The 113,076-nt window shown below is 65.7% G+C and carries 107 protein-coding genes, 3 tRNA genes and 1 other RNA gene (2 of these 111 running past the window's edge); 64 read left to right on the forward strand and 47 right to left on the reverse strand.

The genetic code is table 11. The features are described from left to right. Positions 1–2,376 carry the 3' portion of a TonB-dependent receptor gene (locus tag C8J42_RS07015; protein WP_133019445.1) on the forward strand. 432 nt of this gene lie to the left of the window's left edge, so the window shows 2,376 of its 2,808 coding nt (coding positions 433–2,808); its start codon lies beyond the left edge, outside the window; it ends in the stop codon at positions 2,374–2,376. 170 nt (positions 2,377–2,546) lie between these two features. On the opposite strand, the gene C8J42_RS07020 is transcribed toward C8J42_RS07015, so the two are convergent. Further along, complete coding sequence (locus tag C8J42_RS07020) at positions 2,547–3,203, reverse strand: 2OG-Fe(II) oxygenase (protein ID WP_133019446.1); 657 nt, start codon at positions 3,201–3,203, stop codon at positions 2,547–2,549. Between the two features lie 182 nt (positions 3,204–3,385). On the opposite strand from C8J42_RS07020, the gene C8J42_RS07025 reads away from it, so the two are divergent. From C8J42_RS07025 to C8J42_RS07120, 20 genes are all read left to right on the forward strand, one after another. Beyond that, positions 3,386–4,168 (forward strand): type II secretion system protein N, encoded by a 783-nt coding sequence (locus C8J42_RS07025; protein WP_347812409.1) that lies wholly within the window; start codon positions 3,386–3,388, stop codon positions 4,166–4,168. Continuing rightward, complete coding sequence (gene gspD / locus C8J42_RS07030) at positions 4,165–6,381, forward strand: type II secretion system secretin GspD (RefSeq protein WP_133019448.1); 2,217 nt, start codon at positions 4,165–4,167, stop codon at positions 6,379–6,381. The genes C8J42_RS07025 and gspD overlap by 4 nt, the downstream gene beginning before the upstream one ends. Further along, positions 6,378–8,030 carry an ATPase, T2SS/T4P/T4SS family gene (locus C8J42_RS07035; protein ID WP_133019449.1) on the forward strand — a complete coding sequence of 551 codons (1,653 nt, stop codon included), beginning with the start codon at positions 6,378–6,380 and terminating at the stop codon, positions 8,028–8,030. Before gspD ends, C8J42_RS07035 begins: the two co-directional genes overlap by 4 nt. Before the next feature lie 171 nt (positions 8,031–8,201). Beyond that, entirely contained in the window at positions 8,202–9,428 is a 1,227-nt protein-coding gene (gspF, locus tag C8J42_RS07040) for a type II secretion system inner membrane protein GspF (protein ID WP_133019450.1), read from the forward strand. An 8-nt stretch (positions 9,429–9,436) separates the two neighbouring features. Then, positions 9,437–9,877, forward strand: a complete 441-nt coding sequence (gene gspG, locus C8J42_RS07045; RefSeq protein WP_082444053.1) for a type II secretion system major pseudopilin GspG — start codon at positions 9,437–9,439, stop codon at positions 9,875–9,877. Continuing rightward, positions 9,852–10,322, forward strand: coding sequence for a GspH/FimT family pseudopilin (locus tag C8J42_RS07050; protein WP_133019451.1), 471 nt, complete (start codon positions 9,852–9,854; stop codon positions 10,320–10,322). Before gspG ends, C8J42_RS07050 begins: the two co-directional genes overlap by 26 nt. Beyond that, positions 10,312–10,716 carry a type II secretion system minor pseudopilin GspI gene (gene gspI, locus C8J42_RS07055; protein ID WP_133019452.1) on the forward strand — a complete coding sequence of 135 codons (405 nt, stop codon included), beginning with the start codon at positions 10,312–10,314 and terminating at the stop codon, positions 10,714–10,716. The genes C8J42_RS07050 and gspI overlap by 11 nt, the downstream gene beginning before the upstream one ends. Continuing rightward, positions 10,713–11,399, forward strand: a complete 687-nt coding sequence (gspJ, locus tag C8J42_RS07060; RefSeq protein ID WP_243644162.1) for a type II secretion system minor pseudopilin GspJ — start codon at positions 10,713–10,715, stop codon at positions 11,397–11,399. The genes gspI and gspJ overlap by 4 nt, the downstream gene beginning before the upstream one ends. Next, a complete protein-coding gene (gene gspK / locus C8J42_RS07065) occupies positions 11,386–12,384 on the forward strand; it encodes a type II secretion system minor pseudopilin GspK (RefSeq protein ID WP_243644164.1) in 999 nt (332 codons plus the stop codon). Before gspJ ends, gspK begins: the two co-directional genes overlap by 14 nt. After that, the gene (gene gspL / locus C8J42_RS07070; protein WP_133019455.1) at positions 12,381–13,466 is read left to right on the forward strand and encodes a type II secretion system protein GspL; all 1,086 of its coding nucleotides are present in this window, start codon (positions 12,381–12,383) and stop codon (positions 13,464–13,466) included. The genes gspK and gspL overlap by 4 nt, the downstream gene beginning before the upstream one ends. Then, on the forward strand, positions 13,463–13,939 hold the full coding sequence (gene gspM, locus C8J42_RS07075; RefSeq protein WP_133019456.1) for a type II secretion system protein GspM: 477 nt from the start codon (positions 13,463–13,465) through the stop codon (positions 13,937–13,939). Before gspL ends, gspM begins: the two co-directional genes overlap by 4 nt. After that, the gene (gspN, locus tag C8J42_RS07080) at positions 13,936–14,661 is read left to right on the forward strand and encodes a type II secretion system protein N (protein WP_133019457.1); all 726 of its coding nucleotides are present in this window, start codon (positions 13,936–13,938) and stop codon (positions 14,659–14,661) included. The genes gspM and gspN overlap by 4 nt, the downstream gene beginning before the upstream one ends. 66 nt (positions 14,662–14,727) lie before the next feature. After that, positions 14,728–14,804: transfer RNA gene (locus C8J42_RS07085), tRNA-His, on the forward strand. 111 nt (positions 14,805–14,915) lie between these two features. After that, positions 14,916–15,965 (forward strand): Glu/Leu/Phe/Val dehydrogenase dimerization domain-containing protein, encoded by a 1,050-nt coding sequence (locus C8J42_RS07090; protein ID WP_121903357.1) that lies wholly within the window; start codon positions 14,916–14,918, stop codon positions 15,963–15,965. 179 nt (positions 15,966–16,144) lie between these two features. Further along, the gene (gene ccmC, locus C8J42_RS07095) at positions 16,145–16,870 is read left to right on the forward strand and encodes a heme ABC transporter permease CcmC (protein WP_133019458.1); all 726 of its coding nucleotides are present in this window, start codon (positions 16,145–16,147) and stop codon (positions 16,868–16,870) included. Between the two features lie 97 nt (positions 16,871–16,967). Continuing rightward, positions 16,968–17,414: a cytochrome c maturation protein CcmE gene (gene ccmE, locus C8J42_RS07100; protein ID WP_133019459.1), complete on the forward strand. Its 447-nt coding sequence runs from the start codon at positions 16,968–16,970 to the stop codon at positions 17,412–17,414. Further along, positions 17,411–19,324, forward strand: coding sequence for a heme lyase CcmF/NrfE family subunit (locus tag C8J42_RS07105; protein ID WP_133019460.1), 1,914 nt, complete (start codon positions 17,411–17,413; stop codon positions 19,322–19,324). The genes ccmE and C8J42_RS07105 overlap by 4 nt, the downstream gene beginning before the upstream one ends. Continuing rightward, on the forward strand, positions 19,321–19,848 hold the full coding sequence (locus tag C8J42_RS07110) for a redoxin family protein (RefSeq protein WP_133019461.1): 528 nt from the start codon (positions 19,321–19,323) through the stop codon (positions 19,846–19,848). Before C8J42_RS07105 ends, C8J42_RS07110 begins: the two co-directional genes overlap by 4 nt. Before the next feature lie 146 nt (positions 19,849–19,994). Then, positions 19,995–20,366 carry a cytochrome c-type biogenesis protein gene (locus C8J42_RS07115; RefSeq protein ID WP_243644274.1) on the forward strand — a complete coding sequence of 124 codons (372 nt, stop codon included), beginning with the start codon at positions 19,995–19,997 and terminating at the stop codon, positions 20,364–20,366. Beyond that, positions 20,366–21,010 (forward strand): hypothetical protein, encoded by a 645-nt coding sequence (locus C8J42_RS07120; protein ID WP_133019940.1) that lies wholly within the window; start codon positions 20,366–20,368, stop codon positions 21,008–21,010. Before C8J42_RS07115 ends, C8J42_RS07120 begins: the two co-directional genes overlap by 1 nt. A gap of 43 nt (positions 21,011–21,053) precedes the next feature. Here the strand turns inward: C8J42_RS07120 and C8J42_RS07125 are convergent, their stop codons facing one another. Both C8J42_RS07125 and ald read right to left on the reverse strand, forming a co-directional pair. Continuing rightward, complete coding sequence (locus tag C8J42_RS07125) at positions 21,054–21,272, reverse strand: DUF3072 domain-containing protein (RefSeq protein WP_056058060.1); 219 nt, start codon at positions 21,270–21,272, stop codon at positions 21,054–21,056. Positions 21,273–21,323: 51 nt separating this feature from the next. After that, positions 21,324–22,430: an alanine dehydrogenase gene (ald, locus tag C8J42_RS07130; protein WP_056048250.1), complete on the reverse strand. Its 1,107-nt coding sequence runs from the start codon at positions 22,428–22,430 to the stop codon at positions 21,324–21,326. Between the two features lie 127 nt (positions 22,431–22,557). Here ald and C8J42_RS07135 point away from each other — a divergent pair, with 127 nt between their 5' ends. The 6 genes from C8J42_RS07135 (at position 22,558) to C8J42_RS07160 (ending at position 29,422) form a co-directional block, all read left to right on the forward strand. Continuing rightward, positions 22,558–22,998: an Lrp/AsnC family transcriptional regulator gene (locus tag C8J42_RS07135; protein WP_060524452.1), complete on the forward strand. Its 441-nt coding sequence runs from the start codon at positions 22,558–22,560 to the stop codon at positions 22,996–22,998. Between the two features lie 380 nt (positions 22,999–23,378). Continuing rightward, entirely contained in the window at positions 23,379–25,226 is a 1,848-nt protein-coding gene (locus tag C8J42_RS07140) for a potassium transporter Kup (protein WP_121885427.1), read from the forward strand. A 196-nt stretch (positions 25,227–25,422) separates the two neighbouring features. Beyond that, positions 25,423–25,941: a 2'-5' RNA ligase family protein gene (locus C8J42_RS07145; RefSeq protein ID WP_133019462.1), complete on the forward strand. Its 519-nt coding sequence runs from the start codon at positions 25,423–25,425 to the stop codon at positions 25,939–25,941. A gap of 66 nt (positions 25,942–26,007) precedes the next feature. After that, positions 26,008–26,084 (forward strand) — tRNA-Met (locus C8J42_RS07150). 180 nt (positions 26,085–26,264) lie between these two features. Beyond that, complete coding sequence (locus tag C8J42_RS07155; protein WP_133019463.1) at positions 26,265–28,637, forward strand: FdhF/YdeP family oxidoreductase; 2,373 nt, start codon at positions 26,265–26,267, stop codon at positions 28,635–28,637. After that, positions 28,634–29,422 (forward strand): formate/nitrite transporter family protein, encoded by a 789-nt coding sequence (locus C8J42_RS07160; RefSeq protein ID WP_133019464.1) that lies wholly within the window; start codon positions 28,634–28,636, stop codon positions 29,420–29,422. Before C8J42_RS07155 ends, C8J42_RS07160 begins: the two co-directional genes overlap by 4 nt. A gap of 33 nt (positions 29,423–29,455) precedes the next feature. On the opposite strand, the gene fdhD is transcribed toward C8J42_RS07160, so the two are convergent. The 3 genes from fdhD to C8J42_RS07175 are packed head-to-tail and all read right to left on the reverse strand — an operon-like array spanning position 29,456 to position 33,044. After that, entirely contained in the window at positions 29,456–30,247 is a 792-nt protein-coding gene (fdhD, locus tag C8J42_RS07165) for a formate dehydrogenase accessory sulfurtransferase FdhD (protein ID WP_133019465.1), read from the reverse strand. Beyond that, positions 30,244–30,849, reverse strand: a complete 606-nt coding sequence (locus C8J42_RS07170; protein ID WP_347812404.1) for a molybdenum cofactor guanylyltransferase — start codon at positions 30,847–30,849, stop codon at positions 30,244–30,246. The genes fdhD and C8J42_RS07170 overlap by 4 nt, the downstream gene beginning before the upstream one ends. Beyond that, a complete protein-coding gene (locus C8J42_RS07175) occupies positions 30,756–33,044 on the reverse strand; it encodes an FdhF/YdeP family oxidoreductase (RefSeq protein ID WP_133019466.1) in 2,289 nt (762 codons plus the stop codon). Before C8J42_RS07175 ends, C8J42_RS07170 begins: the two co-directional genes overlap by 94 nt. Before the next feature lie 126 nt (positions 33,045–33,170). Between C8J42_RS07175 and trxB the strand changes: the two genes are divergently transcribed. Then, a complete protein-coding gene (trxB, locus tag C8J42_RS07180) occupies positions 33,171–34,139 on the forward strand; it encodes a thioredoxin-disulfide reductase (protein ID WP_056058078.1) in 969 nt (322 codons plus the stop codon). Positions 34,140–34,258: 119 nt separating this feature from the next. Here trxB and C8J42_RS07185 read toward each other — a convergent pair whose 3' ends face one another. Genes C8J42_RS07185 through C8J42_RS07195 form a run of 3 tightly spaced genes read right to left on the reverse strand, consistent with a single transcriptional unit; the run spans position 34,259 to position 36,008 of the window. Further along, positions 34,259–35,035: a hydrolase 1, exosortase A system-associated gene (locus C8J42_RS07185; RefSeq protein WP_133019467.1), complete on the reverse strand. Its 777-nt coding sequence runs from the start codon at positions 35,033–35,035 to the stop codon at positions 34,259–34,261. After that, complete coding sequence (locus C8J42_RS07190; RefSeq protein ID WP_133019468.1) at positions 35,023–35,700, reverse strand: hypothetical protein; 678 nt, start codon at positions 35,698–35,700, stop codon at positions 35,023–35,025. Before C8J42_RS07190 ends, C8J42_RS07185 begins: the two co-directional genes overlap by 13 nt. A gap of 29 nt (positions 35,701–35,729) precedes the next feature. Beyond that, positions 35,730–36,008 carry an acyl carrier protein gene (locus C8J42_RS07195; RefSeq protein ID WP_120300009.1) on the reverse strand — a complete coding sequence of 93 codons (279 nt, stop codon included), beginning with the start codon at positions 36,006–36,008 and terminating at the stop codon, positions 35,730–35,732. Between the two features lie 94 nt (positions 36,009–36,102). On the opposite strand from C8J42_RS07195, the gene C8J42_RS07200 reads away from it, so the two are divergent. The 12 genes from C8J42_RS07200 to C8J42_RS07255 all read left to right on the forward strand — a co-directional run bounded on the left by C8J42_RS07200 (position 36,103) and on the right by C8J42_RS07255 (position 51,655). Beyond that, a complete protein-coding gene (locus C8J42_RS07200) occupies positions 36,103–37,740 on the forward strand; it encodes an acyl-CoA ligase (AMP-forming), exosortase A system-associated (protein WP_207897082.1) in 1,638 nt (545 codons plus the stop codon). Then, positions 37,737–38,963, forward strand: a complete 1,227-nt coding sequence (locus C8J42_RS07205) for a pyridoxal-dependent decarboxylase, exosortase A system-associated (protein ID WP_133019469.1) — start codon at positions 37,737–37,739, stop codon at positions 38,961–38,963. Before C8J42_RS07200 ends, C8J42_RS07205 begins: the two co-directional genes overlap by 4 nt. Positions 38,964–39,103: 140 nt before the next feature. After that, positions 39,104–39,748 carry an XrtA/PEP-CTERM system exopolysaccharide export protein gene (locus C8J42_RS07210; protein ID WP_056058093.1) on the forward strand — a complete coding sequence of 215 codons (645 nt, stop codon included), beginning with the start codon at positions 39,104–39,106 and terminating at the stop codon, positions 39,746–39,748. Between the two features lie 10 nt (positions 39,749–39,758). Next, entirely contained in the window at positions 39,759–41,282 is a 1,524-nt protein-coding gene (locus C8J42_RS07215; RefSeq protein WP_056058096.1) for an XrtA system polysaccharide chain length determinant, read from the forward strand. A gap of 4 nt (positions 41,283–41,286) precedes the next feature. Beyond that, positions 41,287–42,381 (forward strand): AAA family ATPase, encoded by a 1,095-nt coding sequence (locus C8J42_RS07220; RefSeq protein ID WP_133019470.1) that lies wholly within the window; start codon positions 41,287–41,289, stop codon positions 42,379–42,381. A 23-nt stretch (positions 42,382–42,404) separates the two neighbouring features. Beyond that, entirely contained in the window at positions 42,405–44,057 is a 1,653-nt protein-coding gene (locus C8J42_RS07225) for a hypothetical protein (protein ID WP_243644167.1), read from the forward strand. A gap of 13 nt (positions 44,058–44,070) precedes the next feature. Next, entirely contained in the window at positions 44,071–45,144 is a 1,074-nt protein-coding gene (locus C8J42_RS07230; RefSeq protein WP_133019471.1) for an AAA family ATPase, read from the forward strand. Further along, a complete protein-coding gene (locus C8J42_RS07235) occupies positions 45,131–45,991 on the forward strand; it encodes an XrtA system polysaccharide deacetylase (RefSeq protein WP_243644169.1) in 861 nt (286 codons plus the stop codon). Before C8J42_RS07230 ends, C8J42_RS07235 begins: the two co-directional genes overlap by 14 nt. Beyond that, the gene (locus C8J42_RS07240; RefSeq protein WP_133019472.1) at positions 45,988–47,025 is read left to right on the forward strand and encodes a FemAB family XrtA/PEP-CTERM system-associated protein; all 1,038 of its coding nucleotides are present in this window, start codon (positions 45,988–45,990) and stop codon (positions 47,023–47,025) included. Before C8J42_RS07235 ends, C8J42_RS07240 begins: the two co-directional genes overlap by 4 nt. Next, entirely contained in the window at positions 47,022–48,296 is a 1,275-nt protein-coding gene (locus tag C8J42_RS07245; protein WP_243644170.1) for a glycosyltransferase, read from the forward strand. Before C8J42_RS07240 ends, C8J42_RS07245 begins: the two co-directional genes overlap by 4 nt. Beyond that, positions 48,293–49,768: an exosortase A gene (xrtA, locus tag C8J42_RS07250; RefSeq protein ID WP_133019473.1), complete on the forward strand. Its 1,476-nt coding sequence runs from the start codon at positions 48,293–48,295 to the stop codon at positions 49,766–49,768. Before C8J42_RS07245 ends, xrtA begins: the two co-directional genes overlap by 4 nt. Further along, on the forward strand, positions 49,769–51,655 hold the full coding sequence (locus tag C8J42_RS07255; protein WP_133019474.1) for an XrtA/PEP-CTERM system amidotransferase: 1,887 nt from the start codon (positions 49,769–49,771) through the stop codon (positions 51,653–51,655). It begins immediately after the preceding gene. 143 nt (positions 51,656–51,798) lie between these two features. On the opposite strand, the gene C8J42_RS07260 is transcribed toward C8J42_RS07255, so the two are convergent. From C8J42_RS07260 to C8J42_RS07280, 5 genes are all read right to left on the reverse strand, one after another. After that, positions 51,799–53,469 carry a formate--tetrahydrofolate ligase gene (locus tag C8J42_RS07260; RefSeq protein WP_133019475.1) on the reverse strand — a complete coding sequence of 557 codons (1,671 nt, stop codon included), beginning with the start codon at positions 53,467–53,469 and terminating at the stop codon, positions 51,799–51,801. A 122-nt stretch (positions 53,470–53,591) separates the two neighbouring features. Continuing rightward, entirely contained in the window at positions 53,592–54,077 is a 486-nt protein-coding gene (locus tag C8J42_RS07265) for a DUF4142 domain-containing protein (RefSeq protein WP_243644171.1), read from the reverse strand. Positions 54,078–54,106: 29 nt separating this feature from the next. Then, on the reverse strand, positions 54,107–54,892 hold the full coding sequence (locus tag C8J42_RS07270) for an SDR family NAD(P)-dependent oxidoreductase (RefSeq protein WP_133019476.1): 786 nt from the start codon (positions 54,890–54,892) through the stop codon (positions 54,107–54,109). Between the two features lie 12 nt (positions 54,893–54,904). Next, positions 54,905–56,083, reverse strand: coding sequence for a zinc-dependent alcohol dehydrogenase (locus tag C8J42_RS07275; RefSeq protein ID WP_133019477.1), 1,179 nt, complete (start codon positions 56,081–56,083; stop codon positions 54,905–54,907). A gap of 31 nt (positions 56,084–56,114) precedes the next feature. Beyond that, positions 56,115–56,696, reverse strand: a complete 582-nt coding sequence (locus tag C8J42_RS07280) for an SRPBCC family protein (protein ID WP_133019478.1) — start codon at positions 56,694–56,696, stop codon at positions 56,115–56,117. Between the two features lie 257 nt (positions 56,697–56,953). Here C8J42_RS07280 and C8J42_RS07285 point away from each other — a divergent pair, with 257 nt between their 5' ends. After that, positions 56,954–58,549: an isocitrate lyase gene (locus C8J42_RS07285; protein WP_133019479.1), complete on the forward strand. Its 1,596-nt coding sequence runs from the start codon at positions 56,954–56,956 to the stop codon at positions 58,547–58,549. 289 nt (positions 58,550–58,838) lie between these two features. On the opposite strand, the gene C8J42_RS07290 is transcribed toward C8J42_RS07285, so the two are convergent. Next, positions 58,839–61,958 carry a PAS domain-containing protein gene (locus C8J42_RS07290; protein WP_133019480.1) on the reverse strand — a complete coding sequence of 1,040 codons (3,120 nt, stop codon included), beginning with the start codon at positions 61,956–61,958 and terminating at the stop codon, positions 58,839–58,841. A 310-nt stretch (positions 61,959–62,268) separates the two neighbouring features. After that, positions 62,269–63,822 (reverse strand): aldehyde dehydrogenase (NADP(+)), encoded by a 1,554-nt coding sequence (locus tag C8J42_RS07295; protein ID WP_133019481.1) that lies wholly within the window; start codon positions 63,820–63,822, stop codon positions 62,269–62,271. Between the two features lie 416 nt (positions 63,823–64,238). Between C8J42_RS07295 and C8J42_RS07300 the strand changes: the two genes are divergently transcribed. Beyond that, entirely contained in the window at positions 64,239–65,330 is a 1,092-nt protein-coding gene (locus C8J42_RS07300; protein WP_133019482.1) for a LacI family DNA-binding transcriptional regulator, read from the forward strand. A gap of 81 nt (positions 65,331–65,411) precedes the next feature. After that, on the forward strand, positions 65,412–67,190 hold the full coding sequence (locus C8J42_RS07305) for an IlvD/Edd family dehydratase (RefSeq protein WP_133019483.1): 1,779 nt from the start codon (positions 65,412–65,414) through the stop codon (positions 67,188–67,190). A 421-nt stretch (positions 67,191–67,611) separates the two neighbouring features. Here C8J42_RS07305 and C8J42_RS07310 read toward each other — a convergent pair whose 3' ends face one another. The 5 genes from C8J42_RS07310 to C8J42_RS07330 all read right to left on the reverse strand — a co-directional run bounded on the left by C8J42_RS07310 (position 67,612) and on the right by C8J42_RS07330 (position 72,321). After that, a complete protein-coding gene (locus C8J42_RS07310) occupies positions 67,612–69,021 on the reverse strand; it encodes a sugar porter family MFS transporter (RefSeq protein ID WP_133019947.1) in 1,410 nt (469 codons plus the stop codon). A gap of 78 nt (positions 69,022–69,099) precedes the next feature. After that, positions 69,100–70,008 (reverse strand): SMP-30/gluconolactonase/LRE family protein, encoded by a 909-nt coding sequence (locus C8J42_RS07315; protein ID WP_133019484.1) that lies wholly within the window; start codon positions 70,006–70,008, stop codon positions 69,100–69,102. Further along, positions 69,992–70,759 (reverse strand): SDR family oxidoreductase, encoded by a 768-nt coding sequence (locus C8J42_RS07320; RefSeq protein WP_133019485.1) that lies wholly within the window; start codon positions 70,757–70,759, stop codon positions 69,992–69,994. The genes C8J42_RS07315 and C8J42_RS07320 overlap by 17 nt, the downstream gene beginning before the upstream one ends. 22 nt (positions 70,760–70,781) lie before the next feature. Then, the gene (locus tag C8J42_RS07325) at positions 70,782–71,948 is read right to left on the reverse strand and encodes a fumarylacetoacetate hydrolase family protein (protein WP_243644173.1); all 1,167 of its coding nucleotides are present in this window, start codon (positions 71,946–71,948) and stop codon (positions 70,782–70,784) included. A 296-nt stretch (positions 71,949–72,244) separates the two neighbouring features. Beyond that, a tRNA-Arg gene (locus tag C8J42_RS07330) sits at positions 72,245–72,321 on the reverse strand. Between the two features lie 61 nt (positions 72,322–72,382). Here C8J42_RS07330 and C8J42_RS07335 point away from each other — a divergent pair. After that, positions 72,383–73,138 (forward strand): queuosine precursor transporter, encoded by a 756-nt coding sequence (locus C8J42_RS07335; protein ID WP_133019486.1) that lies wholly within the window; start codon positions 72,383–72,385, stop codon positions 73,136–73,138. 98 nt (positions 73,139–73,236) lie between these two features. On the opposite strand, the gene purQ is transcribed toward C8J42_RS07335, so the two are convergent. The 5 genes from purQ to C8J42_RS07360 all read right to left on the reverse strand — a co-directional run bounded on the left by purQ (position 73,237) and on the right by C8J42_RS07360 (position 77,181). Next, a complete protein-coding gene (purQ, locus tag C8J42_RS07340) occupies positions 73,237–73,905 on the reverse strand; it encodes a phosphoribosylformylglycinamidine synthase subunit PurQ (RefSeq protein WP_133019487.1) in 669 nt (222 codons plus the stop codon). Then, positions 73,902–74,132 (reverse strand): phosphoribosylformylglycinamidine synthase subunit PurS, encoded by a 231-nt coding sequence (gene purS / locus C8J42_RS07345; protein WP_056050714.1) that lies wholly within the window; start codon positions 74,130–74,132, stop codon positions 73,902–73,904. Before purS ends, purQ begins: the two co-directional genes overlap by 4 nt. Beyond that, positions 74,133–74,912: a phosphoribosylaminoimidazolesuccinocarboxamide synthase gene (gene purC / locus C8J42_RS07350; protein ID WP_056050712.1), complete on the reverse strand. Its 780-nt coding sequence runs from the start codon at positions 74,910–74,912 to the stop codon at positions 74,133–74,135. Positions 74,913–75,049: 137 nt separating this feature from the next. Continuing rightward, positions 75,050–76,264 (reverse strand): kynureninase, encoded by a 1,215-nt coding sequence (gene kynU, locus C8J42_RS07355; RefSeq protein ID WP_133019488.1) that lies wholly within the window; start codon positions 76,262–76,264, stop codon positions 75,050–75,052. Next, on the reverse strand, positions 76,261–77,181 hold the full coding sequence (locus tag C8J42_RS07360) for an alpha/beta hydrolase (RefSeq protein WP_243644176.1): 921 nt from the start codon (positions 77,179–77,181) through the stop codon (positions 76,261–76,263). The genes kynU and C8J42_RS07360 overlap by 4 nt, the downstream gene beginning before the upstream one ends. A 123-nt stretch (positions 77,182–77,304) precedes the next feature. Here C8J42_RS07360 and parC point away from each other — a divergent pair, with 123 nt between their 5' ends. After that, entirely contained in the window at positions 77,305–79,554 is a 2,250-nt protein-coding gene (gene parC / locus C8J42_RS07365) for a DNA topoisomerase IV subunit A (RefSeq protein ID WP_133019489.1), read from the forward strand. Between the two features lie 65 nt (positions 79,555–79,619). After that, positions 79,620–81,293 (forward strand): bifunctional diguanylate cyclase/phosphodiesterase, encoded by a 1,674-nt coding sequence (locus C8J42_RS07370; protein ID WP_133019490.1) that lies wholly within the window; start codon positions 79,620–79,622, stop codon positions 81,291–81,293. Positions 81,294–81,319: 26 nt separating this feature from the next. Here C8J42_RS07370 and C8J42_RS07375 read toward each other — a convergent pair whose 3' ends face one another. Genes C8J42_RS07375 through C8J42_RS07390 form a run of 4 tightly spaced genes read right to left on the reverse strand, consistent with a single transcriptional unit; the run spans position 81,320 to position 84,360 of the window. Then, a complete protein-coding gene (locus tag C8J42_RS07375) occupies positions 81,320–82,498 on the reverse strand; it encodes a CCA tRNA nucleotidyltransferase (RefSeq protein ID WP_243644177.1) in 1,179 nt (392 codons plus the stop codon). Next, positions 82,489–83,085, reverse strand: a complete 597-nt coding sequence (locus C8J42_RS07380; protein WP_133019492.1) for a CoA pyrophosphatase — start codon at positions 83,083–83,085, stop codon at positions 82,489–82,491. The genes C8J42_RS07375 and C8J42_RS07380 overlap by 10 nt, the downstream gene beginning before the upstream one ends. Next, positions 83,082–83,660, reverse strand: coding sequence for a DUF1285 domain-containing protein (locus tag C8J42_RS07385; protein WP_133019493.1), 579 nt, complete (start codon positions 83,658–83,660; stop codon positions 83,082–83,084). Before C8J42_RS07385 ends, C8J42_RS07380 begins: the two co-directional genes overlap by 4 nt. A gap of 43 nt (positions 83,661–83,703) precedes the next feature. Next, on the reverse strand, positions 83,704–84,360 hold the full coding sequence (locus tag C8J42_RS07390) for an N-acetyltransferase (RefSeq protein WP_347812405.1): 657 nt from the start codon (positions 84,358–84,360) through the stop codon (positions 83,704–83,706). 29 nt (positions 84,361–84,389) lie between these two features. On the opposite strand from C8J42_RS07390, the gene C8J42_RS07395 reads away from it, so the two are divergent. Beyond that, complete coding sequence (locus tag C8J42_RS07395) at positions 84,390–84,761, forward strand: dihydroneopterin aldolase (protein WP_133019495.1); 372 nt, start codon at positions 84,390–84,392, stop codon at positions 84,759–84,761. 4 nt (positions 84,762–84,765) lie between these two features. Beyond that, positions 84,766–85,041 carry a Rossmann fold domain-containing protein gene (locus tag C8J42_RS07400; RefSeq protein WP_133019496.1) on the forward strand — a complete coding sequence of 92 codons (276 nt, stop codon included), beginning with the start codon at positions 84,766–84,768 and terminating at the stop codon, positions 85,039–85,041. A gap of 22 nt (positions 85,042–85,063) precedes the next feature. Here the strand turns inward: C8J42_RS07400 and C8J42_RS07405 are convergent, their stop codons facing one another. Next, on the reverse strand, positions 85,064–85,960 hold the full coding sequence (locus tag C8J42_RS07405) for a hypothetical protein (protein WP_133019497.1): 897 nt from the start codon (positions 85,958–85,960) through the stop codon (positions 85,064–85,066). 224 nt (positions 85,961–86,184) lie between these two features. Here C8J42_RS07405 and C8J42_RS07410 point away from each other — a divergent pair, with 224 nt between their 5' ends. The 5 genes from C8J42_RS07410 (at position 86,185) to C8J42_RS07430 (ending at position 89,373) form a co-directional block, all read left to right on the forward strand. After that, positions 86,185–86,865: an energy transducer TonB gene (locus C8J42_RS07410; protein WP_056058187.1), complete on the forward strand. Its 681-nt coding sequence runs from the start codon at positions 86,185–86,187 to the stop codon at positions 86,863–86,865. Positions 86,866–86,918: 53 nt separating this feature from the next. Continuing rightward, positions 86,919–87,713 carry a MotA/TolQ/ExbB proton channel family protein gene (locus tag C8J42_RS07415; RefSeq protein ID WP_120300040.1) on the forward strand — a complete coding sequence of 265 codons (795 nt, stop codon included), beginning with the start codon at positions 86,919–86,921 and terminating at the stop codon, positions 87,711–87,713. Between the two features lie 91 nt (positions 87,714–87,804). Next, positions 87,805–88,281: a biopolymer transporter ExbD gene (locus C8J42_RS07420; protein ID WP_056058193.1), complete on the forward strand. Its 477-nt coding sequence runs from the start codon at positions 87,805–87,807 to the stop codon at positions 88,279–88,281. 59 nt (positions 88,282–88,340) lie between these two features. Beyond that, positions 88,341–88,769: a biopolymer transporter ExbD gene (locus C8J42_RS07425; RefSeq protein WP_056058196.1), complete on the forward strand. Its 429-nt coding sequence runs from the start codon at positions 88,341–88,343 to the stop codon at positions 88,767–88,769. A 244-nt stretch (positions 88,770–89,013) separates the two neighbouring features. After that, complete coding sequence (locus C8J42_RS07430) at positions 89,014–89,373, forward strand: tetratricopeptide repeat protein (RefSeq protein WP_056059539.1); 360 nt, start codon at positions 89,014–89,016, stop codon at positions 89,371–89,373. Between the two features lie 638 nt (positions 89,374–90,011). Here the strand turns inward: C8J42_RS07430 and dcd are convergent. Then, entirely contained in the window at positions 90,012–90,566 is a 555-nt protein-coding gene (dcd, locus tag C8J42_RS07440) for a dCTP deaminase (RefSeq protein WP_055878967.1), read from the reverse strand. A 223-nt stretch (positions 90,567–90,789) separates the two neighbouring features. On the opposite strand from dcd, the gene C8J42_RS07445 reads away from it, so the two are divergent. The 3 genes from C8J42_RS07445 (at position 90,790) to C8J42_RS07455 (ending at position 94,144) form a co-directional block, all read left to right on the forward strand. Then, positions 90,790–91,479, forward strand: coding sequence for an N-acetylmuramoyl-L-alanine amidase (locus C8J42_RS07445; protein ID WP_243644179.1), 690 nt, complete (start codon positions 90,790–90,792; stop codon positions 91,477–91,479). 198 nt (positions 91,480–91,677) lie between these two features. Beyond that, an RNA gene (rnpB, locus tag C8J42_RS07450) (RNase P RNA component class A) lies at positions 91,678–92,062 on the forward strand. A 60-nt stretch (positions 92,063–92,122) separates the two neighbouring features. Then, entirely contained in the window at positions 92,123–94,144 is a 2,022-nt protein-coding gene (locus C8J42_RS07455) for a hypothetical protein (protein ID WP_133019499.1), read from the forward strand. Between the two features lie 45 nt (positions 94,145–94,189). Here the strand turns inward: C8J42_RS07455 and C8J42_RS07460 are convergent, their stop codons facing one another. Beyond that, positions 94,190–94,828, reverse strand: a complete 639-nt coding sequence (locus tag C8J42_RS07460) for a carbonic anhydrase (protein WP_056058200.1) — start codon at positions 94,826–94,828, stop codon at positions 94,190–94,192. Next, entirely contained in the window at positions 94,825–96,405 is a 1,581-nt protein-coding gene (locus C8J42_RS07465) for a SulP family inorganic anion transporter (protein ID WP_120300045.1), read from the reverse strand. The genes C8J42_RS07460 and C8J42_RS07465 overlap by 4 nt, the downstream gene beginning before the upstream one ends. Before the next feature lie 216 nt (positions 96,406–96,621). Here C8J42_RS07465 and C8J42_RS07470 point away from each other — a divergent pair, with 216 nt between their 5' ends. Then, complete coding sequence (locus C8J42_RS07470) at positions 96,622–97,161, forward strand: J domain-containing protein (RefSeq protein WP_133019500.1); 540 nt, start codon at positions 96,622–96,624, stop codon at positions 97,159–97,161. After that, positions 97,158–97,505, forward strand: coding sequence for a (2Fe-2S) ferredoxin domain-containing protein (locus C8J42_RS07475; protein WP_133019501.1), 348 nt, complete (start codon positions 97,158–97,160; stop codon positions 97,503–97,505). Before C8J42_RS07470 ends, C8J42_RS07475 begins: the two co-directional genes overlap by 4 nt. A gap of 56 nt (positions 97,506–97,561) precedes the next feature. Here C8J42_RS07475 and C8J42_RS07480 read toward each other — a convergent pair whose 3' ends face one another. The 9 genes from C8J42_RS07480 to C8J42_RS20090 all read right to left on the reverse strand — a co-directional run bounded on the left by C8J42_RS07480 (position 97,562) and on the right by C8J42_RS20090 (position 100,775). Further along, positions 97,562–97,966, reverse strand: coding sequence for a SufE family protein (locus C8J42_RS07480; RefSeq protein ID WP_133019502.1), 405 nt, complete (start codon positions 97,964–97,966; stop codon positions 97,562–97,564). 114 nt (positions 97,967–98,080) lie between these two features. Continuing rightward, positions 98,081–98,320 (reverse strand): hypothetical protein, encoded by a 240-nt coding sequence (locus C8J42_RS07485; protein ID WP_056058209.1) that lies wholly within the window; start codon positions 98,318–98,320, stop codon positions 98,081–98,083. 9 nt (positions 98,321–98,329) lie between these two features. Continuing rightward, on the reverse strand, positions 98,330–98,578 hold the full coding sequence (locus tag C8J42_RS07490; RefSeq protein WP_133019503.1) for a hypothetical protein: 249 nt from the start codon (positions 98,576–98,578) through the stop codon (positions 98,330–98,332). 24 nt (positions 98,579–98,602) lie between these two features. Further along, positions 98,603–98,887: a hypothetical protein gene (locus tag C8J42_RS07495; RefSeq protein ID WP_056058216.1), complete on the reverse strand. Its 285-nt coding sequence runs from the start codon at positions 98,885–98,887 to the stop codon at positions 98,603–98,605. 11 nt (positions 98,888–98,898) lie between these two features. Further along, positions 98,899–99,210: a hypothetical protein gene (locus C8J42_RS07500; RefSeq protein ID WP_133019504.1), complete on the reverse strand. Its 312-nt coding sequence runs from the start codon at positions 99,208–99,210 to the stop codon at positions 98,899–98,901. Positions 99,211–99,237: 27 nt separating this feature from the next. Continuing rightward, complete coding sequence (pspC, locus tag C8J42_RS07505) at positions 99,238–99,621, reverse strand: envelope stress response membrane protein PspC (RefSeq protein WP_056058224.1); 384 nt, start codon at positions 99,619–99,621, stop codon at positions 99,238–99,240. A 1-nt stretch (position 99,622) separates the two neighbouring features. Next, a complete protein-coding gene (pspB, locus tag C8J42_RS07510) occupies positions 99,623–99,910 on the reverse strand; it encodes an envelope stress response membrane protein PspB (RefSeq protein WP_120300049.1) in 288 nt (95 codons plus the stop codon). Between the two features lies 1 nt (position 99,911). Continuing rightward, positions 99,912–100,577 (reverse strand): phage shock protein PspA, encoded by a 666-nt coding sequence (pspA, locus tag C8J42_RS07515; RefSeq protein WP_056058229.1) that lies wholly within the window; start codon positions 100,575–100,577, stop codon positions 99,912–99,914. 54 nt (positions 100,578–100,631) lie between these two features. Then, positions 100,632–100,775, reverse strand: a complete 144-nt coding sequence (locus C8J42_RS20090; protein WP_165895165.1) for a hypothetical protein — start codon at positions 100,773–100,775, stop codon at positions 100,632–100,634. A 172-nt stretch (positions 100,776–100,947) separates the two neighbouring features. Here C8J42_RS20090 and pspF point away from each other — a divergent pair, with 172 nt between their 5' ends. After that, complete coding sequence (gene pspF / locus C8J42_RS07520; protein ID WP_133019505.1) at positions 100,948–101,985, forward strand: phage shock protein operon transcriptional activator; 1,038 nt, start codon at positions 100,948–100,950, stop codon at positions 101,983–101,985. Positions 101,986–102,126: 141 nt separating this feature from the next. Here pspF and C8J42_RS07525 read toward each other — a convergent pair whose 3' ends face one another. Next, positions 102,127–103,335: a cation:proton antiporter gene (locus C8J42_RS07525; RefSeq protein WP_133019506.1), complete on the reverse strand. Its 1,209-nt coding sequence runs from the start codon at positions 103,333–103,335 to the stop codon at positions 102,127–102,129. 248 nt (positions 103,336–103,583) lie between these two features. On the opposite strand from C8J42_RS07525, the gene C8J42_RS07530 reads away from it, so the two are divergent. Beyond that, positions 103,584–104,504, forward strand: a complete 921-nt coding sequence (locus C8J42_RS07530; RefSeq protein ID WP_133019507.1) for a right-handed parallel beta-helix repeat-containing protein — start codon at positions 103,584–103,586, stop codon at positions 104,502–104,504. A gap of 238 nt (positions 104,505–104,742) precedes the next feature. Here C8J42_RS07530 and C8J42_RS07535 read toward each other — a convergent pair whose 3' ends face one another. Further along, complete coding sequence (locus tag C8J42_RS07535; RefSeq protein WP_133019508.1) at positions 104,743–106,371, reverse strand: alkaline phosphatase family protein; 1,629 nt, start codon at positions 106,369–106,371, stop codon at positions 104,743–104,745. A 108-nt stretch (positions 106,372–106,479) separates the two neighbouring features. Here C8J42_RS07535 and C8J42_RS07540 point away from each other — a divergent pair, with 108 nt between their 5' ends. The 4 genes from C8J42_RS07540 (at position 106,480) to C8J42_RS07555 (ending at position 111,905) form a co-directional block, all read left to right on the forward strand. Next, entirely contained in the window at positions 106,480–108,528 is a 2,049-nt protein-coding gene (locus C8J42_RS07540; protein ID WP_207897083.1) for a protein-disulfide reductase DsbD domain-containing protein, read from the forward strand. Between the two features lie 112 nt (positions 108,529–108,640). Beyond that, complete coding sequence (locus tag C8J42_RS07545; protein ID WP_133019510.1) at positions 108,641–110,161, forward strand: circularly permuted type 2 ATP-grasp protein; 1,521 nt, start codon at positions 108,641–108,643, stop codon at positions 110,159–110,161. Next, positions 110,161–111,096, forward strand: a complete 936-nt coding sequence (locus tag C8J42_RS07550) for an alpha-E domain-containing protein (RefSeq protein ID WP_056048449.1) — start codon at positions 110,161–110,163, stop codon at positions 111,094–111,096. Before C8J42_RS07545 ends, C8J42_RS07550 begins: the two co-directional genes overlap by 1 nt. Next, positions 111,096–111,905 carry a transglutaminase family protein gene (locus C8J42_RS07555; RefSeq protein ID WP_133019511.1) on the forward strand — a complete coding sequence of 270 codons (810 nt, stop codon included), beginning with the start codon at positions 111,096–111,098 and terminating at the stop codon, positions 111,903–111,905. Before C8J42_RS07550 ends, C8J42_RS07555 begins: the two co-directional genes overlap by 1 nt. A gap of 228 nt (positions 111,906–112,133) precedes the next feature. On the opposite strand, the gene C8J42_RS07560 is transcribed toward C8J42_RS07555, so the two are convergent. Both C8J42_RS07560 and C8J42_RS07565 read right to left on the reverse strand, forming a co-directional pair. After that, the gene (locus C8J42_RS07560; protein WP_133019512.1) at positions 112,134–112,910 is read right to left on the reverse strand and encodes an arginyltransferase; all 777 of its coding nucleotides are present in this window, start codon (positions 112,908–112,910) and stop codon (positions 112,134–112,136) included. Between the two features lie 127 nt (positions 112,911–113,037). Then, positions 113,038–113,076 carry the end of a threonine ammonia-lyase gene (locus C8J42_RS07565; RefSeq protein WP_056048458.1) on the reverse strand. 1,221 nt of this gene lie beyond the right edge of the window, so only the last 39 of its 1,260 coding nucleotides appear in the window; its start codon lies beyond the right edge, outside the window; it ends in the stop codon at positions 113,038–113,040.

Consider the following 113,076-nt stretch of genomic DNA (forward strand, 5'->3'; position numbering starts at 1 on the left):
TCGTCGTCGCTGCTGAATGGCTCGCCACTGCCGAGCCCCGAGCCGCTGCGCCGTTCGGTCCCGCTCGACATCTTCCCGACCACGATCGTCGGCTCCGCGCTGGTCCAGAAGACCTATTCGGTTAACTATCCCGGCGAATTCGGCGGCGGCGTGATCAACCTCACGACCAAGGCGATCCCGGACAAGAACTTCCTGTCGTTCGGCGGCTCGGTCTCGGCCGACACCGCGACGACCAGCGAACTCGGCTACACCTATTATGGTGGCGATGCCGACTGGATCGGCTTTGACGACGGCACGCGCAAGGTGCCGAGCTTCATCAAGAACGCGCCTAGCGGCACCGGCAACATCTCGGCCGCGCAGGCCGCGACGCTCAGCAACGCCTCGACTTCGCTGCTCCAGCGCAACAACCAGCTCCCCGCCAATTTCTCGGGCGAGATCAGCGGCGGCTCGGTGTTCGACATCGGTTCGGGCCGGCTCGGCGTGATCGCGTCGGTCAGCGCGAGCAACACCTTCCGCACACGCAGCATCACGCAGCAGGATTCGGTCACCAACGAAGGGCTGCTCCGCAACGATTTCCAGACCCTGCTGACCGACAACCGGATCGTCGCCAACGCGCTGATCGGCGTAGGCTACGAGTTCGGCGAGAACAGCATCAAGCTGACCAACGTCTACATCCACGACACGCTGAAGCAGGCGCGTGGGTCGGCGGCGACCACCTACAACAACTCGAGCGGCCTGCGTTTCCAGCAGAACACCAACTGGTTCGAACGCCAGCTGTTCGAGAGCCAGCTGGTCGGCGCGTTCAAGCCCGTCGACGCGCTGACGCTCGACGTCCGCGGCGCCTATGCCAATTCGAAGCGCAACGCCCCGTACGAGCGGCAGTTCGACTATCTCTGCTCGAACACCACCACGACCGGCCAGCCGATCACGGTGCAGGATCCGAACGGGACCGGCGGCGCGCAGTGCAACGGCGCGTATCAGGTGACGCAGCGCTTCTCGCCGTTCGCGTCGATCATCTTCAGCGAATTGAAGGAAGACCTCTACAGCGGGCAGGCGGATGCCGCGTACAAGCTGTCGACCGACCGGCCGATGACGCTGTCGACCGGCTATTTCTACTCGGATACGAAGCGCACGTCGTCGCGCCTCCAGTTCAACTACCAGACGCCACGCGGTGGTGGCACCGCGCCGGGCTATCCGTATAATCTGCTCCGTCCGGATTACCTGCTGGCGATCGATACCAACGATCCGCTCAACTCGCTCGAATTGCAGTTCAACACCCCGCTCGGCGCGTATCAATATGATGCGTCGCTGCGGATTCATGCGGGCTATGTCCAGGCCGAGGCCGAGGCGACCGACGGTGTCCGCGCGACGATCGGCGTGCGCTACGAGACGGCGGACGAGCGGGTTACCCCGATCGGCGCGACCACGACGCGGCTGAAGAACGATTACTTCCTGCCAGCCTCGACGCTGACCTGGAACTTCGCGCCCGACATGCAACTTCGCGCCAGCGCGTCGAAGACGATCTCGCGCCCGCAGTTCCGCGAACTCGCGCCTCAGCAGTTCCGCGATCCCGAATCGGATCGCCTGTTCTTCGGTAACCCGCTGTTGCAGGATACCAAGCTCTACAATCTCGATGCGCGCTACGAATGGTTCTTCGCGCGTGACCAGCGCTTTACGCTCGGCGCGTTCTACAAGCGGATCGACAAGCCGATCGAGCAGGTCGGTTTCTACACCGGTGCCGACGATCGTCTCCAGACGGGCTTCACCAACCTGCCCAAGGCCAAGCTGTACGGCGGCGAGGTCGAGTTCCAGAAATACGTGCCGCTCGACACGCTCGGCAGCGATTTCTTCGCGACGCGCCGCCTGCTGTTCATCGCCAACTACACCTATACGCAGTCGTCGATCACGGTGGACGGCAGCTGCGTCCCGAACGTGGTGGACCAGACGACCAAGGTCGCGGGCTGCCAGACCGGGTTCGCGCCCGCGACGGGTAACTTCCGCGACGGCGCGCCGCTCACCGGCCAGTCGGACCATCTGGTCAACGTCCAGCTCGGGCTGGAGGACACCAAGCGGCTGTCGCAGATCACGTTGTTGTTCAACTACGCCAGCGACCGCGTAACCAACCGCGGCCCGTCGAACCTCGGCGGCACGGGCTTCCTGCCCGACATCATCGAGAAGCCCGGCATCCGCCTCGACCTCGTCGCCCGCCAAGGTGTCGAACTGCGCGGTGCCAAGTTCGAGGTGAAGGCCGAGGCACGCAACCTCACCAAGACGCGCTTCACCGAAGGCCAGACGTTCGAGAACGGCAACAAGGTGTACATCAACCGGTATAATTTGGGTCAGGTGTTCACGCTTGGGATCAGCACGACGTTCTGAGGAAAGGATCGGAAGCTATGATCCTCCCCCGCAAGGGGGAGGTGGCGCCGAAGGCGACGGAGGGGGAGGATGCGCGACAGGCGTTGCTTTTGCCGCCCCCTCCGTCAGGCAAGTGCCTGCCACCTCCCCCTGGCGGGGGAGGATTGTAAGCCGAGCGACATGCCGGGATCTCAACCCCAAGGCTTCTCGCGAAACCATTTGGTGATCACATACTTGACCCCCGCGCGCACCTTCATCCCGTGATGCAGCGTCGCCGGGTTCATGCTCCCATCCGCCCGCCGGTTGTTCCACGCCAGCAGCTTGCCCGTTTCCGGCTGCACGATCTTGTCGATCGCCTTGAACCGCGTCGCGCCGCCGGCATCGGGCTGGTTAAGGTAGATCATGACGGTCCACGTCCGATTGCCCGCGACCCCGCAATAACGCTGATAATCAACGCCGTTCGGCTCGAAATAATCGGTGTGTCCCTTGAACTCCTGCCCGACCGCATAGCGCTGTCCCTGGAGCGGTTCGCCGTATACCGGGTCCAGTCCGGTCAGTGCCGCGATCCGGCGCTCCACCTCGATCGCGACCGGATCGAGCGGCGACAGATCGCCCGTCTCGCTCGTCCGATAGTGCGCATCGTCGTTCGAATCGGAGATCGTCGATGGCCGCCGCACCGCGTCGATACGCTCGATCAACGTCGCGCACAGGTCCGGCGGCAGGAAGTCGCGCCGCACGAACAGGTCGAGCTTCGGGCTAGGTACGCGCTGCACGCCGGGCACGGAGAGCCGCGCGATGATCGCTTCGGGAGGCAGGCCGGAGCCGCTGGACGGGACAGGATCGGACATGAGCGTCTTCTGCCCATCGCCGACGCGAAGCGCTACCCCATCAGAATCGAAGCAACCAACGCGCAAGCCATTGACGCGGAATTGTAACATGGCATGCCTACGCGACGAAGAGAGCGGGAAATTGGGGTGGGTCGCGGATGCGATTGAAGCTGGACGCGTGGGCGCGCCGTATCTTGCGGCGTATGCCGGTCGTGAATGTCTATAGTGTCGTCGAACTCGCGCTGCTGGCCGGGCTGGCGGTGCAGTGCGCGCGGCTGGCGTGGACGATCGTGACACCGATCACGCCGCTCGGCGACTGGCGTCCAGCCGCGCCGGTGGTGGTGGGCTCGCCCGCCGACATCCTGCGCGGTTTCGATCCGTTTCTCCGCCTCGGTGGCGCGGCTGGCGCTCCCGCCAACGTCACGTCGCTCCAGTTGACCCTGTTCGGCACGCGGATGGATGAAGCGATGGGCCGCAGCTCCGCGATCATCGCCGGTCCCGACGGCGTCCAGCAGAGCGTCGCGGTCGGCGACGAGATCCAGCCCGGCGTGCGTCTCAAGGCGGTCGCGTTCGATCACGTCACGATCGACCGCGGCGGCGCCGACGAGGACCTGTTCCTCGACCAATCGGGCGCCGTCACGCCGGTCGTCCCAGGCGCGGCGCCGGCGGGCGCCCCCGGTGCCGTTGCCCCCGTCGTCGGCATCCCCGTCGCGCAGTTGCGCAGCGAGATCGGCTTCATCCCCCGCATCGACGGCGGCCGCATCAGCGGGCTCACCGTCCGGTCGCAAGGCTCGGGTAACGCGTTCCGCTCCGCAGGGCTCAAGGACGGCGACGTCGTCACCTCGATCGGCGGGCGTCCCGTTTCCGGTCCCGGCGATCTCGACCGCATCGCCAAGGATTTCGCGGGCGGCGGCAACGTCCCCATCACCGTAGAACGCGGCCAGGATACCCTGCCGCTCGCCATCACGATCGCGCCCCCCCAATGAAAAAACTGTTTCTCGGCCCCGTCGTGGCTCTCGCACTGGCGGCCGGCGTTCATGCCCAGACCACGCTCAACGTCCGCGACGCCGACATCCGCGCGTTCATCGCCGATGCCGCCAAGGTCACCGGGCGCACGTTCATCATCGACAACCGCGTCGCCGGCAAGGTGACGGTCGTCACCGATCGCCCGCTGTCGCGCTCCGAATATTTCGAGATATTCCTTTCGACGCTGCGCGCCAACGGCCTCGTCGCGGTGCCGACCTCGGGCGGTGCGTTCCGCGTCCAGCCGCTCGACAACGCCGCTTCGCAGCCGAGCCGGATCGGCGTCGCGGGTGCCGCGCGCAACAGCTACGTCACCGAGATCATCCGCCTGCGCGCGATCGACGCGCAGTCCGCGGTCGAGACGGTTCGCCCGTTGGTCAGCGCGCAGGGCTCGGTCAGCGCGAACCGCGGCGGCAACAGCCTCGTCGTGGTCGATTTCGCCGACAACATCCGCCGCATCCGCGAAGTCCTTCGCCGGATCGACACCGACACCTCCTCCACCCGCGTCGTCGCGCTGAAGAACGCGAGCGCGAAGGAAATCGCCACCGCGCTCCAGGGCCTGATCGGCGCAGGCACCGGCGGTGGTCAAGGCGGGCAGGGCGGTGGCGCCGCCGCCGGCCCGAGCGCATCGGTCGTCGCGGTCGAAGGCTCGAACGCGGTCGCATTGCGCGGCGATCCGACCACCGTCGCCCGCCTCGCGCAGGTCGCCGCCGACCTCGACCAGAAGGCGCGGAATGGCACCGAGATCAAGGTGGTCTTCCTCGAGAACGCCGACGCCGAGCAATTGCTGCCGGTGCTCCAGGAACTCGTCGGCCAGACTCCGACGCAGCCCGTCCAGACGGCGTTGTCGCGCTCGAATTTCGGGTCGAGCAGCACTAACGGCGCGTCCGGTGGACAGTCGAACTTCTCGCAACCCCAGATCCCGCAGTCGGGACCGTCGCCGAGCGGCGGCAGCGGTGGATCGGGTCAGGCCGCGATCACGTCTGCTGGCAGGTCGGCCGTGGTCGTCACGCGCTTCGCCGGCGCCAACGCGATCGTCATCGCCGCACCCGCCGAGATCCAGCGTCAGCTGAACGAGGTCGTCCGCCAGCTCGACACGCGCCGCGAACAGGTGCTGGTCGAGGCGATCGTCGCCGAAGTCTCCGATTCGACCGCACGCACGCTCGGCGCACAGTTCATCGTCGGCGATCCGAGCGGTGGCGCGTTCGGCGCGTCGACCTTCTCGAACTCCGCGCCCAACATCCTGCAGATTGCTGGCGCGATCGGCGCGCGCTCGATCGGCGGCAACGGCACGACGGTCGTCGCGCCCGACGGCACGCGCACCGAAACGAACACCCCCAATGCCGCGGCGGACGCGCTGCAGCAGTCGGCAATCGCGTCGATCCTGGCGGCTACCGGCGGCTTTGGCGGGTTCGGCGGCAAGATCGGCAGCACGTTCTTCGGCGCGATCATCAATGCGGTAAAGAGCGACACGACCTCGAACCTGCTCCAGGTCCCGCACCTCGTCACGCTCGACAACCAGGAGGCGCACAGCCTCGTCGGGCAGGAGATTCCGATCACCACGGGACAGGCGCTGTCGACGAATTTCGATAACGCCTTCCGCACCACGCAGCGCCAGAATGTCGGCATCGAGCTGACCGTGCGGCCGCAGGTGAACTCGTCGGGCACGGTAAAGCTCAATCTCCGCCTCGAAGTCAGCTCGATCGCGGGGCCGGTGTCGAGCGACAACAGCGACCTGATCCTCAACAAGCGCGAGGTCGAGACCGTCCGCACCGTCGACGACGGCCAGATCGCGGTGATCAGCGGTCTGCTCGACGATAACGAGCGCCGCACGATCGAGAAGATTCCGCTGCTCGGCGACATCCCCGTGCTCGGCCATTTGTTCACGTCGAAGGCGAAACAGCGGTCGAAGACCAACCTGATGATCTTCATCCGCCCGACGATCCTGCGCACTGCCGAGGACAGCCGCAAGCTGACCGAGCAACGCTACGGATACGTCCGCCTGCAGCAGGGCTTGCAGGAGCCGGGCGCCGAGCCATCGATCGATCAGCTCGTCCGCGATTACATGGGCGCCGCCCCGCCGATCCCGAGCGCACCGATCCCCGGCAGCATCGAAGACCCGCGTATCGCCGTCCCGGTACGCACCTCGACGATGGTCGTGCGGCCCAAGAAATGATCATCCGCGAAGGCCACGAGATCGACGCTGCTACTCCCCTCCCGCTTGCGGGAGGGGTCGGGGGAGGGCCTGCCTCGATCACGGACGATGTGATCGAGGGGTATGTCATTCCCTCCCCCAACCCCTCCCGCGAGCGGGAGGGGAGCAGTGATCTCCCCCAGATCACCATCCCCTACGCCTTCGCCCGAAAATTCGGCGTCGTCGTCGATCACACCGACACGGACTCGCACCTCACCATCGCCATGCGCGCCGGTGCAGACCCGAAAGTCCTGCTAGAACTCCGCCGCTACCTCGCCCGCCCGTTCGACGTCACCTTCGTCGAACAGGTCGCGTTCGACCGCCTGCTGTCGAACGTCTACGCGATGGACGGCCAGGCCAACGCGCTCGCCGCGGTCGGGATGGGCGACGAGCTCGACCTGCTCGCGGGCGACATGCCGACCGCGGAAGACCTGCTCGACACCGCCGACGACGCGCCAGCGATCCGCCTCATCAACGGCATCATCGCCGACGCCGCGCGCAACGGCGTGTCGGATATCCATATCGAGCCGTATGAGTCCGGCCTCGTCGTCCGCATGCGCATCGACGGCGTACTCCGCGAAACGCTGCGCATGCCGCCCAACGTCGCCCCGGTGGTGGTCAGCCGTATCAAGGTCATGGCGCGCCTCGACATCGCCGAGCGCCGCGTCCCGCAGGACGGCCGCATGGGGCTGACGCTGGGCGGCAAGCTGCTCGACGTCCGCGTCTCGACACTGCCGAGCCGCGCAGGCGAACGCGTGGTGCTGCGTATCCTCGACAAGGAAAACGCCGGCATCGATCTGGAGGCACTCGGCCTGCCGCCTGCGCTGTTCGCGCTGCTCAACGAAGCGCTGAGCGAACCCAACGGCATCATCCTCGTCACCGGCCCGACGGGTTCGGGCAAGACCACCTCGCTCTACGCGGCGCTCCGCCTGCTCAACGACGGCAGCCGCAACATCCTCACCGTCGAGGACCCGGTCGAGTACGCGGTCGACGGCGTCGGCCAGACCCAGGTCAACCCGAAGGTCGGCCTGACCTTCGCGGCGGGCCTGCGCGCGATCCTCCGCCAGGATCCCGACGTTGTGATGGTCGGCGAAATCCGCGACCGCGAGACCGCCGAGATCGCCGTACAGGCATCGCTGACGGGCCACCTAGTGCTGTCGACGGTCCACACTAACGACGCGATCGGCGCGATCACCCGCATGCGCGACATGAAGGTCGAAAGCTTCCTGCTCGCCTCGACGCTGCGTGCGGTGATCGCGCAACGGCTCGTTCGCCGGCTCTGCCCGACGTGCCGCAAGGCCGTCCCCGCGTCGGACACGGTCGCGCCGCTGCTCGGCATCGCCTCGAACGCGACCGTCTACGTCGCGCAAGGCTGCGAAGACTGCAACCAGACCGGCTACAAGGGCCGCATCGGCGTGTTCGAAGCGGTCCGCATCGACGACACGATCCGCCGCCTGATCAACACCGACGGCCACGAATCGGAGATAACCGCGCACGCATTCGCCAAGTCGCCGAACCTGGCGCAGTCGGCCCGTGATCTGGTTCTTTCCGGCCAGACCACCGCCGAAGAAGCCGTCCGAGTATCCCGCCGCGACACCACGGAAGTCGTCGAGGATTCAGTAGTTGCGTAGCGCGCGGCAATTCCTCCCCGGAACGGGGAGGGGGACCAGCGAAGCTGGTGGAGGGGGCTCACCACGCTCGCACCACCGGCCGTACGCCGCCAGCAGCGCAACGCAACGTTCGCGGCACGCCCCCTCCACCACCGCTTCGCGGCGGTCCCCCTCCCCTTGCAGGGGAGGATGATGGCGGACTTCGACTACATCGCGATCGACACCAAAGGCGCCGAACGCCGCGGCCACGTCGCCGCGTCCGACATCGACGTCGCACGAGCGACCCTCGACGCACGCAAATTCTACGTCGTCAAAATCACCCCCGGCTCACCGCCACAGGCAACCAAAGGCCGCCCGCTGTTCGGCCTCCAGCTCGGCACGCCGAAGATGTCGGGCAAGAACCTCACGCTCTTCACCCGCCAGCTCGCTACGTTGAACCGCGTCTCGCCGCTCGAAGAATCCCTCCGCACGATCACCCGCCAGACCGAACAGGACAGCGTCCGCACGATCGTCCAGCACGTCCACGCCGGCGTCGTTGAAGGCCGTCGCCTCGCCGACGCAATGGCGCGCGAACCGAAAAGCTTCCCACCGCTCTACCGCGCGATGGTCTCCGCCGGCGAAAGCTCGGGTTCGCTCCCGACCATCCTCGACCGCCTCGCCGCGCTGCTCGAACGCCAGGCCGAAATCCGCGGCAAGCTCATCACCGCGCTCGCCTATCCCTCGATCCTCGCTCTCGTCGCGTTCGGCGTCGTCACCGCACTGATGATGTTCGTCGTGCCGCAGGTGGTCGAGCAGTTCGACACGGTGGGCCAGCAACTGCCGCTGTTGACGCGGATGGTGATGGCGTTCTCGGCGTTCCTCGTCGGATACTGGTGGGTGATGCTGCTGATCGTCGTCGGCGGCGGCCTGGCCGGGTGGCGCGCGCTCAAGGATCCGACGCTCAGGCTCGCGTTCGACGGCTGGCTGCTCCGCATCCCGCTGCTCGGCCGCCTGATCCGAGACCTTCACGCGGCCCGCATGGCGCGCACGCTCGGCACGATGGTCGCGAGCCGGCTGCCGCTGCTCGACGGCCTCAACCTCACCGCCAGCACGATCCACAACCGCCGCCTCCGCTTGGCCTCGGACCAGATCGTCGACGCGATCCGCGGCGGTGGTTCGCTCTCCGCCGCGATGCGCCGCGCAGGCGTCTTTCCCCCGCTGCTGACCTATCTCGCGGCATCTGGTGAGGCGGCAGGCCGTCTCGACGAGATGCTCGAACGCGCCGCCGACTATCTCGAACGCGAGTTCGACCGTTTCACCGCCACCGCACTCTCGCTGCTCGAACCGCTGATCATCGTCGTGATGGGCGGCATCGTCGCGACGATCGTGCTATCCATCCTGCTCCCGATCCTCCAGCTCAACACGCTGGCCGGACAATGAGGTTGTTCATGCGTCCCGAAGATAAAAAGAAGCGCCGCGAGGCCGGCTTTACCCTCGTCGAGCTGATGGTGGTCATCGTCATCATCGGCCTGCTCGCCACGATCGTCGCGCTCAACGTGCTGCCCTCGGGCGACACCGCGCGGATCCAGAAGGCGAAGGCCGACATCGCGCAGATCGAGGGCGGGCTGGAACTCTACAAGCTCCAGAACATGACCTTCCCCAACACCACGCAGGGGCTGAACGCGCTCGTATCGGCACCCGCCGGGCTCGCCGATCCATCGCGCTATCAGCGTGGCGGGTATCTGAAGAAGCTGCCGAATGATCCCTGGGGGCGCCCGTATCTCTATGCTTCGCCCGGCGCGCATGGCGAGGCCGACGTCTGGACCTTCGGGGCGGACGGCAAGGAAGGCGGCGAGGGTATCGATGCCGATATCGGCAGCTGGCAATAAGCGCGAGGCTGGCTTTACGCTGGTCGAGCTGATGGTCGTCGTTACGATCATCGGTCTCGCATCCGCCGTCGCCGTGCTCGTGATGCCGGACCCGCGCGGCCGCGTACTCGACGAGGCGACGCGCTTCGCCCTGCGCACCCGCGCGGCGCACGATTCGGCGATCGTTGAGGCACGCCCGGTGAGCGTCTGGATCAGCAGCGGCGGCTACGGCTTCGACCGTCGGCTCGCTGGCGGCTGGACGCCGATCGCGGAAAAACCGATGCGCGTCGAACGCTGGAACGACGGCACCAGGGCCAGCATCGGCGACACCACCGGCCGGATGCGCGTGACGTTCGACCCGACCGGCCTCGTCGACCGCCCCGCGGAGATCCGCCTCGACCGCGGCGGCGTCGCGGCGACCGTCCACATCGACGCCGACGGCAGCGTAAGAGCCGATGCAGGCTGAGCGCGGCTTCACCCTTCGTCGACGTTACGCCGAACACGGCTTCACGTTGATCGAAATCATGGTCGCGCTGGCAGTCTTCAGCCTCGCGGCGATGGCACTCGTGCGTCTTGAAAGCGCGACGATCCGCGGCGCCTCGATCCTCGACGAAACGCTCGTGGCCCAGATGGTCGCGCGCAACGTCGCGATCGACGCGGTTACCAGCGCGCAGCCACCGACCGCAGGCCGCGTCACCGGCGTCGAGACGAACGGCGGCCAGCCCTGGACGTGGACGCGGCAAGTCAGCGCACTCGGCGGATCGAGCGTGCTGCGGATCGACGTGGCGGTCGCCGACCGGAACGGCACGCAACTCGGCCGCCTGACGATGGTCCGACCAGCACCGCGGATGGTGATGTGACGCCTCCGAAAACCGAGGCCGGTTTCACGCTGATCGAAGTCATGGTGTCGCTCATGATCTTCGGCATGATCGCTGCGGCGGGCGTTGCCATCCTGTCGTTCAGCGTGAAGGCGCAGAGCGCGACCGGCGCCAAGCTCGACGACATCAGCGCGCTCACCCGGACGATGTCGATCCTGTCCGCCGATCTCGCCCAGGCATCGAACCGCGCCACCCGCGACGAGGCCGGCACCAGCGTCCCCGCGTTTATCGGCGAAAGCGGATCGGGCGTCACGCCGATGCTGCGTTTGGTCCGCGCCGGCTGGAGCAATATCGACGGTGCGGCGCGCTCCAGCATGCAGAAGGTCGCCTACCGCGTCGATGGCGGCGTGTTCCAGCGGATCGCCTATCCGATGGTTGACGGTGCGCAGCCCCTGCCGCCCGCCGCGTTGCTCACCAAAGTTCGTCAGGTCGCACTCCGCTATCGTATCGCCGGTGCGTGGAGCGATCACTGGGATGGTGCGAGCGGCAGGCCGTTGCCCGACGCGATGGAACTCACCGTCCAGCGCGACGACGGTACGCAGTTCCGCCAGATGTTCCTTGTCGGCACCAGCTACGTCCCCGCGCCGTCCGATGGAACGGGTCCCGCCGCCACGCCATCTGCGGGTACACCTCCGGGACAGGAGACGCCCGGTGCACGCACCTGATCGCGGCCTTGAGCGTGGGCGGGAACGGGGTGCGGCGCTGCTCACCGTGCTGATGCTCGTCGCGATCATCGCAGTGATGGCCGGCGCGGCCTTGGAAAAACTGCGGCTGTCGACCCGGCTCGCGAGCAATGCCGTGACCGGCGAGCAGGCGCGCGCCTATGCGCTCGCGGCGGAGACGATGGCGCTGACCCGCGTCTCGAACCTGCTCGCGCCAAAGCCTACGCGAGTCACGCTGGCCGGCGGCTGGAGCAACACCCCGTTCGGCCTCCCGGTCCCCGGAGGCTTCGCAACCGCGCGCGTCCGCGACGGCGCGAACTGCTTCAACCTGAACTCTCTCGTCGGCATGACGACCCCGGGCGTGTACGTCGCGCGCGGCGAAGTCCGGCCGCAGTTCATCCGCCTGATGCGGCTGCTCGACGTGCCGGTGCAGGTCGCGGAACAGGTCGCGGCGGGCACGACCGATTGGATCGACAGCGATCAGGACCAGTCACCGATGGGGGCCGAGGACGGCGCATATCTCGGCCGCGTGCCGTCGTACCGCACCGCCGGCACGCTGATGAGCGACCCCAGCGAACTGCGCGCGATCGCCGGGATGACGCCCGAGATCTATACGAAGATCCGCCCGTGGATCTGCACGCTGCCCTTTGCCAAGCCCTCGCCGATCAACGTCAACACGCTGCTGCCCGAACAAAGCGTGCTGTTGGCGATGATGTATCCCGATACGCTGTCGGTCGGTGCCGCCCAGCAACTGCTGCTTCGGCGACCGGTGCAGGGCTATGCGACCTTCGACGAAATGCAGAAGGGCGCCTCGCTGCTCGGCGCCGCCAATATCGCGCCCGGCGCGGACGCGCAGGTGCTGTCGAAATGGTTCATGCTCGATATCGACGTGACGCTCGGCACGACACAAATGCAGGAACGTGCGCTGATCGACGCGAACCGGCTTCCCGCGCAGCTCGTATCGCGGCAATGGGGCGAGCCATCATGACGACTTTGCTGTTTCTTCCCGCCGGCGAGACCGGATATCGATGGATGCGCGTCGCGGACGCGCGCGTGGTCGGGGAGGGGGAGGGTATCCCCGATGCGATCGACGACGAGACGATCGCGGTCGCGCCCGCCGACGCCGTGACGCTGCACTGGGCGGAACTGCCGTCGCGGTCCGCGGCGCAGGCGACAGCGGCCGCGCGTATCTTGGCGAGCGAAGCAAGCGCGTCGCCGCTCGCCGAACTCCATGTCGCAGTCGGGGACGAAGGCGCGACCGACCGGCCGATCGGAGTCGTCGGTGCCGCGACGATGCGCGACTGGCTGCTGATGCTGGCGGAGGCAGGCGTCGACCCGGTCGCCGTCATTCCCGCACCAATGCTCCTTCCGCGACCCGAAGAGGGGTACGCGCGGGCGGAACTCGCTGGCAGCGGCGTCGTGCGTGGCACCTCCAGCGGGTTTGCCGATGAAGCCCGGCTGACGGAGTTGGTGACCGGCGGCACCGCGCCCGCGACGATTGGCCGCGATACGCTGGAGGCAGCGATCGTTGCCGCCGTCGCGTCGCCCCCGCTGGATCTTCGGCAGGGGCCGTTTGCGCGGCGGCGACGGTTCGCGATCGACTGGGGGCTGATCCGCCGGCTGGCGCTGTTGTCGCTGACGATCCTCGCCGTGACGCTGGCGATCTCGCTCGTCCGTATCGCGAAATACAGCTTCGGCGCGGATGCGTTGGAGGCGGAGGCCAACACCGTGGCGGTCACCGGCTTGCCGCGCGGCGAGACGGTGGTGGACGCGAGCCGTCAGCTCGAGGAGCGCCTGTCGCGCGTCCGGGGACCCGGGCTGGGCTTCACCAGCACGACCGCGGCGGTCTTCGCGGCGGTGCGTGCGACGCCGGGCACCGAAGTCACCGCGCTCGATTTTCAGGCGAACGGCGACCTGCGCTTGTCGGTGGCCGTCGAACGCGAAGCCTTGGCGACCGACCTGAAGCGCGCGCTCGAAGCCGCCGGCTTCTCGGTCCGCGCGGGCGTGTTCCAGGCGGCAGCCGGCCGCGTGACGGGCGAACTCACGATCAGCCCGGAGAGCGGACGATGACCGGATTGAAAACCTGGTTCGAAGGTCGTTCGCTCAGGGAGCGGCGGCTGCTGCTCGTGATGGCGGGGCTCGCGGTCCTCACGCTGCTGTGGGCGCTGATCATCCGCCCGGTCGGCGACGGCCTATCGAGCGCGCGCGAACGTCATGCCGACGCCGTCACCCGGCTCGGCGAAACACGCGCGCAAGTCGCGACGTTGCGCGATATCCAGCGGACCCGCGCCACTCCGCTGACCGGTACGCTCGCCGATGTGGTGCGCGCCGAGGCGGATCAGGCGGGTTTCGCGCTCGCCTCGCTCGATCAGGACGGCGCGAGCCGGGTACGGGTCGGCATCCAGTCGGCACGTCCCGCGGCGCTGGTCGCGTGGCTGGCGCGGCTCGAACGGCTTGGCATCCTCGTCGATTCGGTGGCGATGACCGACAAGGGCGACAAGACCATCGGCGTCGCGCTCACGTTGAAGGCACGCGCGGCATGAGGCGGATTCGTTTGCGTACCGGCCCCGCCGCGCTGTTCGGTGGCATGCTGCTGATCGCGCTGATCGTCTTCCTGCCGATGCGCGCGGTGCTCGGCTGGGTCGGCGTCGGCGACGAGGGGCTGGTCGCGCGGCGCGTGTCGGGGACGATCTGGGGCGCGACGCTGACCGAGGCGCGGTTCGGCGATCTCGCGCTCGGCGATCTGCACGCGCGGCTGTCGCCGCTGCCGCTGCTGGTCGGCCGCGCGACGATCGTCTTCGCCGGTCCCGAATCGGTGTCGGCCAAGCCGTTGCGCGGGTCGGCGAGCGTCAGTCGCCACGGCTTTGGCGTCGACCACATGACCGCCACGGTCGCTACCGGCCGGCTGTTCGCGCCGGTGCCCGTCTCCGCGCTCGACCTCGACGACGTGTCGGTCCGCTTTCGCGATGGCCAGTGTGAAGCCGCCAAGGGCCGCGTCCGTGCAACGCTGGCGGGTGACGTCGGCGGGATCACCTTGCCGCAGTCGGTAAGCGGCACCGCGCGCTGCGACGGTACGGCCTTGCTGCTGCCGCTGGCGAGCCAGTCCGGGACCGAAAGCATCGCGCTCCGGATCGAGGGGGCAGGGACCTACCGCGCCGAGTTGTCGCTGCGTCCGTCCGATCCGCTGGCGGTTCAGAAGCTCGAGCAGGCGGGCTTCGTGAGCGGCCCGAACGGGTACAAGCTCGCCATCGAAGGACGTTTTTGACGTCTTTTTGACAAGTCGACGGTTGACGCCGCCCGGCGACCCCCGCTAGGGGGCGATGCCTACGCGGCGGTCGTAGTTCAATTGGTTAGAGCGTCGGCTTGTGATGCCGGATGTTGCGGGTTCAAGTCCCGTCGGTCGCCCCATTTTCCCATTATTTTTCCGAGCCTCCCCAACGTGAGCGCTTTGGGCTGGTAAAACCGGCTGGAAAATAATATTTCGTCTCCCGGTAATTTTATTCTCCTCAGGAGCCGGCGATGACAGCGGTTTGGGACCTTCCCGATTTTGACGACCACGAGGGCGTTCATGCCTTCACCGATCCCGAATCGGGCCTGCACGCGGTGATCGCGGTGCACTCGACCAAGCTCGGGCCGGCGGCTGGCGGCGCACGCTTCTGGCATTATGCGGACAACGGCCGCGCGGTGACCGACGCGTTGCGTCTGTCGCGCGGCATGAGCTTCAAGAACGCGATGGCGGGCCTGGAGCTGGGCGGCGGCAAGGGCGTGGTCCTCGCGGCCAAGCCGGGCGACGTCATCACGACCGCCCAGCTCGAGGCGTTCGGTCGTGCGGTCGACTCGCTCGGCGGGCGCTACGTGACGGCCGAGGACGTCGGCATGTCCGAAGACCGCATGAAGGTGATCGCCAGCCAGACGCGCTACGTTTCCGGCCTGCCGGTCGCGAGCGGCGCAGCGGGGGGCGATCCCGGACCATACACCGCGCTCGGCATCTATCTTGGCGTGAAGGCGGCGGCGCAGCGCGGCCTCGGCGCGACCGACATGAAGGGCGTGCGTGTCGCGATCCAGGGAGTCGGTTCGGTCGGCGGCGGCCTTGCGCGGTTGCTGGCCAAGGACGGCGCGGTGCTGACGCTGGCGGACGTCGACGAGGGCCGGGCGCAGAAGCTGGCGGCTGAGCTCGGCGCGACCGCGGTGGCGGCCGAGGCGATCCTGACGACCGAGGCGGACATCTTCAGTCCGAACGCGCTCGGCGCGATCCTGACCGAAATGTCGATCGCCGCGCTGAAGGCGAAGGTCGTCGCGGGCGGTGCGAACAACCAGCTGAGCGTCCGCGAGGACGGCGCGCGGCTGCATGCTCGCGGTATCCTGTATGCGCCGGACTATGTCATCAACGCAGGCGGGATCATCAACGTCGGCCTGGAGTATCTGGGTCACGGCGACGAGGCCGAGGTGAAGGCACGGATCGCGCGCATCCCCGAGCGCCTGATCGAAGTGTGGAACGAGAGCGACCGCACCGGCCAGCCCGCGTCGGACGTTTCGGACTCGATCGCAAAGCGCCTGATCGGTCGGTAACGGTCCTTCTCCCCTCCGGGGAGAAGGTGGCACGCAGTGCCGGATGAGGGGCAGTGGGGGTAAACGACCCGAGCCTCACTCCCCTCACCCTCCCACCCGCAAGCGCGGCGGGCCCCTCCCTCTCCCCGGCGGGAGAGGGGCTTTAAGTCCGCGATGACTTGCCATAATGGCTATCCCCAGTGGCCACCCTACACGCCTTCGCAAACCCCGCGCGCTTCCTGAAGATCGCCAAGCCGTTGACGCCAGCGCTATTCTGGGCGGGCGTCGCGCTGATCGTGCTGGGTTGCTGGGCAGGTCTGACGCAGACCCCACCGGATTACCTCCAGGGCGAGACCGTCCGCATCCTCTACATCCACGTCCCCGCCGCCTGGCTCGGCATGGGCGGGTGGAGCGGGATCGCGATCTCCAGCATCGCGTTTCTCGTCTGGCGTCATCCGCTCGCCAGCGTCGCCGCGCGCGCGATCGCACTGCCCGGCGCGGTGTTCGCGGCGCTATGTCTCATGACCGGCTCGATCTGGGGACGCCCGACCTGGGGGACTTGGTGGCAATGGGACGGCCGGCTGACCTCGATGCTGCTGCTGTTCTTCGTCTATCTCGGCTACATGGCGCTCGCGAAGGCCGATGCGGATCGGGGCGGCGACGGGCGCGTGCCTGCGCTCTACGGGATCGCCGGATCGGTGCTGCTGCCGATCATCCGCTATTCGGTGGTGTGGTGGAACACGCTGCACCAGGGGCCGAGCATCGGTCTCACGCAATCGACCATCGACGGCTCGATCCTCTGGCCGCTGCCGATCATGCTGGCCGGCTTTACCTTCGTATTCGCGGGGATAGTCCTGATGCGGATGCGGACGATGCTGGCCGTCGCGAAAGCCGAAGCTCGGATGCGCAGAATGGCGAGAGCATGAACCCCTGGCCGTTCGTGACCGCCGCATATGTCGTGACACTGGGTGGCGGCGCGATCATCGCGTTGCTGAGCTACCTCGCGATGCGCAGGGCCGAGAAATGAAGGCCAAGCATCAACGCCTGACGCTGGCGCTGCTGGCGCTCGGCGCGGTTGTCGTCGCGGGGCTGCTCGCGCTGTCGGCGCTCAAGGACCAGGCCGCATTTTTCTACGCGCCCTCCGACGTACGCCGCGACGGTCTGCCACTCGGCCGCGCGGTGCGACTCGGTGGAATGGTCGAGGGGGGCTCGGTCAAGCGCGCCGCGGACGGCATCACCGTGCATTTCACCGTCACCGACGGCCAGGCGACCACGCCGGTCGTATTCGCCGGCATCGTCCCGGACCTGTTCCGCGAGAAATCGGGCGTCGTCGCCGAAGGCCAGTTCCAGCCCAACGGCAGCTTCGTCGCGTCGAACCTGCTCGCCAAGCACGACGAGAAATACATGCCGCCGGAAATGGCCGGCAAGATGCACGAAACCAAGACGCTCGAACCGGACGCCAAGCAGTGATTGCCGAAGCAGGCCTCGCCGCGCTCTGGTTCGCGGGCGCGCTCGCGGCATTGCAGCTCGTGATGGCAGCGATCGGCATTGTACACGGTCGTGAAGACGTTGCGGCGGCGGTCCGGCCGGTGGCGATCGTCCAGGGCGTGCTCGCACTGCTGGCAATGGCGCTGCTGATCGAGCTGTTCCTGAACTCCGACATGTCGGTGAAGCTGGTCGTCGAGAACAGCCATTCCGCCAAGCCCTGGCTCTACAAGTTTGCCGGTGCCTGGGGGAATCACGAAGGCTCGATGCTGCTCTGGGTGACGATCCTCGGGCTGGCCGGTGGCGCGGTGGCGATCTTTGAGCGCTCGCTGCCCGAACGCACGCTTACCGCGACACTCGGCGCACAGGCGACGATCGCGCTTGGTTTCTACGCGTTCCTGCTGTTCTCCTCGAACCCGTTCGCGCGGATCAACCCCGCCGCGGCCGACGGTCTCGGGCTCAACCCGCTGTTGCAGGACCCCGGCTTGGCGTTTCACCCGCCGACGCTCTACACCGGCTATGTCGGCCTTTCGGTCGCGTTCTCGTTTGCTGTCGGTGCGCTCGTCACGCGTGATGTGGGGCCAGCGTTTGCGAAGGCGATGCGCCCCTGGGTGCTGATCGCGTGGATATTCCTGACGCTCGGCATCACCGCGGGCTCGTATTGGGCGTATTACGAACTCGGCTGGGGCGGCTGGTGGTTCTGGGATCCGGTCGAGAACGCTTCGCTGATGCCGTGGCTCGCCGCGACCGCATTGCTCCATTCGGTGACCGTGCTCGCGACCCGCGACGGTCTGCGCGCGTGGACGATCATGCTGGCGGTCGTCGCGTTCTCGATGTCGATGATCGGCACGTTTTTGGTGCGCTCGGGCATCCTGACGAGCGTCCATGCCTTCGCGGTCGATCCGGAGCGCGGCGCGTTCATCCTTGCGTTGCTCGCGATCTACATCGGTGGTGCGCTCGCTCTGTTCGCCGCGCGGATCGGTACGGTCCGCGCTGGCACGACCTTCGATCCAGTCAGCCGCGAGGGCGGGCTGGTCGCGAACAATTTGCTGTTGTCGGTGATCCTCGGCATCGTCCTGATCGGCACGCTCTACCCAATCGTCGCGGCGAGCTTCGGCGTGCAACTGTCGGTCGGTCCGCCGTTCTTCAACAAGGCGGCGGGGCCGATCGCGCTGCTGCTGGTCGCGGTTATGGCCGTCGGTCCGTTGCTGCGCTGGCGGCGGGATGATGCGAAGAAGGTGCTGCGCCGCGTGATGCTGCCGATCGGTGCGACTCTGATCACGGCGATTGCGTTGCTGTTCGTATGGCCGGGCGTACTTCCGTGGGCAGGACTATCGCTGGCCGCGGGGCTTGCCGTCGCGAGCATCGCGCCGTTGTGGAAGCGCAATCTGAAGCGCACGCCGCTGTTCACGTATGGCATGGTCATCGCGCATCTCGGTATCGCGGTAAGCCTCGCCGGGATGGCGTCGGACAGCGCGTTCACCAAGGAAACGCTGGTCGCGGTGCGCGCGGGCGAGCCGGCGCGGGTCGGGCCGTATACGGTGACGCTCGACGGCATTTCGCCGGTGATCGGCGAGAATTGGTCGGCCCTGGAAGCACGCCTGACCGCGACGCGGGGCGACAGCGAAAGCATCCTGCGCCCGCAACTGCGCTTCTTCGCTAACCCGCCGACGAGCACGAACGAGTCCGCGATCCTGACGGTGCTCGACGGCCAGCTTTATACCGTACTCGGGCAGCCGGACGGGCAGGGGCGGTGGCAGCTTCGCCTGTGGTGGAAGCCTTTCGTGACGTTGATCTGGTTCGGCGGCGTGCTGATTGCGCTCGGCGGCATGCTGTCGCTGCTCGGCCGGGTGCGGCGCGAGCGACGAGCTGCAATACGGGCTGTATGGGCATGAAGCGGTTCGCACTCTGGGCGCCGCTGGCGATCTTTGCGCTGCTGTTCGCGGTGGTGGCTAGCGGGCTGTTCCGGCCGGCGGAGAAGGTGGTGCGGTCGGCGATGGTCGGCAAACCGCTCCCCGATTTCGCGCTGCCGGCAATGGTCCCGGGCAAGCCGGGCCTGGCCAGCGCGTCGTTCCGACAGGGCAAGCCGCGGTTGCTCAACGTCTTCGCAAGCTGGTGCATCCCGTGCATCGCCGAAGCGCCGCAACTGATGCGCCTGAAGGCGATGGGCGTGCCGATCGACGCGATCGCGATCCGTGACACCGCGCCGGCGATCAGCGGTTTCCTCCGCCGCAACGGCGATCCGTACGAGCGGATCGGCAGTGACAAGGCGAGCCAGGTGCAGTTGGCGCTGGGCTCGTCCGGCGTGCCGGAGACGTTCGTGATCGACGGCCGCGGGATCGTCGTGAAGCAGATCATCGGCGATATCCGGCCGGAGAATGTCGCCGAGATCGTCCAAGCTGTGAAGGATGCGCGGTGAGGGGCTCGCACTTCATTCCCCTTCCGCTTGCGGCAGGGGCTAGGGGAGGGGCTTCTCGTGTTTCACCAACTGCTCGCGCGCGTTATGCCCTCCCTCGACCCCTCCCGCGAGCGGGAGGGGAGATTCTTGCCGCGCTGTTGCTCTGCATCTCGCCGGCCTTCGCCCAGCCGGTCACCCCGCCAGCACATTACGCCAATGTACAACTCGCCGACCCCGCCAAAGAAGCCTCCGCCCGAGCGCTCATGGAAACACTGCGCTGCCTCGTCTGCCAGGGCCAGTCGATCGCCGACAGCGATGCCGACATGGCGGCCGACATGCGCGCGCTCGTCCGCGAGCGGATCGCGCGGGGAGAGAAGCCGGCGTCGATCCGTAACTGGCTGATCGCACGCTACGGCGATTACGTGACCTATGATCCCCCCCTATCCGGCCTGACATGGCCGTTGTGGCTAGCGCCGATTCTGCTGCTTGGCATCGGCGGCTGGATCGCGCGGTCGAGCTTCCGGCGGAGGACACGCTGATGGGGTACGTCTGGCTGGCCGCGATCGGAGCCGGTTCGTTTGCGCTGCTCGCGGTATTGAAGGTGAACCGTGTCCTCTGGACGATGGTCGCAGCCGCACTGATGCTCGGTGCGGCGGGGTATGCGTGGCAGGGGCAGCCAGCGCTTGCCGGCCATGAAGCTTCGCCCGGGCTTGCAGCAACGCCGGACGATAGCGCGATGCTCGAACTGCGCGACCAGATGTTGGAGCGGTATACAGGCGCGGCGGCGTATTTGGTTGCGGCAGACGCGATGACGCGGATCGGCGACCGGCGCGCGGCGGTGCAGGTGTTGCTCGGGGGGCTCAGGATCGCCCCGAAGAGCGTGGTGATGTGGACAGGACTAGCCAACGCGCTGGCGGCGCATGATGCCAACCAGGTTTCGCCGCCTGCGCTGTTCGCGTTCCAGCAGGCGATGCGGTTGGCGCCAAAGCATCCTGCTCCGCCGTTCTTTCTGGGGCTGGCGTATGTGCGGGCGGGGGAGTTCGCGACGGCTCGGCCATATTGGGCAAGGGCGCTGGCGTTGACGCCGGCCAATATTTCGTACCGAGGCGAGATCGCTACTCGGCTCGCGTTGCTAGATCGTTTTCTGGCTATGCAGGATACGCCGAACGCGGGCCAAAACTAATCCCGCCACCCTGGATCAAACCCAGAATGACGGGACAATGGGCTTACTGCCCGCGGCCGGTCTTCGACTGCAACTCGTCGATTTTTTTCGACGCATCCGCCTTGGTCAGCGTCTCGTCGAATTCCTCATGCGCTTCCTCGGACAGCGTCTTGAGGTAGCTTGCCTGCGCACCGGTCATCTTCTCGTCGCCGGTGGTCCAGTCGTCCGGATCCTTCTCGGCGTTCGAGAACGGTTCGGACTTGGGGTTCGGGGTGTCGGACATTGGAAATTCCTTTCCCCTGTCCAACACCCATGTTCCGTATCCGTTCCCGAGTCAGCCAGCCCAAGCTTCGTAAGGTAAACCTAGATCATCGGCGACCGCCTTGTACGCGATCTTGCCCTTGTAGACGTTCAGCCCGTTGGCGAGGTGCGGGTCGGCCTTCATCGCCGCCTCGGCGCCGAGATTCGCGAGCTTCAGCGCGAACGGCAGCGTCGCATTGTTCAGCGCGAACGCCGAGGTTCGCGCGACCGCGCCCGGCATGTTGGCGACGCAGTAATGGATCACGCCGTCGACCTCGAACACCGGGTCCTCATGCGTCGTGGCGTGCGACGTCTCGAAGCACCCGCCCTGGTCGATCGCGATGTCGACTAGCACCGAGCCGCGCTTCATCGTCTTCAGCATCTCGCGCGTGACGAGCTTGGGTGCAGCAGCCCCAGGCACCAGCACCGCGCCAATGACCAGATGCGCGTTCTTCACCGCAGCCGCGATCGCGGCCTTCGAAGCATACGCCGTCTTGATCTGGCTCGAGAAGAACATGTCGAGTTCGGCAAGGCGATCGTTCGAGATGTCGTAGATCGTCACGTCGGCGCGCATGCCGACCGCCATCTGCGCCGCGTTGACGCCCGAGACGCCGCCACCAAGGATCGCGACCTTGGCCGGCGCAACACCGGGCACGCCGCCGAGCAGAACGCCACGTCCGCCCTGCTCCTTCTCCAGATAATGCGCACCGACCTGCACCGACATGCGGCCCGCGACTTCCGACATCGGCTTGAGCAACGGCAGCCCGCGGCGGTTGTCGGTGACGGTCTCGTACGCGATGCAGGTCGCGCCGGACTTCATCAGCCCCTCGGCCTGCGGCTTGTCCGCGGCGAGGTGGAGGTAGGTGAACAGCAGATGGCGCGGCTCGAGCATCGCGATCTCGCTCGGCTGCGGCTCCTTCACCTTCACGATCATGTCGGCGCCGGCGAACACGGCAGCCGCCGTCGGCAGGATCGTCGCGCCTGCGTCGACATAGTCCTGGTCTTCGAAATCGATGCCCGATCCGGCCTGCGTCTCGACGACGACCTCGTGGCCCGCGGCGACCAGTTCGGCGACCGACGGCGGGGTCAGGCCGACGCGATATTCGTGGTTCTTGATTTCCTTGGGGACACCGACGCGCATTGATTCCACTCCATTATCGTTTGCGCCATACTAGCGCGCCTTGGACGGGAAGGGTTCGCAAACTGGTCGCGGTGCGATACCGCGGCTGCAAGATCATTGCATCCATTGTTGCCGAAACGGGATAATATTGAGCATCACGATCGAACGCAGGATTCTGGACCTGCTCGCCGCCAATTCCGACCTCACCAGCGCGGAGCTTGGCGACGCGGTGGGCCTGTCGGCGAGCGCCGCGCATCGCCGGGTCGCGCAGTTGCGGGAGAGTGGCGCGATCACCGGCTATCGTGCCGTGCTGTCGCAAGCGGCGCGCGGCGATCCGAGCATCGTGCTCGTCAACGTCACGCTGCGGGATCAGCGCAAGGAGACGATGGCGGCGTTCGAGGCGGAGATCGTGGAGTGTCCGCAGGTCGTGCAATGTTTCCTGATGAGCGGGGAGGCAGACTACATGCTCCACGTCGAGATCCGCCACGGCGAGACGTTCGAGCGCATCCACCGCGAGACACTGTCGCAACTGCCTGGGGTAACCCGGCTCGCCTCGCACTTCGTCATCCGCGAGGTGATAAGGCGCTGAACGCCGGCGACTCTTCTCCCCTCCCTGCAAGGGAGGGGGCGGGGGTGGCTTGGCTTCCGCATTACCGAACGTCGGCGGCACAAGCAGGCCGACCCACCCCCAACCCCTCCCTTCCAGGGAGGGGAGCAAGTGTAGGCAACGCTTCGATACTAGACCGATCAGCCCCAGTTAATCCACGTTGCCCGCCTCGCCGTTGCCGCCTCCCGGCCCGCATGCTAAATGCGCGCGCTTGGGGCACAGGGTGAAATCGGAAATTCGATGAAGATTGCTGCACTTCCGGGTCGATTCACCGTCCAGTGAGCGTCGACCAGACCGCCGCGGCTTCGACCGTGCCACCCGCCAATCTCGATCTCGAGACGGGGCATCACAACTCCGACGGCATGCTGAAGCTCGCCTTCGGTGCGATCGGCATCGTCTTCGGCGATATCGGCACCAGCCCACTCTACGCCTTCCGCGAGACCTTCGCAGGCCACCACAAGCTCGCGCTCGACGCGGCGCACATCATGGGCGTCATCAGCCTGATGTTCTGGTCGATGATGATCGTCGTGACGGTCAAGTACGTCATCATCATCATGCGCGCCGACAACAAGGGCGAAGGCGGCAGTCTCGCGCTGCTCGCATTGGTCTCGGGCAAGACCAAGACGAAGCGCTGGAGCAAGGGAATCATCCTGCTCGGCGTGTTCGCGACGGCGCTGTTCTACGGCGACAGCATGATCACGCCTGCGGTATCGGTGCTGTCCGCGGTCGAGGGCCTCGCCGTTGCCGCGCCGGCGTTCGCTGGCCTTGTGCTGCCGATCGTGATCGTCATCCTGATCGCGCTGTTCTGGGTGCAGAAGAGCGGCACCGCACGGATCGGCCTCGTGTTCGGGCCGATCATGCTGGTATATTTCAGCGTCATCGCGGTGCTCGGCATCCTCAGCATCGTCCAGACGCCCGAGGTGCTCTGGGCGCTGTCGCCGCACTACGCGGTCGAGTTCTTCATCATCGATCCCGAGCGGGCGTTCCTGGCACTGGGCTCGGTCGTCCTCGCGGTCACCGGCGCGGAAGCGCTGTACGCAGACATGGGGCATTTCGGTCGCAAGCCGATCGGGCTGTCGTGGCTGTTCTTCGTGCTCCCCGCGCTGATCCTCAACTATATGGGGCAGGGCGCGCTGCTGTTCCGCGATGGTCGCGAGGCGCTGGTCAGCCCCTTCTACAACCTTGCACCCGAAAGCCTGCAGCTCCCGCTCGTCATCCTCGCGACGATGGCCGCAGTGATCGCGTCGCAGGCGGTGATCTCCGGCGCGTTCTCGGTAACGCAGCAGGCGATCCAGCTCGGCTTCATCCCGCGTTTGCGGATCGAGCACACCAGCGCCTCGACCGCAGGCCAGATCTACATCCCGCTCGTCAACGGCGCGCTGATGGTGATGGTGATCCTGCTCGTGCTGTTCTTCCGCACCTCGTCGAACCTGACGAGCGCCTACGGAATCGCGGTGACCGGGGCGATGTTCATCGACACGTGCCTGCTCGGCGTCGTCCTGTTCCGCCTCTGGAACTGGCCGAAGATCGCCGCGATCCCGCTGCTGGCGATCTTCTTCACCGTCGACGGCGCGTATTTCGCGGCCAACCTGACCAAGGTGCCCGCAGGCGGCTGGTTCCCGCTGCTGGTCGGCTTCATCATCTTCACCTTCCTGACCACCTGGTCGAAGGGGCGGCAGCTGATGATCGACCGGATGCACGAGGCGGCGATGCCGATTAAAGTGTTCATCGGCTCGGCGGCGAGTTCGGCATCGCGCGTGCCGGGCACCGCGGTGTTCATGACCTCGACCGCGGACGGCGTGCCGCACGCGCTGCTGCACAATCTCAAGCACAACAAGGTTCTGCACGAGCGCGTCATCCTGCTCACCGTGAAGATCGTCGGCCAGCCCTATTGGCCCGCGCACGACCGTGCGGTGCGCGAGGAGCTTGGCGACGGCTTCCACCGCCTCGTGCTGCGCTACGGGTTCATGGAGGATGCCGACGTGCCCGCGGCGCTGCGCCAGGTCCATAATTGCGGCGCGGACTTCAAGATGATGGACACCAGCTTCTTCCTGTCGCGCCAGACGCTGCTTGCGTCGGACAAGCCCGGCATGATGATCTGGCGCGAAAAGCTGTTCGCGTGGATGCTGCGCAACGCGGAAAGCGCGATGGAGTTCTTCCGCCTGCCGACCAACCGTGTCGTCGAGCTGGGTAGCCAGGTCGAGATTTGAAGGCCTGCCTAACCGCCGCCGTCATCCTGGACTGGTTTGACGAGTATTTCTCTGACCGGAGAGAAGCTTGTTTCCCCGCGAAGGCGGGGACCCAGACTGGGCTCCCGCCTTCGCGGGAGAACAAGAGTGCGCTGCCGTTCCGCATTCTCTCTGCACAGGTGGTTTTCACGGGCGGAGAACCGGAAATGAGCTTGGTATGACCGGCCCCACTGCAGTAGCCCCGATCATCGTCACCGCCTTGTTCGGCCGCAAGGACACCGCGTTCTTCGACTCCATGCGCCGCGAGCATTTCCCGCCCGAGCGCAACCAGCTCGACGCGCACCTGACGCTTTTCCACCATCTGCCGCCCTCGGGCCTCGACGAGCTCAAGCACCGGCTCAACCAGGAAACGCGTGGCATCCGTGCCCCACAGGCGCGCGTGGGCGGCCTGATGTCGCTAGGGCGGGGTGTCGCCTACCGGATCGAGTCCCCCGAGCTCGTCGGCATCCGCGCGCGTCTGGCGGACGCGTTCACCGGCATGCTCACCCCGCAGGACGCCGGCGGCTGGCGCCCGCACGTCACGATCCAGAACAAGGTCAGCCCGCAAGTCGCCAAGCTCCTGCTCGGCAATCTGCAGCGCGATCTCACCCCGAGGGACGTCGAAATCGCCGGTCTGGGCGCGTGGTGGTATCGCGGCGGACCCTGGGAAGCGATTTCCCGGCACATGTTCGCTTGACCGCCTCGAAACCGCTTCCTATAGGCCGCGCCTCGCAGGGAAGAACGCTTCCCTGACGGACGGTACGGCGAAGTAGCTCAGTTGGTTAGAGCACGGGAATCATAATCCTGGGGTCGGGGGTTCAAGTCCCTCCTTCGCTACCATTTCAGACTTGGCGCATGGCGCCGCCGGCACATCCCCGCAGACCGACGCAAGCGATCACCAACTGCGGGAAACTCGTCTTCGCAATCGCAAAATGCGCTTCTATTGCCTTGGGTTAATGGTCAGCCAGTGTGCCGCATCTTGGGCGCACGCGTCGGCCCGGCCGTTCGGGAGATACGAGTATGCGCGACAAACGCCCTGATGGGATCACCGATTACACGGGTCCGGCTGGCGGCTGGGGCGCGCTGAAGGCGGTTGCCGTCTCGCTCAAGGCGCAGCAGATCGTCGTCCGCGGCGGCCAGACGCTGCTCAAGTCGAACCAGCCCGACGGCTTCGATTGCCCGAGCTGCGCATGGCCCGACCCGAAACATACCTCCTCGTTCGAATTCTGCGAGAACGGTGCAAAGGCCGTCGCGTGGGAATCCACCGCCAAGACGATCGGCGCCGACTTCTTCGCTGCGCACAGCGTGTCCGACATCTGGAAGCAGAGCGATCACTGGATCGAGGACCAGGGCCGCGTCACCGAGCCGCTCCGCTACAATGCCGCCACCGATCACTATGAGGTCGTGAGCTGGGCGGACGCGATGCGCGAGATCGGCGCAGGCCTCGCCGCCGTCCCCGATCCGAACCAGGCCGAGTTCTACACCTCGGGCCGCTGCTCGAACGAGGCGGCATTCCTGTTCCAGCTGTTCGTGCGGCTCTACGGCACCAACAACTTCCCCGACTGCTCGAACATGTGCCACGAGGCGACGTCGGTCGGGCTGCCGAAGTCGATCGGCATCGGCAAGGGCACCGTCAGCCTCGAGGATTTCGATCACGCCGACCTGATCCTGTCGATCGGCCACAACCCCGGCACCAACCATCCGCGGATGATGGCGACCTTGCGCGAAGTGTCGAAGCGCGGTGGCAAGATCATCGTCTTCAACCCGCTCAAGGAACGCTCGCTCGAACGCTTCGAATCGCCGCAGTCGGTGGTCGAGATGGCAACGATGTCGGCAACCCCGATCGCCAGCAGCTATTACCAGGTGAAGGTCGGCGGCGACGCGGCGGCGCTGAAGGGCATCGCCAAGGCGCTCGTCGCGCTCGACGAGGCGGCCAAGGTCTCCGGCACCGAGCGCGCGCTCGATCACGCGTTCATCGCCGAGCATACCGCCGGCCTCGACGACTATATCGCCGATCTCGCGACCACCGAGTGGGCGGATATCGAGCGCTCCAGCGGCCTCTCCCGCAGTGACCTGGAAGAGGTCGCGCTTGCCTATTCGAAGTCGAAGTCGACGATCTGCTGCTACGGCATGGGCGTCACGCAGCACCGCACCGGCACGACCAACGTCCAGCAGATCGCGAACCTGCTTCTCCTGCGCGGCAACATGGGCAAGCCGGGCGCGGGCATCTGTCCGCTGCGGGGCCACAGCAACGTCCAGGGCGACCGCACTGTCGGCATCACCGAGCGCCCGATGTCCCTGCTGCTCGACAACATGCGCGACGTGTTCGGGTTCGAGCCGCCACGCGAGCATGGCCATTCGGTGGTCGAGAGCATTGCGGCGATGCGCGACGGCCATGCCAAGGCGATCGTCTGCCTCGGCGGCAACCTCGCGATCGCCTCGTCCGATCCGCAGGCGTGCGCGGAGGGCTTCCGCAACCTCGATCTCGCGGTCCACATCACCACCAAGCTCAACCGCACGCAGTTGCTGATGGCGAAGGCCACGTACGTCCTGCCGTGCCTCGGCCGGACCGAACTCGACATGCAGGCGACTGGCCAGCAATCGGTGACGGTCGAGGATTCGATGTCGATGGTCCACGCCTCGCGCGGCTTCCTGATGCCGCCGGGTGAGAACGTTAAGTCGGAGATCTGGATCGTCGGCGAGATCGCCAAGGCGACCTTTGCCGCGAAGGGCCATGCGCCGGTCGAGATCGACTGGGATGCGTATGTCGGCGACTACAGCCTGATCCGCGACAAGATCGAGGCGGTCTTCCCCGCGTTCGCCGACTACAATGCGCGGATTCGCAAGCCGGGCGGCTTTCACCTGCCGAACTCGGCGGCGATGCGCGAGTGGAAGACGGACAGCGGCAAGGCGAACTTCCTCGTGGCCAAGGGCGTCGAGGAGGACGACAGCGCGGGCGATCCGACCGTTTTGCGTCTGACGACGCTGCGGGCGCACGATCAGTACAACACCACCGTCTACAGCCTCGACGATCGCTATCGTGGCGTATTCGGGCGCCGCGACATCCTGTTCATGAACGAGCGCGACATGGCGCGTCTCGGGCATAAGGAGGGCGACGTCGTCGACATCGCCACCGCGCTCCAGTTCGCGCGGCCCGATCGTATCGTGCAGAAGCTGATGCTGGTCCGCTACGCGCTGCCCGATGGTTGCGTCGCTTCCTACTACCCCGAGACGCAGCCACTGATCGCGCTTGAGGATCACGATCCGCAGAGCTTCACCCCGTCCTATAAATCCATTCCGGTGACCGTCCGTCCCGCCGCTGCCGACATGGGTTCGGATCGCGGCGTGGTGCGCGCGGGGATCGTCGGGCACGAGAGTAAAGTACACGCATGAGCACCGGCTATTCGTCGACGATCGACACCTACGCGACCCTCGCGGCGACCAAGGCGGAGGCGTTGCGGCGTTCTCCCGCGGGGTTCTTCGCAGGCGCGATCCTCGCGGGCACGTATATCGGCATCGCAATGATCCTCGCGCTCAGCACGGGCTCGGGGCTCGAACCCGGTGTGCGGCCCTTGGTGATGGGCGCGACCTTCGGGCTCGGGCTGATCTTGACCGTGTTTGCCGGGGCTGAGTTGTTTACCGGCTATGTGATGTATCTCGGCTTCGGACTCGCGCGCCGGACGATCACGATCGGAGACGCACTCAAGCTCGCCATCGTCGTGTGGATCGGTAACCTCGTCGGTGGCGTCGTGCTGTCGCTGGTGTTCGCGGCAGGCGGCGGCGGCGCGATCTTCGCCAACGCCGATACGATGTTCCACGCGTACGTCCTGCACAAGGTGTCGGTCGACGCGACCGCGCTGATGGCCCGCGCGATCCTGTGCAACTGGCTCGTCTGCCTCGCGATCTGGACGGCGGCGCGGATGACCGGCGACACCGCCAAGTGCATCGCGATGGCGTGGATCCTACTTGCGTTCGTCGCCGCCGGGTTCGAGCATTCGGTCGCTAACATGACCGCGCTGACGCTGGGCCTGCTGGTGCCCAACTCGTCGATCGACCTAGCCGGCATGATCCGCAATCTCGCGATCGTGACCGTCGGCAACACGATCGGCGCGCTGGTATTCGTCGTCGGCGGCTATCTGGTCGCGTCGAAGACGGACGCGGTACAGGCCGCCAAGTAACCGCGATTTCGCGTAGCAGCGGCAGGCCTGCTGCTACTCGAACACGTCCCAAGGATCGTTGACGACCAGGATCGCGTCGCTGCGGGCGAGCGCCAGCAGCGTCAGGCAGTGCTCGCGCGCATGATCGATCGCCAAACTGGTCGGCGCGGAGATCCCCACCAGCATCGGCGCACCGGCAATCAGCGCCTTGTCGACCATCTCGAAACTGATCCGCGACGTGACGAGGATGAAGCCGTCGATCGGCTGCCCGGTGATAGCGATGCCGCCGACGAGCTTGTCGAGCGCATTGTGACGGCCGACGTCTTCATACGCCGCAACGATCCGACCCTCGCGATCACACGCGGCCGCGGCATGGATCGCGCCCGTAGCCGCGTTGAGAGGCTGGTGGGCGCGTAACCCACCCAGCGCGGCAAACAGAGCAGGGACGGACGTATCGGGCTTTGGCGGCGTCCGCGGGACCGGTTTGCGCAGCTGTTCGAGCCCGGAGATCCCGCACAGCCCACAACTCGTGTCGCTGGTCCGGTGGCGGACGCGGTCGTGGATGCGGCCCTTGCAGCGATCGGACAGCCCTACACGGACGATCCAGCCTGCCTCCGCCTCGAAGATATCGATGTCACGCACGTCGTCGGCGCTGTCCGCGAGCCGTTCTGTCAGCAGGAATCCCGTCGTGAATTCGGCCAGGTCGGCCGGCGTCATCATCATCACCGCGTAGCCGAGCCCGTCGATCTCGATCGCGACGGGGACTTCGACGGCAATGGCGCGTTCGCCAGCGGTAATCGAATCAGGCCGCAGGATCTTGATCGCTTCGTTGCGCGACGTACTCATAAGATATCGAGGTCCTGCGGCGTGTTGACGTTCGGGATTGGCGCACCCGCCGGGATCGGGATAGCCCCGATCGCCTCCGCCCAACCGCGCACCGATCGCCGCGGCACGGTCTCGATATGGGTCAGCAAATTGCCAAGCGATCCCGTCTCCCAATGCCCGAGCACCGGAACGTCGGGGCAGTAGGCGGAGGCACGTCGAGACAGCGCCGTCAGCAACCCGTCCGGCAACCACGGCATGTCGCACGCGATCGTCAGCACCGACGTGAAGCCCCGCGAGGCTGCATACCCAAGCGCGCCGGCGATACCCCCCAATGGCCCGATGTCCCCGCTTGGCAGGTCAGGGACCGCCCCATCGCGCCCCGCTATCAAAGCGCTATGGACATGAGGCAACAGCAGCGTGCGCGCGTGCTCGGCCAGCATGCGCCCGTCCAACACCGCCATCGCCTTGTCGGACCCGAAGCGAGACGACCGCCCGCCCGCCAGCACGACGCCGAGAATGCGCTGCTCGGTCAGCGCGTCTTCTCGATCCGCACCGGCACCGATTTTGCTGCCGGAACATGGCTTTCGCGGGCGTGGTGAGCAACCGGTATGAGCAGATTGCACTCGGGGTAGTACGCGCCGAGGCAGCCCTCGGGGATCGCGTATTCAACGACGCGCAGCTTATTCAGGCGGCGGTCCGAATTGTCGCCTGCGTCACCGACCAGATCGACGTCGTCGCCATCGGTGATCCCCATCCGGATCATGTCGCTGCGGTTCATGAACACGATGTCGCGCGTGCCCTTCACGCCGCGGAAACGGTCGTGATAGCCGTACACGGTCGTGTTGAACTGGTCGTTCGATCGCAGCGTCATTAGCCGGAAGCGGCCCTCCGCTTCCTCGAACCCCGTGACGTTCAGCGCCTGCGGAACGTTGATCTCCGCCTTGCCGCTCTTCGTCTTCCACTCGCGATGCGCCGCGGGCACGCCCTTCCAGAACCCGCCGGGCGTGAACATCTGGTCGTTGAAGTTTTTGAACAGGTCCGGATACGTCACCTCGATCGCATCGCGAACGCGCGCATAATCACGCACCCACGCGTCCCAATCGAGCTTCGGATTAGGTGCGAGTGTAGCCTTGGCGATCCCCGCGACGATAGCAGGCTCGGACAGCAACGTCTCGGACGCCGGCGTCGCCTTGCCCTTCGACCCGTAGATCTGGCTGAAAGAATCCTCGATCGACACGCTCTGCGGCCCGGTGCCCTGCATGTCGGTCTCGATCCGGCCGAGGCAGGGGAGCAAATACGACGTCTCGCCAGGCAGAAGGTGCGAGCGATTGAGCTTGGTGGCGATATGCACCGTCAGGTCGAGCGCGCGCCACTTCGGCTCCATCCGCGCATGATCGGGGATCGCGCGCACGAAATTGCCACCAAGACCGACGAACGCCTGCGCGCTGCCGTCGAGCACCGCCTCGCACGCCTCGACCGTATCCCAACCCTTCTCGCGCGGCGGCTCGAAGCCATATTGCTCGGCGAGTTTGTCGAGCGGCGCGAGTTCGGGCTTCTCGGTGATGCCAACAGTGCGCTGGCCCTGCACGTTCGAGTGACCACGGACCGGGCCCATGCCTGCGCCGGCCTTGCCGATGTTGCCGCGCAGCAGCATCAGATTGACGACCATGTGGACGTTGTCGATCCCGCCGACATGCTGGGTCAGCCCCATGCCGTAGACCGCGATGACCGCCTTCGACTTGGCATAGACCTTCGCCGCCGCCTCGATCTCTGTACGGGGCAGGCCGCTCTCATGCTCGATCGTCGCCCATTCGGTCGCACGCGCGACCTCGGCGAACGCCTCGAACCCGGTCGTGTGCTCGGCGAGAAACGCATGGTCGAGCACCGGCAAGCCGTTGATCTGCTTGGCGTTGTCGTCAGCCTCGATCAGGTATTTGCACATCCCCATAATCGCGCCGACGTCGCCGCCGGTCTTCAGCTGATGATATTGCGAGGCGATCGGCGTCGACTTGCCCGTCACCATCTCGATCGGGTTCTGCGGATCCTGGAATTTCTCCAGCCCACGCTCCTTGAGCGGGTTGAACACGACGATCTCGACGCCACGCTTCGCACAATCGCGCAAAGGATGCAGGAACCGCGGGCTGTTCGTTCCGGGATTTTGTCCGAAATAGAAAATCGCGTCGCACTTCTCATAGTCCGACAGGTGGATCGTGCCGACCGCCGAACCGATCGCCGACTTCAGCCCGACCGACGTCGTCTCGTGACACATGTTCGAGCTGTCGGGCAGGTTCTGGCTGCCGTACATCCGCGCGAGCAGGCTATACATGTACGACGTCTCGAGGCTGGCGCGGCCCGACGCGTAGAAGATGACCTTGGTCGGGTCATAGGTCTTAAGCTTGGCGCCAATGCCCGCGAACGCCTCGTCCCAGCTGCACGCCGCATACTTGTCCGTCGCGGCATCATACTTCAACGGGTGCGTGAGCCGCCCGGCCTGTTCGAGATCGTAATCCTTCCAGCCGATCAGCTCGCTGACGGTGTGCTGCTCGAAGAACGCAGGCGTCACGCGGAACGAGGTCAACTCCCACGCCGTCGCCTTCGCGCCATTCTCGCAGAACTCCGCAACGTGCGGATGCGCGGGCTTCCCCCATGCGCAGCTGACGCACGCAAACCCATCCGGCTTGTTCTGGCGCGCCAGTTCGCGGATCACTTCCGGGCCGACCTTCTCGCGCGCGGAAATCTCGACGAGCGACTTCATCGATCCCCAGCCGCCTGCTGGTGCGGTGTAATCCTCGATCTCTACGGTCCGGTCGTCGCTCATGCTCATCTCCGCTTTTGTCGTCCAACGCAGTGGCAAAGCTTTCGATGCAGGCGGCACAGATTTACCGGCGGTTCAAATCTGGCCGCGCATCCCCTAGATGCAGTCTCGAATCTCCAAGGAACTGCAATGACTACCCATACCACACGCATGCTTATCCTCGGCTCGGGCCCCGCCGGGCTCTCCGCCGCGATCTATGGCGCGCGTGCCGGGATGGCGCCGATCGTGGTGCAGGGCATCCAGCCCGGCGGCCAGCTGACCACGACCACCGACGTCGAGAATTATCCCGGCTTCAAGGACGTGATCCAGGGGCCGTGGCTGATGGAGCAGATGCAGGCACAGGCCGAGCATGTCGGCACGCGGATGATGTGGGACACCGTCACGCAGGTCGACCTCACCAGCCGCCCGTTCCGCCTGATCGGCGACAGCGGCGACGTGTATGAGGGCGACACGCTGGTGATCGCGACCGGCGCGCAGGCCAAGTGGCTCGGGATCGACAGCGAGGAGCCGATGAAGGGCAAGGGCGTCAGCGCCTGCGCGACCTGCGACGGGTTTTTCTACCGCGGCAAGAAGGTCGCCGTCATCGGCGGCGGCAACACCGCGGTGGAGGAGGCGCTGTACCTCACCAACCATTCGCCCGACGTCACGCTGATCCACCGCCGCGATTCGCTCCGGTCGGAGAAGATCCTTCAGGAGCGCCTGTTCGCGCACAAGGGCGTGACGGTGCTCTGGAACAAGGAGGTTCGCGAGTTCGTCGACGGCGGCGGCAATGCGGGACTGGTCGCGCTGGAGCTCGAGGATACGGTGACCGGCGAGCGCTCGCGGCTCGCGGTCGATGGCGGGTTCGTGGCGATCGGGCATCACCCGGCAACCGAGCTGTTCCGCGGCCATATCGATCTCGATTCGGACGGGTATATCTCGGTCGAGACCGGTTCGACCCGGACCAGCGTCGAGGGCGTGTTCGCGTGTGGCGACGTCGCGGACAAGGTGTACCGGCAGGCGGTGACGGCGGCCGGGACGGGCTGCATGGCGGCGCTGGATGCCGAGCGGTTCTTAGCGGCGGCCGAGTTTGCGGAGCTGGCCGAAGCCGCGGAATAAACTCGCGGCCTTCGTAATCGTCATCGTCATCGTCTCATCATCCTGACGAAAGTCAGGATCCAGGTTTCCAAACGATAGCGGCTATGGCTCTGGTCCTGCGTTCATCAGGACCAGAGCAGCTACTCCTGCGCCATCCCGTCGACGATTGCGGCGTGGAGCGCTGCGGCGTTCGCCGCCCCGGCAAAGCTATGGGATGCCGTGTCGAACCGCTTCACTTTCACGCCACCGCGATACCGTGCGGCAAAGGCGATCGCGGTCGCGTCGCCCGTCGCAAGGACGATGGCGGCGTCGTCGTGCCAGCCGTCAAGTGCGGTCAAGACGTTGGTCGCTAGTGAAGCACGCTCTTCAGTCTGGGCAGTTGCAATCCTTCTTAAGCCTCTGAGAAATTTGGTAAAGTTGACCTGTCCTATCAGCGCACGTCGCCAGGTTGCGGGGTCGCGCAGCGCGCTGTGATAGCGGGCCCGGATCGCGGCGGCGGGCGGGAGGTCGTCGGTCGGTTGCACGACCCACGGATTGGCGACGATGATCCGGTCGATCCCCGCCGATCGTCCGAACAGCGCGAGCGTGCTGGCGGCGTCGCAATTGCCGAAGCCGACCAACCGGGTGACCTTCGGCGCCGCGCCGCGGAACGCGGCGACGGCTGCGATCAGGTCAGGTTCGGCGCTGAGGAAGCCGTTATTGTCGCCCGTCGAATCGCCGACGCCGCGGCGGTCGTAACGGAATACGGGTGTTCCAGCGGCGGCTAGCCGATGGGCCAGCATCGCCATGCCGCGGTGTGCGCCGCTGCGAATTTCGTTGCCGCCAGACACGATGAGCAGACCTGTCGACCCGTCCGCCTCGTCCAGCGTTGCGGCGAGGCTTTCGCCTTCGCAAGCGAACGCGATCAGCGTTCGCATGATGCAATCCAGTGTGAGATGTCGTCGGCAAGTATATGAGCTAGCACAGTATCATTGTCCGGCTCTGACCGGCGCCACAGGGGTGATGCAGCATATTTCACGTCTGCGTCGCGTGGGTCGGATTCGAGCCTGACAACGCGTATGGGGGCCTTTCCAGCATTGAGTGTGGCGTCGCGGAGGTCGGCCAGCATTTCGCGGGACAGCGTGTTGCCCGCATAGTCGGTGTCGCTAGCTCGAGCGGAGCGGGAGGCCACTCGCGCGCGGTCCAATTCACGCAACACGTCTTCGCCGGTTTGCGCGGATAGCTGCCATCGTCCGGCGAGGACCGAATCGGTATCGAAGAGCGCGCCGCTTCTTATCGAGATGCCGTAGGTATTCCGGCCAAGTTGCTGAGAAAGCTCGGTATAGGCTTTCCGCTGGTCGCGGGGTCGCGCTTCGCTGGTGACGACGATGCTCTCGCCGGTGCCGGGGAGATCGGGGAGCACGCTGCCAACCCCATGATCCGCAAGTTCGCGTAAAATCGTGACGAGGAACTGGCGGGTGCGGTTCGCTTCCTCGAATAGCGGGAGGGCGGCGATGACGATCGGGCCGGCATCGGGGCCGAACCGCAGCATCGCTTCGCGGCCGCCGCTCCAGTCATAGGTATCGAAGCGCAGGGCGGTCATCCCGGGTGAGGCTAGACCGCCCGTTAAAGCTAGACCAGTGCCTTGCTCGCGGCAAACTGGACGAGCGCGCCGAACGTCTCGAGCATCTCGCCGTCGATCTCGTCGTCCTCGATCAGGATGCCGAGCCGGTCTTCGAGTTCGGTCAGCACACTTGCCACCGCCATCGAATCGAGCTCAGGCAGCGCGCCGAACAGCGGTGTGTCGGCGGTGAACGCGGCGACGCGGTCCACGCTGAGACCGAGGATATCGGCGAGGACGGCGCGTACCGTCGTTTCGACTTGGGAAGTGCCTTCGAAGATCACGAGCATCGCCTGAACGGTTAGGAACCCGGCCCCGCTAGCGTGTGGGGGTGAATTCGGCAACGGGTTCGCGCTAAAGGGGGCTTGGCGCTATTAGGGCGTCATGATCGCGCTCGACCCCAAGCCGTACCCTATCGACCACATCGCGCTGCGTGGCGCGCCGGACGCCGTTGCACTGGTCGACAAGGCGGGCGCGATGACCTTTGCCGAGCTCGAGGCAGGCGTCGGTGCATTGGCGGGGTGGCTCGCTGCCCGGGGGCTGTCGGCCGGCGACCGCGTCGCGACGTGGCTACCGAAGACGCGCGTCGCCTGCTTGATGCCGCTCGCAGTGGCGCGAGCAGGTTTGGTGCATGTCCCGGTAAACCCACTGCTCCGGCGAGCGCAGGTCGCACATATCCTGGCAGACAGCGGCGCTCGCCTACTGGTGACCCAAAGCGCGCGGGCCGGGACGCTAGACGATGGCGACGTACCGGATGGCTGCGCGATCGTAGACGAGACGGAGCTACTCTCGTTCCCCCGCGAACGCGGGGGCCCAGGATTGCAGAGCGCGACGCCAGTGATTCCTGGCCTCCCGCCTTCGCGGGGGAACGGAATGATGGGTCCCTCCGACGCTGACCCCGATACCCTGGCCGCAATCCTCTACACGTCCGGCTCCACCGGCCGGCCGAAAGGCGTGATGCTAAGCCACGCAAACCTATGGCTCGGCGCGATCTCCGTCGCGCACTATCTCCAGTTGAAGCCCGAAGACCGCGTACTCGGCGTACTCCCCTTGTCGTTCGACTACGGCCAGAACCAATTATTCTCCACATGGGCAGCCGGCGCGTCGGTAGCGCCGCTCGACTACCTCGTCGCACGCGACGTGGTGAAGGCGGTCGAACGGGTCGAGGCGACGACGCTGGCAGGTGTGCCGCCCTTGTGGATTCAGCTACTGGAAGCGGAGTGGCCGGTAGAGACCGCCGCGCGGCTGAAGCGCCTGACTAACTCGGGCGGCGCACTGACGCCGCGGCTCGTGCGGAGCCTGCGGGAGCGGTTCCCGGCGGCGGAAGTGTACGCCATGTACGGGCTGACCGAGGCGTTCCGATCGACCTATCTCGACCCGGCGCTGATCGATACGCACCCCGACGCGATGGGGCTTGCGATCCCGTTTGCGGAGGTTTCGGTGGTAAAGCCCGACGGCACGCGCGCTGCGCCGGGCGAGGCGGGGGAACTCGTGCATGCCGGCCCGCTAGTCGCGCAAGGCTATTGGCAGGATGCGGAGCGGACGGCGCAGCGGTTCCGGCCGGCGCCCGATGGTAACGGCATGGCGGTCTGGTCGGGGGATACCGTCGTCGAGGGCGAGGATGGCTTGCTCCGATTCGTCGGCCGCGATGACGAGATGATCAAGAGCGCGGGCAACCGGATCAGCCCGCTGGAAGTCGAGGAGGCGGTGCTGGCAGGCGGCGAGGCGCGCGAGGCAGTCGCGGTCGGTGTGCCGGACGAGCGGCTGGGGCAGGCGATCGTCGTGATGCTGGCCGGGGATGCGGGTGCGGAGCCGGCGTTGCGGGCGCGATTGCGGACGGCTCTGCCGAGCTTCATGCGGCCGGGGATATACCTCTGGCGGGACGAATTACCGCGCAATGCCAATGGGAAGCTGGACAGGTCCGCCATTGCGTCGGAGGCAAAAGCTTGTTCTCCCGCGAAGGCGGGAGTCCAGTCTGGGCCCCCGCCTTCGCGGGGGAACACGGAAGGGAGCGCGTCATGAAACCGATGGGTGCCCTTCCTCCTGAGTTCTTGTATCAAGATGGCCCGCTGAAGATCGGCGGTCGGACGGCCGACAACTGGGCCGCGCACACTGGCGACACGCCGCTGTTCGTCTACGACATGGCGATCGTCGCTGCGCGCATCGCACGCTTCAGAGCAGCGATGCCGGCGATCGATCTCCATTACGCGATCAAGGCTAATCCACACGCCGACCTGCTGACCGCCATCGCGCCGCTGGTAGACGGGCTCGACGTCGCTTCCTCGGGCGAACTCGCGAAGGCTATGATTGTCAAACCGGCCGCGTCGATCAGTTTCGCCGGCCCCGGCAAGCGCAACGACGAACTCGCCGCCGCGATCACCGCCGGCGCCACGCTCAACGTCGAATCGGAAGGCGAGGCCACGCGGGCGTTCGCGATCGGCGACCGCCTCGGCCACACACCGCGCATGGCGGTCCGCGTAAACCCCGACATCGAGCTCCGCGGCTCGGGCATGCGAATGGGCGGTCGCGCGTCGCCCTTCGGGGTCGACGCGGTGCGGGCGGCCGCGCTCGTGAAAGCGATCGTCGCAGCGGGCGCGGACTGGCGCGGGTTCCACATCTACGCCGGCAGCCAGGCGCTCGATGCCGGTGCGATTGTCGAGACGCAGGCCGCGACGATCGCACTCGCGGCGCGATTGGCAGAGGAGGCGAGCGTCGCCCCCCCGCTCGTCAACCTCGGCGGCGGCTTCGGCGTGCCGTACTTCGCCGGCGACGCGGCGCTCGACGTCGAACGGGTCGGCGAGGCGCTGGCCGAAGCACTCGCATCCCGCCCCGCGATCCTCGCCGAAACCCGATTCGCGATCGAGCTCGGCCGCTGGCTCGTGGCCGAAGCAGGCGTCTACCTCACCCGCGTCATCGACATAAAGCAAAGCCAGGGCGAGACCTTCGTCGTCGTCGACGGCGGCCTCAACCACCAACTCGCCGCCAGCGGCAATTTCGGCACCGTCGTCCGCCGCAACTACCCGATCGCGATCGCCGCACGGATGGGCCACGCGCCGACCGGAACCGTCTCCGTCGTCGGTCCGCTCTGCACCCCGCTCGACCGGCTCGGCGACAAGGTCGCGCTACCCCCCGTCCATGTCGGTGACCTCATCGCGATCTTCATGGCCGGCGCCTACGGGGCGAGCGCCAGCCCGACTGCGTTTCTCGGGCATCCACCGGCGTCCGAGATCGTTACTGCTATATAAGGTGCAGTTGCAGTGCCTTGGCGGGGCATGGTTACGGGGCGCTCCTAACGCTATCTTCACCTGTTACTTGCATAGCGAAGGCTGAGTTAGCCGCCCGTCGGGCAACCGATGGACGGTGCGGCGCCAGGAGAAAGTTACCCATGCGTTCCGGATCTGTATCGAAATCCCTGCTGACCCTAGGCCTCGCCGCGACCACGCTCGGCGCCTGCACCACCGGCAGCACGCCGCCCGCACTGCCGCCCGCCTCGTTCGTCGCGAAGCAGGAATTGCCAGGCGAGGAATATGTGATCGGCCCGCTCGATCAGCTCAATATCTTCGTCTGGCGCAATCCCGAGCTGTCGTCGAAGGTTCAGGTGCGTCCCGACGGCCGGATCACGACGCCGCTGATCAACGACCTGCCCGCGGTCGGCAAGACTCCCGCGATGCTCAGCGACGACATCAAGAAGGCGCTCGGGGCCTATATCAAGGATCCGATCGTCTCGGTGATCGTCGAGAATTTCAGCGGCACCTACAGCCAGCAGGTCCGCATCGTCGGTGCGACCGAGAAGCCCGCGTCGATCCCGTACCGCGCCAACATGACTCTGCTCGATGCGATGATCGCGGTCGGCGGCCTCAGCCAGTATGCGGCGGGCAACAAGGCGCGGCTGGTGCGCTACGATCGAGCGACCGGCAAGCAGACCGAGTTCGGGTTGCAGATCAACAACCTGCTCAAGAAGGGCGATTCGTCGGCCAACGTCCGCCTCGCGCCGGGCGACGTGATCATCATCCCCGAATCGATGTTCTGAGGCGATCGGGATGAACGGGATCTACGACGAGGTACGGATCGCGCTCCATGCGATCTGGACGCGGCGTTGGCTGGCGCTGGCGGTGGCGTGGGGCGTGTGCGTGCTCGGCTGGCTGGTCGTGTCGCAGATCCCGAGCCGCTACGATTCGACCGCGCGCGTGTTCGTGCAGATGCAGACGATCCTGCCCTCGGGCATGGACGGCGTGCCGCAGGTCGCGCCGATGACGGTCGACACGATCCGCACGACGCTGATCTCCGCGGTGAACCTCGAAAAGGTTGTGCGCGGCACCGATCTCGCAAACACCGTGTCGAGCGACCGCGACGTCGCCGACCGCGTCGCGGCGCTGGCCCCGAACATCAAGATCGTGTCGCAACAGGATAATCTGTTCCAGATCACGACGAGCGCTGCGACCCCGAAGCTCGCACGCCAGATCACGCAGAAGCTGATCGACCTGTTCGTCGAGCAGAACCTCGCCGGCGATCGCTCGAAGACGACGCAGAGCCTGACCTTCCTCGATCAGCAGCTCGCCTCGCGCCAGAAGCAGCTCGCCGACGCCGAGGCCAAGCGCGCCGACTTCCAGAACCGCTATCTCGGCGCTCTCCCCGGCACGGGTTCGGTCAGCGACCGGATCAGCGCCGCGCGGTCGCAGATGTCGCAGGTCGATGGCGATCTCGCCGCCGCGCAGTCGAGCCTTGCCGCGGTCCAGGGCCAGATGGCCGGGACGCCGGCAACGGTCGCGGGGACGGGTGGCGTCGCTGGCGCTGCCGGGCCGGCGCGCGCACGGCTCCAGGCGATCCAGGGTCAGCTCGCCGATGCCCGCGCGCGCGGCTATACCGAGAACCATCCCGACGTGATCGCGCTGAAGAGCCAGCTCGCATCGGCCACTGCGGCCGCGCGCAGCGAGCCGCTGGCGGGCGGCAGTGCAGGGGGCAGCGCGCAGAACCCGCTCTACGCGTCGCTCCAGTCGATGGTCGCGGATCGCACCGCCACGGTCGCTTCGCTGCGGATGCGGCGCAGCCAGTTGCAGGGCGATCTCGACCTGCTCAATTCGAAGCTGTCGGGCGATCCCGAAGTCGCCGCCGAACAGGGCTCGATCGATCGCGACTATCAGGTGCTGAAGGACCAGTACGACGCGCTGCTCAAACAGCGCGAGCAGACCGCGATCGTGGGTCAAGCGCAGTCGCAGAGCGATCACGTGAAGTTCAGCGTGATCGATCCGCCGACCATGCCGAGCAAGCCGAGCGCGCCGAACAGATTGCTGCTACTCACGGGGGTTCTGATCGCGGGACTCGCGGCGGGAATCGGCGCGGCCTTCGCGATGGGGCAGCTGCGATCCACGTTCGCGACGACCGCGCGACTCGAAAAGGCGGCAGGGATGCCGGTGATCGGGTCGATCGGCGAAGTGGTGACGCGTGTGCAATCCGGCCAGCGTCGGCACAAGTTGAAGATGTTCCTGGGCGGTACGGCCGCACTGGGCGTCGCCTATGTCCTGTTGCTGGGGGTAGAGATCCTCCAGCGCGGGCTGGCGGCATAGGGGGATGACCGTGACGAAGCCTGATCGCGAACCCTCGCTGCTCGAACGAGCGGCCAAGGTGTATGATTTCAACGCGCACGTCCGTTTGCGCGGTACTGGCGCGCCGACTCCGCCGCAGGTCGACACGCGCCCGGTTGCGCCCCCGGTCGCGCGCGTGGTCCCCCCCGTCGTCGAGGTGCCGGAGACCGAGTCGCCGAAGCTTGAAACGCCGGTCGAAGAAACGCCTGTTGCGACGTCTGCTCCCGTATCCGAAGCCGAGCCGTCGCACGAATTCGTCGACCCCACCTTCCTAGCGATCCCGGAAGAACTCCGCGCACCGGTCGGTGACGAGCTTCCCGACGAATTCTACATGCCCGACGAAGCATCCGACACCGTGCGGATCGATCGCGGCATGCTGGCTGCGAACGGCATGATCGTCCCCGGTGCGCCCGTCGGCCCGCTTGCCGAGGAGTTCCGGCTGATCAAGCGGCAGTTGCTGATCACCGGCACGCGGATCGCGGAGAGCGGGAGCGCCGACAAGGCGCGCATGATCCTGGTCTGCTCGGCGCGCCCCGGCGACGGCAAGACGTTCTGCGCGATCAACCTCGCGCTCTCGATCGCCGCCGAGCGTGATACCGAAGTGCTGCTGGTCGATGCCGACGTCGCAAAGCCCGATGTCGTCGCGCAGCTTGGTCTCACCGATGGCCCCGGACTGCTCGATGCGCTGGGCGATACCCGGATCGACGTCGAGGATCTCGTCATCCAGACCGACGTGCCGCATCTCTCGATCCTGCCTGCCGGGTCGAAGACCAGCATGGATACCGAACTGCTCGCCAGCGCGCGGACCAAGTCGGTGATCGCGCGCCTGCTCGAGGCCAATCCGCGCCGCGTCGTGATCTTCGATTCGCCGCCTGCGCTGGCGGCGTCGCCGGCATCGGTGCTGGCGATGCGGGTAGGGCAGGTGATGCTCGTCGTCCGCGCAGACCACACCCCCGAGAACGAACTGCGGGCCGCGGTGAACCTGCTCGACGGGTGCGAGCATATCCAGCTCGTGCTGAATGCCGTGTCGTTCGTCCAGGGCGGTGCGCGGTTCGGCAGCTATTACGGGCACGCGTCGTGATGCGGACACTGCACACCAGGCGTATGGCCCGGAAGCTGGCGTTGATCGCCGGTGGTTGCGTGCTCGCCGCACTGCCCGCGACGCCGGTCGTCGCGCAGGCCGATCTGCCGACGCAACCCGCGCAATCGTCGCGCCGCGTCACGATCAATCCGTATGTCGAGGCAAACCAGACGCTGTCCGCCGATCTCAACGGCGGCGACGTGTTGACCTATACCAGTCTCGCCGCTGGCGTCGACGCGGCGGTCCAGACCCAGCGTATCTCGGGCCAAGTCAGCTATCGGTACGAGCATCGATTCGGCTGGGGCGATCATCTCGGCGACGATGATATCCATTCGGGCCTCGCGCGCGTCGATGCGCGCGTCACGCCGAACCTCACGCTGGAGGCTGCCGGTATCGCCACCCGGTCGCGCTCCGATATTCGCGGCGCGGCGCCGGGCATCCTCGTGGGCAATGTCAGCAACGTCAGCCAGATCTATTCGGTCTATGCCGGCCCCAGCTTTACCAGCAACGCTGGCCCGGTGACGCTGAACGCGAACTACAGGCTCGGCTATACCAAGGTCGATACGCCGACGTTCGGCGATGCGGGCCTGGGTGGGCAGCGGCTCGATTATTACGACGATTCGATCGGCAACACCGTGACCGCCAGCGCCTCGGTGCGCCCCGGTGCGATTGCTCCGTTCGGGCTCACGGTCAGCGGTGCTTACGACCGCGAGACCGCCAGCCAGTTGAAGCAGCGTTACGAGGGCTATTACGGCCGCGGCGACATACTCCAGCCAATCTCGCCCTATGTCGCGCTCACCGCCGGCGTCGGTTACGAGAAGATCGAGACGAGCCAGAAGGATCCGGTCGTCGACGCGACCGGCACGCCCGTGCTCGATCGCGACGGTCGCTTCGTCACCAACGAGGCATCGCCGCGCCGCGTCGCCTATCGCACCGACGGCATCTATTACGACGCCGGCGTCGTCTGGCGGCCCAATCGCCGGACCTCGGTGGAGGGGCATGTCGGGCGCCGCTACGGATCGCTCAGCTACACCGGCACCGCGACCTATCAGGCATCGGACTCCGTCGGCCTCGCGGTCAACGTGTATGACGGCGTGCAGACTTTCGGCCGTCAGCTCCGGACCGGTATCGGCAATTTGCCGACCAGCTTCCTGAGCGGCAACCAGCAGGGTTTCGGGCAGCAATTCAATGGCTGCGTGTTCGGCTCCACCGGTGCGCAACCGGGCGGCTGCCTCAACGACGTTTTCCAGTCGATCTCGACCGCCAGCTACCGCGCACGCGGGATCGACGGCGTGATCTCTGCGACGCGCGGGCGCTCCACCTGGGGCGCGGGCATCGGCTACGCCAATCGCAAGCTCTATGCGCCGCGGCTCGCGCCCGGCTTGGTCGTCGCGGGTCTCGATGATGAAAGCTATTACGGCCAGCTATTCTACACGCGCAGGCTGACCCCGGTTTCCGGCGTCAACGCCGACCTGTTCGTCAATTATTACGACAGCGGCGTCGACGACATCACCGGCGATACCGGCGTGTGGTCTTACGGCGGGACGGGGACATATTTTCATAATTTCGGGCGTCTCGGCACCACCGCGTCGCTCGGGCTTTACAGCTTCAAGGTCGGCGACCTCGACAGCGACTGGTCGGCGCAGGCGCTGATCGGTGCGCGGTACCAGTTCTGAAGGCGAGCAGCTTATGTACGATGAACATTATGGACTGACGGGTCGGCCTTTCCAGCTCACCCCCGATCCCAAATTCTGGTTCGAGACCGCCACCCACCGCAAGGCGATGGCGTATCTCGGCTATGGTTTGGCGCAGGGCGAGGGCTTCATCGTCATCACCGGCGATATCGGCGCGGGCAAGACGACGCTCGTCGGTCACCTGATGGACACGATCGACCTTCAGCGACTGAACGCCATCAAGCTCGTCTCGACCGCGATCGAGGCGGACGACCTGCTGCGGATCGTCGCCACCGACCTGCACGTCGATCCCGCCGGGCTGAGCAAGGCCGAACTGCTCACCGCGATCGAGCGCGGGCTGCACGCGGTCGCGCGCACCGGCAAGCGGACGCTGCTGATCGTCGACGAGGCGCAGGCCTTGCCCGTCGATGCGCTCGAAGAACTGCGGATGCTGTCGAACTTCCAGGCCGGCGGCCATGCGCTGTTGCAGATCGTCCTGCTCGGCCAGCCCGAGTTCCGCGATCGGCTCCACGGCTCGGAGCGTCTCGAACAGCTCCGCCAGCGCGTAATCGCGATCCACCATCTCGATCCGATGGAGGAGCATGAGGTTTCCGACTATCTCGCGCACCGCCTGACGGTGGTCGGCTGGACGGGTAACCCCGATTTTACCGAGGACGCGTTCGCGGCGTTCTTCACCGGGTCGGCGGGGGTGCCGCGTCGTTTGAACCAGCTTGCCGGGCGCGTGATGCTCCATGCGGCGATCGACGACCTCACGGTGATCGACGGCGATACGGTGCGGGCGGTGCAACGTGACCTTGAAGGCGACCTGCCGATGATTGCGCAGGATCGGGGAAAAGGTGCGCATAACGCGCACGAACCGCGCGAACCCGTGTCCACGCCGCGTGCTGACACGCCGAGCACCGATCCTGCGGTCGAGGAGCGGCTCGCTGAACTCGAGGCGCGGGTGGACATGCAGGACAAGGCGCTACGTCGCGTGCTGACGCTGCTGGTCGACTGGGTCGAGGGCGACGATACCAAGCCGGAATACGCGCCGATTCGTGGCGTGGCCGCCTGGCATGATGCTGCCTGACATGCCTGTTCTCAACGGCATGTCGGTCGATGTTGAGGACTGGTTCCAGGTCGGCGCGTTCGAAAAGGTGATCGACAAGGCCGACTGGGACTCGCTGCAGCCGCGCGTCGAGGCCAACACCGACGCGGTCCTGGCCCTATTTGCCGAGCGCGACACGAAGGCAACGTTCTTCACTTTAGGCTGGGTAGCCCACCGCTACCCCGCCCTGATCCGCCGCATCGTCAACGCCGGACATGAGGTTGCCAGTCACGGCTGGGACCACCAACGCGTCTTCACGATGACGCCGGACGTGTTTCGCGCCGACCTCACACGTGCTCGGACGGCGATCGAGGATGCGGCGGGGTCGAAGGTCACCGGCTATCGCGCACCGAGCTTCTCGATCGACCAGCGCACGCCTTGGGCGCACGTCGAACTTGCCGAGGCGGGCTATGCCTATTCCTCCAGCGTCGCGCCGGTGAAGCACGACCATTACGGCTGGCTCGATGCGCCGCGCTACGGGTTCAAGCCACTCGCCGACAGCGCGTTGATCGAGGTTCCGGTGACGGTGGCCAAGTTCGGCGAGCGCAAGCTGGCGACCGGGGGCGGATTCTTTCGGCTGCTCCCGGCGGCGATCACCGATCTCGCGGTGCGCCAGGTCAATCGCGAGGACCGTCCGGCGATGTTCTACTTCCACCCGTGGGAGATCGATCCGTCGCAGCCGCGAGTCGATGCGGCACCGATGCGGTCGAAGATCCGCCATTACTCGCGACTCGGCGCGATGGCCGGCAAGCTCCGGGGTTTGCTCGGGCGCCACGAATGGGGCCGTGTCGATACGGTCGTCGCACGCGAAGCGGCGCGGCTGGCGTGACCGCGCCGATGCCCGTCGGCGTGCGTGAAGTCGACCTTCGAGATCCGGCCGAGTTTGCGCGGATCACGGCGTTCGTCGAGGCCAGCGACGGCGCCACGCCGTTCCACCTCCCGGCCTGGAGCCTCGCGGTGCAGGATGGTTGCGGGCAGCGCGCGCACTATCTGGTGTCGGAGAGCGGAGGCGCAATCGACGGTGTGTTGCCGTTGACCGAGATGCGATCGCCGCTGTTCGGGCGTGCGCTGGTATCGACCGGGTTCGGTGTCGATGGCGGCGTCTTGGGTGACGCGGTCGAACCGCTGTCGGCGGGCGCTTGGAACCTTGCGCTGCGGATCGGCTGCCCTTCGGTAGAGCTACGCGGAGGCCCTGCGCCGAGCGGATGGGATAGCGATGATACGAGCTATCTCGGCTTCGTTCGCGAGCTAGCCGCGGATGACGATGCAGAACTGCTCGCGATCCCCCGGAAGCAGCGTGCTGAAGTCCGCCGCGCGCTCGGCTTCGATCTTGAGATCGTCATCGGTAACGATCGGAAACTGCTAGCCGAGCACTACCGGGTTTATGCGGAGTCGGTTCGCAATCTCGGCACGCCGGTCTTTCCCGCCAAGCTTTTTCGTAGCGTTGCGAGCGTGATGGACGCCGATGTTCTTACCGTTCGACACAAAGGCCGCGCGGTCGCGAGCGTCCTGAGCCTGTATTTCAACGGCACCGTCTATCCCTATTGGGGCGGCGGGACCGATGCCGCGCGAGGACTGCGCGCCAACGACCGGATGTATTTCGCGTTGATGGCGCACGCCCGCGCGCGCGGGTGCACGCGGTTCGATTTCGGCCGGTCGAAGACCGGCACCGGGGCGGCGGCGTTCAAGAAGAACTGGGGTTTCGCGCCCGAACCGCGGCTCTACGCCAAGCGCAGCAACGGGCCGGCGCGCGAGGTGAACCCGCTGAACCCCAAATACGCGCTGATGGTGCGGACGTGGAAGAAGCTGCCGCTCTGGGCGGCGAATGCAGCAGGACCGTGGATTTCCCGAGGCCTGGGGTGAGCCTGCTCTTCCTCGCGCACCGCGTCCCGTTTCCGCCCGACCGCGGCGACAAGATCCGCAGTTTCCATATCCTCCAGTATCTGGCGACGCGAACGCCGGTGCATCTGGTGGCGTTCGCCGACGACGAAGCCGACTTAGATCCGCCTGCCGTATTCACCGATATGCTGGCGAGTTGCGCGATCTTGCCACGCCAGAAGTCTCAGAAACGTGCTGCGATTGAAGCGCTAGCGAGAGGTAAGCCCGTTTCGTTGACCGCATTTGCGAGCGCGGCGATGCAGGATGCCGTCGATCGTGTCTTGCCCGACGTAAGCGCAGTTTACTGCTTCTCCGGCCAGATGGCACAGTATCTGCCGGTTGGCGGTTCGCCGGTCGTGATGGATTTCGTCGATGTCGATTCCGTGAAGTTCGCTGGTTTTGCTGACGACGCGCGGGGCCCGATGCGTTGGATGATGCGCCGCGAGGCTCGGCTGCTTGGGGCGTTCGAGCGTAAGGTGGCGGGCAGGGTATCGGCTAGCCTGTTCGTCAGCGACGCTGAAGCCGCGTTGTTCCGGGAGAGTGGGGCAACCGGGCGGATCATCGCGGTCGAGAACGGCATCGATTCGGCGAAGTTCGATCCGGCGGCCAACTTCGCCTGCCAATCTTCTCCCCTCCCTGAAAGGGAGGGGCCGGGGGTGGGTCGGCTTCCCCAGGCGCAACCGGGCGTAACCCAAGCAGGCCGACCCACCCCCAACCTCTCCCTTCCAGGGAGGGGGGCAGAAGCGTTGATCGTCTTCACCGGCCAGATGGACTATCGCCCCAACATCGACGCGGTGACGTGGTTCGCACGCGACATCCTCCCGCTCGTCCGCGAGCGCCACCCCGCTCACTTCGCGATAGTCGGTCGCGCGCCGACCGCCGCCGTTCAGGCGCTCGCAAGCAACCAGGTCACCGTCACTGGCGCAGTCGACGACGTCCGAGGCTGGGTCGCCGCCGCAGACGTCTGCGTCGCCCCGCTGAAACTCGCGCGCGGGATCCAGAACAAGGTGCTCGAGGCGATGGCGATGGCCCGCCCCGTCGTTGCCTCCGCCGACGCGGCCGAGGGCATCGATCATGCCGGCACGATCCGCGTCGCCACGACCGCACAGGAGTTCTCGGACCGCATCTGCAACCTGCTCGAAGCCCCCGACACGGCAGCTACGCTGGGCCAGTCCGCCCGCGCGCAGGTCATCCGCCGCTATGGCTGGAACGCCCGCCTCGCGCCGCTGGACGCGCTGCTCGGCCTTAAGGCATGACCGTTTGGCGTCGCCACGGTATCGCGCTCGCATTCGTCGCGGCGCTGATACTCCTGACATTCCGAAGCGACGTCGCCGATCTCGCGCATATCTGGTGGACGAGCACCACCTTCGGCCACTGCCTCTTCATCGGCCCCGTGATCGCGTGGTTGGTCTGGCAACGCCGCGGCGAACTGGCGCAACTGACCCCGACCGGCTGGTGGCCTGGCCTCGCACTCGTCGCGATCGGCGGGTTCGGCTGGCTGATGGGCGATGCAGCCTCGGTCGGGTTCGCGCGCCAGCTGGGGCTCATCATGATGCTGCAAGGCGCGGTCGTGACGATCCTCGGCCCCAACGTCGCGCGCGGGCTGCTCTTCCCGCTCGCCTACGCGTTTTTCTTCGTACCGTTCGGCGGAGGTCTCGAACCGCCGCTGCAGACCGTCACGGTCGCGATCGTCATGCCGCTGCTCCATTTGGTCGGCGTGCCAGCAGTGGTCGACGGAGTGCTGATCCACGCCGGCCGCTATTATTTCGAGGTCGCGGAGGCGTGTTCGGGCGCGAAGTTCGTCATTGCAATGGTCGCGTTCGGGGTGCTCGTCGCCAACCTCTGCTTCGTGTCGTGGAGGCGGCGCGCGGTGTTCCTCGTCGTGTCCGTCGTCGTGCCGGTCATCGCCAATGGCTTCCGCGCGTTCGGGACAATCTGGGCGGCGGACCTCACTTCGGTCGAGGCGGCCACCGGGATCGATCATATCGTCTATGGCTGGGTGTTCTTCGCGCTGGTCATGGCGGGCGTGATGTCGATCGGCTGGCGCTGGTTCGACCGCGTACCCGATGATCCCGCGTTCGTTCCGACGAAGCTGCAGGCGACCCCACGCAACCGGACCGATCTCGCCGTTGCGGCAGCGTTGGTCTTAGCCACGTTCGCAGTGTTCCCAGCCTGGAGCGCGGCAATCGCCAGGCGCGCACAGCCACTTCCCGCGCATATCGACCTGCCCGAGATCGCCGGCTGGCACCTCGTCCCCGTCAGTACGCGCGCGCCGTGGACGCCCTATTACCCCGGCGCGGACCATTATCTGTTCGGCCGCTACGCCGATGCAGCTGGCGCGCAGGTCGACATGAGCATCGCGGTGTTCGGCAGCCAGCACGAGGGCAAGGAACTGATCGCCTACGGTACCGGCGTCCTGCGGGAGGAAGATCGCTGGGTCCGCGTCGCCGATTTGGCCGATATAGCAGGGGGAAGCGTCATGCGCATCACGGCGCCGGGACCCGTAGAGCGGATCGTCGCGACGTGGTACCGGGTCGGCGACACGACCACGCAGGACGACACGCTGGTGAAGATCGAGACGATGAAAGCGCGGTTGCTCGGGGGGCCGCAACGCGCGGTGGCGATCCACCTGTCGGTCGAGGGCGCCGATGCGCGTCCGATCGCGCGCTTCCTGGCCGCGCTCGGGCCGATCGCGCCGGTCGCCGATCACGCCGCGGGGATGCGCTAGATGTGCGGCATCGCCGGGGTCTTCCACCCCGGCACGCCCAAGCCGGTCGACCCGAACCGCGTGCACGCGATGATCGCCGCGCTGTCGCATCGCGGCCCCGACGGCGACGGCATCTGGACTGCGCCCGGCGTTGGTCTGGGGCATCGCCGCCTGTCGATCATCGACCTCGAAGGCTCGCCGCAGCCGATGTCGGACGGCACGCTCACGATCACCTACAACGGCGAGGTCTATAACTTCGCCGAACTGCGCGACGAACTGACCGCCAAGGGTGCGATCTTCCGGACGTCCGGCGACACCGAAGTCCTGCTGCACGCGTGGCGCGCCTGGGGACCGTCGATGCTCGACCGGCTGAACGGCATGTTCGCGTTCGCGATCCACGACACCGCCGCGCACACGCTGTTCCTCGCGCGCGACCGGATGGGCGTGAAACCGCTCCATTATGTTGAACTGGCCGACGGGTCGCTGGCGTTCGCGTCCGAACTGAAGGGCCTGCTCGCACATCCGCAACTCCGGCGGGTGCCCGATCTCGGCGCGGTCGAGGATTACCTGGCATTCGGGTACGTCCCCGACGATTCCTGCATGCTCGCGGGCGTGAAGAAGCTTGCGGCCGGGCATTTCCTGCTGGTCGAGCGCGGTAAGTCTGTACCGCAGCCGCGCAGATGGTGGGACGTCGACTTCTCGAACCGCGCGACTGGTTCCGCCAAAGCGCTGGGCGAGGAACTGGTCGATCGGATGCGCGCGGGCGTCCGCTCGCGAATGGTCGCGGATGTGCCGCTGGGTGCGTTCCTGTCGGGCGGCGTGGACAGCTCGGCCGTGGTCGCGCTGATGGCGGAGGCCAGCCCGAAGGCGGTCCGCACCTGCACGATCGGGTTCGACGAGGCTGGGCATGACGAGCGCAGCTATGCCGACACCGTCGCGCGGCGTTTTGCGACCGATCACCGCGAGCGCGTCGTCCAGTCTGGTGATTTCGGGCTGATCGATACGCTGGTTGCCAGCTTCGACGAGCCCTTTGCCGATGCCTCCGCGCTCGCCACCTACCAGGTCTGCGCGCTTGCCCGTGAAAGCGTCACCGTCGCGCTGTCCGGGGACGGTGCAGACGAAGCACTCGCCGGATACCGCCGCTACAAGTTCCAGTCGGTCGAGGAGCGAGTCCGCGGCTTGCTGCCGTCGCATCTTCGGGCCGATGTGTTCGGGACGCTCGGCCGCTGGTATCCGAAGGCCGACTGGGCACCGCGGCCATTACGGGCGAAGTCGACGTTGCTCGCGCTCGCGCAGGGTGGCGGCGAGGCCTATGCCCGCTCGGTCGGCGTCACCACGCCCGAACTTCGCGCGCAGCTGTTTAACGCCGTCGCTCGGGCGAAGCTCGGCGGGTACCGGGCCGAAGACCGCTATGTCGCGACGATGGCGAACGCGCCGGCGCGCGATGCGATCGACCGCGCGCAATATGCCGACATCAAGCATTGGCTGCCCGGCGATATCCTGACCAAGGTCGACCGGACCAGCATGGCGGTCGGTCTTGAAGCGCGCGAACCGTTGCTCGATCACCGCCTGGTCGAGTTCTGCGCGACGCTGCCGGCGAACATGCGGTTGCGGCACGGCGAGGGCAAATGGCTGATGAAGAAGGCGATGGAGCCGTACCTGCCGCGCGAGATTCTGTATCGGCAGAAGATGGGCTTCGTGACGCCGATCAGCGCGTGGTTCCGTGGTGCGCTGGCGGGGGAAGCGTCGGCGCTCGCCAAGTCGCGCACGCTCGGCGAGACGGGGTGGTTCGACATGGCGACGCTCGCGCGGATCGCGGACGAGCACCGGATGGGGCGTGCCGAGCATGGGCGGACGCTCTGGCAGTTCGTGATGCTCGAGCGGTCTATGAAGCGGATGTTCGGGTAGGGGCGACTGCGAATCCTCCCCCGCCAGGGGGAGGTGGCTGGCACTTGCCAGACGGAGGGGGAGGTACGCGAAACGCTCGTTCCTTGTCCGCCCCCTCCGTCACCTTCGGTGCCACCTCCCCCTGGCGGGGGAGGATTGAGGGTTTAGAAAAGCCCTTCGATCAGGCCTTCGTCGTTGAGGCGGATCGCTTCCGCTGCCGGCACGCGCGGGAGGCCCGGCATGGTCATGATCTCGCCGCAGATCGCGACCACGAACCCGGCACCCGCTGCGAGCCGGACTTCGCGCACTGGCACGATGTGCCCGGTCGGCGCGCCGAGCAGGGCAGGGTCGGTCGAGAAGCTGTACTGCGTCTTGGCGAGGCAGACAGGCAGATGGCCGTAGCCCGCATCCTCCCAGCGCTTCAACTGCGCCAGCACGCTCGGCTCGGCGACCGCGTGTTCGGCGCGGTAGATACGGCGCGCGACGGTGTCGATCTTGTCGAACAGCGACAGTTCGTCGCCATAGATCGGCGCGAACCCGCCCCCGTGCGTGTCGCACAGTTCGGCGACCGCGTCGGCCAGTTCGACCGCGCCAGCGCCACCCTCGGCCCAATGCCGGCAGAGGATCGCGCGCGAGCCGTGTTGCGCGCCGGCCTCGACGATCGCAGCGATCTCCGCGTCGCTGTCGGTGTAGAAATGATTGATCGCGACGACTGCGGGCACGCCGAACTGGCGGATGTTCTCGATATGACGGACGAGATTGACCGCCCCGCGCCGGACGGCGTCGACGTCTTCGCGTCCCAAGTCGGCCTTGGCGACGCCACCGTTCATCTTCAGCGCACGCGCGGTCGCGACGATCACCACCGCATCGGGGGCCAGCCCCGCCTGGCGGCACTTGATGTCGAAGAACTTTTCCGCGCCGAGATCCGCGCCGAAGCCCGCCTCGGTCACCACGTAGTCGCCGAGCGACAGCGCTGCCCGCGTCGCGATCACCGAGTTGCAACCATGCGCGATGTTGGCGAACGGCCCGCCGTGGAGGAACGCTGGCGTCCCCTCCAGCGACTGGACGAGGTTCGGCTTGATCGCCTCCGCCAGCAGCACCGCCATCGCTCCATCCGCCTTGAGGTCGCGCGCGGTGATCGGCGTGCGGTCGCGCGTATAGGCGACGACGATATCGCCCAGCCGCCGCTCCATGTCCGCGAGCCCGTCGGCGAGGCACAGGATCGCCATCACCTCCGACGCGACCGTGATGTCGAAGCCCGATTCGCGCGGATAGCCGTTGGCGACGCCACCGATCGACTGGACGATGTCGCGCAGCGCCCGGTCGTTCATGTCGAGCACGCGACGCCAGACCACGCGGCGGACGTCGATCTGGAGCGCGTTGCCCCAGTGGATGTGGTTGTCGATCATCGCCGCGAGCAAATTATGCGCCGCCGTGATCGCGTGGAAATCGCCGGTGAAGTGGAGGTTGATATCCTCCATCGGCGCGACCTGCGCACGACCACCACCGGTTGCGCCGCCCTTGGTCCCGAAACAGGGCCCGAGCGAGGGTTCGCGAAGAGCGAGGACGGCCTTGCGGCCGGTATGGCGGAGCGCGTCGGCGAGCCCGATCGAGGTCGTGGTCTTGCCTTCGCCTGCCGGGGTCGGGTTGATCGCGGTAACGAGAATGAGCTTGCCGTTGGGCGAAGACTTGCGCGCGTTCAGCCATTCGAGCGAGATCTTCGCCTTGTACCGGCCGTAAGGCTCGATCGCGTCGTCTGGAATGTGCAGGCTATCGGCGACGGCGGCGATAGGGCGCAGGGCGACGCTGCGAGCGATGGCGATATCGGTTTCCATGGCGCTGACCTAGCGGGGCCGGGAACAGCTTTCCAGACGATTAGGCGTCGCCAACGCAGAACGGCGCCCGCTTTGTAAAGCGAGCGCCGTCTGTAAGCGGCTGTCGATAGGACGCCGTATGATTACATCGTCTGCAGTTCGGTGATGTGCGTCTGGACGACCGGTACGATCGAAGCTGCAACCGTCTTGAGACCCGCCACGGTACCCTTGTCCGCATAGCCCTGCTGCAACGTCAGGGCCTTGGCATGGGCAGCCTTCTGCTGCGTCACGTACAGCCGATCGCGCGCCGTGCCCTTCGCGGCGCGAAGTGCCGCGACGTTCTTGGCACCCATCGGATCGAGCTTGGGCGGTGCGACCTTCACATGCGCCGCCATCGCCGCGGCCTTCACGTCCGCGGTGCTCTTGGTGTGATCGGTGATCATCATCTGCGCGAAGCTCTTGAGCTTCGGATTGGTGGTCGTCTCGAGCAGGATCTGGCTCGACGTCTTCTCGTACAGGTCGCCGGCACCGGCCTTCATCACATAGGTGGATGCGGGCATCGGTGCCTGTGCAGAGACGGCGGCAATCGGCAGCGCGATCAGCGCGGCGGCAGTCAGAAATCGTGTCATGGTCTTTTCTCTCCTGTTGAAACTGTCGTTCAATCGTTCGCGGTGCCGGGCTCGGCCATCTTGCGGTGCATCTCGGCGAGCACGGCGTTCGGCGTGACGTTTGCGATCGCCGACTGGACCTTGTTCTTCCAGCCCGACACGACCGCGGCCTTGCCGGACATCAGCGCGTCCCAGCCGTCCTTCGCCACGTCCGCGGGATCGCTTTTCTTGGGATCGGTCCCGACATCGGTGTCCATCATGTGCGCACGGTCGAAGAACTCGGTATCGACCGGGCCGGGCATCAGGTTGGTCAGCGTGACGCCATCCGCATCCTTGATCTCGTTCTGGATCGCCGCGACGAAGCTGTCGACGAAGCTCTTCGTGCCGTTATACACCGCCCGGAACGCACCGGGGATGTAGCCTGCGATCGATCCGGTCACGAGCACCTTGCCTGCGTTGCGCGCGACCATCGGCGGCAACACCTTTTGCAACAGATACGCCGTGCCGATGACGTTGGTGTCGACGACCTTGCGCCACTCGGCCAGATCCTGATCGAGGAACGCCTTGCCGAGCCCGCGCCCGGCATTCGCACAGACCAGATCGATCGTCCGGCCGTTCGTGGCCGCAAGCAACTGGTCGACGCCTTCGATCGTCGAGAGGTCGGCCTGGAGCGACTGAACATCGGTGCCGAACTGCTTGAAGTCCTGCGCGGCAGCGTCGATCAACGCCTCGTCGGCTACGACCAGTATGTCGTAGCCGTCCTTCGCCGCCAGGGTCGCCAGCTCGAAACCGATACCGGTCGACGCGCCGGTGATGATTGCGAATTTATCAGCCATTGTCAGATATCCTCAGTTGAAGCCGGGCTTGAGCACGACCTTCGTCACTTCGTTCTGGTTGTTCTTGAACATGTCGTAGCCCTTCGGGGCGTCCTCCAGATCCATGCGGTGCGAGATCAGGAAGGTGGTGTCGATCTTGCCCTCCATGATCGCGTTGAGCAGCGCAGGCATGTAATGCTGGACATGCGTCTGGCCGGTCTTGAGCGTCAGCCCCTTCTCCATGAAGGCGCCGAGCGGGAACTTGTCGACGAACCCGCCGTACACCGCCGGCATCGACACCCGCCCGCCCTTGCGACACGCGATGATCGCCTGGCGGATCGAATGCGTCCGATCGGTGCCAAGGAAGGTAGACGCCTTGATCTGGTCGACCACGTTGTCGACGAAGAAACCGTGTGCCTCCAAGCCGACGCTGTCGATCACGGCGTCGGGGCCGATGCCGCCGGTCATGACCATCAACGTCTCGTATACGGCCGACTGCTCGTAGTTGATCGTCTCAGCGCCGAACTTCTTTGCGAGGTTCAGGCGGTGGGGGAAGTGGTCGATCGCGATCACGCGTTCGGCGCCCATGAGGAAGGCCGACTGTACCGCGAACAGCCCGACTGGTCCGCAACCCCAGACCGCGACCGTGTCACCGGGTTCGATCTGCGCATTTTCCGCCGCCATCCAGCCGGTCGGCAGGATGTCAGAGAGAAACAGCACTTTCTCGTCGTCGACGCCGTCGGGAATGACGATCGGGCCGACGTCGCTGAACGGCACGCGGACATATTCCGCCTGTCCGCCGGCATAACCGCCGGTCATGTGACTATAGCCGAACAGCCCCGACATGGGCTGGCCATAGATTTCCTGCGCGATGTCCTGCTTGTCGGCGGGGAGGCCGTTGTCGCATGCCGAATACTGGTGCTTGCCGCAATGATAGCAGCTGCCGCAGGCGATCGTGAACGGAACGACGACCTTCTGGCCCTTCTTCAGCGTCGACTTCGCGCCGACCTCGACGACTTCGCCCATGAATTCGTGGCCGAGGATGTCGCCGGCCTGCATCGTCGGGATATAGCCGTCGTATAAATGCAGATCGGAGCCGCAGATCGCGGTCGCAGTGACCTTGATGATGCAGTCACGCTGGTTGACGATTTCAGGGTCGTCGACCGTATCGACGCGGACGTCGTGCTTACCGTGCCATGCCAGTGCGCGCATCAGCGTCGCTCCCCAATAAGAATCGCGCGCATCAGGCCATCTCCTCTTCATGCTGCTTGCGGTTCATCGCGGAGGTGGCGATCTCACCGGTTTCCATGAGTTGCTTGAAACGGCGCAAGTCCCGGCGGGCTTGGATCGCGGGTTCGCGCTGGAACATCTTGGCGATCAGCTTGCCGATCACGCCACCCGGCGGATCGTACAGGATGGTCGCAACGACCACCGTGCCGCGCGCGCCCGCATCCCGAAACTCGACGCGGCCGCTGTTAGGCACGTCCGCGCCATCCTCCGACGACCATGCGATGAAGCTGTCCTGCGCTTCGTCGGTAATCGCCGACGTCCATTCATAGGATTTGCCCGCCGGACCCTTGACCACCCAATGCGAGCGGCGCTGGTCGAGGACGTCGATACGCTCGACATTCTCCATGAAGGTCGGAAGGTTTGCGAAATCGCGGAAATAGGCGAACAGTTCGCCGACCGGGCGATTGATCGTAACCGCACGGGCAACGATGCTGCTGCCCTTGCCGTCCGCAAGGTCCTGCGTAGCGTCCGCTACGGCGTCGCTTCGCTTGGACGTGCTTAGTGGAGCATCATCTCTTGGATCGCTTTCAGTCATCACCGTCTCCTGGCTGCGAAGTCCTTCCAACAGTGTCCGAAGACCTATGTTCCGCCGCCTTGGTCTTGAATTTGCAAGACTTGATATCGATCAGGACATTCGACGCCGCGCGAAATCCGCCTTGTGTCACGAAGTTTACATCATCACATTCGAAAAGCGGCGATCGTTACACGCGCACGCCAATCTCAAGGTGATTTGGCCACTTGGCAATGTAAATATACCTACACGTCGATCATCGCAGCAGACGAGGATCGCCCGTGACCTACCAGACGCACATCGCCCAGTTGACCAATCTCATCGCCGACCAGAACGGCACGTGGGACGCGATCTCGCCCGAGTCCGTCGCGCGGATGCGGCTCCAGAACCGGTTCAATACCGGCCTCGACATCGCGCGCTACACTGCGGCGATCATGCGCAAGGACATGGCCGCTTACGACGCGGACCCGGCCAACTACACGCAGTCGCTCGGCTGCTGGCACGGGTTCATCGCGCAGCAGAAGATGATCAGCATCAAGAAGCATTTCGGCACCACCGACCGCCGGTACCTGTACCTTTCGGGCTGGATGGTCGCGGCGATGCGGAGCGAATTCGGTCCGCTACCCGACCAGTCGATGCACGAGAAGACCCGCGTCCCCGCGCTGATCGAGGAACTCTACACCTTTCTCCGGCAGGCAGATGCGCGCGAACTCGGCATGATGTTCCGCGACGTCGACGCGGCGCGTGCGTCCGGTAACGCGATCGAGGAACAGCGGCTGCTCAACGCGATCGAGAACCACCAGACGCACGTCGTGCCGATCATCGCCGACATCGATGCGGGCTTCGGCAATGCGGAGGCGACGTATCTGCTCGCGCGAAAGATGATCGAGGCGGGCGCCTGCGCGCTCCAGATCGAGAACCAGGTCAGCGACGAGAAGCAGTGCGGTCACCAGGACGGCAAGGTCACCGTGCCGCACGAGGACTTCCTCGCGAAGGTCCGCGCGTGCCGTTACGCGTTCCTAGAACTCGGCGTCGAGGACGGCATCATCGTTACGCGCACCGACTCGCTCGGCGCGGGCCTCACCAAGCAGATCGCGGTCAGCAAGGAAGCGGGCGACCTGGGCGACCAGTATAACTCGTACCTCGATTGCGAGGAGATCGATCCGGCGACCGCGCAGAACGGCGACGTCATTCTCAACCGCGACGGCAAGCTGCTCCGGCCTAAGCGCCTGCCGTCGAACCTGTTCCAGTTCCGCGCGGGGACTGGCGAGGATCGCTGCGTGATGGACTGCATCGCCTCGCTACAGAATGGCGCGGACCTGCTGTGGATCGAGACCGAGAAGCCGCATATCGAGCAGATCGCCGGCATGGTCGACCGCATCCGCGAAGTCGTCCCCAATGCGAAGCTCGTCTACAACAACTCGCCAAGCTTCAACTGGACGTTGAACTTCCGCCAGCAGGTGTTCGATTGCTGGTCGACGGCGGGCGAGGACGTCTCCGCCTATGACCGCGCCCGCCTGATGAGTGTCGATTACGATGGCACGACGCTCGCCGACGAAGCTGATGAACGCATCCGCACCTTCCAGGCGGACTCGGCCAAGCGCGCGGGCATCTTCCACCACCTGATCACGCTGCCGACGTACCACACGGCTGCGCTTTCGACCGACAATCTCGCGAAAGAGTATTTCGGGGATGCGGGGATGCTCGGCTATGTGAAGGGCGTCCAGCGCAAGGAAATCCGCGAGGGGATCGCCTGCGTGAAGCACCAGAACATGTCGGGCTCGGACCTTGGCGATGATCATAAGGAGTATTTTGCGGGTGAGGCGGCTCTGAAGGCTGGCGGCGCGCATAATACGATGAACCAGTTTGCGGCCTGACGCCCAAGCCGGAGCGAAAGCTCCGGCGCGGATCCGGCATCACGCCCGGCCGGCGGGGCCAAAAGCCCCGTCCGGCGACGCGGCTTTGCCGCGGCGCTAAGGCTTGTCTCGTTGATGCTAGCCTTGACCGACTGCTGCGCCTGCCAATCCTCCCCCGCAAGGGGGAAGTGTCGCCGAAGGTGACGGCGGGGGAGGACACGGAACAGAGGTCACCTTATCCTCCCCCTCCGTCAGGCTACGCCTGCCACCTCCCCCTTGCGGGGGAGGATCGCTAAACTGCCGACCGGCTTTACTCCGCCGAGTCCACCCGGTCCGCCGCAAGCGGTTCCGCCAGCGCCGTCTCACCCAGCGATGCCAGCACCGCCGCCGTCAGCGCATCGAGCCCGTACGGCTTCTCCAGCATGATCGCATCCGTATCGCCCTCGACCGACGCGGTGTCACCGCTCGCGAAGACGATCCCGACGCCCGGTCGCAGCGCGCGCGCGGTGCGGGCGAAGTCCGGCCCCGACACGCCAGGCAGATTGATGTCGGTAACCAGCGCGTCGATCGGCACGGTCTGGAGCGCGGTCATCGCGTCCTCGGCACTCGCCGCGTCGACCACCACGAAGCCGCTGCCTTGCAGCATCTCGGCGGTGTTCGCGCGGATCATCTCGTCGTCCTCGACCAGCAACACGGTGCGCCTTGCCGACGCGTCCAGCCGTCGATCCGCTTCGATCCGCGCATCGCGAGCGACCTTGGCGGCATGCGAGTCGCCGCGCTGCCGATTGGCCAGCACTTCGCGGAATTTCCGTGCCAGCGCCTCGCGCGAATACGGCTTAGACAACAGGTCGACGCCGGCATCGAGTTTGCCGCCGTGCACGATCGAATTCTCGGTATAGCCCGACGTGAACAGCACCACGAGATTGGGCAGCCGCTCCTTCGCCTTGCGCGCGAGTTCCGGACTTTTGAGCGTTCCGGGCATCACCACGTCGGTGAACAGGATGTCGATCGGCACGCCGCTCTCGACCACGTTGAGCGCGCTGGCCGCGTCGACCGACTTCAGGACGCTGTAGCCGAGATCGGTCAGCAGCTCGACCACGGTGGTGCGGACCTCGTCGTCATCCTCGACCACCAGCACCGTCTCCGTGCCGCCGCAGATCGGCCCCGCATCGGCGACGACCTCGACGTCCTCGCTCTCCATCGCGCGCGGGAGGTACAGCTTGATCGTCGTGCCTTCGCCGACCTCGGAATAGATCTTCACATGACCGCCGGACTGTTTGACGAAGCCGTAGACCATCGACAGGCCGAGGCCAGAGCCCTTGCCTTCGCTCTTGGTCGAGAAGAACGGTTCGAAGACCTTCTCGATGATTTCCGGGCTCATGCCGCTGCCGGTATCGGACACCGCGAGCAGGACGTACTGCCCGGCTTCGACCTCCTCGTGGCTGCGCGCATAGGCGTCGTCGAGATGGGCGTTGCCGAGTTCAATGGTGAGTTTGCCCTGGCCCTCCATCGCGTCGCGCGCGTTGATCGCGAGGTTGAGCAGCGCGTTCTCGATCTGCGCGGGGTCGATGAAGGTGTTCCACAGGCCACCGCCGACCACGGTCTCGATCTCGACGCCCTCGCCGATCGCGCGACGCAGCATGTCGTCCATCCCGCGTACGAACCGCGTGACGTTGACGACCTTAGGCTCGAGCGCCTGGCGACGTCCGAACGCGAGCAACTGTGAGGCGAGCTTCGAGCCGCGCGTGACGCCGGCCATCGCGTTGGCGACCCAGCGCTCCGCACGCTCGTTCCCGGCGAGGTTCTTGCCGAGCAGCTGGAGATTGCCCGAAACGACCTGAAGCAGATTGTTGAAGTCGTGCGCGACGCCGCCGGTGAGCTTGCCGACAGTCTCCATCTTCTGCGACTGGGCAAGCTTGGCTTCGGCCTCGCGGCGCTCGCCGATCTCGGCGATCACGCGCGCCTCCAACGTCTCGTTGAGCTGGCGGAGCTGATCCTCGGCGCGTTCGCGGTGGCGGACCTGGCGGGCGAGCGCTTCGGCCTGTTCGCGCAAGGCGGCCTCGGCGGCGCGCTGGTGCGTGATGTCGGTGTGGACGCCGACCCATTCGATGACTTCGCCCGCCGAATCGAGGATTGGCAGGCTGCGGACCGCGAAGGTGCGCCATGCCCCGCAATGGCGGCGGACGCGGTGTTCGAACACGAACATCGACTTGTTCAGGACGGCGGCGGTCCACGCCTTGATCGTCGATGCGACATCGTCGGGGTGGATCGCGTCGGCCCAGCCAAAATTCTGGTATTCGTCGATCGACTGGCCGGTGAGCGTCGCCCAGCCGGGTTGCTCGCCGATCATTCGGCCGTCCGGGCTGTTGGTCCAGAGCACGCCGTGGACCGCATCCATCGCGGTGCGGAAGCGGCCGTTGCTGATGCCGAGTGCGGCCTCGCGTTCGGCGCGATCCTCCACGTCGATGCCGAGCACGTAGATGCCGGCGATCGCGCCGTCCGCCTGGACATGCGGAACATAGCGGAATTCGGAGCGGCGCGGACGGCCGTCGCGGTGCGGAAAGACGGTTTGCGCGATGAAGCTCTCGCCGGCCAACGCGCGCTCGAACGAGGGGCGGCGATCCTGGTAGACCGCGTCGCCGAGCACGTCGCGGACGGGCTTGCCGATCATCGTCTCGGGCGAGATGCCGAGCCATTCGTCATATTGCGCGTTGGCGAGACGATAGACGTGGTCGCGATCGACGTACGAGATCAGCATCGGCACGGCGTCGGTGACACGGCGGAGTTCGGCTTCGCTGGCGGCGAGGCGGTGCTCGGCTTCGACGCGGCCGCTATTGTCGACCATCGTGCACAGGACGCCGCCGACTGTGCCACCGGCGCAATAGACAGGCGTGTAGAACAGGTCGAGCGTCAGCGTTTCGGGGCCTTCGGGGCGCCGGAACAGGATCGGCTGGTCGCGGTAGGCGACGGTCTCGCCGCGCAGGCTTGCTTCGAGGACCGCGCGGTTCCAGTCCCACACCTCGGGGAACGCGGTCGCGACCGGGCTGCCGAGCGCGGCCGGGTGGCGGTCGCCGGCGACGGCGCGGTAGCTGTCGTTGTAGAGCATGACGTGTTCGGGCCCCCACATCACGACCTTGGCGACGGGCGAGTTGAGGATGTTGGCGAGCGTGACGCGGAGTTCGGCGGGCCACGAGTCGATCGGGCCGAGCGAGGTCGCGCTCCAGTCGCGCTGGCGGACGAGCATCCCGCATTCGCCGCCACCGATCAGGAATTCGGCGGGCTTTTGCAGGACGTCGCGGTCGCGCATCTGTTGGAGCGCGGTGCGGACGATGGCGGCGGCGTCGCCATGCCCTCCGTCGGTCAATTCGTCGATGTAGCTGCCGAGGTCTGCGGGCAGGGAAATGGTGCGCGACGAGTCAGGCGTTGTCATGCCGGACTAGTGGGTATCGCGCGCGCGCGTGTCAATGATTAGGGGTGTTTGGGAAGCTCTGCCCCTCCCTCATACCACCCCGGCGAAGGCCGGGGCCCAATTGGAAAGGTGGCAGTAACGACGGGTGGCGCTCCGTTGACAACTCCACCCAATTGGGCCCCGGCCTACGCCGGGGTGGTGCGGGGGGAGCAACCGATCTCCCAGCATGTTTCCCCGCGAAGGCGGGGACCCAGACTGGCTCCCGCCTTCGCGGGAGAACAAGGAAGGGCGCCCTGCCGTTCGGCAGCGCGCCCTTCCTTCTCTCATCCGATCAGCCCTCGGTGCGCGGCAGGCCCAATGGATTGTCGTACTTGACCGCCTTCGGCAGCAACGCATCGGGCAGATCCTGGTAGCAGACCGGGCGCAGGAAGCGCTCGATCGCCGCGGTACCGACCGAGGTCGTGCGCGGGTCCGAGGTGGCGGGGAAGGGGCCGCCGTGTACCATCGCAGGGGCAACCTCGACACCGGTTGGCCAGCCGTTCGCGAGGATGCGACCGGCCTTCCGCTCGAGCACCGGCACCAGAGCTGCGGCATCGGCATAGTCGCCCTCGTCGATCTGCAGCGTGATCGTCAGCTGACCCTCGACCTGTTCGAGGACCTGGCGGACCTCGGCGATATCGGCGCAGCGGACGATGATCGAGGCAGCCCCGAACACTTCATGCGACAGCGCAGGGTCGGCGACGAACGCCTTGCCGGTGGTCGAGAACAAAGCCGCACGACCGCGGTTTGCGCCTTCGGCTTCGGTGCCGCGTGCGATCGTCTCGACCGCGTCGTGACCGGCAAGCGCGGCGACGCCCTTGTCGTAGCTGGCATGGATGCCGGGGGTGAGCATCACCTGAGGTGCTGCGGCACCCAATGCTGCTGCCGCGGCTTCGACGAACACGTCGAGATCGGGGCCATCGACCGCGATCACGATGCCCGGGTTGGTGCAGAACTGGCCCGAGCCCATCGTCAGCGAACCGACATAGGCCGTGCCGAGTGCCGCGCCGCGTGCCGCGAGGGCCGCGGGGAACACGATCACCGGATTGACGCTGCTCATCTCGGCGTAGACCGGGATCGGCTCGGGACGGGCTGCGGCGAGTGCCACCAGCGCAAGGCCACCGCCGCGCGAGCCGGTAAAGCCGACCGCCTTGATGCGCGCGTCCTTGACGAGGGCGGCGCCGAGTTCATTCGCAGGGCCCTGGACCAGCGAGAACACGCCCTCGGGCAGACCGCACTTGGCAACCGCGGCCTGGATCGCCTTGCCGACCATCACCGACGTGCCGGGATGCGCTGGGTGGCCCTTGACCACGACCGGGCAACCGGCGGCGAGTGCGGAGGCGGTGTCGCCGCCAGCAACCGAGAAGGCGAGCGGGAAGTTGGATGCACCGAACACCGCGACCGGGCCGACCGCGATGCGGCGCTGGCGAAGGTCGGAGCGGGGGGCGGGCTTACGATCGGGCTGCGCTTCGTCGATGATGACCGAGGCCCAGGTGCCGGCGCGGAGATGCTTGGCGAACAGGCGGAGCTGACCGGTGGTACGACCGCGCTCGCCTTCGAGGCGTGGGCGGGGCAGGCCGCTCTCCTGGATCGCACGGGCGACGAGCGGCTCGTGGATCGCCTCGATCTCGTCGGCGATCGTCTCGAGGAATTTCGCGCGCGTTTCGGGATCGGTTTCGCGGAAGGTATCGAACGCTGCTTCGGCGAGCTTGCAGGCTTCCGCGACATCTTCTTCGCTCGAAACCGCGAAAGCGGGTTCGATCTTCGCATCGGTCGACGGGTCGATTGCGAGGAAGGTGACGTCGCTGTCTACGGCGCGCGCGCCGATCGGGAAGGTACCGTCCATGTCAGTTCTCCAAATCAAATCGAGGGACGCACCGACCGGAACGGCGGTGCGTCGGAAAATCGTCGGCCAAAATGCGCCGAGGCCACAAAGGTCGCGCTATCACTCTCAGCTACCTGCTCCAATGTGGTGCGAAGGCGAACTATGTTCCAGTGCGTAGCAGCAGTCGCGGACGGCAATGTGACACCGAGGCCATGGCTTGGGGTAGAGTGTAGGGATCAGATCGTATCGCACGCGCACTCCCCGTTCGTCCCCTGTGTGCTTGCCGCGCAATCAGGCAAATCCCGATTGTCCGACTAATCTTGGGAGCGATAACACGCAAGAGCGAACGGCCGCGGCGCGATGTTCTCTGAGTATACGACCACGGTAACTCAGATTACATGCTGATAATATTGCAATCACCTGCTAAAAAGCGCGGCATGAGCCTCGCCACGCGCAAGCCGCGCAACACTTCGGGCCGCAGAAGCGGCGCACCCACCATTTCCGACGTCGCGGTTCTCGCAGGCGTTTCGCCGATGACCGTTTCGCGCGTCATCAATGGGGAAGCGAAGGTCCGAGAGGCGACGCGCGAGGCGGTCAACGTCGCGATCGATACGCTGCGATACGCCCCCAACCGCGCCGCGCGCAGCCTAGCCGGCGGCGGGCAGATGCGGATCGGCCTGCTCTACAGCAATCCGAGCGCGGCATATCTAAGCGAATTCCTGGTCGGCAGCCTCGAACAGGCGAGCCGCAGCGACGTGCAGTTGATCGTCGAGAAATGCGACATCGGCGACCATGAGATCGAAGTGGCGCGGCATATGATCGAGAGCGGGATCGACGGCGTCATCCTGCCGCCGCCACTGTGCGATTCGCGCGCGGTGCTCGACGTGCTAACCGAGGCCGGCGTGCCGACCGTGGTCGTCGCGACCGGGTCCCCACCGGAGGGGTCGGCCGCGGTCACGATCGACGATTTCGAAGCGGCACGCGCGATGACCGAACACCTGGTTAAGCTGGGGCATTCGCGGATCGGGTTCATCATCGGCAACCCGAACCAGACCGCGAGCCGGCTTCGTCACGAGGGGTATCTCGCGGCGATCGCCGATGCCGGTCTGGCGCCGGACGAGTCGCTGGTGGTGAACGGCCTGTTTACCTATCGCTCCGGTCTCGACGGTGCCGAGCAATTGCTCGACGCGAAGGACGCGCCCACCGCGATCTTTGCCAGCAACGACGACATGGCGGCGGCGACCGTCGCGGTCGCGCATCGTCGGGGTCTCGACGTGCCGGGCGACCTGACGGTGTGCGGGTTCGACGACAGCGCGCTTGCGACGACGATCTGGCCCGAACTGACGACGATCCACCAGCCGATCGCCGACATGTCGCGCGCGGCGGTAGAGTTGCTGGTCTCGGCGATCTTCAATCGGCGCAGCGGCGGCAAGGATGCGAACGGCCATGTCGTTCTCGATTATACCCTGGTGCGCCGTCAGTCGGACGCCGCGCCGCGTCGCCGACCACCGTCGCGCGTTCACGCATAGTATCGACTGGCGCTTGACCGACCGACGATCGTCGCGGTAGCGCTCCCATCAAATAATCGACCGCGTTCAGGAGAGTTTGCAGTGGACCGTGTACCGGTGAAGTCGTTCCGATCGCGCGACTGGTTCGCCGATCCCGCCCGCTCTGACATGACTGCGCTGTATCTCGAACGTTTCATGAATTACGGGTTGACACCGGCCGAGTTGCGCTCCGGGCGGCCGATCATCGGCATCGCGCAGTCGGGTAGCGACCTTTCGCCGTGCAACCGCATCCATCTCGAACTCGCCAAGCGAACGCGCGACGGCATTCGTGACGCAGGCGGCATCGCGATGGAGTTTCCGGTCCATCCGATCTTCGAGAATTGCCGGCGGCCGACCGCGGCGCTCGATCGCAACCTGGCGTATCTGGGGCTGGTCGAGACGCTCTACGGCTATCCGATCGACGCGGTCGTGCTGACGACCGGGTGCGACAAGACCACGCCGTCGGGGATCATGGCGGCATCGACCGTCGATATTCCGGCGATCGTGCTGTCGGGCGGACCGATGCTCGACGGCTGGCATGACGGCGAACTGGTCGGTTCTGGCACGGTGATCTGGCGTAGCCGGCGCAAGCTGGCCGCGGGTGAGATCGACGAGGAGGAATTCCTCAACCGCGCCACCGACAGCGCGCCGTCCGCCGGGCATTGCAACACGATGGGCACGGCGTCGACGATGAACGCGGTGGCCGAGGCGCTCGGGCTGTCGTTGACCGGCTGCGCGGCGATCCCGGCGCCGTACCGCGAGCGCGGCCAAATGGCATACGAGACCGGCCGCCGGATCGTCGAGATGGCGTATGAGGACCTGCGCCCGTCGAAGATTCTCACGCGCGACAGCTTCCTCAACGCGATCCGCGTGGTCAGCGCGATCGGCGGATCGAGCAACGCGCAACCGCACATCATGGCAATGGCGCAGCATGCCGGCGTGACGCTGTACCCGGAGGACTGGTCGGATCATGGCTATGACTTACCGCTGCTGGTCAACATGCAGCCGGCGGGCAAGTATCTCGGCGAGCGGTTTCACCGCGCTGGCGGCGTGCCCGCGGTGTTGCACGAGCTGATTGCGGGCGGGAAGCTCGACACGTCCTGCCTCACCGTCACCGGCCGATCGATCGGTGAGAACATCGCTGGCCGCGAGACGCGCGATCGCGAGATGATCAAGCCGTTCTATGCACCGATGATGGAACGCGCCGGCTTCCTGGTGCTGAAGGGCAACCTGTTCGATTTCGGGATCATGAAGACGTCGGTGATCTCGCCGGCGTTCCGCACGCGCTATCTCTCGACTCCGGGGGCCGAGGATCGGTTCGAGGCGCGAGCGATCGTATTCGAGGGATCGGACGATTATCACCACCGGATCAACGATCCCGCGCTCGACATCGACGAGGGCTGTATCCTTGTAATCCGCGGCGCGGGACCGATCGGTTGGCCGGGCTCGGCGGAAGTCGTCAACATGCAGCCACCCGACGCGCTGATCCAGCGCGGCGTGCTGGCGCTGCCGACGCTTGGCGACGGGCGGCAGTCTGGGACGTCGGACAGTCCTTCGATCCTGAACGTGTCGCCCGAGAGCGCGGTCGGCGGTGGGCTGTCGTGGATCCGGACGGGCGACGTGGTGCGGATCGATCTGATCGCGGGGACCTGCGATGCGCTGGTCGAACCCGACGAGATTGCGCGACGCAAGGGCGAGGGGCTGCCACCGGTGCCCGAGAGCAATACGCCATGGGAAGAACTGTACCGTGAAAAGACCGGGCAGCTGGCCGAGGGCGGCGTGCTCGACTTCGCGGTGAAGTATCGCGGGATTTCGGCGAAGACGCCTCGGCATAACCACTGAGGCGTGAGGTCTGAGAGCGGGGCTCGGTGTCTCGCCCCTTACTTAAGTCACTGATCGTCTTCAGCGTCGAGAATGCATACTAGCTGACCTTTGCGATAAATTCGCAAGGGTCAGCCAATATGGTTTCGCGCCTCCGCTGGAGTGACCGAGGGAGGCGGCCAAGCGCCTCGAGACGCGGTATCATGAACCGAAGTCGTCCTCCCAAAAGCACCCCCCCGGCGAAGGCCGGGGCTCAGTTGGGGGACGTTGCTAACGGAAGGTCCCCCGTTATTTCCGCCTCGCCAACTGGGACCCGGCCTCCGCCGGGGTAGTTGCTATCGTGGGGAGGACGATGGCGGTCTGACACGACCACGCCAAATCGAACTCCGCGATGACTCGTACCTACCGGACCGCGACCCAAGCCGCGGTCCGGCAGTCGGCATCACCCCACCATGTCTTCCAGCTCGCGGCCGCGGGTTTCCGAAACCATCTTCCAGACGAAGAAGAACGAGACGAACGCCGACAGCGCGTAGAAGCCGTAGGTGAGCGACAGGCCGAGCGAGATCGCCATCGTCGGGAAGCTGACCGAGATCGCGAAGTTGGCGAACCACTGCGCGAAGCCCGCGACCGCCAGGCCCGAGCCACGGATCTGCGTCGGGAACATCTCCCCGAGCATCACCCACATGATTGGGCCCCAGCTCAGGTTGAAGAACACGACATACGCATTGGCCGCGATCAGCGCGATCAGGCCGTTGCGATCCGACAGGTGCAGCGAACCCTCGACGATCGCACCGCTGGCGAAGCAAATCGCGACGATCGCCAGCGCGACGGTCATGCCGGCCGAACCGATCAGCAGGAGCGGCTTCCGACCGACCTTGTCGACCAGCGCGACGGTCAGCAGGCAGGCGATGATCGACAGCGAGCCCGACAGGATGTTGATCAGCAGCGCATCGCTCTCGCTAAAGCCGACCGACTGCCACAGCACCGAGCCATAATAGAACACGATGTTGATGCCGACGAACTGCTGGAAGATTGCGAGGCCGATGCCGGTCCAGACGATCGGGCGGATCTTGCCGCTCGCCTTGTCGATCAGGTCGGACAGCTTGGGGCGGTGCGCGTCGACCGACAGCGAGCCGCGGATTTCGGCGACCTTGCGCGTGGCCTCGGCTGCACCGAACAGGCGCGTGAGGACGACCTGCGCCTCGTCGTAACGGCCCTTGAGGACCAGGAAGCGCGGGCTTTCGGGGATCAGGAACAGCGTCGCGAGATAGATCGCGGCGGGGATGACCTGCATCCAGAACATCCAGCGCCATGCCGGGTAATCGAGCCAGAACAACGCGGTCGACGATCCGGCGATGCGCGCAAGATACCAGTTGGCGACGAACGCACCGGTCAGGCCGGTGATGATCATGATCTGCTGCACGCTCGAAAGCCGGCCGCGGACGTTCGCGGGGACGACTTCGGAGATGTAGACCGGGGCGAGCACGCTGGCCGCACCGATGCCGAGACCGCCGACGATGCGGGCGAGCACGAACATCGTCGCCGACGTTGCCGCACCCGCAGCGAGCGCGCTAACGATGAAGAGGACGGCGGCGATCATCATGACGTTGCGGCGGCCGAGGTTGTCGGCAAGCCGCCCGGCCATGAACGCGCCGACCGACGAGCCGATCAGGATCGCGCCGACGGTGAAGCCGGTGCCGAGCGACGACAGCGCGAACGTGCTCTCGAGCCCCGCCTGCGTGCCGTTGATGACGCCCGAGTCATAGCCGAACATGAACCCGCCGATGGTCGCAACGATGACGATCATCGCAATCAGGGCTCGGTTCACTTGGGGCGCGGGTTCTGCCGCTATAGTCATTGGTTTTCCTCTCCGTGACGGCGCTCTAACGGCGACGCTTATCGTGAATGGGGTGTCGTAAAATCGGTTGCACTAAAGTGTGACGGGTTCGACCGGGACGCCGGGAACGGCAACGCGGAAGGTGAACAGGTTTCCGGCCAGCGGCTGGGCTGCGAGCGCTTCGTCGTCGAGGCCTTTCGCGGCGGTCGTCGCATAGGCGGTGCGACCGTCGGGCCCACCGAGCGCGATCTTGGTGATGTTCGCGACCGGGAAGCGGACGATGTCGGTGCAGGTACCATCCGGCGCGAACCGGCGTGCCGCCCAACCGCCGAAGAACCCGACCCAGACGCCGCCTTCGGAATCGCAGATCGCCCCGTCGGGATGACCATCATCGGGGCCGATCGTCAGGAAAAGGCGTGGCTCGCCGACATTACCGTCCGCGTCGATCGGGTAGGCGTCGATCCGCTTGCCGATCGTGTCGACAGCATACAGCGTGCGGCCGTCGGGCGAGATCGCGGGGCCATTGGTGATCGCGACGGGCGGGATCTCCGTCTTGGTCAGTTCACCGTCTTGCCAGTGATAGACGTGGCCGGTGTCCTCGGACTCGGCGTTATCCATCGTCCCGAACCATACGCGCCCGGTGGGATCGCGCGCGGCATCGTTGAGACGATTGCCGGGAGTCTCGGCATGGACGACCGCAATCTCCTCGAACGCGCCGGTGGCGGGATCGAACCGGTGGAGAGCGCCACGGACGCCGGCGAGAAACCCGCCATCGTCTGCTGGAATGATCCAGCCGATCTGGTCTGGCGCCTTCCAGGTGTCGAGTGCTCCCGTCGCCGGATCGAACCGGTGTACGCACGGCGCCTTGATGTCGACGAACCAGAGCGCTGCGTCGCGCGCGATCCAGATCGGGCCCTCGCCGAGCGTCGCACCGACGTCGCAGATGCTTTCCGCGGTCGTTTCGACGGGAACCGCGCGGCTCATCTCAGCGCCACCCGGCATCGACGAAATAATCGTGACCGGTGCACATCCTCGCATCGTCCGACGCGAGGAACAGCACCAGCGCCGCGACGTCCGCGGGCTGGACGCGGGTCTTGAGACACTGCGCGCCGATGATCTCGGCCTCACCCTCAGGCGTATACCATTTCAGCTGGCGCGGCGTCTCGACGTTGCCGGGGACGATCGTATTGACGCGGATACCGTCGCCGCCGAGATCGCGCGCCATCGCGCGAGTCATGCCCTCGATGCCGGCCTTGGCGGTCTGGTAGATCAGAAGTTCGGGCAGTGCGAGATGCCACGAGATCGAGCCGAAATTGAGGATCACGCCGCCGCCCGCGCGCTTCATCGACGGCACCACGGCTTGCCCTGCGAAGAACAAATGGCGCAAATTGGTCGCCATCCGCTCGTCCCAATATGCGGGCGTGATCTCTTCGATCGTGTGGCGATCGTCGTTCGCGGCGTTGTTGATCAGCACGTCGATGCCGCCGAGCCGGTCCTCGATCGTCGCGACGGTCGTCTTCAGCGCGTCGACGTCGCGCAGGTCGAGCGGCAGGAATATCGGCGCGGTCGCGACGTCGGGCGTCAGCGTCTCGATCAGCGCGTCCGCGGCGTCCTTGGCCATGTCGACGAACGCGACATGCGCACCCTGGCGCGCGAACGCCTCGACCAGACCGGCGCCGATCCCAGACGCGCCGCCAGTGATCAGGACGCGCTTGCCCTTCAGGCTCGGATAGATCGCCGTCTGGTCGGCCATTTCGGTCTTCTGCAACACGCGCTTACGCCCCTTGATTCTTGGTATGGCCGAGCAGCCCCCGGCTCGCGAGATTGCGCATCAGGTCGCCGATCCCGTAATTCCACGGCGCCGCATCCTTCGACGTCGTCACCGGATTGACCAGCGCGCCGAGCTTCGGGTTCGAGATCGTGACGACGTCGCCGACCGCATGCGTGAAGCCGCGGCCGGGCTCGTCGCGGTCCTGCGTCGGCGCGAACAACGTGCCGAGGAATAGCACGAAGCCGTCCGGATACTGATGCTCGCTCATCGCCTGGCGGACAAGTTCCTCGGGATCGCGGCTGATCTGGTCCATCGAACTGCTGCCGTCGAGCCGGTAGCCATCGGCGCCTTCGATCGTCAGCGCGATCTGGGCGGCACGGACATCGTCCATGCCGAAATTCTCGTCGAACAGCCGGATGAACGGCCCGATCGAGCAGGACGCGTTATTGTCCTTGGCCTTGCCGAGCAGGAGCGCCGAGCGCCCCTCGAAATCGCGCAAATTGACGTCGTTGCCGAGCGCCGCACCGACCGTCTTGCCGGCACGATCGACGACCAGCACGACTTCCGGTTCGGGATTGTTCCAGGTGGAGTCGGAGCGGATGCCGATCTCGCCACCCCAGCCGATCGTCGACAGCGTCGGACCCTTGGTGAAGATCTCCGCATCCGGGCCGATCGCGACTTCGAGATATTGCGACCACATGCCGTCCTCGATCAGCGCGGCCTTCAGCGCAGCGGCTTCGGGCGAGCTAGGGACGACCGAGCGGATGCTGCCGCCGACGCGTTCCTCGAGCCGGGCACGGACCGCGGTCGCTGCCGATGCGTCACCGCGCGCGCGCTCCTCGATCACGCGTTCGAGCGCGGATACGGCGAAGGTTACGCCCGATGCCTTGACGACATGGAGATCGATGGGGCTGAGCAGACGGATCTTGCCATCGGCCGCTGGCGTCAGGTTCAAGTCGCCGAGGGCACCGAGATCGGCGCCGGCATCGGTATCGAAATCCCCACCCGCGATCAAATCGGCGACTGTCGGCGCGACGGCGGACATGTCATACACGCGGCCACCGCGAAGGATCACGGGCGTCGGACCGTCGCCAAGGTCGATACGACCAAGTAACGCCGCCTTTTCCCAGTCGACGGGCAAAGCCCCCGTCGACGTGAATGCGATCTCCACGATGTCATCCCCTCCGTTTTGTTAGCGGTACCGTATGCTGCACAGCGTCAGCGTCAAGTCCCCAATGCCGATGTCGCGTCGCTGACCCGTCACCGACGTCACGACGGTTCAAGTAAATGCGACCGATTAATCATACAATTAAAAAGTGGGACGACGGTGTCCGGCAGCAGATAACTGCGTACGAAAAACCTCACAGTCGCTCTCGCAACCCTGGTATCGATATCATAGCGACAATCTTGCCATTTTGCGCCAGGTCTCGTGGTGGCCCCAAAGCACGGCAAGGGCGGCTTGCGAGTTGGCGCGCCCGGAGGGGTTCGAACCCCCGACCGAGGAGGTAGAAGCTCCTTGCTCTATCCAGCTGAGCTACGGGCGCGCGCTGCGGCGACGACTAGCGCGGATTGTGCGGGCTTGGAACCTCGATCATAACGCCGGGCATGGAAATTGGAACGGATCAGGCGCCCGGGCTCGAACCGGTCGACGCGAATGCAGTCGGCGGCGCGCAGTTTCGGTATTTCGACTTCGTGATGGCGGCGTTCGTCACGATCCTGCTGCTGTCGAACGTGATCGGCGCAGGCAAGCGCGCGGTGATCGACCTGCCGTTTATCGGCGCGTGGCCGTTCGGCGCGGGCATCCTGTTCTTTCCGGTCAGCTATGTGATCGGCGACGTCCTGACCGAGGTGTACGGCTACGCATATGCACGGCGCTGCATCTGGGCGGGGTTCGGCGCGATGCTGTTCATGGTGTTCATGTCGGCGGTCGTGGTCGCGCTGCCGCCCGATGCTGGTTGGACCGGTCAAGCTGCGTACGAGTCCGTGTTCGGCCAAGTGCCGCGGATCGTGTTCGCGTCGATCTGCGCGTTCTGGGTGGGCGAGTTCGCCAACAGCTTCGTGCTGGCGCGGATGAAGATCTGGACGCAGGGGCGGATGCTGTGGACGCGGACGATCGGCAGCACCGTGGTGGGGCAGGCGTTCGACAGCCTGATCTTCTACCCGCTCGCTTTCTACGGCGCGCCGGACTGGCCCGTGGAGGCGATGCTGATGGTGATGGTCAGCCAGTTCTTGCTGAAGGTATCGTGGGAGGTGTTGCTTACGCCGCTGACCTATGTCGCGGTCTGTTGGTTGAAGCGGCGCGAAGGAGTCGATGTTTACGACCGCGGGACGGACTTCTCGCCGTTCCGGACCCGGGTTTGACGCCTCGAACTTGACTGTTCTCCCGCGCACGCGGGAGTCCAGGGTCACGGTCGATGTGCGTGGTATCTTGGACCCCCGCTTTCGCGGGGGAACAAGGGTCAAGCGCTGACGGCTTCTAGCAAACCCTCAAACAACCGCCGTCCGTCCGTCCCGCCATGTGCCGCCTCGATACGACGTTCCGGATGCGGCATCATGCCGAGCACGTTGCCCTTATCGTTCAGCAAACCGGCGATGTTTCGCGCGGAACCGTTGACGCTCTCCGCGTAACGGAACGCCACGCGGCCTTCGCCTTCGAGCCGGTCGAGCGTCTCGATGTCGGCGAAATAATTGCCGTCATGATGCGCGACCGGGAACGAGACGCGTTCGCCCGCGGAATAGCCCGACGTGAACGTCGAACTCGCCGTCTCGACCGTCAGCGCGACATCACGGCAGACGAAGTTCAGTCCCTCGTTGCGCATTAGCGCGCCGGGCAGGAGGCCCGCTTCGGTCAAAACCTGGAAGCCATTGCAGACCCCGAGCACAGGCAGGCCCTTGCCAGCCTGCTCGACGACCGCGCGCATGATCGGCGACCGTGCCGCGATCGCACCCGAGCGGAGATAGTCGCCGTAGGAGAACCCACCGGGGACAGCGACCAGACCGACATCCGCCGGCAGGTCCGCATCACCGTGCCAGACCATGAGCGGCTTGACGCCGGTCACCGCCTCCAGCGCGACGGCGATGTCGCGGTCGCAGTTGGAGCCGGGGAAGACGATGACCGCAGTTTTCATGCGCGCTCGACCCGGTAGTTCTCGATCACCGTGTTAGCGAGCAGCTTGCGGCACATGCCGTCGATGGTGGCGTCGTCGGTATCGTCGGCGACTTCCAGTTCGATCAGCTTGCCCTGGCGGACGTCCTGCACGCCGTCGAAGCCGAGGCTGCCGAGCGCGTGGTGGATCGCCCGGCCCTGCGGATCGAGCACGCCCGGCTTCAATGTCACGAAAACCTTCAGTTTCATTTACTTGCCCCGGTTCTTGCGATGCTTTTCGAGGTCGAGGACGGCGTTGTCGGCACCCTCGGGCAGCAGGCCGAGACGGCGTGCAACCTCTTGATACGCTTCGACTTCGCCACCGAGATCGCGACGGAAGCGATCCTTGTCCATCTTCTCGTTGGTTTCCATGTCCCACAGACGGCAGCCATCGGGGCTGATCTCGTCGGCGAGGATGATGCGACCGAAGTCGTTGTCGAAGATGCGGCCGAATTCGAGCTTGAAGTCGACCAGGCGGATGCCGACGCCGGCGAACAGCCCGCACAGGAAATCGTTCACGCGGATCGCGAGGTCGGCGATGTCGTGCATCTCCTCCTGGCTCGCCCAGCCGAACGCGGCGATGTGTTCGTCGGAGATCATCGGATCGCCGAGCGCATCGTCCTTGTAGTAATATTCGATGATCGTGCGGGGCAGCTTGGTACCCTCCTCGATCCCGAGGCGCGTCGAGATCGATCCTGCGGCGACGTTGCGCACGACGACTTCGATCGGGACGATTTCGACCTGGCGGATCAGCTGCTCGCGCATGTTGAGCCGGCGGATGAAGTGCGTGGGCACGCCGATATGATCGAGCAGCGTGAAGATGTGCTCGGAAATCCGGTTGTTGAGCACGCCCTTGCCGTTGATCGTGCCCTTTTTCTGGGCATTGAACGCGGTCGCGTCGTCCTTGAAATACTGGATCAGCGTGCCCGGCTCGGGACCCTCGTAGAGGATCTTGGCCTTGCCTTCGTAGATCTGGCGGCGGCGAGCCATGCGCGGTCCCCTGGATAATCAAGCGGTGAAAATCGAGCGGCCCCAGCCTACGCGATATGTACCGCGAAGCCGAGGCCGGAATAGGCCGCGCCTATAGGCGAAGGGTGCGGGGGGTGCAATCGCGGCTTCGCGCGGTGTCAGGTGACAGCGAGGCGCTCGGCGAAGGCGGGGTCTCGCCAGGCTTCGGTTTCGAGCGTTTCGCGGAGGATGTCACCGGCGCGCCAGACGTCTTCGTAGCTGAGATACAGAGGTGTCAGGCCGAGGCGAAGGATGTCGGGGTCGCGGAAGTCGCCGATGACGCCGCGCGCTATGAGGGCTTGCGTAAGTTCGTAGGCGTGCGGATGGCGGAAGCTGATGTGGCTGCCGCGTTTGGCAGGGTTTCGCGGGCTGACGCAGTCGAGGCCTAGTGCGTCGCCGGCGGCGGCGAGGATGTCGAACAGTTGTGCGCTTTTGGTAGCGACGGCGTGCTGGTCGATGTCGGCCCAGAGGTCGAGTGCGGTTTCCAGTGCGGCGGTCGAGAGCATCGCGGGGGTGCCGGCCAGCCAGCGCTTCATGTCGGGGGCGGGGCGGTAGGCATCCTCGAACGCGAACGGCGCGGCGTGGCCCATCCAGCCGGATAGCGGGCTGGCGAGGGTGTCCTGCCAGCGCTTGGCGACGTAGAGGAACGCAGGCGCGCCAGGGCCGCCGTTGAGGTATTTGTAGGTGCACCCGACGGCGAGGTCGGCGTTCGCGCCGTTGAGGTCGACCGGGACCGCACCGACGCTGTGGCTCAGGTCCCAGAGCATGAGCGCGCCGGCATCGTGCGCGCGGGCGGTCCAAGCGGCTATGTCGAAGCGGTCGCTGGTCTTGTAGTGAACGTGGGTGAGGAGCAGCACCGCGGTGTCTTCGTCGAGCGCGGCGGCGAGGTCTTCGCGGGCCACCACTTTGAGCCGTGCGCCGGGGACGCAGGCGACGGCGCCTTCCGCGATGTGCAGGTCAGTGGGGAAGTTGCCGGCCTCGCTCAAGACCGTGTGACGCTCCGGGTTGCTGCGCAGTCCGGCAACCAGCGCCTTGAAAAGGTGCGTCGAGGTGGTGTCGCCGATGATAACCTCGTCCGGTGCAGCGCCGATCAGCGGCGCGATCTTCGCACCGATCCGCTGGGGAGCGTCGATCCAGCCTTCGTTCCAGCTGCGGATCAAACGGTCGCCCCATTGGCGGGTGGCGACGTCGGCGAGCGCTGCGGGCGTCGCCTTGGGCAAGGCGCCGAGCGAATTACCGTCGAGGTAGATAACGCCCTCGGGGAGCGCGAACTTGTCGCGGTAGGCGGCGAGCGGATCGGTCGCGTCGAGTGCGCGGACGTCTTCGAGGGTCACTGGCTCTTTCCGAAATAGGACAGGATCAGGCGTTTGGCCTCGGCCCAGGCAGGCGTTTCCGGCGCGATCAGTTCGACATGGCCGGTCGCCGGGATGGTGTGGAGCGTGGCGGTGTCACCGGCCGCCTTGGCCTTGACGATATAGTCGGTCGCCATGACGAAGGGGATGATCCTGTCCTCGCGTCCGTTGACGAGGTCCTGCTTTACCCCGAGCGGCAGGAGGCGCGCGACCGAGGTGTCGGCGTAGACGTCCGGATGCTGCGGCGTGGGCGTGCTGACCAGTTTCGCGACGACTTCGGTGCCGCAGCCATTGTCGGCGTTAGTCGCGGTGGCTTCGAGATCGGGCAGGCCGCCGAGGCTGATGACATGGCGGATGCGGAGTGGGTGCGCGGTGTAGAGGGGGCTCGACGCAGGGATCTTGGGGCGGGCGGTGAGCCAGAGCGCGAGGTGACCCCCGGCCGAGTGACCGATCGCCAGCACAAGCCGCGTGTCTAGGTTATACTTCTTCGCGTTGACCGTGAGTTGATCCGCCGCCGTCGCAGCATCCGCAAAGGTGCCGGGATAGCCGCCGCCGGTGCGGTCTACGCCGCGATAGTCGATGTTCCAGACCGCGACGCCGGCGTTGCGGAGGTCGTCGGCGATCCAGTTCATCAGGCTGCGATCGGCGATGCTCGTCGTCCAGCAGCCGCCATGGACCATCACGACCACAGGGAAAGGCCCCTTGATCTTACCCTTAGGAAGCCAGACGTCGACCTTCTGCATCTGGTCGGTGCCGTAAGCGATGGTCGCGTCGGGCATCGGCTTGGGCCGCTCGGTCAGGTCGGGCCACGTCAGCAGCTTGGGCGGCGGGGGAGCGGGCGTTTGCGCCATGACGGGCGTGGACATTGCGACAAGCGCGAGAAAGGCAAGGCGGATCATAAGGTTGGTGTAGCGGGCTCGATCGACCGCGTCATGCGGGCATATCGTCGTGATCGAACGCGCAGGCCGCTTCGTACGTTCATGCTTTGATCGTTTCGTTCCCGGCTGCTATCGCTGCACGCAATGGCCACCGATTTCAAAGATCCGTTCGACTCCATCGTCGACGCTCCCTTCGACAGCGCGCTGTCCGAGCGGTACCTCGTCTATGCCTTGTCGACGATCACCGCGCGGTCGTTGCCCGACGTGCGCGACGGGATGAAGCCGGTGCATCGTCGCCTGCTGTGGGCGATGCGGCTGCTCAAGCTCGATCCGGCGCAGGGCTACAAGAAGTGCGCGCGTGTCGTCGGCGACGTCATCGGCAAATACCATCCCCACGGCGATCAGTCGGTCTACGACGCGATGGTGCGTTTGGCGCAGTCGTTCGCGATGCGCTATCCGCTGGTCGACGGGCAGGGCAATTTCGGTAACATCGACGGCGATAACGCCGCCGCCTACCGCTACACCGAAGCGCGGCTGACGCAGGTCGCGATCGACCTGATGGATGGGCTCGACGAGGATGCGGTCGCGTATCGCCCGACCTACAACGGCGAAGATCACGAGCCAGAGCTGTTCCCCGGACTGTTTCCGAACCTGCTAGCGAACGGCGCGAGCGGGATCGCGGTCGGAATGGCGACGAGCATCCCACCGCACAACGCGGCCGAGTTGCTGGAGGCGGCGATCGTCCTGATCGATACGCCCGACGCGGACGATGCGGCGATCCTGGAACACGTGAAGGGCCCCGATTTCCCCACCGGTGGCTTGGTCGTCGATCCGCCGGCGGTGATCCGCGAATCCTATGCGACCGGGCGGGGCGGGTTCCGCGTCCGTGCGCGCTGGGAAACCGAGCGCGAGAAGGGCGGCGGCTGGCAGTTGATCGTCACCGAGATCCCGTACGGCGTGCAGAAGGGCAAGCTGATCGAGCAGATCGCCGACCTCATCAACGCCAAGCGCCTGCCGATCCTCGCCGACGTGCGCGACGAATCGGATACCGAGATCCGCATCGTGCTCGAACCGCGAAGCCGCACGGTCGACCCGCAGATCCTGATGGACGGCCTGTTCCGGCTGACCGATCTCGAGACGCGGATCAGCCTCAACCTCAACGTGCTCGACAAGGATCGCACCCCGCGAGTCATGTCGCTCCGCGAGGCACTGGCGGCGTGGGTCGATCACCAGTTCGTCGTGTTGCGCCGGCGTACCGAGCACCGGCTGGCGAAAATCGCCGACCGCGTAGAGCTGCTCGACGGCTATCTGATCGCGTACCTCAATCTCGACCGCGTGATCGAGATCATCCGCACCGAGGACGAGCCGAAGAAGGTGATGATCGCCGAGTTCGCGCTGACCGATCGCCAGGCCGAGGCGATCCTCAACATGCGGCTGCGGTCGCTCAGGCGGCTCGAAGAGTTCGAGATCAAGACCGAGCGCGACAAGCTCGACAAGGAGCAGGCGACGCTCGCCGCCTTGCTCGCCGATCCGAAGAAGCAGCGCGCGCGGATGAAGCGTGACATGGCGAAGATCCGCGATCGCTATGGTCTGGAGACTCCGCTCGGCAAGCGGCGCACGACGATCGAGGAGCACGCGCCGACCCGCGACATTCCCTTGGAAGCGATGATCGAGCGCGAGCCGATCACCGTGATCCTGTCGCAGCGCGGCTGGATCCGCGCGATGAAGGGGCACAATGATCTGGCGAGCCCGGAGGCGCTGAAGTTCAAGGAGGGTGACGGCCCGGCCTACGCTTTCCACGCGCAGACGACGGACAAGCTGTTGCTCGCGGCGGAGAACGGGCGGTTCTACACGCTGGCGGCGGACAAGCTGCCGGGCGGGCGTGGCTTTGGCGAACCGGTGCGGGCGATGATCGATCTCGACGGCAGCATCGGGATCGTCGCACTGCTGCCCGCGAGCAAGCATCCCAAACTGCTGGTAGTCGCGACCGATGGCCGCGGCTTTTCGGTCAGTTCGGCGGAGGTCGTTGCCGAGACCCGCAAGGGCAAGACGGTAATGACACCGCGCCCGGGTGCGCATCTGAAGATCGTCCGGCCGATCGGACCGAATGACGACTACGTCGCGGCGATCGGCGACAACCGGAAAATGCTGGTGTTCCCGCTTGCCGAACTGGTCGAGATGACGCGCGGGCAGGGGCTCCAGTTGCAGCGCTATCGCGACGGCGGACTGGCCGATGCGATCACATTCGTCTTCGCCGAGGGCCTCAGCTGGGCGATGGGCGGCGGCACCGGCCGGACCCGGACCGAATCAGACCTTGGCCCGTGGCGCGCTGCCCGCGGAGCCGCCGGGCGGATGCCGCCGACGGGCTTTCCGCGCGATAATCGATTCGGATAATGGATGAGAAAGGCCCCATTCAGGGTCCTTCAGAGCCTCTTAACGAACCCGCGGTACCGGGGAGCATGCCATCGACCGCCCTCGAAGAGACTGCAAAGCCGATCGTGACGAGCGATATGATCGCACGCGGGCTTGAACTCGTGGCGATCCCGGCGGTTCACGTCGTGCTGAACGCGGGTCGGATCGAGCTGTTCGCGATGAACCGCGCGTATCGGCTAGCCGGGTTCGGTGTCGTTGCGGAGCGGTCGCGGATGATTGCCGAGCTTGGCGACCAGATTCGCGCATTCCTTGGCTCGCAGCAGATCAGGTCCGACTTCGATTGGGTCCTGGGCGACGAGATCGACTGCCGCCATTACCGCGTCACGATCGCACGATCCGATCCCATATTCCGCGAACGGTGTACGATCAGTTTCATCGACCTGACGTCGCAGGTCCAGACCGAGCGTAGCTTGCGTCGCGAGATGACGACCGACAGCCTGACGGGATTGTTGAACCGGGAAGGGTTCGCGGACCTGATCGAGGAGCTCGAAGACCATACGGTCAGGGCCGTGCTCGCGATCGACCTCGATCGGTTCGGCCGGCTAAACTCGTGCCTGGGCTCGCTGGCGGGTGATGAATTGCTCATCACGGTGGCGCGTAGGATCAAGGGTGCGTTGCGCGCGCGCGACACGCTGGCGCGGATTGGCGGGAATCAATTCGGTATCCTGATATCGATAGACCAGGATCGGGAGGAGGCACAGGCGCTGGCCGAGCGGATCCACCGGACGTTGCAAACGCCGTTCCGGTTGACCGATTACGAGATCAACGTCGAGTGCTCGGTCGGGATCGCCTTCGGTGCCGATGAGTCCGGCGACAATGTCGATCTGGTCCGCCACGCGCAGTTCGCGGTCAAACGCGCGAAGGTGAGTGGTCGCGCCGAGTTCTACCAGGTCCAGGATTTCGCGATCGCGCGCGCGCAATTCGGCATGGAGACCGCGCTCCGCCGTGCGATCGAGCACCGCGACCTGCGTCTCGCCTATCAGCCGATCTGCGACTTGGCGACCGGTCGGATCGTATCGTTCGAAGCGTTGGCGCGCTGGACCGATAAGGATGGCCGCGAACATTCGCCCACCGAATTCATCGCGGTCGCTGAGGAGTCGGGATTGATCGTGCCGCTGGGGCGATGGGCGATCGAGGAAGCGGCGCAGACGCTGGCGCGCTGGGACGCGGCGAACGGCGGACCGTGTGGGGTGAGGCTGGCCGTCAACCTGTCGGCGATCCAGTTGCAGCGCGATGCGATCGCCCCGGTGCTGCAGGCGGCGCTGGACTCGACGGGGCTGTCGGGAGATCGGTTCACGCTTGAACTGACCGAGAGCGCGATCGTCTCGGATCCCGACCGGATCGCCGGGACGATGCACGCGCTGAAGGCGCTCGGGACGAATCTGGCGATGGACGATTTTGGCACCGGGTATTCGAACCTCGCCTATCTCCAGAAGCTGCCGATCGACATTCTCAAGATCGACCGAAGCTTCGTGACGGGCATGCTGGCGGACCGCGACAAGGTGTCGATCGTCCGCGCTATCCTCAGTCTGGCGCAGGCACTGGGGATGCGGACGACGGCCGAGGGGGTCGAGACGCATGAACTGTCCCAGACGCTCGCGGCGCTGGGGTGCACGTACGGGCAGGGCTATTTCTACGCGCGACCGCTGGAGCCGGATGCGGCGTATGCGATGATCAACTCTATAACTGCTATGAACTGACTGGCGCCCACGCCGGCTCAATCGGGTTAGGCGGAAACCTCCGCCACCAGTCCGTCGGCGATGATCGCCACGCGCTCGGCGCCCGGAAACCCTTCCGAAATCCACTGCGTCTCGACCCGGCGCAGCATCGCAGCCACGTCCGGCCCCTTGCGGAGTCCACGTTCGACTAGAGCCCCACCGGAGAACGGGAACGCTGGCGGTGTCCAGTCCGTGATTGCGGACACGTCTTCGCCAGCGATGAGCAGACGGTCGACTGCACCGGCCACACCGACACGATAGGCCAAGGCCAGCGGGCCTTCCTCACCGGGTCCCGCAGTGGCAGCCATGAGGCGCTTGCGGTCGACGTTCGATAGCTTCAACCTCGCTCCAACGGCTTCAGCGGCGGCAGGCGCAATCGCCACGGCGAGGCGGCGGATCGGGTCCGGTGCGATGCCAGCGTCCGCCTCCTGCTGGGCCAGCACGCCCAAACGCGCTGCTCCCCCGGCGTCGATCTCGGGCAATACCGCCCGGAAGATGCCGCGTTCGACCATCAGCGCGACTACGGGCACGGCGTTGGCCGCGACCAGCAGTTTCAGCACTTCGCTCGCGACGCGTTCGCGCGAAAGCGCCATCAGGTCGTTGGCACGTGCGGTGCAGGCGTCGAGCCCGGCTTGGTCGATCATGCTGCCAAACCGCGCGTGGAAGCGGAAGAAGCGGAGGATGCGCAGATGATCCTCGGCGATCCGCTGCAACGGGTCGCCGATGAAGCGGACGCGCCGCGCCGCCAGATCGTCGAGACCACCGAAATAATCGAAGATCTCGCCCGTCTTGGGATCGGCGTAGAGCGCGTTCATCGTAAAGTCGCGGCGCGCAGCGTCTTCGCGCCAATCATCGGTATAGGCGATGATCGCGTGACGGCCGTCGGTCGAGACGTCGCGGCGCAGCGTCGTTACCTCGACCGGACCCGCTGGCGTGACGGCAGTAATCGTGCCGTGCGCGAGGCCGGTCGGAACCGCCTTGATCCGCGCATCCTGGAGCCGCTCGATCACCTCCTGCGGGGGCAGGCGGGTGGCGATATCGACATCGGCGACGTCGACCCCGAGCAGCGTGTCGCGCACCGCGCCACCGACGAAGCGCGACTCGCCCTCCGCCGCGCCGAGAACCTTCGTCAGTGCGTCCAGGCCGTCCCGTTCGCGCCACGGCGCCGCCGGGAGTATCAAGACCACCTCAGGCGACGGGCGAGGTTGACGATCATCGCCGCAGTCGCACCCCAGATACGGCGCTCGTTCCACATGATCTCGTAATAATGCCGGTCGTGGCCCTGCCATTCGAGCGTCGCCTCGACATGGTTCGCCTCGTCCAGCAGGAACGCGAGCGGGACTTCGAAGACGCTGGCGACTTCCGCTTCGCTCGGGGTGAAGACCATGTCGGGCGGTATGATCCCAATCACCGGCGTCACCTGGAACCCGGTGACGGTGCGGTAGCTGTCCGCCTCGCCAATCACGCGGACCTTGTCGCGGGGGAGGGCGATCTCCTCCTCGGCCTCGCGCAGCGCCGCGGTGACGACGTCCTCGCCGGGATCGATCCGACCGCCGGGGAACGCGATCTGGCCGGGGTGGCGGCTCATCGTGTCGGTACGCTGCGTCAGGATCACGCCGGGATCGGCGCGGTCGGTCACCGCGATCAGCACCGCGGCGGGTAGCAACGTGTCGGCGGCGGTGAGATCGCCGTCATGCTGGTCACCGGTGAGCAGGATCATGTGCGACCCGGCGCCCTTCGCCAGCGCCGCGGTCAGCCGTTCCGTCAGGTTCATGCAGCGGGCTCCAACGGGAAGAACGCGCCATCGCTCCACAGGCCGGTGGGAGTCGCGTCGTCGGCGATCGCGCGCTCGGCGAGTTCGTAATAGACCGAGCGGACCACCAGCGCCTCCATCCCGCCGCGGACGGCGAGATACGGGCGTGGGCCGCCATCTCCGTCGGTCGTGTCCTCGACGAATCGCAGCGGGTGCTCGGGACCTGCGGTGACGAGGTCGCCGGTATTAAGCCGGAAGGCGAGCTTCGCATCGCGACCGCTGCCCTCGGCCTTCATCTCCACCGCGATGAACGGCGCGTCTTCGACCTCGATATCGAGCTTTTCAACGGGCGTGACGAGGACATGGCTGCCGTCCGGCTCGCGGCGCAGGATCGTCGAGAACAGCCGAACCATCGCCGGGCGGCCGATCGGCGAGCCCTGGTGATACCAGGTGCCGTCGCGCGCGATCCGCATCTCGCTGTCGCCGCAGTGTGTCGGGTTCCATTTCTCGACCGGCGGGAGCTTCGCCTCTTCGACAAGCTTGGCGATTTCGGCGAGACTGAGCGAGGCGATATCGGGGATGGCATCCATGGGCATGGCGGCGGACTAGGCGGGCAGGGGGCGGAGGTAAAGCGGTGGCTTATGCGGATGCGGCGACCGGCATGGTCTCCGCAACGCGCGGGCCTAGCATGCCGGTGCTGTCCGGTACGGCATCGCCGCGGGCGAGCAGGCGGTGGCGCTCGACCGGGCCGGGGGCGGCCCAGCGTGCTGTGCGCTCGGCGGAGAAGCCGAAGAACCGGCCATAATAGTCGGGGTCGCCGATCAGCATGAGCGCATCGTCGAGCCCCGTGACGGCGGCCGCGTCGAGCGCCTGCGTCATCAGGCGGCGACCGATGCCATCGCCCTGATGGTCGGGTACCACGGCGACCGGGCCGACCATGATCAGCGGAAACAGTCTGTTGTCGTCGACCAGCGCAATCGGCCAGCACTGGATCGAGCCAACCAACACGCCATCCTCGACCGCGGCGAAGCTGAGTGCGGCGACCGGCTTCGTGCCACCGCGGATCGTGTACGCGGTTCGCGTGAACCGATCCGGGCCGAAAGCGGCATCGAGCAGCATCTCGACCGCTGTCGGGTTGATGCTGGCCAGGGGAACGAGAGTGATCAACGGCATCTCCGGCCCGGACTGCGCCGCGTACACGCGGGAAGGGCAGCGCGCTTTAGCCGTGGCGACGCTGAACGCAAGGATAACCGGACTGACGTTCGGCCGATCCGGCGCGAACGGTGTGACTTTCATCTCGCGGTGCGTCTGCTAGAGGCGCGCAGATGGAAGACAGTCTCCAACTCGAAGTCCACGATCTCGAAGTGCAGGTCCTGACCGGCATCTATTCGGAGGAGACGCACCTGCCGCAGCCGCTGCGGATTTCTCTCACCGTGGATATGGTCTGCCCGAGACGGTTCGCGCCGGATACGCCGTTGTCGGCATCCAAGAATTATCTCGATCTGAAGAACGCCGCGACCACCGCGCTGCCGGCCGGCGTGCATTTCACGCTGATCGAGGGCGTTGCAGATCATATCTGCGAGACGTTGTTCTTGCAGGATGCGCGCGTCCTGCGCGTGATGGTCAAGATCGTGAAGCTCGCGATCGCTGAAGCCGACGAGGCGATTGGCGTAACCCTCGTCCGACATCGCCGCTGATCGCATGCTGCTGACGCTGGAGCCGGGCGGGGACATTGCGGCGCTCGTCCGTGGCGCGATCGGCGAATCGCGGGTCGTGTTGATCCCCGCGAACCTCGATCCGCTGACGATGGCGCAGGCGAGGGCGGCGATCGGCCCTCTCGCAATCGAACTGGCGCCAGCGGTTCGCGTGAATGCGGTGGCACCGGCCGAGGCGGCTCGACACCCCGATGTTGAGGCCGCGGTCGCGTTTCTCGAGCAGGCGCGCTCCACCACCGGACAATTACTGGCCGTCGGCTAGGCCTGCGCCTTCCAAGGGTAGTTCAGCTTTTGCGAGTCCGTCCGCACGGCCCCAGCGCGGCCAAGACGAATGCGTAATCCTCCCGCGCGATCGTTGCATCGGCTGCCTCCAGCGATCCCGTGCTGCGGTCCGGCAAGGCCTGCGGCAAGGCGCAACTCAGCCGGTACCACAGCAGCGTCTCCGGGGCGGGGGGCGCCGCCGATTCGTCGACGATCTCGCTCAAGGCGACCGCCCAGCGTGGCTGTTCGCCGGGGCGACGTAGCACCGACAGCGATACCGGGCGCTGGTCCGCGGTCGTCAGGAAGATCTGGGTCTCGCCTTCACCGGGCAGCGCGCCCGGCACGTGAAACGCGTTGCCGATGCCGGTGATGACCGGCGGCGCATCGCTCGCCAATGCATCGCGGGCGATCTTCCGTGCGCGTGCATCTGCGGTCGGCGTCCAATCCAGCTGCGCGTCGGGCGCGACCAGCTGGACCTGATTTACCGCGCCGGGCACTGGTCTGGCGAAGATCAGCACGCGCGCCTTCTTGAATTTCGGCACCCGGCCGGCTGCGTCGGGCATTACGTCGAGCAGATACCCGATTCGCGGCGGCAGCCCGTCGGCGCCGCGGATCAGCGCGGTGACGTCGACCTCGACATATAGTCTGACATGACCCGCCGCGAGATTTGGTGCCTCGGCCGGCTTGATCTTCGTCGTCGACCGGACGGTCGCGTCGGCGATCACGGGGGCGGAAAGCACTAGGTCGGCGATGTCGGAATATCCAATGCCGCCAGCCGCTTCGCGCTGCACCGCACCCTGCGCCACACCGGCGTCGCCAGTGAAAACCCGGGGTGTAGCCGGGGTTTCCTGAGCGCCGATAGGAGTTGCCGCGATGATGACGGAGAGGGCCGAAGCCGTAACGTGAAAGAGAAGATTCATGTCTTCAGGCTACGCTACGCAAGCTGAACGATACAGAAATAATTCTGCCATCCTATGGTTGTACGTTTGTTGCGTCCGACAAAGCGTTTGCGTGTCGCAGAACGTGGCGATAGGACTTGCTCACTGCCCCGTGGTTATTCCGGCCAACGGCAGACGCATGTGCCGCGTACCCATTGCGGGCACGTGCGTACGGAGCAGGCAGATTAAGGGAGTGTCGTTTCTGAATGGCCTATACTGACCAAAAGATGTCCGGAGGCAAAATCGTCGCGATCGTGATCGTCGCGCTGATTCATGCGGCCTTGGGCTATGCTTTCGTCACTGGCCTCGCGTACCAGTACGTGAAAAAGGCCCAGGAAAAGATGACGACGTTCGACGTGGAGCCGCCACCGCCGCCGCCTCCGCCCGACGAGCCCCCGCCGCCGCCACCCGACCAGCCAAACCTGCCGCCGCCACCGACCACGGTCGTGACGCCGCCGCCAGTCGTGGTAACGCCGCAGCCAGCGCCCGCGCTGACGACGTCGAGCATCATTCCTCGGTTCCAGCCGACGGCACCGCCGTCGCCGCCCGCACCACCAGCGCCGCCGGCACCGCCGCCGACGCCACGTGTCTCGCAGGCTGCTGGTCTCAAGGGTAACCCAGGGCAGTATTTCGGCGCGGACAATTATCCGCCGTCGGCACAGCGCGAGGGTGCTCAGGGTCGCGTTTCCGCGAAGCTGACGATCGGTACGGATGGTCGCGTGACCGACTGTTCGGTGACGTCGTCCAGCGGCAACACGACGCTGGATGATGCGACCTGCCGGATCTCCAAGGCGAGGGTGCGTTTCACGCCTGCCAAGGACGAGAACGGCAATGCCGTAGGGTCGTCGTACCAGCTGAACATCAGGTGGGTCCTGCCTCAGGAATGATCCATCCTACGTCAACCGCACCAGATAAAATTCAGTCAGAGGACTAAGCGAACATGATCACCACCATTCTTGCAGCGGCAGCGCCCGCCGCAGCCGACGCCAACCCGTACGGCCTGCAAGCCGCACTTCGCGAAGGCGGCCTGATTTCGCAGACCGTGTTCGGCATTCTCGTGCTGATGTCGGTCGTGTCGTTCTACATCCTGTTCTCGAAGCTGTTCGAGCAGCAGAAGATCATCGGCCAGGGCAAGCGCGTCCGTCAGGCCTTCTGGTCGTCGAACAGCCTTCGCGAAGGTTCGGCCAAGCTCGAGAAGAACTCGGCCTACAAGCAGATCGTCGACGACGGTCTGGCCGCTCAGGATCAGCATTCGAAGCTGACCGATCCGGTCGAGGCGCATGACTGGCTGCACGGTTCGCTGGCGCGTTCGGAAGCTGCGATCAACTCGAAGCTGGGTGGCGGTCTCGCCTTCCTCGCAACGGTCGGTTCGGTTTCGCCGTTCATCGGCCTGTTCGGTACGGTTATCGGCATCTACCGCGCGCTCGTGAAGATCGGCGCATCGGGTCAGGCATCGATCGACAAGGTCGCAGGGCCGGTCGGTGAAGCACTGATCATGACCGCCCTCGGTCTGGTCGTCGCGGTTCCTGCCGTTCTGTCGTACAACTGGCTGCAGCGCCGCAACAAGTCGATCGCAGAGGACCTGTCGGCCTTCTCGAACGACGTGCTCGGCTTCCTTGCCTCGAACGGCGCAGTGCGTCCGTCGATCGCAACGGCTGCTAAGCCGATTTCGGCCAAGCCTGCCTCGACGACCACGACTGCCGGCCAGACCGGTGGCGTACCGCGCGCCAACTAAGACGCGAAAGGCGGGGCTGCTGTTCGCAGCCGCCCCGCTTCATTGCCGCCGGCGGTTCCGGTGGCGATTATATGGATAGGATAGTTCGCACATGGCGATGAGTGTTGGTGGCGATTCCACCGAGAGTTCGATATCGGACATCAATACGACGCCGCTGGTCGACGTCATGCTCGTGCTCCTGATCATCTTCCTGGTGACGACGACTGTCGCGGTCCAGGCTGTGCAGCTGAAGCTGCCGGATGTTCGGTTCGATCCGACGATGACCAAGCCTGAGAACGTCTCGCTGTCGGTAACGTCGGCTGGCGGACAGTGCCAGGTGTACTGGGGTCTTTCGCCGGTGACTCACGAAGAGCTGCTGCAGCGTGCCGTCGACAAGCTGAAGGCTGAGATCGCACGTCAAGGCGGTGTCAACGCGGCTGGTCTCGAATTGCCCGAGGCTCACATCCGCGGTGACGTGAACGCACCGTATCGCTGCATCGGCGCAACGATCTACACGATGCAGCAGGCTGGGTTCGCCCGCGTCGGCTTCATCTCCGAACCGCCTCCCGGCGGCACCACTGAACGTTGATGGCGAACGCTGATGCCGAACGCTGATGATCGCTCGGACGTATTTAGGAGTAGTATAAGATGGCAATGAGCGGCGGCAAAGAAGATGGCGCGCCGATGATGGAAATGAACATGACGCCGTTGATCGACGTCCTGCTCGTTCTCCTCATCATGTTCATCATCACGATCCCCATTCAGACGCATGCGGTGAAGGTCGACCTTCCGGTCAACAGCAAGAACCAGCCGCAGAATCCGGTCGATCCACAGAAGAACAAGATCTCGATCGATCCCGCCGGTACGGTCGCATGGAACGGTTCGCCGGTCGACGAGGTCACGCTGCGCCAGTATCTGGACCAGTCCGCCGGCATGACGCCAGAGCCCGAACTCCACTTCCAGCCCGATCCCGAATCGAAGTATGAAGTGGTCGATCGCACGCTGGCCGTCATCAAGCGGTCCGCGATCACCAAGCTCGGCTTCATCGGCAACGAGCAGTATCGCAACGCTTTCTAAGTCGTCTGCATACAGTATCGAACGTCCAAAGGGCGGTCCTCCGGGACCGCCCTTTTTTGTTGCGCGGTCGTCGCTGGACGGCGGACGAACCGGAGCCGCGAAACGCGTCATGGTGCATCGAGAGGCGATAATCCGCTCGCGGGACCGAACTTGATCAATGTGCTTGTATGACAGTCATCGAAGTGACACACCGTTGTCACAAAAATGAAACCTTCCGATACGCGAAGGTCAGTGGAGATGGATGATGCGCAAGACCGTCCTGTTCGTTCTAGCAACCCTGGGTGCAGCCACGCCGGCGTTGGCGGACCAGTCCGCGTCGACGGATCGCACTGGCTATGTCGCGATCGCGGCAGGCGACCTGTCGACGGCAGAACAGCGCATCGTCGCCGAGCGGAAAATCTTCCCGCAGCGTCCCGAACTTATGCTCAACCTGGCATCGGTCTATCATCGTACCGGCCGCGAGTCGGAGGCACGCGCGCTGTATGCGGCGGTGCTGGACCGTCCCGCGGTCGCGATGGACCTGCCATCGGGCGCAGTGGCGTCATCGCACGATCTGGCCAGCCGTGCCTTGGCGCGCCATTCGCAGCAGATTGCGACTCGCTGACGACTGGCTCGCGCCGTCCAAGAAGGTCGCGTACTACCTTGTTTCCCCGCGAAGGCGGGAGCCCAGACTGGGTCCCCGCCTTCGCGGGGAAACAAGCTGAGGAAGCGGTTGAACGTATGTGCACAGCGGCGAACAGCTATCAGCCGTAAGGTACGTCACCGTTCGATCTGAGCTCCATGACGGCGGTTGGAAGGTACTGCGATTAGGCGGCAATCCGACGACGTGTTGTGCTCTGTCCGCTTGCGACCTTACGGTCGTTAGCAGCCGGAAACCCCGTCAACCAAGACAAGCATCTCACTACCCCGGCGTAGGCCGGGGCCCAGTTGGGAGCCGCTGCCAACTGAGCGGTGAGCTTCGTCACCGAGATCTCACTACCTGGACCCCGGCCTTCACCGGGGAGGTTGGCTAGAAGAGCCTGCCGTTTACCCACTGCCGACAAGTGGCTGCCAAGTTGCGGGGAGCGTCGCGGAATCGCGCAGTTCGGCGACACGGAGCAATTAGATCAGCTTTGACGCTGAGCAACCGTCTGCCGTGGTCTCGCCCAAGCCCAAGCCCAAGCCCAAGCCCAAGCCCAAGCCCAAGCCCAAGCCCAAGCCCAAGCCCAAGCCCAAGCCCAAGCCCAAGCCCAAGCCCAAGCCCTAAAGCCGCGGCAGCGTCACCCCGCGCTGCCCCATATATTTCCCCGCCCGGTCCGCATAACTCACTTCGCAAGGCTCGTTCCCCTTGAGGAACAGAAACTGGCACGCGCCCTCGTTCGCATAGATCTTGGCCGGCAGCGGCGTAGTGTTGGAGAATTCCAGCGTCACATGCCCCTCCCATTCCGGCTCCAGCGGCGTCACGTTGACGATGATCCCGCACCGCGCATAGGTCGACTTACCCAGGCAGATTACCAGCACGTCGCGCGGCACGCGAAAATATTCGACGGTGCGTGCGAGCGCGAAGCTGTTCGGCGGGATGATGCAGACGTCGGTCTTGCGATCGACGAAGCTGTTCGCGGCGAAATCCTTCGGGTCGACGATCGCGCTGTCGACGTTGGTGAATATCTTGAACTCGTCGGCAACGCGCGCGTCATAGCCATAAGACGACAGCCCGTACGAGATGCACCCGTCGCGGCGCTGCGCTTCGTGGAACGGTTCGATCATCGCATCGCCCAGCGCGCGCTCGCGGATCCAGCGGTCGGACATCACGGACATGGCAACTCCCTTTTCGCGAGCGGCTTTCGCCCGGATGCGGGCGGACGGCAAGAGGGACGCGCCGAATCACATGCAGCCCCGTTCGCGCGCCCCTCACGAAGCGGTTACTTACGCGCGTAGGCTATTGATGCGGTCGAGCGCTGGCGTCACAATGCAGCGTCACGATCGCCGCGATCGAGACTGCGCCGTCGGTGCTGGCCCGACGGCTAAAAGGGAAGCTGGCTTGAAGTTCATCGAGACCCCGTCACCCAATTTCGACGATCGTTCGCTGCCCATCACGATGATCGTGCTGCACTATACCGGCATGAAGGACGGCGCGTCGGCGATCGCCCGGTTGCGCGATCCCGAGGCGAAGGTGTCGTCGCATTACCTGGTCGAGGAGGACGGCACCGTCCTGCGGATGGTCGCGGAGGATAAGCGCGCCTGGCACGCGGGCAAATCGCACTGGCGCGACGTCGACGACGTCAACTCGGCGAGCGTTGGCATCGAGATCGTCAATCCCGGCCACGATTTCGGCTATCGCCCATTCCCGCCCGAGCAGATCGCCTCGGTCGTGGCGCTGGTCGCCGAGATCAAGGATCGCCACGAGATCACGCGCGGCAACATCGTCGGCCATTCGGACATCGCGCCGGTGCGCAAACGCGATCCAGGCGAGCTGTTCCCATGGCACGAACTGGCACGGCGCCGGCTGGCGCTGCCGCGTCCCACCAAGAACTTGATGGATCCCGGCTGGACCGAAGGCGGCTTCTGCCTCGCGCTCGAACGCTTCGGCTATGATGTCGAGAATCGGATGGCGGCGACGATGGCGTTCCAGCGGCGCTTCCGTCCCGAGTTGGTCGACGGTGAGGTCGATGCGGAGTGCCGGTGCATCTTGCTGGCGTTGCTGTTGCCGAAACCAATGGGCGACGACTGACGAACGCTACGGTCTCCCCTCCCTGGAAGGGAGGGGTCGGGGGTGGGTCGGCCAGCTTTTGTCGTAACCGTTCCATGATGCGGAAACCTACTCACCCCCGACCCCTCCCTTCCAGGGAGTGGAGAGCGTTTCGCCTGTAAGAGTGCTCCTACTAAAAACGGTGGTGCATCGCCCGCGCCCGCGCTAGGGCTCGCCTCGCCAGAGGGTCGGGCGGCCGCGGGTGTTTTCGGACACGCGAGGAAAGTCCGGGCTCCGCGAAACGACGGTGCCGGGTAACGCCCGGCGAGGGTGACCTCAGGGAAAGTGCCACAGAGAGCAGACGGCCAACCCTCGGCGCAAGCCGGGGCGGTCAGAGTGAAAGGGTGCGGTAAGAGCGCACCGCGCGCCTGGTAACAGGGGCGGCACGGCAAACCCCACCGGGAGCAAGATCGAATAGGGGTGGCACATGGGCTTCGTTTCAGCTCGTCACCCGGGTTGATTGCTTGAGGCGGCGGGCAACCGTCGTCCTAGAGGAATGGTCGCCTAACTTCCGCATCGAAGGATCGGAAATGGACAGAACCCGGCTTACAGACCCTCTGGCATCCTTCCCCGAACCATTGCAGACTGCGCAGATATAACGCTGGGCTGCGACGTGGGGAATGTAATGCGTATCAAGACGATCGCGCTGTTGAGCGCCGGTATGTTGGCGATGGCGGGTGGGCTAGTCCCCGTTGGCGCCCAGACGCCGCCGTCGACGACGACAATTCAACAGGACTTCGACGCAGCGACAGCGCTGGATGCGAAGGCCGATCGCGCAGCGTCGCTGGCGGCCTGGGAGAAACTGGAAGCGCGAACCAAGCCCGGATCACGCAGTCGCGGGATCGTGCTGGTCCGCAAGGCGCCCACGCTGTTCGCCCTGAACCGCGCCGACGAATCGGTTAAGGCTGCACGGGCAGGGCTCGCCTTGCTGCCGGCCGACGATGCCAGTCTTGCAGAAGACCGGACGCGCGCCTTCCTCATCCTCGGCCAAGTCGCGACCGACACGCTCGATTACGCGGGCGCCGTGACCGCGCTCCAGCAGGCGGAGGCGAGCGCGATCAGCACCGCCGACAAGCTCGGCGCGATGCTGTCGCTGGTGACCGTGCAGATCTTCATCGATCCCACCGCCGCGGCGGTGACGTTGGCACGCAGCGACGCGTTGATCGGCACCGTGAAGCTCGAGAAGAGCGTCGCCGCGCGGTTCGCGCGTGAGCGGACGCTCCTGAAGCTCAACACCGGGGACATCGCCGGCGCCCGCGCCAGCGCGTTGCAGGCGATCCGGCTTCTCGGCGGCCTCGAAACCGACAAGGTCGATATCATGGACGCATCGGCGCGGTCCGATGCCGCGATCGCGTACCTGCTGAGCGGCAACGCGGACGAAGCACGGCGGTACATGGCCTATACCGGTGCGGGACGCATGGTGAAGGGATCGTTCGATCCTGCCGCGGAGATGCGCTCGCCGGATTGTGGCGGCGATGCCGGGCTCAAGCCGCAGGACGTCGCGGTGGTCGAGTTCAACATCGCGTCCGACGGTACGATCGACCAGGCGGCGCCGATCTATGCCGCGGGTGGCGGCCAGGTCGCGCTCGAGTTCGCGCGGGCGGTCAAGGGTTGGTCGTGGCCTGCCGAAAAGGTCCAGGCGATCCCGGCCTTTTATCGCTACCACGTGCGGGTCGAGATGCGCTGTTCGACCGCGTTCGAGCGGCCGTCGATCGACGACGGACTAGACGACGTCCTGGAACAGTGGCTTTCCAGCAAGGGCGTCACGGTCGCTCCTGCACCGACCGGCTCGCAGGCGGCAGCACTCGCCGGACAGCGCGCCGAACTCGCATCGGCGACCGCCCAATCGCCTAATGGTTTGCGTACGCTCGCCGCGATCTATCGCCTGACGAACAATCCTACGGTAGCGCGGGAAGAGCGTGCGGCCTTGGCTGCGCGGGCGCTGTCGATCGCGGTCGCCAACGATGCACCGCCTAGTGCGCGGCTGACGTTCGACCTGCCAGGACGCGTCGATGCGGTGACCGACATCTGGCGGCCGGGGGTATTCGAACGGACGCTGACGCCGATGGTGTCAGAACCCGTTTACGCAAACGATCCCCAGGCGCGAGCGGCGATCAGGCTGATGATGGTCGATGGCGCCGTCGCACGAACGAGGAAGTCGGAGAAGAACGACACCGCGATCGTGACCCTTCGACAAGTGGCGGACGACAAGGCGTTGAAGCCGAACGATCCGCTGCGCGTCGGCGCGCTGATCCGCATCGCATCGATCGAGGAGCGCAACGGCGAGATTGACGCGGCGCGGGCGACATTCGCGTCGAGTGGTCTGACCGCGAACCAGTGCGCGATCATGGATGCGCCACCGAAGATGGTATCCCAGCCGGGATCGGAAGCGTTCCCGATGGAAGCGATGCGTTGGGGCTTTGAAGGCTGGACCCAGGTTCAGTTCGACATCGGCGCGGACGGCAACGTCATCAACCAGCGCGCACTGCTGAGCTATCCCCCGTTCATCTTCTCGGAGGCGGGGACCAAGTTCTTCACCAAGGCCAAATACGCTAAGACGTATCGTCCCGACGGGGGGCTCGGTTGCGGCGCCACGACGACTCGTATCAAGTTCCTGCTGCCAGATTCGGCGCGGCGCGGCTCGTAAGCGAAGACAGCCCCTTCCCACGGCGATGGTGGGAAGGGGGGCTTTCTACACCAACACCTTGTCCGGCCGACCGACCTCTTCGAGCACGGTGGTCGAATCGATCTCCATCATCGGTTTGATCAGCCCGTCGCGGATATCGTAGACCCAGCCGTGAAGCAGCACTTCCTGGCCCCGCGCGAACGCCCCCTGGATCGTCTTGGTGCGCGCGAGCCGGATGAGCTGGTCGCGGACGTTGACCTCGACCAGCCGGTTGACCTTCTGCTCGCGGTCTGGCTGCGCGTCGATTTCGTCGGCATGGTCGTGCAACACGCAGCGCGCTGTCGAGAGCCAGTCGTCGACCGGCCCGGTGGTGCCGCCATCGAGCGTCGCGCGGATCCCGCCGCATGCATAATGCCCGCAGATGATGATGTGCCGCACGCCGAGCACGTCGATCGCATATTGCAGCACCGACATCAGGTTCATGTCGTCGTCGTTGACGAGGTTGGCGATGTTGCGGTGGATGAACATGTTGCCGGGTGGCGTCATCGTCATCTGCTCCGGACCGACGCGGCTGTCCGAACAGCCGATCCACAGGAACTCCGGGTTCTGGCCGACCAGCTGACGCTGGAAGAAGTCGGCGCTCTCCTCGATGATCTCGGCCGCCCACGCCTTGTTGGCGAGCAGGAGTTGCTTGTACTGCCTCATGCGAAACGGACCTCGGTCTGGGGGGCGTTGATCAGCTTGACCGTGCGCATCGCGAGATCGCCGCGGATAAGCACGGTGATGCCGCGATACTGCGCGCCCTTGATGAACGCGTTGATGATGTCGACGTTGTCGAGATCGACATAGCTGGTCGACGACAGGTCGATCAGCAGGTTCGCATTGTCGGGCACCTTGGCGAGCGACTTCTGCAACTCGTATTTATGGATGAAGTACAGGTTGCGTCGCGCGCGGACGAGGCAGTCCTCGTCGTCGCAGGCAAAGGTGATCGCGGTGCGGAAGTTGCGCGCGACGACGAACACGAAGCCGACCGCAAGGCCGATGACGATGCCTTCGAGCAAGTCGGTGAACAGGATCGCAGCCACCGTGACGACGAACGGAATGAACTGCGTCCAGCCCTGCTTGAAGCGCTCGGTATACAGCTTCGGCTTGGTCAGCTTGTAGCCGGTCGCGATCAACACCGCGGCGAGTGCCGACAGCGGGATAAGGTTCAGCACCGCGGGGATCAACGCGACGCTGACCAGCAGCCAGAAGCCGTGCAGGATCGTCGACAGCTTGCTCTCGGCCTTGGCATCGACGTTGGCGGACGAACGCACGATCACCGAGGTTACGGGCAGGCCGCCGATCAGGCCGGACAGGATGTTGCCGCCGCCCTGCGCCATCAGCTCCCAGTTCTTGTCGGTCGAACGACGGCGCGGATCGATCTCGTCGACCGCCTTGACGCTCAGCAGAGATTCGAGGCTGGCGACGATCGCGAGCGTGACCGCGCTGCTCCAGACGATGCCCATCGTGATCCCGGAGAAGTCGGGGAAGGTGAACAGCGACGGGAATTGCGACAGCGTCTGGGTGATCGGCACCTGGACGAGATGCGTCGCCTGGAGCTGCCAATCGGGCTTCACGGCACCAAGCAGCATGTTGCCGAAGATGCCGATCAACACGACCACGAGCGGCCCGGGGACGAAGCGCAGCGGCCCGTCCTTCGGCTTGGCGCCATCCCACCAGAACAGGAAGGCCAGGCTGACTGACGCGATCAGGATTGCGCCGGGGGTCACGGCTGCACTGAGGCTGTCGAAGATCCGCGAGAACGTGTTGATGCCGTTCGCGGTGGTGAATTCGAAGATGCCCTCCGCCTCGCGGTCGAACCCTACGGCGTGGGGGATCTGCTTGAGGATCAGGATCAGGCCTATTGCCGCGAGCATGCCGGTGATGACCGACGACGGCACGAACTCGCTGAGGATGCCGGCGCGGGTCAGCGAGAAGCAGATTTGGAGAACGCCCGCGAGCACGACTGCCATCAGGAACATCTGGTAGCTTGGCATGCTCTCGATCGCGGTCAGCACGATCACGGTCAGGCCGGCGGCGGGGCCGCTCACCGACAGCGGCGATTTCGAGAACAGGCCGACCGCGATACCGCCGACGATGCCCGAGATAATGCCAGCGAACAGCGGCGCACCGGACGCGAGCGCGACGCCGAGACAGAGGGGCAGCGCGACGAGCGCGACGACGATGGAGGCGGGAAGATCCGCGCGCCATGTGGTAAGCTTTGGAATGAGAGTCGGCACCAGGGCTCCTGTCCTTAAGGTGTCGGCCGGGAATACGTCCGCACCGGACGCATCTATCCATGCCACATGACAAATAGTTCATGTTCAGTAATCGATGAACGGTGTCTGACTCAAGTTGGAATGTTGCGACGCGGAAGATTGTCGGATCGGGCAAGTTTACGTCGCGATCGCTGCGTGCGGTTGCGTTGTCCGTGGGGACGCCTATCTCGGACCGCTATGGCTCGAAGCACGACACGATCTTCCGACTGGGGTTTCCCGCGCTGGCGCGAATATGGCGCGAGCACCGAGGCGGTGACCGTCCGGCTGTGCGATCGGCATGGCTGCGACGAGCCCGGCAATTGTCCGGCACCGAAATCGCCCAACAGCCCCGATCGCTGGTATTTCTGCATGAACCACGCGGGCGAATATAATCGTGGCTGGAATTATTTCGAAGGCTTGAGCGCGGAGGAAGCGGCCGAGCGCGAAGCGGCGGAGACGCGCACCGCGGACGGCTACACCGATCCCAAGCATTATGCGTGGGCTGGCTCGGGTGACGGCAGCCGCTCGCGCGACGAGATGCGCGCGCTGGAGGTACTGGACCTCGAGCCCGACGCGACGTTCGAGGACGTCCGCGCGGCGTGGCGGCGGATGGCGAAGGCGAATCATCCGGATGTGCGCCCGAACGACAAGGACGCGGCGAAGCGGTTCCAAGGCGTTCAGGCGGCGTACGAGGTCCTGAAGGTGGCCGAAGATCAGCGGACCTGGAAACCGGAGTGATCCGCGTCCTCGCCAGTCGCTGGCAGGGAAGCGTTCTGGTCTGCGGCAAATGCTCGAAGAAGCTGAATGGCGGGTTTGGCGAAAAGGGCCGGACGCCTCTCGTGAAGCTGTTGCGTCAGACGCTCGGCGTTAAGAAGGGCCGCAAGGCTGACCGAGGCGTGGTCGAGGTGAAGTGTCTTGGCGTGTGCCCGAAGAACGCGGTGGTGATGGTCGATGGCGCCCGGCCGGACCGGTGGATGTTGGTCCCGGCTGGTGCTGATGCCGAAGAGGTCGTCGCTACGCTCAACGAACCCGCTAGCGTGCCCTCACCCTCGCCGCCTCCGGCGTCTCTCCCTCTCCCCTAAGGGGAGAGGGAAGGGGCCCGCGGCCACTTGGCCGTGGGAAGGGTGAGGGCACGGTTTTAGGCGTATCGCTCCGCCGTCTCCCGAATCAGCGCGATCATGTTCGGGATCCCCTGCGTCCGGTTCGAACTCAGCTGCTTGCTCAGATCGAACGGCGCCAGTTCCGCTTTGATGTCCGTCGCGATGATCTGGCCGGGAGCCTGGTCCTGCACCGTCAGCAGAACTAGGGCGATAATCCCCTTGGTGATCGCCGCATTCGAATCCGCGAGGAAGTGCAGGCGACCATCATCGGTCGTGGTCGGATACACCCAAACCGACGCCGAACACCCGCGTACCAACGTCGCATCGGTCTTCAGCGCATCCGGCATCGGTTCCAGCTCTTTGCCGAGGTCGATCAGCAGACGGTAGCGATCGTCGGGTTCGAGAAAGTCGTATTCCTCGCGAATGTCGGTGAGAGTGGCCATTCCTGTCGGGTAGCGGTTCGAAGGTAACGCTTCAACATCATGTTCCCCCGCGAAGGCGGGGGCCCAGTCTGGACCCCCGCCTTCGCGGGGGAACAAGTCTCCCGGTCGGTGGCCCTAGAGATCCACCCCGGCAGCGATCGCCTCGAGCTTCTTGATCCGCTCCTTCAAGTCCGCAATCTCGATCCGCGATCCGGTCGACACCGCGACCGGCATGCGGCCGTCCTGCATGTTATCCAGCTCCATCCGCCGCAGCGAGAGCCATCCGCGCCATCCGGCCAATCCGCCCGCGACGATCATTGCCAACCCTGCAAGGCTCGCCAGCGCCAAGGTGATATAGACGTTCGGTTCGATCATGTCCGCCTCCTAGCGGTCGCGGAGCCGTTCGATCTCTCGGTCGAGATCGACGCTCTTGTGGTTGTCCGTGATCACGCGCTCCAGCACCTGGATCCGCTCCTTCATCTGCTGCACCTCGTCGCGAAGCCGCACCGCCTCGGGATCGTTCATCAATGACGTGCCCTCGGCATGTCGGCCGTTCTTGTGGCGCGATTTGAAGATGCCGGTAATCATCACGATCAGGACGATCATCACGACCATCACCTGTCCACCATTCATGATCTTGTCTCCTAACGGGTCGGTCTAGTTGGCCAGGCGTTCGGTCGCGGGACCGGTATCGCGGAGCAGGTCGATCTCGTTCGAGAGCTCAATCCCACGGTCGGTGACGATCCGTTCGAGCACCCGGACGCGCTGTTCGAGGCGGTCGGTGTGCGCCGCGTATTGTGCGGACTTCTCGGCGATCATCTGCGCGTCGAGTTCCATGCGGCGGTGCCGGTAGGCGAACCAGGGCCTGACGAAGACACCGCCGAAGATCGCGAGCAGTCCGCAGCAGATGCCGAGGATCGGGATGAGCAAGGGGCTGAGCATGGTTGTGTCCTTCAGCGGTCGCGGAGGGCGTCGATCTCGCGAGCGGTGCGCTCGGCGGGATCGGTAGCGATGCGTTCGAGGACTGCGATCCGCTCTTCGAGGCGGGAAACCTGACCGGTGAGGCGCTCATTCTCGCTGCTGAGCAGTTCGACTTTTCGTTCGCCAGCCGGGTCCTGCTTAAGCCCGCCGCCCCAGTTCATCGAGTTGCCCCAGTCGTCGCTCGGCGGATAGCCGTGTTTCGTACGGATCCAGTTGTTGACGATCCAGCCGACGGTCGTGATCGCGATGATGGCGATAATGAAACCTGGTCCACCCCAAGCCATAGTCTGTCTCCCTGTTGACGCCGCGTCTCAGCGCAGGCTGTCGATCTCTGCCGCGAGGCTGGTGCTGTTGCGGCTGGTATAGTGCGTCTCGATGTCGGCGAGGCGGCGGTCGATGTCGCGGAACTTGCTGCGGACCTCGGCGGTCGAGCGCTTCGGGTTCGAGCGGACGCCCTGCCAGAACTTCGCGTCGTCGGGCGTCTCGTACAGGCCGATCGGCTTGGCGTGGCCCATCCAGGCGACCATCCAATAGGCCAGCAGCGTCCAGGGAAAGCCCCCGGCAAGCGTCAGGACGACCATCCCGACCCGGACGAAGAGCGCGTCGACGCCGGTATAGTCGGCGATCCCGGCGCAGACGCCCTTCCACTTGGCGTTCTGCTTATCGAGGTAAAACTGTGTGCGGCTGCCGGACATCTCAGTTCCTCCGATCAGAAGTGCGGTCGGACTGAAGGTCCGACAGATACGGCGATTGCGTGGTACCGAGACCCGGCTTCCAGTCGGGATTGTCGGCGGCGATGATCCGTTCGACGGTCATTACGCGGTCTTCGAGGCGGCGGGCCAAGGCCTGCATTTCGTCGAGCAGGCGTTCGTCCTCCTCCGTGATCCGCGGCGCCTGCTTCCACTTGGTGATGTAGTGCAGGATCACCCACGGCAGCCCGATGAAGAGCACGGCGCAGACGAGAACGGGCATTAGGTCATCCATCTCAATCGTCCTTCTTCATGCGCGCCTTGAGCGCGGCGAGCTGGGCGTTGACCTTGTCGTCGCTGCGCAGTTCGGCGATTTCCTCTTCGAGCGACTTGACGACCCCGAGCCCCATCGCATCCGCGCGGCCCTCGGCCTCGTCGACGCGGCGGTCGAGAATGTCGAAGCGGCTGAACGCCTCGTGCGTCTTCGGGCCGTTGTACATTTCCCGAAGTCGCGTCCGGTTGTTCGCGCTCTCCAGCCGGGTCTGCACCGCATTCTGCTTGGTGCGCGCCTCGCGGAGCTTGGTCTGGAGCTTGGCGATGTCCTCTTCGGACGCCCGAAGTGCGTCGTCGAGCACGCCGACCTCGGCCTTCAACTGCTCGGCCATGTCGAACGCCTTCTGGCGCTCCACCAGGGCGGCCTTGGCGAGGTCCTCGCGGTCCTTGCTCAGCGCCAGCTCAGCCTTCTCGGTCCAGTTGTCCTGGAGCTGCTCCAGCTTCGAGATATGGCGGCGCATCTCCTTCTGGTCGGCGATGGTGCGCGCGGCGGAGGCGCGAACCTCGACCAGCGTTTCCTCCATCTCCAGGATGATCATGCGGATCATCTTCGACGGATCTTCGGCCTTCTCGATGAGATCGGCGAAGTTGGCGGCGACGATGTCGCGGGTGCGGGAAAAGATGCCCATGTAAATCCTACTCTAGGGGTCGGCCCGAGGCTCTCAGCGAGTCCGTCGGGAGTCTTATGCCACGATTGCGGTGGTTGCCGCGATAGGCGTCATGTTGGTTGCGGTCGCGGGTCCCACGGCGCCGATGACGCAAGTTGCGCTGGCGACGATGGTGCAGAGAGCGGCGACTACGGTGCGGGCGATGTTGGTGTTGAACATGGTGGGTCCCCTTTAAGGATGGTTGGTTCCGCTATTCGGCGGGTTGCCTGAAGCATTGCATGTGTCGTGCCAGTTTCGAAAACGGCGGATTTGCAGGGCTTTGCGCGATTTCGACCGTCGGGCGGGCACCGCAAGCTTGCCAAGAGTTGGGAATTCGCGCCACATCTTCGCCATGGAGAGAACAACCCAGGTCATCGGCGAATCCGGCACGTTCATGGCGGCACTCGAACGCGCGTCGCGGGCGGCCGCGCTTGATCGCCCCGTGCTGGTGATCGGCGAGCGCGGGACGGGCAAGGAACTGGTAGCCGAGCGTCTGCATCGTCTGTCGCCGCGATGGGATCAGCCTTTGGTCATAATGAACTGCGCGGCGCTGCCCGAGACCCTGATCGAGGCGGAGTTGTTCGGGCATGAGGCGGGCGCGTTCACTGGCGCGACCAAGGCGCGGGTAGGGCGGTTCGAGGAGGCCGATGGCGGCACGCTGTTCCTCGACGAACTCGGTACGCTGTCGATTGCGGCGCAGGACCGACTGCTCCGCGCAGTCGAATATGGTGAGATCACCCGGATCGGCTCGTCGCGACCGATGCGCGTCGACGTGCGGATCGTCGCCGCGACCAACGAGCATCTCCCCGACAAGGTCGACCGCCACGAGTTCCGCGCCGATCTTCTCGACCGCCTGTCGTTCGAGGTGGTGACGTTGCCGCCTCTGCGCGCGCGGACCGGCGACGTGGTGGTACTTGCGGAACATTTCGGCCGACGCATGGCGTCCGAGCTGGGGCGCGAACGCTGGGAGGGGTTCGGCCCCGCAGCGATGGACGCGCTGATCGCCTATCGCTGGCCCGGCAACGTCCGCGAACTCCGCAACGTCGTCGAGCGCGCGGTGTATCGCTGGGAACAGACGGGGCCGATCGACGCGATCGAGATCGATCCGTTCCAGTCGCCACACCGCCCCGGCGCGTCGACTGCGCCTAAACCTATGGTTGTGGCCCCGCGTGCCGCCGAACCGGACGAAGGCGAAGACCCAGTAGTCGCGTGCGAAGAAGGCCCCTCGGACTTCAAGTCCCGCGTATCCCGCTTCGAACGCGACCTCCTCTCGCGAGCCCTATCGGAACACCGCTTCAACCAACGCGCCACCGCCGAAGCCCTAGGCCTGAGCTACGACCAACTCCGTCACGCCCTAAAACGCCACGACCTGCTTAACGCGGGCGGTTAAAGTAATCCTCCCCCGCAAGGGGGAGGTGGCTGGCTCTTGCCAGACGGAGGGGGAGGACACGGAGCAGAGGTTTCGCGTGCCTCCCCCTCCGTCACCTTCGGCGCCACCTCCCCCTTGCGGGGGAGGATCGTAGGTGCTTCGTCACCCGCTCTTCCCGACCAGTCCCGCCAGCTTCTTCAGCTTCGGCGCAACGATCGGCACCGTCAGCATCGTGCTTGCCAGCGCCATCAGCAACAGTGCCGTGAACGTCTCATTCGTAATGATCTTTTTATCCAGCAGGATGTTGACGAAGATGATCATGATGAGCGCCTTGGTCTGGAGTAGCCAGCCGATCGCCGACGCCTCGCCCGGCCGCCACTTCAGGATCCGTCCCGCCGCATGAACGCCCGCCAGCTTCCCCCCGACCGACGCGACCAGCAGCAGCGCCGCCGCCCCGAACACCGCATAACCGCCGACCGCCCACTGCGTCTTCAACCCGGTCGACAAGAAGAACACCGGCATCACCGCGAGCAGCACGAAATGGCGGAACTGGTCCATCTTCGCGGTCGTGAACCATTTCGAATCGAGCACCGCGCCCGACAGGAACGCGCCGACCATGAAGTGCAGCCCCGCCCAGTCCGCCGCGAACCCGCAACCTGCGAGCCAGATCAGGCTGACATACCAGCGGTCGCTCTCCTCGATACGCGCCATCAACTTGCGCACGATCAGCGTCGCCACGGCGAACCCGAGCAGGAAGCCACCTTGCCGACCGACGCGCTCCCAATCGAGCAGGATCAGCGCGAGCACGCCCCAGATCGCGATGTCGTCGAGGCTCGCATAACGCAGGATCCGCTGCCCGATCGGCTCGCGCAGCACGTCGAGCTTTTCGAGGAACAGCACGAGGATGGGGAGGGCGGTGACCGCGCAGGCCATGCCGATGCCGAGCACGACCTGCCACGTCGCGCCGTCCGGCCCGCGCCAGCCTGGGTAGCGCAACATCAGTACCGCTGCGATGCTGCCGGTGATCAGCGGCACCGCAAGCGCTAACCCCGCCGTCACGCCGGTTTCGCCGCGCCGTTTCCAGGCCTCGCCGAGGTCGAGTTCGATGCCGGCGACCCACACGAACATCATCACCGCCCACCACGCGATGCCGTTCAGCGAGCCCAACGTCGCGGGTGTGAAGACCGTCGCGTAATAGTCGGGATACGCCGCGCCGAGCACGCCCGGCCCCAGCAGGATGCCGCCGAAGATCTGCACCACCACCAGCGGCGCCCAATAGTCGGTCCGCCCGAGCCGCCACACCAGATACGGCACGGTGAAGATGATGAGTATCGCGAGGAGGAAGACCTCCGTCGGCGTCATGGCGTGCATGTGGATCTCCCGCGCCGGTCGGTTTCCCCCGCCGGCTTTGTTACGGTAGCGGTATTATGCGGCCGACGCGGGCTCGGCAATATGCGGACGCCGTAATCGACCCATCCCGGTTCATTCTTTCCAATGCTTCATAACGGGACAGGCGCCGTCGAAGCGCGGCGGACGGACTGGTCGAAGCGCGACGTTCCGTGCGATCACGCAACCCATATTGTCGGCGGGCAACCGCCGCGGAACGAAGAGGATTTCGGATGAAACGATCGTTGCTCGCCGTCGCGCTGTTCGCCGCCCCCGCGTTCGCGCAAAGCTCGGCGCCGTTCACGGTGAACGGGCAGGGGTTCGCGACGTTGCAGGAGGCGGTCTCGTCGATCCGGCTGGGCACCGCGACGATCCTGATCGCGCCGGGCACCTACCGGCAATGCGCGGTGCAGGCCGGTGGCCACATCACCTTCAAGGCGGTCAAGCCCGGCACCGCGATCTTCGAGAAGGTCGCCTGCGAGGACAAGGCCGCGCTGGTGCTGCGCGGGCAGGGCTCGGTCGTCGACGGCCTCGTCTTCCGCGGCTACCGCGTATCTGACGGCAATGGGGCGGGCATCCGCACCGAGATGGGCGACCTGTCCGTCACCAACGCGATGTTCCTCGACAGCCAGGAGGGCATCCTCGGCGGCGAGCCGACCGGTCAGAAGATCCTGATCGACCATTCCACCTTCGCCGGGCTCGGCCAGTGCGACGAGTCGCCGGGCTGTTCGCACGCGATCTACCTCGCCAACAAGGGCAGCGTGACGATCACCAATTCTCGGTTCGAGCGCGGTACGGGCGGGCACTACGTCAAGCTCCGCGTGCCTAATTTGTCGATCACCGACAACAGCTTCGACGATACCGCTGGGAAGAAGACCAACTACATGATCGACCTCCCCGAAGGCGCGACCGGCCTGATCGCGCGCAACACCTTCGTGCAGGGGCGGAACAAGGAGAACCACACCGGATTGATCGTAGTCGCGGCGGAGGCGCAGACGTACCGATCGACAGGGTTGCGGGTCGAGGCGAACGACGCGCGACTGTCGCCGGGGGATGGTACGAGCCCGGCGTTCCTCGCGGACTACAGCCACGACAAGCTAGCGCTGGGGGCAAACCGGCTAGGCGCAGGGTTGCGGGCATTCGAGACGCGGTGAGCGATCGTACCCTCGCCACCCCGTCTCCGTCATCCTGACGAAAGTCAGGATCCAGAGCCGCACAGGACCGCGCCCCGTTACCTTGGATCCTGACTTTCGTCAGGATGACGGGTGAGGCGGCAGGATGACGGGCAAGAGGGGGCGCCATACCCATCTAGTATGTTCTCCCGCGAAGGCGGGAGCCCAGGCTGGACTCCCGCCTTCGCGGGAGAACATGCTTTTGAGAGAGGCGCGGCGCTCAGTTGCCGCAGGTGGTCGCAGCACTCGGATCGAGATCCAGGCACCGCCCATCCAACCCACTGACCGGCAACCCGATCGTCGCCGCCAAGGTCGGCACGATATCCACCGTCTCGACCGAAAGCGGCTGCTCGAACCCCGTCATCCCCTTGCGCCAGAACAGGATCGGCACGCGGCGGTCGTAATCCCAAGGCGACCCGTGAGTCTCCACATACCCCCCCGCCGGCGACACGATCGTCGTCACGCGTGGCTTGAGCAGCACCACCATCTGCCCCGAGCGCTCGGGATAGAACGATGCCCGCGCCCGCTCGATCAGCGTCCAGGTCTCGGGCGGAGACTTCGCCATCGGCGTCGCCATGATCTCCGCTGCCGAGTAGGCACCCGCTATCTGCGGCATCGCCCGATACCGGCGCAGCGCCTCGGCAAGCACCTTCGCCTGCGTCTTCGCCGGCAGCGTGTCGTCGATATACACGTCGCCTTCCGTCCCCAGCAGCACGCTCCCCGGCAGCCCCATGTCCTTGGCGATCGCAGTGCCGACCTGCTTGGCGAGCACGTTCTCGTCCATGTGCGCCTCCATAGGCATCGCACGCTGCTGCTGGCGCTCGGTCGCGTCATGCGCGCCGTGATCCGCGGTCAGCACGACCTCGTAATCGACGCCGGTCTCATCCATCACCGCGAAGAAATCGCCCAGCGTCTTGTCGAGCTCGGCCATCTGGATGCACATTTCCGTGCCCTGCGTGCCATAGGTATGACCGACATAATCGGTCGCCGATGCGCCGATATCGATGATGTCGGTCTGCGGCCCTTTGCCGAGCTTCATGTCCTGCACCAGCGCGGCCGCCATCGCGAACACCGCTGCGTCCGATGCCGGCGACACGCGGAAGCCCTTCGCGTCGCCGGCCTCGCGCTCGAAGCGCCCCTGGCCGTACGTCTTGCCCGCGATCACGATCGGATGGTTCACACCTGCGCAATAGCCGGGCAGGGGGAGCGCCGCCTGCGGCTTGGCGATGAGCGCGGCGACCGCGTCGCGCGTCCGCTGCACTGCTGGCGGCACCGCGCGCCCCGCGTACGAAACGTACGTCTTGCCGTCCCACCACCAGAGCTCGTCGACCTTGTGGCCACCCATCATCACCGCCGCGCGATCCTTCCCCGCGACCGAGACCGAGCGCGTCCGCGGATCGCGCGCCTTCATCATTTCGCCGAGTGTCGGTACCTTCAGGTGCATGTCGGACACGGTATAGCTGTCGTGCGTGCTGCCCGTGACGCGCTCGTCCTCCGAGCAGTAGACGACCTTGTCCGGCCGCCCGGCGCGCTGATCTATCCAGTTGTTGGCGATGATCCCGGTATGCGCGGGCCGCATGCCCGTCAGGATCGTCGAGTGGCCCGGGCACGTCTCGGTCGCGGCATGGCTCTGATACCCGCTCGGAAACACCGCGCCGTTGAGCAGTCGGGTGAAGCCGCCGGTATAATGGTTGCGATATTGCTGAAACAGGTCGGCGGCGAACTGGTCGACCGAGATCGCGACGATCAGTTTCGGCGGAGTCGTCGGGGTCGCCGCGGGGGGCGCCGCCGTCTGGGCAGAGACCGAAGCGGCCGAAGTCAGCAGGAGCGCGGCGATAAGTGCTTTCACGAACAGTCCTTTAGCCAGCGACGACCATCGAGCGCGGCCGTCGCTTTGAAGTGCAATACGACAAGGTCACCGCTATGGCTTTGCGCGATGAACGAAACAAGGATGGCCATGCGCGGATTACGTTGCGTCCTCATGACGGTCTTGCTGGCCGTCTGCGGGCTGGCGAGTGCGCCCGCGCTTGCGGAATCGCTGAACGGCTCAAGTCAGCATCTGATGATGAAGCTGGTCGCCGAGAGCGATCACCCGAAAGCCGGCGCGCCGCTGACGATAGCGCTGGCAACGACGCCCGAGACCGGCTGGCATGGCTATTGGCGCAACCCGGGCGATGCGGGCTTTCCGGCGACCTTCGACTGGACCTTGCCGACGGGCGCGAAGGCAGGCGAGCCCGAATGGCCGGTGCCGACCACGCTGCTGATCGCGGGCCTGATGAACTATGTCTACGAGGCGCCGTACGCGCCGCTCGTGACGATCCAGGTTCCGGCGGGGCTGGCGGCGGGGTCGAAATTCCCGATCCGCCTGAAGACGAGCTATCTCGTCTGCTCGGCGACGATCTGCGTACCCGAAGAGAAGGCGCTCTCGCTCGACCTTACGATCGGTGATGGCGCGCCATCGCAGCCCGCCGCGTTCGCGGGCTGGCGTCAGGCGATCCCTAAGCCGCTCGATGCCGGCGCGACGTACGCGGCGAGCAACGGGACGATGCGGATCGCGGTGCCGTTCCCGGCGGGCGCAAAGATCGACAAGGCGTATTTCTTCCCTGTCACCACCGGCGCGATCGAGAATGGCGCGGCGCAGACGGTCACGCGCGACGGCGACCGGCTGACGATCAGCACCAAAGTCGCGGCGAACGCCAAGGCTGTTGGACCGATCGAGGGCGTGCTCCGGATCGGCGACGGGCAGGGGCTCGGCGTCAAGGCAACGCCCGGCGTGGTGTCTGAAGCAGCCGGCGGCGACGCGACCAGCACCGGCGGCGAAAGCCTCTGGCTGACCGCGCTGATCGCATTCGCCGGCGCGGTGCTCGGCGGGCTGATCCTCAACATCATGCCCTGCGTGTTCCCGATCCTTAGCCTCAAGGCACTCAGCCTCGCGCGCGGCGGCGCGAGCGAGAAGGACGCGCGGGGCGAGGCCTTGGCCTATACCGCAGGCGTCGTTCTGGTCTGCCTCGGCCTCGGCGGCGCGATCCTCGCGTTGCGCGCCGGCGGGTCCGCGGTCGGCTGGGCGTTCCAGTTGCAGCATCCCGGCGCGATCGTCGCGTTGCTGCTGCTGAGCACCGCGATCGCGTTCAACTTGGCCGGCCTGTTCGAAGTCCCGACGCCGCGCTTCGCAGGCGAGAGCGGCGCGAGCGGCGCGTTCGCGACGGGCGCACTTGCCGCGTTCATCGCGACACCGTGCACAGGACCGTTCATGGGCGCAGCACTCGGCGCGGCGCTGGTGTTGCCGTGGCCGGCGGCGCTCGCCGTGTTCGGCGGGCTCGGGATCGGCTTGTCGCTGCCGTTCCTCGCGATCGGGTTCATCCCATCATGGCGACGGTGGCTGCCGAAGCCTGGCGTCTGGATGGAGACGTTCCGCCACATCCTGTCGGTGCCGATGTTCCTCACCGCTATCGCGCTCGGCTGGGTGCTCGGGCGACAGACCGGCGTGGATACGCTGACGCTCGCGCTGGTCGCGGTGCTGGCTGTCGGCACGGTGCTGTGGATCGGCGGCTCGCGTCAGCGCAAGGGCAAGTCGTTCGGCGTGGTCGCACAAGTTCTGCTGCTCGTCTTGTTCGTTGGCAGCGCGGTATTGATCTCACGCGCACCGCCGGTCGCCGCCAAGACCGCGACCGCGGGCGACGAGGCGTTCACCGAGGCCAAGCTCGCCTCGCTGCGCGTCGAGAAGCGTCCGGTGTTCGTCTACTTCACCGCCGACTGGTGCCTGACGTGCAAGGTCAACGAGAAGGCGGCGATCGATACCACCGGCGTCCGCGACGCCTTCGCCAAGCACAAGGTCGCGGCCTTGATCGGCGACTGGACCGACGGCGACCCGGTAATGGGCCGCTTCATCCAAGCCCACAACCGCGCCGGAGTGCCGCTGTATCTATACTACGCGCCGGGCGCCGCTGAGCCCACCGTATTGCCGCAGGTCCTGACGCCGGGCTTACTGGAAGGCCTAGGAGCCTAGGGGATTCCCGCCCCTTCCAGGGAGGGGAGCAAATACACATTCGACCCTTGTGCAGCGCAGCGATGCGTTGCAGCATGGAACCGCAACGCTTGATGGGGGATTGACCGTTTCGATGGGGAAACAAGCGTTCGACGAGATCATGGGGACACCGGGCGACACGACCGCCCGGCCCGAACTGGCAGCCCTCGGCAAGTGGATCGAGGACACGCCCGACGCCGAGCTGCGACGCCGGCAGGAAGCCGCCGAGACGACGTTCCGGCAACTTGGCATCACCTTCGCGGTCTACGGCGAAAACGAGGCCGCCGAGCGGATCATCCCGTTCGACATCGTCCCGCGCGTGTTCCTGCATGACGAGTGGACCCGGCTGTCCGAAGGGCTGGTCCAGCGCGTCGAGGCGATCAACGCATTCCTCGACGACATCTACGGCGAACGACGCATCCTGAAGGAGGGTATCCTTCCCGAAGACCTCGTGCTCGGCAACGCACAGTTCCGTCCCGAGATCGCCGGCATTCGCCCACCGCACGGTGTATGGGCGCATATCTGTGGGATTGATCTCGTCCGCACAGGCCCTGACGACTTCTTCGTCCTTGAGGATAACGCGCGAACGCCGTCGGGTGTCAGCTACATGCTTGAGAACCGTGAGGCGATGCTCCGGCTCTGCCCCGAACTCTTCCGCGAATTCCGCGTCGCTGCGGTCGACAGCTATCCCGACCTGCTGCTCGAAACGATGAAGTCGGTCGCGCCGCACGGTACGGGCTCGAACCCGACGTGCGTGCTGCTGACCCCCGGCCACTACAACTCCGCCTATTACGAGCACAGCTTCCTCGCGGACTCGATGGGGATCGAACTCGTCGAGGCCGCCGATCTGGTGGTCGACGACGACATCGTCTGGATGCGGACGATCGCGGGGCGCGTGAAGGTCGACGTGATCTATCGCCGGATCGATGACGATTATCTCGACCCGCTGGTGTTCCGTCCCGATTCTGCGCTGGGCGTGCCCGGTCTGATCGCAGCCTATGCCGCCGGCAACGTCGCGATCATGAACGCGCCGGGCAACGGCATCGCCGACGATAAGGCGATCTACAGCTACATGCCCGACATCGTGAAGTTCTACTCGGGTGGCGAGTGCAAGCTGCGCAACGTCGAGACCTGGCGCTGCCGCGAACCCCAGGCGTTGAAGTTCGTCCTCGACAACCTCGAAGACGTCGTCGTCAAGCTGGTCGACGGATCGGGCGGCTACGGCATGCTCGTCGGCCCTACCGCCTCGAAAAAAGAGATCGAAGATTTCCGCGCCGCGCTCATTGCGGAACCCCATCGCTACATCGCCCAACCGACGCTCGCCCTGTCGACCGTCCCGACGATGGCGCAAGGCGGCCTCAGTCCACGCCATGTCGATTTCCGCCCCTTCGTGCTGAGCGGCGCGAAGGGCGTGCAGGTCGTCCCCGGTGGCCTCACCCGCGTCGCGCTCAAGGAAGGATCGCTGGTGGTCAATTCCAGCCAGGGCGGCGGTACCAAGGACAGCTTCGTGCTCATGGCCGACCAGTCGCAGCGGATGAACGCCGGCGGGATGACGCAGACGATGAGCGGCATGACGCAGACGCTCGGTGCACAGACCTCTGGCGGGACCGTCTGATGCTCTCGCGCACCGCATCCTCGCTCTACTGGCTCGGCCGCTATTTCGAGCGGGCCGACTTCATCGCCCGGCTCGTCGAAGCCACCGTCCGCCTCGACGTGCTCTCGTCGCAACCCTCGGGCGACGCCGCCTGGGCATCCGCTTTGGCCGTCACCGAGACCGACGAGGCCTTCGCCGCGACCGGGGTGGAGATTGGGCAACGCGACGTCGTGCGGTTCCTGACGCTCGATTCGAGCCATCCGGGATCGATCGTCCGCTGTCTCGACATGGCGCGCAACAACGCTAAGGCGGTCCGCACCGCGCTGACCCGCGAGGCGTGGACCGCGATCAACCGGGCATGGCTGCTGTTCGAAAACCGCGCCACGCCGGGCAGCACGACCTCGCAACTCAACCTCGTCGAGGCGGTCAAGAACGAGACCCGTGGGTTCGAGGGTGCCGTCCATCGCATGCTCCGCAACCAGACGACCTGGTTCATCCGGCTCGGCCAGGCGGTCGAGCGCGCGGACAATACCGCGCGTCTGCTCGACGTCAAATACCACATCCTGCTGCCCGAGGGCGAGCGGCTCGGCGGCGCGATCGATCGCGATCAGTGGACGACGATCCTCCAGACCGTGTCCGCCGTCACGGCCTATCGCTGGCTCTACAATGACGGGCTTCGTCCCGCCGACGTCATCGACCTGCTCCTTGCCCGGTCCGAACTGCCGCGCAGTCTCGCTGCCTCGGTCGAGGAGACGGTCGACGTGCTCAACCTGCTCGCCAAGCGGACCGGGAACCACGGCGAGGCCGACCGGATGGCTCGGATGCGTGCGTCGCGAATGGCGAAGACGCGATCGGGCGAGGTCATCGCCTCCGGGTTGCACCAGTATCTTCAGGCGTTCATCGCCGAGAACGCGTTGCTGCACGGCGCGATCGGCCGTCAGTTCAAGTTCCTCTAATGCGCCTCTCGATCGACCATCACACGATCTACCGCTTCGCACAGCCGCAGGGCCGGCTGGTGCAGATGCTCCGGCTGACACCCGAGAACACGCATGACCAGACGGTCGCGTCGTGGCGGATCGACGTGGACTGCGACGCGCGGCTGCGGCCTGGGCGCGATGGCTTCGGCAACGCGGTGACGATGCTGTATGCCGAAGGGCCGGTCGACGGGATCGAGATCACCGTCAAGGGCGAGGTGCTGACCAGCCATTCGGACGGCGTCCTGCATGGCGTCCACGAAACGCTCCCGCCCGCGCTGTTCCTGCGGTCCACCGAGGCGACCGTCCTCGATACGGCCATCGCCAAGTTCGCCGCCAATGCCGCCGAGGGCGCCCGCGACCGGATTGGCGCGCTGCATCGTTTGAACCGGGCGTTCCATAAGCGGTTTGCGTTTGATGCCGGGCGTCCCGAACCCGGTCGGACCGCCGCCGCGGCGTTTCGCATGGACAGCGCTACGCCGCGGGACATGGCGCAGATGTTCGCCGTCGCCGCACGGTCGCTCGGGGCGCCGGCGCGGTATGTTTCGGGCTATCATCACAACGATCACGAGGTCGTGCATCTGCCGACGCCGCACGGCTGGGCGGAGGCGTTCGTTGACGGACTCGGCTGGGTCGGGTTCGACCCGTGCACGGGGATGTCGCCCGAGGAGCATTACGTCCGGGTCGCGATGGCGCTCGATGCGGCGGGCGCGGCGCCGGTGGCCGGCTCGCGACTGGGCGAGGGTGGCGAGGAACTCGACGTCGACGTCGTGGTGCAGCGCGAGGACTAAGATTTGTTTCACCGCGAAGGCGGGGATCCAGACCGGGCTCCCGCCTTCGCGGGAGAACAAGGGGCAGGGGTTCTCGAGTGTACCACCCCGGCGAAGGCCGGGGCCCAATTGGCAAGGTGGTCGTGATGGAGCGCTGCACTCAATTAGCGGTGTTTCCCAATTGGACCCCGGCCTTCGCCGGGGTGGTGGTCTTGGGACGCGGGAGTGGACTAATTTAGTACCCCAACTTCAAACCAACGCCGCAACCCGCGCAGCCTTCGTCACCACATCAGCATCCTCCAACCGCCGCCACCCCGCCGGCCCCAGCACTTCCAACGGTCGATACCGCGTCTTGTACTCCATCCGCGGCGACCCCTTCACCCAATACCCTAGATACACGTACGGCAGCCCGGCATCGCGCGCGCGCAGGATGTGGTCCATGATGATGAAATTACCGAACCCCGGGCGCGCCGCGTCGTCAGCCGCGAAGAAGCTGTAGACCATCGACAGCCCGTCCGCCTGCCGATCGGTCAGGCAGGCGCCGATCAGTGCTCCCGGCACGCCGCCGACGCTAGGCTCGCGATACTCGACGATCACCGAATTGACCGGCGAATGCTCGATCATGTCGGCGTAATCGTCCTCGTCCATCCCCGCCATGCCGCCGCCCGGATGCCGCGTCCCGAGGTAACGGCGCAGCAACTGGAACTGCTCGTCGGTCGCCCACGCCTTGCATGCCGTCACCTCGATATCGCCAAGCCGCTTCAGCAACTTTCGCTGCGTCGCGTTGGGCACGAACTCGTCGGTCACCACGCGGACCGAAACGCAGGCGATGCACCCCGCGCACGACGGCCGATACGCCACCCCCTGGCTGCGACGAAAGCCGATCCGCCCCAGCGCATCGTTAAGTTCGTTCGCATGCGGACCGGTCAGTTCGGTGAACACCTTGCGCTCCTGCCGATCCGGCAGATACGGGCACGGCGCAGGGCTGGTGACGAAAAAGCGCGGGAAACGGAAAGGCGCGGTCACCGAGCGAAAAGTCCTTCAGGCAGGCGCGATCAGCCGCGTCGCCCCGTATATGGCCGCCCAACCCAAACGTACAATCGGTTTAACACGAATGTCGGTTAACGCGCTAAATCACCGTATCAGAGTGGGATTATGCCAGCTCGACGGTCGACGTTTCGTACCCGCCAGC

This window comes from Sphingomonas sp. PP-CE-1A-559 (genome assembly GCF_004340965.1).
Classification (GTDB): Bacteria; Pseudomonadota; Alphaproteobacteria; order Sphingomonadales; family Sphingomonadaceae; genus Sphingomonas.

What these genes read in the sequence shown, in the direction of transcription:
- C8J42_RS07020 (WP_133019446.1), bottom strand. Translation starts at nt 3,203, where the DNA reads ATGTCCGATCCTGTCCCGTCCAGCGGCTCCGGCCTGCCTCCCGAAGCG.
- C8J42_RS07025 (WP_347812409.1), top strand. Translation starts at nt 3,386, where the DNA reads ATGCCGGTCGTGAATGTCTATAGTGTCGTCGAACTCGCGCTGCTGGCC.
- gspD (WP_133019448.1), top strand. Translation starts at nt 4,165, where the DNA reads ATGAAAAAACTGTTTCTCGGCCCCGTCGTGGCTCTCGCACTGGCGGCC.
- C8J42_RS07035 (WP_133019449.1), top strand. Translation starts at nt 6,378, where the DNA reads ATGATCATCCGCGAAGGCCACGAGATCGACGCTGCTACTCCCCTCCCG.
- gspF (WP_133019450.1), top strand. Translation starts at nt 8,202, where the DNA reads ATGGCGGACTTCGACTACATCGCGATCGACACCAAAGGCGCCGAACGC.
- gspG (WP_082444053.1), top strand. Translation starts at nt 9,437, where the DNA reads ATGCGTCCCGAAGATAAAAAGAAGCGCCGCGAGGCCGGCTTTACCCTC.
- C8J42_RS07050 (WP_133019451.1), top strand. Translation starts at nt 9,852, where the DNA reads ATGCCGATATCGGCAGCTGGCAATAAGCGCGAGGCTGGCTTTACGCTG.
- gspI (WP_133019452.1), top strand. Translation starts at nt 10,312, where the DNA reads ATGCAGGCTGAGCGCGGCTTCACCCTTCGTCGACGTTACGCCGAACAC.
- gspL (WP_133019455.1), top strand. Translation starts at nt 12,381, where the DNA reads ATGACGACTTTGCTGTTTCTTCCCGCCGGCGAGACCGGATATCGATGG.
- gspM (WP_133019456.1), top strand. Translation starts at nt 13,463, where the DNA reads ATGACCGGATTGAAAACCTGGTTCGAAGGTCGTTCGCTCAGGGAGCGG.
- gspN (WP_133019457.1), top strand. Translation starts at nt 13,936, where the DNA reads ATGAGGCGGATTCGTTTGCGTACCGGCCCCGCCGCGCTGTTCGGTGGC.
- C8J42_RS07090 (WP_121903357.1), top strand. Translation starts at nt 14,916, where the DNA reads ATGACAGCGGTTTGGGACCTTCCCGATTTTGACGACCACGAGGGCGTT.
- ccmE (WP_133019459.1), top strand. Translation starts at nt 16,968, where the DNA reads ATGAAGGCCAAGCATCAACGCCTGACGCTGGCGCTGCTGGCGCTCGGC.
- C8J42_RS07110 (WP_133019461.1), top strand. Translation starts at nt 19,321, where the DNA reads ATGAAGCGGTTCGCACTCTGGGCGCCGCTGGCGATCTTTGCGCTGCTG.
- C8J42_RS07120 (WP_133019940.1), top strand. Translation starts at nt 20,366, where the DNA reads ATGGGGTACGTCTGGCTGGCCGCGATCGGAGCCGGTTCGTTTGCGCTG.
- C8J42_RS07125 (WP_056058060.1), bottom strand. Translation starts at nt 21,272, where the DNA reads ATGTCCGACACCCCGAACCCCAAGTCCGAACCGTTCTCGAACGCCGAG.
- ald (WP_056048250.1), bottom strand. Translation starts at nt 22,430, where the DNA reads ATGCGCGTCGGTGTCCCCAAGGAAATCAAGAACCACGAATATCGCGTC.
- C8J42_RS07140 (WP_121885427.1), top strand. Translation starts at nt 23,379, where the DNA reads ATGCTGAAGCTCGCCTTCGGTGCGATCGGCATCGTCTTCGGCGATATC.
- C8J42_RS07145 (WP_133019462.1), top strand. Translation starts at nt 25,423, where the DNA reads ATGACCGGCCCCACTGCAGTAGCCCCGATCATCGTCACCGCCTTGTTC.
- C8J42_RS07155 (WP_133019463.1), top strand. Translation starts at nt 26,265, where the DNA reads ATGCGCGACAAACGCCCTGATGGGATCACCGATTACACGGGTCCGGCT.
- C8J42_RS07160 (WP_133019464.1), top strand. Translation starts at nt 28,634, where the DNA reads ATGAGCACCGGCTATTCGTCGACGATCGACACCTACGCGACCCTCGCG.
- fdhD (WP_133019465.1), bottom strand. Translation starts at nt 30,247, where the DNA reads ATGAGTACGTCGCGCAACGAAGCGATCAAGATCCTGCGGCCTGATTCG.
- C8J42_RS07175 (WP_133019466.1), bottom strand. Translation starts at nt 33,044, where the DNA reads ATGAGCGACGACCGGACCGTAGAGATCGAGGATTACACCGCACCAGCA.
- trxB (WP_056058078.1), top strand. Translation starts at nt 33,171, where the DNA reads ATGACTACCCATACCACACGCATGCTTATCCTCGGCTCGGGCCCCGCC.
- C8J42_RS07185 (WP_133019467.1), bottom strand. Translation starts at nt 35,035, where the DNA reads ATGCGAACGCTGATCGCGTTCGCTTGCGAAGGCGAAAGCCTCGCCGCA.
- C8J42_RS07190 (WP_133019468.1), bottom strand. Translation starts at nt 35,700, where the DNA reads ATGACCGCCCTGCGCTTCGATACCTATGACTGGAGCGGCGGCCGCGAA.
- C8J42_RS07195 (WP_120300009.1), bottom strand. Translation starts at nt 36,008, where the DNA reads ATGCTCGTGATCTTCGAAGGCACTTCCCAAGTCGAAACGACGGTACGC.
- C8J42_RS07200 (WP_207897082.1), top strand. Translation starts at nt 36,103, where the DNA reads ATGATCGCGCTCGACCCCAAGCCGTACCCTATCGACCACATCGCGCTG.
- C8J42_RS07205 (WP_133019469.1), top strand. Translation starts at nt 37,737, where the DNA reads ATGAAACCGATGGGTGCCCTTCCTCCTGAGTTCTTGTATCAAGATGGC.
- C8J42_RS07210 (WP_056058093.1), top strand. Translation starts at nt 39,104, where the DNA reads ATGCGTTCCGGATCTGTATCGAAATCCCTGCTGACCCTAGGCCTCGCC.
- C8J42_RS07215 (WP_056058096.1), top strand. Translation starts at nt 39,759, where the DNA reads ATGAACGGGATCTACGACGAGGTACGGATCGCGCTCCATGCGATCTGG.
- C8J42_RS07220 (WP_133019470.1), top strand. Translation starts at nt 41,287, where the DNA reads ATGACCGTGACGAAGCCTGATCGCGAACCCTCGCTGCTCGAACGAGCG.
- C8J42_RS07225 (WP_243644167.1), top strand. Translation starts at nt 42,405, where the DNA reads ATGGCCCGGAAGCTGGCGTTGATCGCCGGTGGTTGCGTGCTCGCCGCA.
- C8J42_RS07230 (WP_133019471.1), top strand. Translation starts at nt 44,071, where the DNA reads ATGTACGATGAACATTATGGACTGACGGGTCGGCCTTTCCAGCTCACC.
- C8J42_RS07235 (WP_243644169.1), top strand. Translation starts at nt 45,131, where the DNA reads ATGATGCTGCCTGACATGCCTGTTCTCAACGGCATGTCGGTCGATGTT.
- xrtA (WP_133019473.1), top strand. Translation starts at nt 48,293, where the DNA reads ATGACCGTTTGGCGTCGCCACGGTATCGCGCTCGCATTCGTCGCGGCG.
- C8J42_RS07255 (WP_133019474.1), top strand. Translation starts at nt 49,769, where the DNA reads ATGTGCGGCATCGCCGGGGTCTTCCACCCCGGCACGCCCAAGCCGGTC.
- C8J42_RS07260 (WP_133019475.1), bottom strand. Translation starts at nt 53,469, where the DNA reads ATGGAAACCGATATCGCCATCGCTCGCAGCGTCGCCCTGCGCCCTATC.
- C8J42_RS07265 (WP_243644171.1), bottom strand. Translation starts at nt 54,077, where the DNA reads ATGACACGATTTCTGACTGCCGCCGCGCTGATCGCGCTGCCGATTGCC.
- C8J42_RS07270 (WP_133019476.1), bottom strand. Translation starts at nt 54,892, where the DNA reads ATGGCTGATAAATTCGCAATCATCACCGGCGCGTCGACCGGTATCGGT.
- C8J42_RS07275 (WP_133019477.1), bottom strand. Translation starts at nt 56,083, where the DNA reads ATGCGCGCACTGGCATGGCACGGTAAGCACGACGTCCGCGTCGATACG.
- C8J42_RS07280 (WP_133019478.1), bottom strand. Translation starts at nt 56,696, where the DNA reads ATGACTGAAAGCGATCCAAGAGATGATGCTCCACTAAGCACGTCCAAG.
- C8J42_RS07290 (WP_133019480.1), bottom strand. Translation starts at nt 61,958, where the DNA reads ATGACAACGCCTGACTCGTCGCGCACCATTTCCCTGCCCGCAGACCTC.
- C8J42_RS07295 (WP_133019481.1), bottom strand. Translation starts at nt 63,822, where the DNA reads ATGGACGGTACCTTCCCGATCGGCGCGCGCGCCGTAGACAGCGACGTC.
- C8J42_RS07300 (WP_133019482.1), top strand. Translation starts at nt 64,239, where the DNA reads ATGAGCCTCGCCACGCGCAAGCCGCGCAACACTTCGGGCCGCAGAAGC.
- C8J42_RS07315 (WP_133019484.1), bottom strand. Translation starts at nt 70,008, where the DNA reads ATGCCGGGTGGCGCTGAGATGAGCCGCGCGGTTCCCGTCGAAACGACC.
- C8J42_RS07320 (WP_133019485.1), bottom strand. Translation starts at nt 70,759, where the DNA reads ATGGCCGACCAGACGGCGATCTATCCGAGCCTGAAGGGCAAGCGCGTC.
- C8J42_RS07335 (WP_133019486.1), top strand. Translation starts at nt 72,383, where the DNA reads ATGGAAATTGGAACGGATCAGGCGCCCGGGCTCGAACCGGTCGACGCG.
- purQ (WP_133019487.1), bottom strand. Translation starts at nt 73,905, where the DNA reads ATGAAAACTGCGGTCATCGTCTTCCCCGGCTCCAACTGCGACCGCGAC.
- purS (WP_056050714.1), bottom strand. Translation starts at nt 74,132, where the DNA reads ATGAAACTGAAGGTTTTCGTGACATTGAAGCCGGGCGTGCTCGATCCG.
- purC (WP_056050712.1), bottom strand. Translation starts at nt 74,912, where the DNA reads ATGGCTCGCCGCCGCCAGATCTACGAAGGCAAGGCCAAGATCCTCTAC.
- C8J42_RS07360 (WP_243644176.1), bottom strand. Translation starts at nt 77,181, where the DNA reads ATGATCCGCCTTGCCTTTCTCGCGCTTGTCGCAATGTCCACGCCCGTC.
- parC (WP_133019489.1), top strand. Translation starts at nt 77,305, where the DNA reads ATGGCCACCGATTTCAAAGATCCGTTCGACTCCATCGTCGACGCTCCC.
- C8J42_RS07370 (WP_133019490.1), top strand. Translation starts at nt 79,620, where the DNA reads ATGCCATCGACCGCCCTCGAAGAGACTGCAAAGCCGATCGTGACGAGC.
- C8J42_RS07380 (WP_133019492.1), bottom strand. Translation starts at nt 83,085, where the DNA reads ATGAACCTGACGGAACGGCTGACCGCGGCGCTGGCGAAGGGCGCCGGG.
- C8J42_RS07385 (WP_133019493.1), bottom strand. Translation starts at nt 83,660, where the DNA reads ATGCCCATGGATGCCATCCCCGATATCGCCTCGCTCAGTCTCGCCGAA.
- C8J42_RS07390 (WP_347812405.1), bottom strand. Translation starts at nt 84,360, where the DNA reads ATGAAAGTCACACCGTTCGCGCCGGATCGGCCGAACGTCAGTCCGGTT.
- C8J42_RS07395 (WP_133019495.1), top strand. Translation starts at nt 84,390, where the DNA reads ATGGAAGACAGTCTCCAACTCGAAGTCCACGATCTCGAAGTGCAGGTC.
- C8J42_RS07400 (WP_133019496.1), top strand. Translation starts at nt 84,766, where the DNA reads ATGCTGCTGACGCTGGAGCCGGGCGGGGACATTGCGGCGCTCGTCCGT.
- C8J42_RS07405 (WP_133019497.1), bottom strand. Translation starts at nt 85,960, where the DNA reads ATGAATCTTCTCTTTCACGTTACGGCTTCGGCCCTCTCCGTCATCATC.
- C8J42_RS07410 (WP_056058187.1), top strand. Translation starts at nt 86,185, where the DNA reads ATGGCCTATACTGACCAAAAGATGTCCGGAGGCAAAATCGTCGCGATC.
- C8J42_RS07415 (WP_120300040.1), top strand. Translation starts at nt 86,919, where the DNA reads ATGATCACCACCATTCTTGCAGCGGCAGCGCCCGCCGCAGCCGACGCC.
- C8J42_RS07420 (WP_056058193.1), top strand. Translation starts at nt 87,805, where the DNA reads ATGGCGATGAGTGTTGGTGGCGATTCCACCGAGAGTTCGATATCGGAC.
- C8J42_RS07425 (WP_056058196.1), top strand. Translation starts at nt 88,341, where the DNA reads ATGGCAATGAGCGGCGGCAAAGAAGATGGCGCGCCGATGATGGAAATG.
- C8J42_RS07430 (WP_056059539.1), top strand. Translation starts at nt 89,014, where the DNA reads ATGCGCAAGACCGTCCTGTTCGTTCTAGCAACCCTGGGTGCAGCCACG.
- dcd (WP_055878967.1), bottom strand. Translation starts at nt 90,566, where the DNA reads ATGTCCGTGATGTCCGACCGCTGGATCCGCGAGCGCGCGCTGGGCGAT.
- C8J42_RS07455 (WP_133019499.1), top strand. Translation starts at nt 92,123, where the DNA reads ATGCGTATCAAGACGATCGCGCTGTTGAGCGCCGGTATGTTGGCGATG.
- C8J42_RS07460 (WP_056058200.1), bottom strand. Translation starts at nt 94,828, where the DNA reads ATGAGGCAGTACAAGCAACTCCTGCTCGCCAACAAGGCGTGGGCGGCC.
- C8J42_RS07470 (WP_133019500.1), top strand. Translation starts at nt 96,622, where the DNA reads ATGGCTCGAAGCACGACACGATCTTCCGACTGGGGTTTCCCGCGCTGG.
- C8J42_RS07480 (WP_133019502.1), bottom strand. Translation starts at nt 97,966, where the DNA reads ATGGCCACTCTCACCGACATTCGCGAGGAATACGACTTTCTCGAACCC.
- C8J42_RS07485 (WP_056058209.1), bottom strand. Translation starts at nt 98,320, where the DNA reads ATGATCGAACCGAACGTCTATATCACCTTGGCGCTGGCGAGCCTTGCA.
- C8J42_RS07490 (WP_133019503.1), bottom strand. Translation starts at nt 98,578, where the DNA reads ATGAATGGTGGACAGGTGATGGTCGTGATGATCGTCCTGATCGTGATG.
- C8J42_RS07495 (WP_056058216.1), bottom strand. Translation starts at nt 98,887, where the DNA reads ATGCTCAGCCCCTTGCTCATCCCGATCCTCGGCATCTGCTGCGGACTG.
- C8J42_RS07500 (WP_133019504.1), bottom strand. Translation starts at nt 99,210, where the DNA reads ATGGCTTGGGGTGGACCAGGTTTCATTATCGCCATCATCGCGATCACG.
- pspC (WP_056058224.1), bottom strand. Translation starts at nt 99,621, where the DNA reads ATGTCCGGCAGCCGCACACAGTTTTACCTCGATAAGCAGAACGCCAAG.
- pspB (WP_120300049.1), bottom strand. Translation starts at nt 99,910, where the DNA reads ATGGATGACCTAATGCCCGTTCTCGTCTGCGCCGTGCTCTTCATCGGG.
- pspA (WP_056058229.1), bottom strand. Translation starts at nt 100,577, where the DNA reads ATGGGCATCTTTTCCCGCACCCGCGACATCGTCGCCGCCAACTTCGCC.
- C8J42_RS20090 (WP_165895165.1), bottom strand. Translation starts at nt 100,775, where the DNA reads ATGTTCAACACCAACATCGCCCGCACCGTAGTCGCCGCTCTCTGCACC.
- pspF (WP_133019505.1), top strand. Translation starts at nt 100,948, where the DNA reads ATGGAGAGAACAACCCAGGTCATCGGCGAATCCGGCACGTTCATGGCG.
- C8J42_RS07525 (WP_133019506.1), bottom strand. Translation starts at nt 103,335, where the DNA reads ATGCACGCCATGACGCCGACGGAGGTCTTCCTCCTCGCGATACTCATC.
- C8J42_RS07530 (WP_133019507.1), top strand. Translation starts at nt 103,584, where the DNA reads ATGAAACGATCGTTGCTCGCCGTCGCGCTGTTCGCCGCCCCCGCGTTC.
- C8J42_RS07540 (WP_207897083.1), top strand. Translation starts at nt 106,480, where the DNA reads ATGCGCGGATTACGTTGCGTCCTCATGACGGTCTTGCTGGCCGTCTGC.
- C8J42_RS07545 (WP_133019510.1), top strand. Translation starts at nt 108,641, where the DNA reads ATGGGGAAACAAGCGTTCGACGAGATCATGGGGACACCGGGCGACACG.
- C8J42_RS07550 (WP_056048449.1), top strand. Translation starts at nt 110,161, where the DNA reads ATGCTCTCGCGCACCGCATCCTCGCTCTACTGGCTCGGCCGCTATTTC.
- C8J42_RS07555 (WP_133019511.1), top strand. Translation starts at nt 111,096, where the DNA reads ATGCGCCTCTCGATCGACCATCACACGATCTACCGCTTCGCACAGCCG.